Source organism: Priestia sp. TRN 1309, from assembly GCF_050846875.1.
In the GTDB taxonomy this organism is placed as follows: Bacteria; Bacillota; Bacilli; order Bacillales; family Bacillaceae_H; genus Priestia; species Priestia zanthoxyli.
The window spans coordinates 114,649-229,991 of sequence record NZ_JBOZGM010000001.1; the positions used below are offsets into that span (position 1 = coordinate 114,649).

Consider the following 115,343-nt stretch of genomic DNA (forward strand, 5'->3'; position numbering starts at 1 on the left):
CACTTTTTGTTAATCATCATGGAAGGCGCTTGACAAGGCAGGGGTTTTGGAAAATATTAAAAAAGTTAGCTTCTGAAGCAAAAATTGAAAAAGAATTAACTCCACATACGTTACGGCATTCGTTTGCTACTCATTTGTTAGAGAACGGCGCGGATTTGAGAGCCGTTCAAGAAATGCTCGGGCATGCGGATATTTCGACCACTCAAATTTATACACATGTCACAAAAGCTCGTTTAAAAGATGTATACAATCAGTTTCACCCGCGAGCGTAGGAAGATCCCAATGTCCAGTAAGTTCATAGACATTGGTTTTTTTGATTGAAAACACTTTCATTCCTGTGTACAAAAAAATAAAAAGCGTCTATACTAATAGAGAGGTCAGACTTCTGACCAATAAGAGAAGATGGTTAAATTATTTCCAAACGGGAATTTTATAGAGAATAAATAAATTGATATTTGGAGGGAATAAAATGGCGCATACATATAAACGCGTATTTTTAGTTGTAATGGATTCAGTAGGTATCGGTGAATCACCGGATGCTGAAAAATACAATGATAAAGGTGCCGATACGTTTGGTCATATTGCAGAGCACTGCAACGGTCTTCATATGCCTAATATGGCTAAGCTTGGTCTAAGCAATATCCGTGAAATTAAAGGAATTGATAAAGCCGAAAAACCGTTGGCTTACTATACAAAGATGCAGGAAGCTTCTGCCGGAAAAGATACAATGACAGGTCATTGGGAAATTATGGGCCTTAATATTGATACGCCTTTTAATGTGTTTCCAGACGGATTTCCAGAAGAGCTGATTTCACAATTAGAAGAAAAAACAGGCCGTAAAATTATTGGGAACAAACCAGCATCTGGTACAGAAATTTTAGATGAGTTAGGAAAGCAGCATATGGAAACAGGTGACTTAATCGTCTATACATCAGCGGATTCTGTTTTGCAAATTGCTGCTCATGAAGAAATTGTTCCAATTGATGAATTGTACAAAATTTGTGAGATTGCTCGTGAATTAACGCTTGATGATCCATATATGATTGGACGTGTTATCGCTCGCCCGTTTTTAGGTGAACCAGGTAACTTCACTCGTACATCCAATCGTCATGACTATGCATTAAAGCCTTTTGGACGTACAGTAATGAATGAATTAAAAGACAATGACATCGATGTTATTGCTATCGGTAAAATTTCTGATATTTACGACGGAGAAGGGGTCACAAAATCTCTTCGTACCAAGTCGAATATGGACGGCATGGATAAGCTAGTTGATACATTAAACATGGACTTCACAGGCTTAAGCTTCTTAAATTTAGTTGATTTTGATGCTCTCTATGGCCATCGCCGCGATCCACAAGGATATGGGCAAGCGCTTGAAGAATATGATGCACGCTTGGAAGAAGTATTTGATTTATTAAAAGAAGATGATTTATTGATTATTACAGCGGATCATGGAAATGACCCTGTTCATCATGGGACAGACCATACGCGTGAATACGTGCCGCTTCTTGTGTACAATAAAGGCATGAAAGAAGGAAAAGAACTTTCTATTCGTCAAACGTTTGCGGATATTGGCGCAACGGTAGCAGAAAATTTTGGCGTAGCAATGCCTAAGCATGGAAAAAGTTTTTTACAAGAGCTGAATTAAGCAGGGGGAATGGAGTATGAAAAAAGAATATATCGAAAAAGCAGCAGCATATATTAAAAATCAATCAGCTGTTACACCAACCATTGGTCTTATTTTAGGTTCTGGACTAGGGGTATTAGCTGACGAAATTGAAGGCGCGGTAAAAATTCCGTACAACGACATTCCTGAGTTCCCGGTTTCAACAGTTGAAGGTCACGCTGGTCAATTAGTCATTGGCACCATTCATGACGTACCGGTTGTAGCTATGCAAGGACGTTTTCACTTTTATGAAGGGTACGCCCTTGATAAAGTAACATTTCCAGTGCGCGTAATGAAAGAAATCGGTGTAGAAACGTTGATTGTAACGAATGCAGCAGGCGGAGTAAACGAATCCTTTAATCCAGGAGACTTAATGATTATTTCTGATCATATTAATAACTTTGGAACGAACCCTTTGATTGGACCTAATGACTCTGATTTTGGCGTAAGATTCCCGGATATGTCAACTGCTTACTGCAAGGACCTTCGTCAATTAGCGAAGAAAGTAGGAGCTGATTTAAATATCGCCTTACAAGAAGGTGTATATGTAGGAAATACAGGTCCAACATATGAAACGCCTGCTGAAGTACGCATGCTTCGCATTATCGGGGGAGACGCGGTCGGTATGTCTACAGTACCAGAAGTTATTGTAGCACGCCATGCAGGTATGAAAGTACTGGGTATTTCTTGTATTTCTAATATGGCAGCTGGTATTTTAGATCAGCCCTTAAATCATGAAGAAGTGATTGAAACGACTGAAAAAGTAAAACAGCAGTTTTTATCGCTTGTAAAAGAAGTAGTAAAGCAACTTCCAGCTGATCAAAAATAAGAAGAAAATATGACTTCAAGCATCGAGAATTTCTCGATGCTTTTTTTATTTCGTTTAGTATAAATCGATTATACCTTGGAAAAAATAGGTTGTATAAAGAATGGAGGTTTGTGGAGATGAAGCGAACTATTGTAAAGTTACTCGTTGTCATATTTTTATTTCCACTTATGACGCAACCTGTTTTAGCCGCAGAAAAAAAGAGTTCTGAGCTTGCTGACAGTGCTAGGTCAGCTATTTTAATTGAACGGGATACAGGAAAAATTCTATACGAAAAAAATAGTAATCAAGAACTTCCCCCTGCCAGTATGACTAAAATTATGACAATGATTTTAATTATGGAGGCTTTGGATAAAGGGAAAATTACCTTAAAAGATAAAGTGCGAGCAAGTGAATATGCCGCTTCAATGGGAGGCTCACAAATCTTTTTAGAGCCCGGAGAAGAAATGACGGTAAATGATTTGCTAAAAGGGATTGCGATAGGTTCTGGTAACGATGCTTCTATGGCAATGGCTGAATATTTAGCTGGATCAGAAGAAAAATTTGTAGCAAAGATGAACCAAAAAGCGAAAGAGCTTGGTTTGACTCATACAAAATTTCAAAATCCGACAGGCCTGCCTGTAGAAAATCACTATAGTACAGCTCATGATATGGCCATGATGGGCAGAGAGCTACTAAAGTATGAAAAAATTATTAACTATACAAGTAAATACGAAGCTTATTTACGCACGGATACAGATAAGAAGTTTTGGTTAGTAAATACGAATCGCTTAGTGAAGTTTTATCCCGGGGTTGATGGACTCAAAACGGGATTTACAGGTCAAGCTAAGTATTGCCTAACAGCTACCGCTAAAAAGGGAAATATGCGTGTGTTAGCGGTTGTATTCGGTGCAAGCACGCCAAAAGATCGCAACAATCAAGTAACCAAAATGTTAGACTACGCATTCAGTCAATATACAACGAAGCCTTTATACAAAAAAGGAGACGTTATTGCCAAGATAGATGTAAACAAGGGTAGTGAAGATCAGGTAACAGCCGTTACGTCAGAGCCTATTTCTGTTTTATTGAAAAAAGGAAATGCAGCCAAAGATGTTAAAACAGAAGTGAAAATGAACGAGAAGTTAAATGCGCCTATTCAAAAAGGCGACAAAATTGGAACGTTGACCATTAAGAAGGATAACAAAGTAATGAGTTCTTCACCGCTTCTTGCAAAAGAAGATATCGATGCTGCTTCTTGGTGGAAGCTATTTAAACGTACGTTCTCTATTTTCTCTCAAACATCTTAAACAGCTAAATGTGACGAAATAGAACTAGTTTTGTCGGTGAGAAGGATTCTATTCTGTTGGCAGCGAAAGATTGACTATAAGATTTCCGAGGAGGTTTGTATAGTGAGTCTTTCAATTGAATTGGAATTCAAACAAGATGTCTTGTTGGTTCGATTAACAGGAGAATTAGATCATCATACGGCTGAAGAGCTAAGAAGCAAAATCACCCAAGCGATAGAGAAGGAATCTATCAGCCATTTGATTTTAAATTTACAGCATTTAACCTTTATGGACAGCTCTGGGTTGGGGGTTATTTTAGGGAGATACAAACAAGTTCATAATAACGGTGGGGAAATGGTTGTATGCGCTATTTCTCCCGCTGTAGAACGTTTGTTTAATATGTCAGGCTTGTTTAAAATTATTCGTTTTGAACCTAATGAAGAAAACGCGCTTCAAAAATTGGGGGTGGCATAATGAAAAATCAAATGAACCTCCAATTTTCCGCGCTTAGTCAAAATGAATCGTTTGCCCGCGTCACGGTAGCATCATTTATTACGCAGTTAGATCCAACAATGGATGAGTTAACAGAAATTAAAACAGTCGTATCTGAAGCAGTAACAAATGCTATTATTCACGGCTACGAAAGCAATCCGGATGGTGTGGTATATATTTCTGTGACGCTTCATGAAGACGGTGTAGTCGAGCTGATGATTCGTGATGAAGGAATTGGTATTGATAATGTGGATGAAGCCAAGCAGCCTTTATACACAACGAAACCAGATCTAGAACGTTCTGGAATGGGTTTCACCATAATGGAAAACTTTATGGACGAAATTCGAGTGGAGTCTACTGTATTAGAAGGTACGACCTTATATTTAAAAAAGCACTTAACAAATAGTAAAGCGCTATGTAATTAAGGAGACTTGCCAATGGATGTGGAGGTCAAAAAAAATAAAAACGAACCGTATTTAAAGGATCATGAAGTTAAAGACCTCATCAAGCGCAGTCAGCAAGGTGATCAAATTGCACGAGATACAATCGTCCAAAAAAATATGCGGCTCGTTTGGTCGGTTGTTCAACGTTTTATTAACCGTGGTTATGAGCCCGATGATTTATTTCAAATTGGATGTATAGGACTATTAAAGTCCGTTGATAAATTTGATCTATCGTATGATGTTAAATTTTCAACATATGCTGTTCCAATGATTATTGGTGAAATTCAGCGGTTTATTCGTGATGATGGCACGGTAAAGGTTAGTCGTTCTCTGAAAGAAATGAGCAATAAAATACGTAAAGCAAAAGACGAGCTTTCCAAATTGCTTGGACGCGTCCCTACAGTCGCTGAGGTTGCAGAACATTTGGATCTCACTCCTGAAGAAGTAGTGCTGGCTCAAGAAGCTAATCGTGCTCCTTCGTCTATTCACGAGACCGTCTATGAAAATGATGGAGATCCAATTACCCTTCTTGACCAAATTGCTGATCATACGGAAGCGAAGTGGTTTGATAAAATTGCTTTAAAAGAAGCAATTGAAGAACTTGATGAGCGTGAAAAGCTCATTGTCTATTTGAGGTATTACAAAGATCAAACTCAGTCCGAAGTGGCCGCAAGGCTGGGAATTTCTCAGGTTCAGGTATCGAGGCTTGAGAAGAAAATCTTAAAACAAATGAAGCTGCATATGAATGATACGTAATACTTAAGAAGCAATCCGTTTTGCTATTCAAAGAAGAATAGTGAAACGAATTGCTTTTTTTTATTTGGTAATTAATGGTCTGTTCAGAAACGTGAATTAGAAAATTTAAGAAAATCCATACTACACGTACAGGGAGATAATGAATCGTAAGGTGTGATATGAATGGAAAACGTTCTTTATCTTAAAATGAGGCATCGTATTCAAGTAAAACCTGATGAAGCTGTAAATATTGGACAATTAGCAATGGTTATAGCAGGAGATTCTGTTCAAAAGCAAATTGAAAAGCTAATTGTCTATCAAGTAAGTATGAGTGATCGAAATATTATCATTGTTGATTTAATGAAGGTAATTGAAAAAGTTGCCTCTCAGTATCCGCACTTAGACATTCAGACGATTGGACCCGCTCAAACAATTGTAGAGGTCGTGTACAAAAAGAAACAATATTCCTTTTTGTTTTTTCTAGCTGTTTGGTTTCTTCTCTTCATCGGAGCTGCTTTAGCAATTATGAACTTTCACGAAGATGTGAGTATGAGACAAGTACATCAAAAATTGTTCTATATGCTGACCGGTCTGAGAGATAAGCAGCCTTTGCTGATTCAAGTACCTTACTCTATCGGTTTAGGGTTGGGAATGATTCTGTTTTTTAACCACGTCTTTAGAAAACGAATTAATGAAGAGCCTAGTCCTCTCGAAGTCGAAATGTTTAATTACCAGCAAGACTTAGATCAATACGTCATTATGCACGAGAATAAAGAAAGTATGAAAAAAATTGATGATCATTAACATTGTGATGACCATTGTAATTGGACTTGCGGGAGGATTGGCTGCAGGTGCTGGATTTGTAGCATTTTTAACGGTGCTGGGCATTATTCCGCGTTTGATGCAGCTGACCAAAACCATGAAATACATTCAAGCATATGAGTGGGGAGTCGTAGGTGGTGCCGTTACAGGCGGTTGGTGCAGTCTTCATCAATACACGTGGCAGTTTCCTGCGGTGCTTATTATGATCATAGGTCTAACGAGCGGTATTTTTATTGGGATGCTGGCAGCAGCGTTAACAGAAGTGCTTAATGTATTGCCGACGTTAACGAAACGAATAGGAATGGAAGGCAAGCTTATTTTATTGTTAATGGCCATTGTACTAGGCAAAGTATGCGGGTCATTATTTCATTGGATTTATTTTGTTAATCAATAAGAAAAGGATGTATGTAACATGGCAAATAATCAAAAATTAAAAGATAACTATCAAGAAAGCATTAAACCATTTCAGCCTAAACCTTCATATGTGGCAAATTGCCTAAAGGCCTTTTTGGTAGGGGGAATCATTTGTACATTAGGACAGGCAATTCAAAATTTCTATATTGCATTTTTTGACTTTAATGAAAAAAATGCAGGTAATCCTACCGTCGCAACCCTTATTTTAATATCTGCGCTCTTAACCGGGTTTGGGATATATGATCGTATTGGTCAATTCGCAGGTGCAGGTTCAGCCGTTCCTGTTACGGGTTTTGCCAATTCCATGACGAGTGCAGCGCTTGAACATCGAAGTGAAGGAATTGTTCTCGGCGTTGCGACCAACATGTTCAAGCTGGCTGGAAACGTCATTGTATTTGGAACGGTTTCGGCTTACGTTGTAGGAATCATTCGCTACCTTTTTAAAACTTATTTGCTATGAAAAGAGGGGGATTATGAGAAAAACTGGAAAGCAAACGTGGGTTTATGAAAATCCTATTTACATTAATGCTACAGGAACAGCAGTAGGGCCAAAAGAAGCAGATGGACCGTTGGGAGAAACATTTGATATTACACATAAAGATTTGCACTGTGAAGAAGACAACTGGGAGTTAGCTGAAAGAAGACTGATGACGGAGTCCATTGACTCCTGCTTGCAAAAAATAAATTTATCCTATGAAGACATTGATTTGTTTTTGGCTGGAGATTTATTAAATCAAAACGTAACGGCTAATTTTGTAGCTCGACATAACCAAATTCCATTTCTATGCATGTTTGGCGCTTGCTCCACATCAATGGAAACGCTGGCAACAGGGGCAGCTCTCGTGGATGCGGGATTTGCTAATCGTGTTATTGCATCAGCGAGCAGTCATAACGCAACCGCTGAGCGCCAATTTCGAAATCCTACCGAGTACGGAGGACAAAAACCAGATACGGCAACGGCAACTATTACGGGAGCAGGGGCAGCGCTGGTCTCGAAAGAAAAAGGTATTGTGCGTCTCACGTCTGCAACGATTGGGCGTGTAATGGATTATGGGATTAAAAACGCAAACGATATGGGTTCTGCTATGGCACCAGCTGCTGCAGATACCATTCAAAGGCATTTGGAAGACTTAAACGTCGCGCCAAGCGAGTATGATCTTATTTTAACAGGAGATTTATCTGGTGTAGGCAGTCCAATTTTAAAACAGCTGCTCAAGGACGAAGGCTACGATATATCAACCAATCATAATGATTGCGGATTAATGGTATATCGCCCCGACCAAAATGTATTTGCAGGAGGAAGCGGCTGCGGCTGCTCGGCTATTGTCACGTATGGTCATATTTTAAATGAATTAAAATCGGGAAACTTAAAGAAAGTGTTTATGGTGGCAACAGGAGCTCTTTTAAGTCCAACGATGATTCAGCAAAAAGAGTCAATTCCAACAATTGCTCATGGCGTCGTCTTAGAACATATCGGGGAGGGGGATGATCAATGGAGTATGTAATAGCTTTTGCTGTAGGAGGAATCATTTGCGTTATTGGGCAGCTGCTGCTGGATCTTGCTAAACTTACTCCAGCGCATGTTATGAGTTCGTTTGTAGTTGCGGGAGCGATTTTAGATGGATTTGGTCTTTATGATAAGTTGATTGAATTTGCTGGCGCCGGAGCGACGGTTCCAATTACAAGCTTTGGTCATTCCTTGTTGCACGGAGCGATGAAGCAAGCGGATGACCATGGATTTATCGGGATTGGGATTGGGATTTTTGAACTTACCTCGGCTGGAATTTCAGCAGCTATTTTATTTGCTTTTATTATCGCGTTAATCTTTAAACCGAAAGGATAAAAGATTATGAAAAAAAGAAGGATCATTATTGTAACCGATGGCGATGAATATGCGCGCAAAGCAATTGAGCATGTAGCTAAATCCGTTGGTGGCAGGTGCATTTCGAGGTCATATGGAAACCCTACTACGTTAACAGGGAGTCAAACGGTAGATTTAATTCTTCAAGCACCATATGATCCCGTCTTTGTGATGTTCGACGATAGCGGTTTCTTAGAGGAAGGACCTGGGGAAATTGCTTTGCTGCATGTAGCAAAGCATCCTCAAGTAGAAGTTCTTGGAGTGATTGCCGTTGCATCACGTACTCATCAAAGCGAATGGACAAGAGTGGATGTGACCATTGATCGTTTTGGGGAAATATCGCATTACGGCGTGGATAAAAGCGGAATTCAAGAGTTAGAAGTCGGACGAATTAATGGAGATACAGTTTACTGCTTGGATCAGCTCGATATTCCCTTAGTTGTAGGAATAGGAGATATCGGCAAAATGGCTAGGATGGATGATGTCAAACTGGGATGTCCTATTACTGAAAAAGCAGCAAGACTTATTTTAGAAAGGAGCGGTTCGTTTGGGTAAGCTAGCAGAGAAGAAAACAGCTATTTTTTCAAAAGTGCAAAAAAACGATCAGTGGTTCAAGGAAAACGCTAGTATGAACACAAGCTTTGATGTGGGCGTACGTAAACTGCTTATTTTGGATCGAGAAGTTCATATTTACTACGTAACGGGGCTGTGTGATAGTTCATTTATTATTGAAATTGCAAAAGTACTCATTCAAATTAATGATAATGAAGTTGAACGAGCAAAGCTAAAGGATATTGTTGAAAACCGTCTTATTCATCAGCAAGTCAAGCCTTTAAAGACGCTGGATGATGGAATGGTATCGGTTTTATCAGGACTGCTATTCGTTTTAATTGACGGTGAAGAAGTTGGCTTTGAAGTCGATGTGCGTACATATCCTGGCAGATCCCCTGAAGAAGCGGATACAGAGAAAGTGATTCGCGGAGCACGAGATGGATACACTGAAAACATCATTATCAATACAGCGTTAACAAGAAGACGAATTCGTGACGGAAGATTTCGTTTTGAAATTATGAAGGTAGGCGAACGATCAAAACTGGACGTAGCGATTGGGTACATAAATGGCGTAGCTGATCCAGGGCTGGTTAAACTGATAAAAGATGAACTGGAAGCAATTGATATAGATGGTTTGCCGATGGCTGACAAATCAATTGAAGAGTTTTTAGTCAAACAAGGAATTAATCCTTTTCCAATGGTACGCTATACAGAACGTCCGGACACAGCAGCAGCTCATGTACTGGAAGGGCATGTGATCATTATTACCGATACGTCTCCAAGCGTTATTATTACGCCAACTACGCTGTTTCATCACGTGCAGCATGCGGAAGAATACAGGCAGGCTCCTTCTGTCGGTACGTTTATCCGCTGGATACGGTTTTTAGGAATTCTTGCTTCTCTTTTCTTATTACCGTTATGGCTGTTATTTGTACTTGAGCCAGACTTGCTGCCGTCAAAATTGCAATTTATTGGGCCAAACGAAGAAACAAATATTCCAACTGTTGTTCAAATTTTCTTAGCTGATTTTGGGATTGAATTTCTGAGGATGGCGGCCATTCATACGCCGACGCCGCTTGCCACGGCGATGGGCTTGATTGCAGCTGCGCTTATTGGGCAAATTGCTATTGATGTAGGTCTTTTTGTTCCCGAGGTTATTTTGTATGTGGCTATTGCAGCAATTGGTTCATTCGCGACGCCAAGCTATGAGTTAGCGGTAGCAAATAAAATGCTGCGATTGTTTCTGTTAATTTTCGTGGCGGCCTTTCATACTCCAGGGTTTCTTATTGCGACAACGTGTATCATTCTCTACATGGCGCGACTAAAATCATTAAATACGCCTTATTTGTGGCCGTTTCTTCCATTTAATCCGCAGGCTTTGTGGCAGATTCTCATCCGCACACCGGTTCCTGGAGCGAATCCGCGACCTAGTATTGTGCATCCGCAGGATAAAGACCGCCAGCCTGCAAAACCTTAAACAAAATATGTGGTTGAAACCTGTATGAAGATGTGATAAATTTGTTTTAAATATGGAAAATAATAAATATTTAGACAGTTAGCAGCGAATTGCCGTTAACTGTCTTTTTTACACTATACACAGGAACGGGGTCTAAACATGTTTTTACACGGAACAAGTCGCATAAATAAGCAGGGGCATCTTGAAATTGGTGGAGTTGATACGGTTGAATTAGCATCAAATTTTGGGACACCCCTTTACGTATATGACGTGGCTTTAATTCGGCAGCGTGCTAGAGGATTTAAAGAAACATTTGAAAAGCATGGGGTAAAAGCACAGGTCGCTTATGCAAGCAAAGCTTTTTCGACAATTGCAATGGTCCAAGTCGTTCATGAAGAAGGTCTTTCGTTAGACGTTGTTTCGGGGGGAGAACTGTATACGGCTTTAGCAGCTGACTTTCCAAAAGAACGAATTCATTTTCACGGAAACAATAAAAGCCGAGCAGAACTAGAAATGGCCGTCAAAGAAGATGTAGGATGCATTGTAGTTGATAATTTTTATGAAATTGCATTGCTTGAGGAAATAACGGAACAGTATCAAAAAAAGATGCCTGTTCTTCTCAGATTAACACCTGGAATTGAAGCTCATACACATGATTATATCTTGACAGGGCAAGAAGACTCGAAGTTTGGATTTGATCTTCAAAACGGTCAAGCAGACGAAGCTGTGCGTCTTGTGCAAAATAGCAAGGGGCTAGAACTTTTAGGCATTCACTGTCATATAGGATCGCAAATTTTTGAAACAACGGGATTTATTATGGCGACTCAAAAGCTTTTTGCAAAAATGAAAGAGTGGAAACAACGTATAAAATTTGTTCCGCAGGTATTAAATTTAGGCGGGGGTTTTGGTATTCGTTATACGGAAGAAGATCAGCCTATCCCTGTTTCTCAGTATGTGGAAGTTATTATAGAAGAGGTCAAAAAGCAGTCCAAACAGTTAGAAGTAGAAATTCCTGAAATTTGGATTGAGCCCGGGCGCTCTCTTGTAGGAGATGCTGGAACGACCCTGTATTCAATCGGTTCTCGTAAACACGTACCGAATGTACGTGAATATGTAGCGATTGATGGAGGCATGAACGACAATATTCGTCCCGCACTGTATCAAGCGAAATATGAAGCGGTCATTGCCAATCGAATGAATGATGAGAGTGATGAGCTCGTATCCATCGCAGGTAAGTGCTGCGAATCGGGGGATATGCTGATGTGGGATGTACATCTTCCAAAAGCAAATCCAGATGATTTATTAGCGATGTTTTGTACAGGCGCATACGGTTATTCTATGGCAAGTCACTATAACCGTTTGCCAAAGCCAGCTGTCGTGTTCGTAGAAGATGGAGAAGCACAGCTAGTCGTAAAACGCGAAACGTATGAAGACATTGTAAAAAATGACGTGAAATACAAAGTGACGGTAAAAAAGTAACGAGTGATTAACGTAAAAAAAGAGCCTCTTGTTCAAGAGGCTCTTTTTTATGAGAATAACGATTTAATAGCATCAATAATATCAACAAAGAATTGCTTTAATTTATCAAGAAATGATTGGCCTTCTTCTGACTGAAGAAATGTTGTTACTTTTTCCTTTGTCGCAGAAAGCTGGTCTTTTACTTGGTTCCAATCGATGTTCATATCTTTTAACCGATTGAAAAAGTCAACCAGTGTATTAAGCTCTGAATCTGTTAATTTAATACCTAAATCATCAGCCACGCGCTGAATTAACGTGCGTAAATCGTCCTTTGTTTGAGGATTTTCTTTAGCAATTTCTTCTTTAATCGTTGCCATAAACTGCGCTGCTTTTTCTTTACCGATTTTTTCACCAAGTTCAGATGTTTGGACCATCTCTTCGTTGGCTGCTTTTTTTACTTCTTCTGGGATTTTTTGATCTGTTTGAACTTCATATGCTTTCATAATACCTGTTAAAGCGGCTGTACCAGATACTTCAAATGGAGCAGTAATCTGGATTTTTGCATCTTTAACGCCGGCGGTCATTAAAGCATTAATATACATGTCATCTGTAATACCATTAATATTTTGAGTTGATACGCTTAAACCAGAATCTTTTGAGCCAAGGGTAATACTAGAAGATGAAATAGCACGAGATCCAATAGTAGCCTTTGGAATAAAGTCACCTAAGTATTCATGCTCTTCTTGGTTTGTCACGGTTACTGTTTGAGCATTGCTTGGTGCATCAAGGTCATTTAATACCTGTTGCTTCTGAGAGCTGGTTAAGTCCTGACCTAATGTAATAATCACATCGCCCGGAGCAGCATCTGCAAAACTTTTTAAGGGTGCGGTTAGGAATAGAAGAAGACCTAATGTCACCATCATTGCTTTTATCGTTAATTTCAAACCTTTTTCCTCCTTTAATCCCATACTTGCCCTATTATAATACGGGCAGGTCTGAAGTAACAGAGTCAATTCATCATTTTCCCATAAATCAGTCTAGAGGCGTAGATTTCTATATAAAATGAAATCTATGTATCTCCATCACTGTATTAGACGGATGATACTATAAAAAGTTTCATCTCACAACTACTATTTTTTATTTAGAGCCCTACGAGAAGAAAGTGAAAAAGTGCATTCATTGAATTCATGAGCTTGTTTGTAGTAGAATAGAGTGAGTTTATAAATGTAAGTGTTCTGCCTCTAGGTGGCATTTACAACTTTTACGTTTTGCCGCTTTGACGGGGAAGATAGAGCCTGTAGCGGTACTAATACATATATTGGAGGTCATTTATATGAAAAAAGCAAGTATTTTAATGGAAAATGGTGAAAAAATTCTAATCGATTTATTTCCGAACGAAGCACCAGGAACAGTAGAAAACTTTGAAAAGTTAGCTAATGAAGGATTCTACAACGGCGTAACGTTCCACCGCGTTATCCCTGGATTTGTTTCTCAAGGAGGAGACCCAACTGGTACAGGTGCTGGCGGCCCTGGCTATTCAATTAAATGTGAAACAGAAGGAAACCCTCACAAACACGAAGCGGGTTCTCTATCAATGGCGCATGCTGGTAAAGACACAGGCGGCAGTCAGTTCTTTCTTGTTCATGAGCCACAGCCTCATTTGAACGGTGTTCACACTGTATTTGGAAAAGTAACAGAAGGACTTGATACAGTGTTGAAAATGAAAAATGGCGACGTAATGAAAGAAGTAAAAGTCTGGGAAGAATAAGAGCATACTGCTATAAATGGATATCAGCTAATAAAACGTCATAACAACCTTTTACAGGGGGTTACGGCGTTTTTTCTTCGCGCAACAGCTCAAAAAGCGTAATAGATTAGGTTTCTCATACACGCGTGACATATGACAAGCTTTTGTGTAATATTGCTATTTACTTATAAATTTTGTATGATAAAAGCAGTAAAAAACGCAGCGCATTAATTTGTAGGAAAGTTTGAGGACGAGGGAGAATCGTATGCTTATTCGCTATAAACGAAACTATGAAAAAATTGCCATGGGTCTTCTATCGTTTGTACCTACGGAAAAAGATTTAAAAAAACTTCAACAAACGATGAAAGAATATGAGCAAAACGAACATTGGCAGCTGTATCTTTGGAAGCAAGAAGAAGATATTATTGGAATTGTTGGCATTTCCATGCTCGATAAAAGTTTGATTGAGGTTCAACACGTCAGTGTAAACCCTTCACACCGCCAACAGGGCATTGGCAAAAAAATGATTAAAGCTCTTAAAGAAATGTATACGACTGCACAAATTAAGCCGAGTGAAATCATCGCTCCTTTTTATGAAAAGTGTCAGGCGGATGAATAAAGAAAAGCATGATTAGTTGAGGTGCGAAAGCGTCTTTCACATCTTAGTCATCATAAAACAACAGGTAGCTTCTAGCTACCTGTTGTTTTGTTTTGCCAATAAGTTCGCTTGTCTTTCCGCAATCACACCTGAACGATCTCGCGTACTGTGACGATGAACAATCGCATCATTTTGTAGATTAGAAGCTGATAACCAGACAAGCTGTTTATCAGTGCTTCTTTGTTTGCAAGCTCGTAATAATGCTGGATCTTCAATAGGTAAGTTAATGCTTTTATATGGCTGATAGGTATCGATTAAAGCTAATTGTTTGCGAAGAAGTTTAAGCAGTGAAGGATAATTAAGTCCAAGCTGTGCAATATTTTCTTCTTCCTTCGTTAAAATTGCCAGCGCCTTTTGCATCGTTCTTTTGGCTCCCGCGAAATTTTGACGTCGATGATGATAGAGTGAAACAGCAATTTGAATAAGGCCAACCCAAATAATATTGCGGTGTCCTCTTTCGTCTTTTTTCCAGTGTTCTTCTAGCAGTTCATGGCATTCAAAGTAATCCCGGTCGCCATGAAAATGAACTAAATAATCAATATAGGCTTGTGAATACAATCTTGTTCCCTCCTGGTAAGACTCTATATGTAGTGTATCACAAAAATTAGCTATTCATCAGCGCTGTGCCTTTAAAGAGACAAACGTGCTCAAGGTATGGCGAACACGTTTGTTTTTATTCAATATGTGTGGTTAGAAGCGTAAGCAAGAACAACCAACAATAATTAATAAAATAAACAGTACAACAATTAAAGCGAAACCGCTACCGTATCCACAAGATTTTTCACCCATGCGAGTTCCTCCTTCAGCCATTTGAAAATGTTATTACCTTGACATCATATGTATGTTTAAACTTTTTGTATGGGCAAATGACCTATTTTTACGTTAATTTGTATTGGACATGTGTCTATAATCCTCTATACTAATGATAGTAACGTTATATAAAGCAGCAGAAATGATAAGCAATTGAAAAGTGTTGGTGAGATAAAAGTGGAGTACAGTGTAAAAGTAGATGCGTTTGAAGGACCTTTAGATCTTCTTCTGCATTTGATTAACCGATTTGAAATTGATATTTACGATATCCCAGTAGCGACAATTACTGAGCAATATATGATGTTTATACATACAATGAATGAGCTTCAGCTAGACGTTGCCAGTGAGTATCTAGTCATGGCAGCAACTTTGCTTCAAATTAAAAGTAAAATGCTTCTGCCTACGTATGAAGAAGATATGGATGAAATTGAAATGGTCGATGAAGAAGATCCGCGTGAAGAATTGATGCAGCGCTTAATTGAATATCGAAAGTTTAAAGAAGCGGCAGTAGAGCTTCAAAAGCTGGAAGAAGACCAAAGTCATGTGTATACAAAACCTCCAAGTAATGTGCAAATAAATGCAGAAGAACGTACGCAGCCTCAGGACGAAGGGTTGGATATATCACTGTATGATATGCTAAGTGCTTTTCAAAAGTTAATGAAACGAAAGCAAAACAAAAAGCCTATGCAGACGAAAATAGCAAGACAAGATATTCCAATTGACAAGCGCATGAGTGAAATTGTGAATGAATTAAAAGCCTTTAAAGGGAAAAAAAGTTTTTATCAGCTGTTTCCTTATCAAGAGCGTGATCATATTGTTGTAACGTTTTTAGCTGTGCTGGAATTAATGAAAGAAAATGAAATCGTTGTGGAACAGCAGCACAATCTAGACGAGCTTTATGTATCGTATCGAGAAAGGAATGAAGAGGAATGACAACGAATAATTTACAGGCTATTATTGAGAGCTTACTTTTTGTTTCTGGTGATGAAGGTCTGTCTATTAGCCGGTTAGCTGAGATTATAGAAAAGCCTCATGAAGACATTCAAGGTGCTTTGGAAAGCTTAGAGCAAGAGTGTAAGTCCAGAGGAGTTACACTTGTTGAAATAGGCGGGGCCTATCAGCTTGTTACAAAAAAAGAGCATGCATCATATATTGAGAAGCTCGTAGAAGCTCCTGCTAATCAATCATTGTCACAAGCAGCGCTTGAAACGTTAGCTATTGTAGCGTATAAGCAGCCAATTACAAGAGCTGAAATCGAAGAGATTCGCGGAGTGAAAACGGAAAGACCTCTTCAAACTTTAATTGGAAAGGTTCTGTTAAAAGAAGTGGGACGAGCGGAAGGCGCAGGGCGTGCCATCTTATACGGAACGACAAAAGAATTTTTAGGCTATTTTGGGCTTAAAAGTATCGAAGAGCTGCCGCCGCTTCCAGAAGATTTGTTACAAGAAGGAACCGATCAAGAGGCAGATTTATTTTTTCAATCGTTTCAAGAAATGAAGTGAAACCGTAAAAGAACATAGAGTTTTTCTATGTTCTTTTTTGTATGGACAAATCTTTTCATTCATAACCAAAAAAGACGAGCATAAACTTGTACAAACAGGTAGAGGGACGGGGATGACATGAAAAGAAGCAAAAAAAGTATCATCTATCTATTTATTGTATTGCTATGTCTCAGCGGTTGGCCTTCCGTATCATCTGCAGCAGGGAGTGTAAGTGCTCATAGTGCTATTTTGATGGAACAGAAGTCAGGAAGAGTGTTATACGCTAAAAATGCAGATCAAGTTAGCCGAATTGCTAGCATCACAAAAATTATGACAGCAATACTGGCGATTGAATCTGGCAAAATAAATAAAAAAGTTACCGTTAGCCACAACGCAGTTGGCGTTGAAGGTTCTTCTGTGTATTTAGTTGAAGGTGAAAAAATAAAATTAAAAGATTTAGTGTATGGCTTGATGCTTCGCTCAGGTAATGATGCTGCTGTAGCTATCGCAGAAGCCGTTGGAGGAAGCGAAGATGGATTTGTTTATTTGATGAATAAAAAAGCAGAAGAAATTGGCATGATGAATACAACATTTCAAAATCCGCATGGATTAGACGATCATGAAAATCATCGCTCAACAGCACACGATATGGCTCTGCTTATGCGCTATGCAATGAATAATAAAATTTTCAAAGAGATTTCAGGAACAAAAGTCTATCGAATGAAGCACCCTGAAGAGAAATGGGATCGAGTGTGGAAAAACAAAAATAAACTGCTGACAACACTATATGCATACTGTACTGGCGGAAAAACAGGATATACAAAATTAGCAAAACGAACGCTTGTGACAACTGCTACAAAAGATGGAATGGATTTAATCGCCGTAACGATTAATGCGCCAGATGATTGGAACGATCACATTTCCATGTATGAAAATGCATTTGATAAATATGATATGACCAGTTTAGCTGCAAAAGGCGAATTGGCAGATATAAAAGATTCTTTCTATAAAGATCAGTTGTATATTAAACGAAATGTCGTCTATCCTCTTACAAAGAAAGAACAGAGCTCTGTAGAAGTGAAAACAACGTTAATTCAGCCTAAAAAGCAGTGGGAAGAAACAGGGAAAGTTCCTAATGTTGTAGGGAAGCTCGATATTTATAGAAGTGGAGAAACGATTGACAGTGTTCCTATTTATTTCGAAAAGCAGGCCGAGCAGCCAAAAGGTTTCTTTGATCGAGTGAAGCGATTAATGTTTATTCAGTCTGGAGCCAAAACAGATGGTTAATATTATTTGGATGCTGCTGACCATTATCGGAATTGTTTTTGCAATTATAAATGGGAAAATTGGTGATGTAAACAAAGCAATTTTTCAAGGAGCAGGCGAAGCGGTGACCATCAGCATTGGATTAATCAGCGTGCTGGTCTTTTGGTTAGGTATGATGAATATTGCTCAAAGTGCAGGGCTTCTCGACAAGTTAGCGAAACTGTTTCGACCCATTATTACTAGACTTTTCCCTGATGTTCCAAAAGATCATCCGGCCTTAGGATACATATTGTCCAATATGATGGCGAATATGTTTGGGCTGGGGAATGCGGCAACTCCTCTTGGTATTAAAGCGATGGAGCAGCTTAAAAAACTGAACGGCGACAGAGACGAAGCAAGCCGTTCTATGATCACACTTTTAGCACTTAACACAACCAGTTTAACGCTTATACCGACCACAGTTATTGCCATTCGAATTACGTATAACTCGGCTAATCCTACTGAAATTGTGGGTACTACGCTTTTAGCAACTGTTGTAGCTACGATAGGAGCTATCATCATTGATCGCTTCTTTTATTATCGACGTACGCGAAAAGGAGGAAAACGAAAATGACGATGCTTAATCAAGTATCATTGATGTTTATTCCTCTTATCGTAGGCTGTATTTTACTTTATGGAACCTACAAAAAAATTCCTACGTATGAAAAGTTTGTAGAGGGAGGGAAAGACGGATTACAAATTGCTTTTTCCATCATTCCTTACTTAGTCGGCATGTTAGTGAGCATCTCTATTTTTCGAGCTTCAGGAGCCCTTGATTTTTTCTTATCTGTTTTAAAACCTATGCTGCAAGCAGTCGGCGTTCCGGCTGAAATTGTACCTTTAGCTCTTATTAAACCGATATCTGGAACGGCTGCCCTTGGTATCACAACGGATCTAATTTCTACATATGGACCTGATTCTTTTATCGGTCGTTTGGCATCGACCATGCAGGGAAGTACAGATACCACGTTTTATATTTTAACGGTTTATTTCGGAGCAGTAGGTATTAAAAAAATGGGAGATGCGCTGAAGGTTGGTTTACTGGCGGATTTGGTAGGGATTATTGCATCAGTTGTGATCGTAATCCTTGTATTTGGCAGGTAAGAAATCGAAAATTCTACCTCTGTGTGGCAAATAGACTTGTGTATTACTTCGTAAACAAGTAAGATGTTACAAGAGGTGAAGTGTTAATGGAACGATTACAAAAAGTGATTGCTCACGCAGGTGTAGCATCAAGACGTAAAGCTGAAGAATTAATCGGCCAAGGCCGAGTGAAAGTAAATGGAAAAGTTGTAAAAGAATTGGGCACGAAAGTAGGTCCTAACGATAAAATTGAAGTAGACGAAGTGCCGGTAGAAAGCGAAGCGCCCGTTTATTTTATGCTATACAAACCAAGAGGCGTGATTTCAGCTGCTAACGACGACAAAGGAAGAAAAACAGTCGTTGACTTCTTTCCGCATGTAGAAGAAAGAATTTACCCGATTGGACGTCTGGACTATGATACGTCGGGTCTACTTCTTTTAACAAATGATGGTGAATTTGCTAATCAGCTAATGCACCCGAAATTTGAAGTGGATAAAGTGTATGTGGCTAAAATTAAAGGAATCCCAAGTCGTGAAAGCATCAGACAGCTGCAGCGCGGAGTGATGCTTGAAGACGGAAAAACAGCACCAGCTCGTGCAAAAGTTCTTTCCATTGATAAAAGCAAGCAGACGGCGATCGTAGAACTGACGATTCACGAAGGGAAAAATCGTCAAGTACGTCGCATGTTCGATGCAATCGGACATTCTGTATTAAAGTTAAAACGTGAGCGCTACGGACCTTTAGACTTACGCGGATTAAATGCAGGAGAAGCACGCGAGCTTACGGCTCATGAAGTCAAACAATTATATTCAATGTCTCAAACAGGTAAGTAATTTTCACTTACCTGTTTTTTTTATGAAAAATGTCGTGAATTAGAAAATCAAGCAAGGTTTTTTGAAAAAATGTCGAACTTGTAGAATGAGAGGAAGACTTCACAGAAACGTCGAAATATTATCGGAAAGCCACTACCAAAAAAATGATATAATGGTAGAAAAAAAGCGTATTGAAAGCGGTTAAAAGGAGTTCGTGCTATGAAAAAAAAGCGCTTGATTATTCGAACAGTTATATTAGCAGTTTTACTGTGCGCGGTTGGATATACCCTTTATGCTCAATTTTTTGCTGATAAACAAAAGGTATCGGTAGGAGATGAGGCACCTGACTTTATATTAAGAGATATTAATGGAGAAACTCATCAGCTATCAGATTACAAAGGCAAAGGAGTTTTTTTGAATTTTTGGGGAACATGGTGCAAGCCCTGTAAACAAGAGATGCCGGCGATGGAAAAGCAGTATGCAGCATATAAAAAGCAAGGCGTTGAAATTTTAGCTGTTAACGTTGCAGAAACGAATATAGCGGTAGAGCAGTTTGCTAAACAATATGGGCTATCTTTTCCAATTTTGATGGATAAAGATTCACAAGTGTTGGGTGCGTACGGGATAGATCCTCTTCCGACTACGTTTTTAATTGATAAAAACGGAAAGATTGTAGACAGCTTTATTGGCGGATTAGAAGAATCTAAAATAAAAGAATATATGGAAGAAATTAAACCATAGGGAGTGTTGACAATGAAACACGTAAAATGTGAATGTGGACACGTTAACCCGCATGGTACGATTTTGTGTGAAGCCTGTGGTAAACCAATTGCAGAAGAAACAACTGAAAAATTAGTAGATATGCGTTATGAAGGAAGCGCAAGGCGATCGCAAACGTACAATAAAACAGTTATCGATAAAATATGGAATTTTTTCTCTTCTGTAAAGGTAGGCATTTGGATCATTATTGTGACGCTTGTTGCGTCTGCAGTCGGAACCATTTATCCTCAAGAAGCTTACATACCTCCTAATGTGACAGCAGGTGAGTATTATCAAAAGGAATATGGATGGACAGGAGAGCTTTATTATAAGTTAGGTTTTCATCATCTCTATGAATCGTGGTGGTACTTGCTTTTAATTGCTGCTTTAGGAATGTCGTTAGTCATTTGCAGTTTAGATCGAGTAGTGCCTTTGTACCGAGCTCTAAAAAAGCAGAGTGTAACAAAACATCCAAACTTCTTAAAGAGACAGCGTTTATACAGCACTTCATCATCGTGGACGGATCAAGATTATGAACATGTAAAAAGCATGCTGAAAAAAAGAAGATACTCTATTCGCGAAGAAAAGGGCAATCTGCTGGCTGAAAAAGGACGCTTCTCAAGATGGGGTCCATACGTTAATCATATCGGTCTCATTATCTTTTTACTAGGTGCTATGCTTAGATTTGTACCAGGTATGTATATAGATGAAGTTCTTTGGATCCGTGAAGGTGAAACAAAAGTTATTCCTGGGACGAACGGAGAGTATTTTTTGAAAAACCATCGTTTTACTGTGGAAACGTATGATAAAGATAGCGAAAGCGCCGTGTTTCAAGAAGCAATTGATCGTGCAGGGAATAATAAAGTAGCCAAAAAATATGAAGCGGATGTTAGTCTGTATAAGCGCGAAGGAAAGCTTATACCGGGAGCAGATCCAAAGCTAAAGAAAATAAAAGATTCAGAGATTCGTGTGAATCAGCCGCTTAAGTTTGAAGGATATGCCATGTACCAAGTGGACTTCAAGTTAAATGAGTTTAGCTCTATGTCTTTCCATTTAACAGATAAAAATGCAAATAAAAACGTTGGTTCACTTACAGTAGATTTACATAATCCAAAAGCAACATATGATTTAAAAAACGGATATAAAGTCAAGCTCATGAGCTACTTTCCAGACTTTTTCTTTGATGATGAAGGAAACCCAAATACAAAAACAAGAGTGCCTAACAACCCGGCTTTTGTATTTAAAATGATTACGCCTCAGCATAAAAAAGGCGAAGTTGCTTTTGTTGGAATTAGAGAGAACTTGGAACCGCTAGGAAATAACGATTATAAAATGACCTTTGCTGGTGTGGAAACGAAAAATGTAACGGGATTAACCGTTCGCAGAGACTATACGCTTTGGTTTTTAGGGATTGGCGGAGCCATCTTTATGATTGGTGTGATTCAAGGGATGTATTGGAATCATCGCCGCATGTGGATTCAAAAAGTCAATAATGAGATATGGTCGGCCGCACATACAAATAAAAACTGGTATGGTCTTAAAAAAGAATTAAATGGTTTATTAGAATCCACATCCCTCACACAGCTGAAGGACCAAAATGATAAAGAAACAAAATAGGAGGAAAAAGCATGGATTACGCGAGTATAAGTAGTAATTTACTGTATGTGGCGTTTATTGCTTATTTAGTTGCAACCTTTTTTTTCGGAGGAGCTATTCGAGATAAGCGAGCAGCTCAAAAGAAAACAAAGTGGGCAACGTTTGGAATTGCGGTTACCATCATCGGTTTTATTGCACAGATTGGCTATTTCATTACAAGGTGGATTGCATCAGGCCACGCTCCTGTTAGTAATTTATTTGAATTTACGACGTTTTTTGGCATGATGCTTGTTGGCGCATTTATTGTTATTTACTTTATTTATCGTCTTAGCATGCTTGGACTTTTTGCCTTGCCGGTGGCTCTTTTAATCATTGCTTATGCAAGCATGTTTCCAACTGAAATTACGCCGCTGATACCAGCTCTCCAGACGAATTGGCTGCATATTCACGTTACAACGGCAGCTACGGGTGAAGCCGTGCTTTCCATTAGCTTTGTTGCAGGATTGATTTATTTAATCAAAACAATTGATCAATCCAAGCGAAATAAAAAAGCATTTTGGCTGGAATTCATCCTGTATACGCTTATTAGTACGCTTGGGTTTGTAGCGGTGACGCTGGCTTTTAATGCGGCTCACTACGAGTCATCATTTAATTGGGTTAATAAAAGTGGCGAACAAGAGCAAGTCGTATATCATATGGTTCCGCTAGTGGGGCCTCATCAAAGTGAGTGGACAGACGGGAACGACATACAGCCGCTTGTTGATATGCCGGCTATTATCAATGCTAAAAAATTAAATACGGTTATTTGGTCGTTAGCCGGTGGGTTTGTCTTATATTGGCTGATTCGTCTTATTTTACGGAAGCGAATTGGAGCCGCACTGCAGCCGCTTGTAAAGCAGGTAAACAGCGACTTGCTTGATGAAGTAAGCTACAGAGCAGTGGCGATTGGATTTCCTATTTTTACATTAGGAGCACTTATTTTCGCTATGATTTGGGCTCAGATGGCCTGGACGCGCTTTTGGGGATGGGACCCCAAAGAGGTGTGGGCGCTGATCACCTTTTTATTTTATGCCGCTTTTCTTCATCTTCGGCTGTCTAAAGGATGGCACGGTGAAAAATCAGCTTGGCTGGCAGTTGGCGGGTTTGCCATCATCATGTTCAACTTAGTGGCCGTGAACCTAGTTATTGCAGGTTTACATTCATATGCGTAACCTTTAAAAATAGAATAGAGGCTGAAATAAAGATATTTTAGTTGAAGAAGATCCGAACGATGAGTTGAGATTCTTGATGGAGAATCACATTCGTTCGGATTTTTTTATTTGCATGGTGAACGGAGGCTTCATATATGTAGTTGCTTCTAGCTCCTGTATTTTATTTGTCCATCTGTAGATTGGATGGATTTCGATATGTCTCAACCTCTTTTTTGAGGAAAAAAGCTATTTTTCATAAAGGTGTTCACGAATTGTCACATTGTTTGGGTAACATAAGTAGAACTCGCCGGTTTTTTTTTGTACACTAAGACTAGGAGGTTGAAAATACATGCAAAACGAACAAAGATTACTGCTAGTAGACGATGAAGATCGCATTAGACGATTGTTAAAAATGTACTTAGAAAAAGAAGGATACATCATTGAAGAAGCAGCCGACGGGCATGAAGCAATCGAAAAAGCGTTACACATAGATTATGATTTGATTGTATTAGATTTAATGATGCCTGGCATAGACGGTATTGAGGTCTGTAAACAAATTCGCGAGAAAAAAGCAACTCCTATTATCATGCTTACAGCTAAAGGTGAAGAAGTAAACAGAGTCCAAGGGTTTGAAGTAGGTACAGATGATTACATCGTTAAGCCGTTTAGCCCAAGAGAAGTGGTTCTTCGCGTAAAAGCACTGCTTCGACGTTCTTCTCAAGCAACGTTTATTCAGCCAGAAACGAGCGTGAAAAACCTTATTGTCTTTGATCACTTAACGATTGATAATGATGCACATCGCGTTACAGCAGACGGAAAAGAAGTTAACTTAACTCCAAAAGAATATGAATTATTGTGCTACCTTGCAAAAACGCCAGATAAAGTATACGACAGAGAGCAGCTGCTGCGTGAAGTGTGGCATTATGATTTCTTTGGAGATCTTCGTACGGTAGATACGCACGTCAAGCGTTTGCGTGAAAAGTTAAATCGCGTATCGTCACAAGCGGCGAAAATGATCGTAACCGTTTGGGGAGTAGGGTATAAATTTGAGGTTGAAAATAACTGATGTTTTGGAGAAGTGTAGTTGGTAAACTATGGTTTACTATCCTATTGCTCGTTACGCTTGTTTTATTTATTTTGACCATTTTACTGCTTCAGTTTTTTGAAAATTATCATGTTGTAGACGCAGAAAACCGTTTAACTAAAACGGCTGCTAAAATCTCTACCATTGTGCAGGAAACAGAGGATGAAAAGCTAGGACTATCCATTGCTCGTGAACTTGCAGATCAAGCAAGTGTAGTTATTGTTCAGGATAAAGATTTCTATTGGCATTCCACACATCCTGATAAAGAAAATAAGAAAGCTATTTCGGCCATTGTTAAACAAAACGATCAGCTAAATCAAGTGGTTGAAAAAGGTAAAGTAATACGGGAAAAAATGTACATGACCACAAAGAAAGACACGAGTGATGAGCCTTTAATGTTTGTTGTCGGTGTACCTTTAATGAAAGATAATAAACCGACAGGCGGCGTTTATCTGTATCAATCTCTTTCTGAAATTGAAGAGCCCGCTCAATATACGACTAAGTTCATTTTATTGGCTGCAGGTATTGCTATTATTTTAACTACTATCTTTGCTTTTTTCTTATCCACTCGAATTACAGCACCTCTTAGAAAAATGAGGCAGGCGGCATTTGAAGTAACAAAAGGGAACTTTGATACAAAAGTACCTATTTTAACTCACGATGAAATTGGGGAGTTAGCGATTGCTTTTAATCAAATGGGCAGGCAGTTAAAGTTTAATCTCAATGCGCTCAATCAGGAAAAAGAACAGCTTTCAAGTATTTTAAGCAGTATGGCAGACGGTGTTATTACGTTTAGTAGAGACGGATCGATTTTAATTACCAATCCCCCAGCGGAGCATTTTCTTCAGACTTGGTATTACGAGCAGGATGTGAACAACCAGCAGGTGCCTGAGCTTCCAGCAAACGTCGTGCATTTGTTTCAAACGGTAGTAGAGACTGAAACGGAGCGAAGTGCAGAGTTGAAAATTCAAGGGAAAACGTGGGTCATTTTAATGTCACCGCTCTATAATCAAACGAAAATCCGCGGTGCTGTAGCTGTACTGCGAGATATGTCTGAAGAGCGTAAACTTGATAAATCAAGAAAAGATTTTATTGCAAACGTGTCTCATGAATTGCGTACACCTATTTCTATGCTTCAAGGTTATAGTGAAGCTATTATTGACGATATTGCAAGTACGGATGAAGAAAAGAAAGAAATTGCACAGGTGATTTATGATGAATCACTCCGTATGGGCCGGCTTGTAAATGAACTTTTAGATTTAGCGCGAATGGAAGCGGGACATGTGCAGCTTCACTTAGAATCTGTAGCAATGGTTGAATTTACAGAACGTGTTTTGCGCAAGTTTCAAGGGTTAGCTAAAGAAAAACATATTAAACTGTCTCTTAATGGAAAAATAGAAGATGAATTTGAAGCGATGATTGATTCAGACCGTATGGAACAAGTGCTGACAAACTTAATTGATAATGCCATTCGTCATACGGATGACTACGGAGAAGTAAAGCTGCATCTTGATAAAAGTCAATCCGAAATCCATCTTTCTGTTCAAGATACGGGAGCAGGGATTCCAAAAGAAGATCTTCCGTTTGTATTTGAGCGATTTTATAAAGCTGATAAAGCCAGAACGAGAGGAAAGTCAGGAACTGGTCTTGGGCTTGCGATCGCTAAAAATATCGTGGAGGCACACCAAGGGATTATTGCGGTTGAAAGTGAATTAAATGAAGGAACAACTTTCTTTATCAAACTGCCAAAGTAAACACATGCTAAATAACAGTTTGTCTTCGGCTGAAATAATAAGAATAGTAAAGAGATGTGATTCATTGGAGAATCACATCTCTTTATTTTTTCTATAAACAAGTCTAAAAGAGAAGGAATTGGCATATAGTATGTTTTGTGTGCAATGATCTACATAGGAGGTTCTTTCTTCATGATTGACGTGTTAAGAAGAATATTGGTTGTATTAGTGATGGGATTGTGTATAGGTCTTTTATTTTTGGGCGGGCAAATGGTAAAGGCAGAAGAGAAGCAGTGGGAGTGGCCGGTTGAAGGAGTCTTAACTGATATATTTGGTTCTCGTCACGCCAAACACTTTGGAATCGATATAGCAGCACCTGTTGGTACACAGGTGTATGCTGTTGCAAAAGGAGTGGTGAGCCGCTCTTATTATTCAAATACATACGGGCAAGTTGTTTTTATCAAACAAACGAATGGATACGAAACGGTCTATGCTCATCTAGAGAAACGACTTGTTGCAGAAGGAAATTCTGTAGCCCCAGGTCAAAACATTGGATGGGTTGGCAATACAGGACGATCTTCAGGTGCACATTTGCATTTTGAAGTTCATCAAGGAAGTTGGAATCCGGATAAAACCAATGCGGTAAACCCACTCGCCAAATTGGACAAGCAAAAACTATCGGCATACGTAAAAAACGATTTAGCTGCCACGGTTTTTCAGCAGTTACATCAGGCTTCTGATAACTGTATTCTTATCCATCAAGGAGATACATTATCTGAACTTGCGGCCAAATATGAAGTCGATGTGGAGCAGCTAAGAAAGTGGAATCATTTAGAGAACACCGCTTTAAATGCAGGACAAGTGTTAAAAATAAGTCCATAAAAAAAGAGCCGCTAAGGCTCTTTTTTCAATGTTACAACTCAATGCGCTGTATGGTCACAATTTCGCTTGTTTGTTTTAATGAATTGATGACAGAATCATCTAAAAGTTTATCAAACGTGAGCATCATAATGGCTTCTCCGCCTTTTTGCTTACGGCCCACTTGCATGGTAGCAATGTTAATACGTAAATCTCCAAGTACTTTCCCTACATTTCCAATAACTCCGGGCTGATCACTGTGACGGATATAAAGAAGATGTCCTTCTGGATAAAAATCAATATCAAACGAATCAATATTAACAATTCGAGGTCCATATCCTGCTATATAAGTGCCCGTAATCGTAAATGTACGCTGTTCGCCTGTTACTGTAACGTCAATTATATTAGAATATCCTTGCGTATCTTCCGATGTTTTTTCACCAAATGTAATTCCTCGTTCTTTGGCAATCATAGAAGCATTGACTTCGTTAACAGGTGAGTCAATACGATGGGTTAAAAAGCCTGATAACAAGCTCCGTGTAATATAAGTGGTTTCTAAATCCGTCACTGTACCTCCGTAGGAGATCGAGATATGCTGAACGGGTTCTCGCATGCATTGAGATAAAATAGCTCCCATTTGTTTAGTAAGGCTCGTAAACGGCTGAATTTTTTCAAAAACTTCTTTAGAAAGCGTTGGTAAATTAATGGATGAACTTACAGGATTACCTTCTAGAAAACGCAGAACGTCATGTGCCACGTCTTCAGCAACGTTAAGCTGGGCTTCTTTTGTAGAAGCTCCTAAATGGGGAGTTGTAATAACTTGATCAAAATGTAACAAAGGGTTATCAATCGGCGGTTCAACTTCAAATACGTCAATAGCTGCACCTTGAACATGGCCAATTTCTAAATAATGAACTAAGGCTTTTTCATCAATGATCCCGCCGCGTGCGCAGTTTAATAAAAATACACCCTTCTTTGTTTTGGCTAATGTTTCATGATTGAGCAATCCCTTGGTTTCTTTCGTAAGCGGAGTGTGTACGGTAATTACATCCGCTGCTGCTAGTAATTCATCCAGGGATAATAGTTCTACGCCTAGCTTTTCAGCTCGGGAAGAGGTTAAAAAAGGATCGTAAACGTGAACGCTCATATTGAAGGCTTTTGCGCGTTTAGCAAGCTCTGAGCCAATTCGTCCAAATCCGATAATGCCCAGGTGTTTGCGATTAAGCTCTGTTCCAACAAATGCTGAGCGGTTCCATTCGCGCGCTTTGACTGAAGCATTTCCTTGGGGGATATGCCGAAACAAGCTAGCCATCATAGCAAATGTATGTTCCGCCGTTGAAATGGTATTTCCGTTCGGCGCGTTAATAACGACAACCCCTCGTTTGGTTGAGGCTTCAATATCAATATTATCGACACCTACTCCAGCGCGAGCAACAATTTTTAAATTCGGCATTTTTGCCAGCAAATCCTCTGTAACCGTCGTAGCACTCCGTACTAAAAGCGCATCGTACGTATGCAAATCATTCTCAACTTCTTCAACTTTTTTTCGCGTAAGATTCACATGAGGAGCTTCAAGTAGTGGAGCAAGACCTTCATTGCTAATTGAATCAGCTACTAATACGTTATACATGACGTGAACATCTCCCTTGGATTTTACTATCATCAAATATTTGATAATTTACCATGTTAAAAAAATTCTGTCAATTATATTTTTTAAACTTTACAATTAGTTATCAAATACACAATTGTAAACGTAAAATTGAAACTATAAATATGTCATAATGCTGTTGGTTATGCACTTATTTCCTTATTTTACATATAAAACAGTAATGAAGTTTATAAAAGACATCAATTTAATAGGAATTAAAAAAACTTCTTTATTTACTTTTAATTCGAGATAACATATAATAAATTCATAATTAAATATTGGTCTATCTTCGGGGCAGGGTGAAATTCCCGACCGGCGGTAAAAAACAAATTGTTTTGAGCCCGCGAGCTTATATGTAATACATACGAGCAGATTTGGTGAAATTCCAAAGCCGACAGTACAGTCTGGATGGGAGAAGGTGGAGGTTCAGCGTTCAAAACCTAATGTGATGAACGTTTATTAAATATGCCTGCCATGTCTCCTCTCAACGAATCATTTGTTGGGAGGTTTTTGCGTGGGGATATGAAGTTGAACCTTTCTTCTTTGAAGAGTGGATCACAAAGAAGGAGAGAGGCAAGATGCAACAAAGTAAGAAAACTCAAAAGCTGGTTATACTAGGAATGTTAAGCAGTATTGCTTACATTTTAATGATGATTAATTTTCCGATTCCTGGATTACCTCCGTTTTTAACAATTGATTTTAGCGAAATTCCTGCACTCGTAGCAGCACTTGTATTTGGACCTATGGCTGCTGTTATAGTAGAAGGAATAAAAAATTTATTGAATTATTTAATTCAAGGAAGTGCTACAGGGGTTCCGGTTGGTCAAGTGGCGAACTTTGTAGCTGGTTTACTGTTCGTTCTTCCTGTATCATATATGTTCCGTCGATTTAAAACAGCTAAAGGCGTAACGATAGGTTTGGTTACGGGTACGGTTGTAATGACGGTACTCATGGCTGTCTTAAATTATTATGTCTTTTTACCGGCGTATACAATCTTCTTACAATCGCCAGAAATGTCTAGTGAACAAGCGCGTCAATATATCGTTGCAGGTATTTTGCCGTTTAACTTAATAAAAGGAGCAGCAACAGGGGTTATTTTTGTCTTATTGTTTTCAAAAATGAAGCAATGGATCACGCGCCGCGTTGCTGTTTAATTCAATCGCTCTCCCGGGGAGAGCGATTTTTATATATAAAAAAACCTGCAGCATGTACTATACTACAGGTTTGTTCAATACTTATTCGAATTTATTAGCATCGCCTTCGAATTTTTCATCCGCTACGCGAATTGAATCCGTAGGGCAGCCTTCCATTGCATCCATCATATCATCTTCTAGATCTTCTGGAATTTCTACTACACCTTGGTTATCATCTAATGTTACGAATGCAATACCTTCATCATCATAATCATAAATGTCTGGTGCTGCTGCTCCGCAAGCGCCGCATGCGATGCAAGTATCTTTATCAACAATTGTATATTTTGGCATAACAAGACCTCCTGTAAAGTGTTCGAAAATTTCTCATTATATAATCTCTTCGCGAATCAAGAGTGAAATTTCTCCTTATTCATTGTAAAATGATTTATAAAACTTTTCAATAGAAAAGTCACTGAGAATGCTTATCAAATCAAGGTTTCTTCACTTATCCAAACGTTTTGATACATAAAGGAAAGAGCTAAAAAGCCTTTATCTCACATGCTATTGGTCACTTTTGGTACAATGAATGAGAAAGGAAGTTGACACCTTTGAATTATATTCAAGTTAGCATTTTATTTTGTATAAAACAGTTAAAAGGTGAGCGAACCGCCTATGGTATTTATCATTTATTAACAGGTAAAAAGTCAGCGCAAACAATTCAAGACGGAAAAATTTTTGGAATCTCTTTTCTTTTTCAGTCATTTTTTTACTTAGATAAACGGTCTTTTGAAACCTGCGTTGCATATTTAAAAGAACAGCAGTATATCGAAGAAACTGAAAATCAAAAGTATGTGATGACAGATAAGGGACGAACACGCCTTGAAGATGAACTGACGGCTCGGCCCTTTCATCCAGCTTTAGACGGATGGAAATTCGCAAGCAGTACTCAATTATTTTTAGCAAGAATCACTTTGTTCATTCAGACCTTATCAAACCTACAGTATTTTCAAAAAGGGTTTTTACCCATTTCCAAAAATCCTGAGGTCATTCAATGGGTCAAAACGTATATTATGTCTCAAAAGCAAACGCGTCAAGAGTTAGCCGCCGAGCTATTCAAAGAGCTCCGAACGTGCTTGAAAGATTGTACGGAACGGGATGCGTCTCTTTTTGTTTTGCAACTGACTGGATACGAAAGAGTAGGCTTTACAAAAAATCAGTTAGCATATCAATATGAACTCGATGAGCATTATGTGCATATTCAACTTTTAGGGGTTATTCATCATATCATTGAAAAAGTGAGTCAAAATAATGAAAGCTTTCATGTACTTTCTTCTTTTTTGCATGATCTATATTTAGAATTGCCTTTGACAAGCTCGACGTTAAAAACGTATAGCTGGCTTCAAAAAGGAAAGACGCTTGAAGAAATTGCTTATATAAGGCGTTTAAAAGAAAGTACAATTGAAGATCATATTGCAGAATTAGCTCTGTTTGTTCCATCTTTTTCAATCGATGCATACGTATCGCCTAAGCAGCAGGAAGAAATTATCTCGGCTTTTGAAAGTTTGCGTACAAATAAATTAAAGGCGATAAAGGAAGAAGTAAAAGACGGCGTTACCTATTTTCAGATTCGTCTCGTATTAGCAAAACATTTTACCTGATACTAAAAAAAGTGGTGTTTGATGTGAAGATAGAACAACTTCTACAGAAACAATTTGGCTATAGCCAATTTCGACTAGGACAAAAAGAGATTATTCAAGATATTTTAACAGGTCATAATGTGTTAGCGGTTCTTCCTACAGGAACAGGGAAATCATTGTGCTATCAGCTCCCCGCTTATGTGTTGAACCGACCGGTGCTGATTGTATCTCCTTTAATTTCACTGATGGAAGATCAAGTTCAACAACTAAAGGCAAGTGGAGAAAAGAGAGTTATTGCCTTAAATAGTTTCCTACAACAAGAAGAAAAAAGACGGGCGCTAAAAGATTTAGCTTTTTATCGTTTTATTTATGCATCTCCTGAAATTTTGCAAAACGCTGTTGTGGTAGAAGCATTAAAACAGGCAAAGGTAGGCCTTTTCGTTGTGGACGAGGCGCACTGTATTTCTCAGTGGGGACATGATTTCCGTTTGGATTATCTTCAGTTAGGAGATATATGGAAGGAACTTGGCAGTCCGCTATGTCTGGCACTAACAGGAACTGCGACTAGGGAAGTAGTGGAAGATATTAAGCGTTACTTATCGCTGCCTGCTGTCAACGAGCACATCTATTCCATGAATCGAAGTAATATTGCGATGAAAGTTGATTTTGTTGCAAGTATTGAAGAGAAAAAAGAGAAGTTGCTGATGTACGTTAGTGAACTGCAAAGTCCAGGAATTATCTATTGTTCCAGCCGATCTTGGACAGAAGCATTAACACAGCTTCTAAAGGAAAATGGGATACAGCGAGTGCAGTATTACCATGGGGGAATGGAACCGAATGAAAGAATGCTTGTTCAACAGCAATTTTTAGAAAACCAGCTTGATATCATTTGCTGCACAAGTGCATTTGGAATGGGGGTTAATAAATCGAATGTTCGCTTTGTTATTCATTTTCATACACCTACGCAGCTAGAAGCATACGTACAGGAAATTGGAAGAAGTGGACGCGATCAGCAAAACAGTATTGCGATTTTGCTTTATGCTGAAGGAGACGATGATTTTGCTCATTCTTTACTTGAAATTGAGCTTCCTTCTTCAGATATCATCTTATACTGCCTGTCGTATTTACGAAATCATGATCAGGCCATTCCTTTAAAACAAGTAGAGTCTCATTTTCTTTATACAGTGGGTATTCAAGAAACACATTGGCGATTTATTCGTTATTATTTGTACAGAGAAAATGTAGTGGAAAATGAACATGTTGAACCTAGGAAAATCCCTGAATCGCTGCATGAAACGATTGTTGCAGCTGTAAATAAACGTCTTCGAAACAAACATGACAAGTACCGTGCGATGAAGGAGTTTATTGAGGCAAAAGAATGCCGTCGTCAGGTGCTGCTTGGCTATTTCAATGAGCTGGGAAAATCAGAGCTTCAGAATTGTTGCGATTGCTGCGGATTGGATTTAGAAGCCTATAAAAAAACAAATGGTGAGCAAGAGCAATGGACATTTCAAGGCTGGGAATTAGAATTAGCTCGTTTGCTTCGTCAAGGAGAGATATAATGGCAAAGTCACAGCAAGAGCTTATTTCATCCATGACGGATGCAGAGCTGGTTAAAAATTTATATGTAACGCAGCTGCTCATCTGCTTTATTGCTTTAGGCATCGGTTTTTTCACATTTGATTCGTGGCATTCCTTTTTACAGTTTTTTGAGCTGGATTGGGCTTCTATTTTATTGTACGGGGGAGGTACAGCTCTCTTGGTAGTAGGAGGAGATATGCTTCTAATGAAGTGTGTACCCGAGCATTTATATGATGACGGAGGGATTAATGAACGTTTATTTGCTAATCGTTCCATTCCTCATCTAGCCCTTATTTGCCTAATCGTTGCATGTTCAGAAGAAATATTATTTCGAGGGGTTATACAAGTTCAGTTTGGCCTTTTTTGGGCGAGTATCGTATTTGCACTCGTTCACATTCGATATTTAAAAAAGTGGTTTCTATTTATTTCGGTTGTGGTTTTAAGCTTTTTAATAGGGTTGCTGTTTTGGTGGACTGAAAATTTGTATGTCACGATTTTTACTCATTTTCTCATTGATTTTTTATTAGGCCTGCAGATACGAAAGTCAAAAGGGAAATCTGTACAGTCAGAAGAACTCATGCAGTAAAGGTTAAGGAAACAGCCATTATTTTCAGTGTTATCCACATAATCTTTTATATTCACTCATATGTTGTACTAGCATACGAGGGGGTGGAATGTTGGAAAACAAGTTGATAGACTTTGAAAGCGATGAAACACTTCAATATATATTAGCGAGCGTTATCAAAAGAAAAGAGACGGTTAATAAGCTGAAAGCTAAAGAGAAAAGATGGAAGCTTTTGTTTTTAGCCAGCGTAACGGCTGTTATTAGCTACTTTTTTTTCATATTTCAAAGCGGTTTTTTTACGACGTTTAGCGAATTTTTCTCATTTTTGTTAGGTAACATAGGGCATTTGATGTTTCTATTGCTTACCGTCTCCCTTTATTTTTATACTGTACAGCTGCAGAAAAAAAGCGAGAAAGCGGAAAAGACTTTTCAAGACTTGCGCTGTGAGATTATTAAAAGAAGCAAAGAGCTATGGGCGACGCCTGAAACATGGGAGAACCGAAAAGAAACGTTCCGCTGGATGCAGTCCACTTATGGAATTAATTTATATCATGAAAATAAATAGAATCGCATGAAAAAGCCTCTTTTTACATAGAAGTTTAGTGAAGGGGGTTTTTTTGTGAGAGATTGGTTTAACTTGCTGGCTGCGTGGTTATGCAGTTATTATATCAGCAGTTTAACGGCTGTAGGCTCAAAAGCTTCGTTAACCTATTTACTTATTCAAATGATTTTACATCCGTTAGATGTGTTTGGTATTATAATTTTATTTTTCACGGCTCTTTTTTGTCTGTCGGCGGCAGTTCGTAAAGTGTTTCTGCAAAGTCGGTTGTTTCTAAAAGGCTATAAGGTAAAATGGCATGAATATCTTGTTTCATGTCTATGTGTGATAGGAGTTTTATCGTTAAGCACAGTTGCGCTTTATCAAGTAGTAGGTTTGTTAACAATTGCGACAATTTATGCCCTTTCTTCTTTAACAGAAACACACCGTGTATAAAATGAAAAGAAGGAGAATATATGGTTATTTCTTTAATTATTTTAGCGTTAGGCATAGGCCTGCTGATTTTTATGTTTTCGGAAGCCCATCGTACATATGTAGAAGAAAGAACGATTCATTTATCAGCATTTCCCGGAAATCAGCAGCCTTTACGCCTGTTTTTTATATCGGATGTACATAAGCGAACAGTTTCGTCGAAGCTGTTGGAAAAAATACCTGGTGAAGTAGACTTTGTGATCATAGGCGGTGACTTACTAGAAGGAGGAGTACCTTTATTGCGTGCTCGTCAAAATATTCAAAAGCTTAAAACGCTTGGACCGGTCTATTTTGTATGGGGAAATAATGATTACGAAGTAAGTCAAGTGCAATTGAAGCAGATGCTTAAGGATGAGGGAGTTATTACCCTTAAAAACGAGCATGTCTCTGCAGTTTCTAAACATGGTACTACATGCAATTTTGCGGGAGTAGATGATTTATCCGAAGGTGAGATGGATCTAAAGCGAGCTGTTTCTTCCATTGAACCTGACCAGCTTACCATTCTTCTAAGCCACAATCCTGATGTTATCTATTATGTAGATGAAGAATCAAAAGTAGATTTAATTTTGAGCGGACATACACACGGAGGACAGATACGCTTATTTAATTTTGGTATGTATGAATTAGGAGGGCTGAAAGAGAAAAGACAGATTCCTCTTTTTGTTAGTAATGGATATGGTACAACCTCCCTGCCTCTCCGTTTACAAGCTAGAGCACAAACGCATTATATCACTTTAAAAAGGAAAGAATAGCCTTGAACAAACTCTTTACATAGCATATACAAATTTTACACACAGGATAACTTATCCTATAATTCAATTAATAGAAACAGTTCACGAAGAGTAGTTGGAGGTTACGTATGGCTCACGAAGGGAAGTATAATATTAAAGCCATCTCAAATATGGTCGGGATCCAGCCGGGAACTTTGCGTGCATGGGAACGACGCTATCAAATTTTAAATCCTGTCCGCAATGAATCGGGGCATCGGTTATATACAGAGGAAGATTTGCGGAAATTAAAATGGCTCACGGAAAAAGTGAGCGGAGGTTTTACGATTAGTCAAGCGGTTTCGTTATTAGAAACGGAAAGTAGTACAGTAGGAGCGTTTGAAGAAGAAGGAGAAGTAGATTCCCCTCAGAAAATTAGGGATGAGCTGTTAACGATGCTTCTATCTTTTGAAGAAGGAAAAGCACAGGATTTAATTAATCATGCGTTTAGCCTGTATTCGGTAGAAAAAGTGGTTATTGATATTTTGGGTTCTCTACTCGTGACGGTTGGAGATATGTGGGAAAAAGGGCAAATCACAAGTGCTCATGAGCATTATACGACTCAAGTATTAAAAACGCGTATCAGCATGATTTTTTATTCGCTGCCTTCAAATGGCTTATTGCCTAAAGCGATTGCTGTATGTGGGCCTAATGAGACACATGAAGTTGGACTTCTAGTCTTTACGCTATTTTTACGCCGTAAAGGGTTTGAGGTTATTTATTTAGGAAGCAGCATTGAAGATAAAGATGTTGAGCTAATTGTTAAAGAAGTAGACCCAACGTTTTTATTTATGTCATGCACAATGATGGAAAATGCCGAGAAAACACTGAATTTGACGAACCAAATGATAAAGAAATTCCCGCATCTTAAAGTAGGATTAGGCGGTTATGTGTTTGATGGTTTAGATAGCAAAAGAAAAGGCGAGGCTCAGCCGTTTATTTTAGGAAATACAAAAGAAGAGTGGAACAGCTGGCTAACAAAAAAATTAGCAGAAATTGATTGAGAATAGCTTGTCTTTCCTTTCATAAACCTGTAAACTCGTAAGTAAACATCACGAACCGTTTTCCAAAAAATACATATACTGCATTATCGAACCATGTGGTTATGAGTGCAAGCGGGGAGGGACGCTAATGAGGCTTGAACGATTAAACTATAATAAGCTAAAAGTTTTTTTGACCTACGATGATTTAAAAGAAAGAGGGTTAACAAAAGAAGATCTATGGACAGATACATTCAAAGTAAAACAGCTCTTTCGTGAAATGATAGAGCAAGCTTCTCAAGAACTGAACTTTGAACCTACAAATTCTCTTTCGGTAGAAGTTTTTTCACTTCAAGCACAGGGAATGGTTGTATTTGTGACAAAGCAGTATGAAGAAGAAACCAGCTACGGTGAGTTCGATGAAGACGAGTTCGAGGACTTCATTGAAATGCAGGTCATGCTAGATGAAAGCGAAGACATGTTTTTTGAGTTTGATTCATTTGAAGATGTCATTCAGCTGACCAAGCGCATGTCAAACTTTTACGATACGGATAGCGTGCTCTATTCATTCGAAAAACGTTTTTACGTGCTGTTGGATTATCACATGCTGTCACCGGCTGAAGTTGGGAATATGATTGCGGTTTTGGCGGAGTATGGAAATCCCTCTACAATTACAAAGCACCGCGTAAATGAATATGGAAAAATATTAGTAGAAAAGAGAGCTCTGGAGTATATTAACTCTGTCTTTTCTTAACTGTTTAATTGAAATAATTACACCCGTGAAGGATAAAGCACTTTTATTAAAATAAGAGTGGCTGCACTTTCAGCTTGTACAAAGTTGTTGAAAGTGCTCTTTATCACCGGGTGTTTTTTATTTTTTTAAGACGATTAACGCATACTAGGAAAGAGGCAGACTTAAAACATTGTAGCATACCTTGTAAAGTTATTGGAAGCGTTTTCTTAGAAGAACACAAAAAATACTAAAAGTTCGATATTTTCCTTTGCAATGCAAAACTAAGGGTGTATACTATGTCATGAAAGAAGCACCATTCAATTAAAAACGAATAATTTTCGATACATTTTAGGAGGTTTACAGATGGTAGCCGACAAGATGCAAGACAGTAAAAATAGTCAAGAAGAGAAGCATGATGTTTTAAAATCTACACAAACAGTGATACATAAAGCGTTAGAAAAACTAGGCTATCCTGATGAAGTGTATGAACTATTAAAAGAGCCATTACGAATGATGACAGTAAAAATTCCTGTTCGTATGGATGACGGATCAGTTAAGATTTTTACAGGTCACCGAGCGCAGCATAACGATGCAGTTGGTCCTACGAAAGGTGGAATTCGTTTTCACCCAAACGTAACTGAAAAAGAAGTAAAAGCTCTATCTATATGGATGAGTTTAAAATGTGGAATCGTTGACCTTCCTTACGGTGGAGGAAAAGGTGGAATTGTTTGTGATCCTCGAAATATGTCTTTTGGAGAATTAGAGCGTTTAAGCCGCGGATATGTTCGTGCGATTAGCCAAATTGTTGGACCAACAAAGGATATTCCAGCGCCGGATGTGTTTACAAATTCACAAATTATGGCTTGGATGATGGATGAATACAGCCGGATTGATGAATTTAACTCGCCTGGCTTTATTACTGGAAAGCCCCTTGTCTTAGGTGGTTCGCACGGCCGTGAAACAGCGACTGCAAAAGGAGTAACTATTTGTATTCGTGAAGCAGCGAAAAAACGAGGCATTGAATTACAAGGTGCACGGGTAGTAGTACAAGGGTTTGGAAATGCAGGAAGCTTTTTAGCTAAGTTCATGCACGACGCTGGTGCTAAAATTGTAGGGATATCTGATGCATACGGAGCGCTGCATGATCCTAATGGTTTAGACATTGATTATTTATTAGATCGACGCGATAGCTTTGGTACAGTAACGAAATTATTCAATAATACTATCAGCAACAAAGAGCTGCTTGAACTTGACTGTGACATCCTAGTTCCAGCTGCGATTGAAAATCAAATTACAGAAGAAAATGCCCATAACATTCAAGCGAGTATTGTGGTGGAAGCAGCAAATGGACCAACAACTCTTGAAGCAACGCGCATCTTGTCAGAGAGAGGGATTTTATTAGTTCCAGACGTTTTGGCAAGTGCGGGCGGTGTAACAGTCTCTTATTTTGAATGGGTGCAAAATAACCAAGGTTATTATTGGACGGAAGAAGAAGTAGAAGAAAAGCTTGAAAAAGTAATGGTGAAATCATTTAATAACATCTACGAAACTTCTACAACTCGAAAAGTCGACATGCGTCTAGCTGCTTATATGATAGGCGTAAGAAAAATGGCAGAAGGCTCTCGCTTCAGAGGCTGGATTTAAAAACAGAACAGCAGAACAGCAGAACAATTGCGTAAATAGAAAAAATCTCCTATCATTAATGAGGAGATTTTTTTGTTTTACACTGCGTTAAAATAAAAAAAAGGTGCGTTTACAACTGAAGGAGTGACAGGCATGAAGAAAGAAAAAGTAATTATTGTTGGCGGAGGACCATGCGGGCTTTCAGCAGCTATTGAGCTTCAACATACAGGTATTGATGCCCTTGTAATTGAAAAAGGCAATATTGTGAATGCAATTTATAACTATCCGACCCACCAAACGTTTTTTAGTTCAAGTGAAAAACTAGAAATTGGGGATGTCCCTTTTATTACCGAAAATCGTAAGCCTGTGCGCAACCAAGCTCTTGCTTACTACCGAGAAGTGGTGAAGCGCAAGCAAGTTCGAATTCAGCCGTTTGAACGTGTCTTGCAAGTAGACAAACAAGCGGAAAACCAAATTATTGTCACAACATCCAAAGAGACATATGAAGCGGAGAATGTCATTATAGCTACGGGCTATTACGATCATCCTAATTATATGAATGTTCCTGGTGAAGATTTATCAAAGGTATTTCATTATTTCAAAGAAGCGCATCCGTATTTTGATAAAGATGTAGTCGTTATAGGCGGAAAAAACTCTAGCGTCGATGCGGCTCTGGAATTGGTGAAGTGTGATGCAAGGGTGACGGTTATTTATCGTGGCTCAGATTACTCCCCTAGCGTAAAACCTTGGATATTGCCTGAATTTGAAGCGCTGGTTCGAAATGGAACGATTGGGATGCATTTTAACGCTCATGTAACAAAGATAACGGATGAAGCGGTAACATATGAGCAGGAAGGGAAAGAATTTACGATTAGTAACGATTTCGTTTTTGCCATGACTGGCTATCACCCTGATCACTCGTTTTTAACAAAAATGGGTGTGGAATTAGATGATGAAACAGGCCGCCCTTCTTTTAACGAAGAGACGATGGAAACAAACGTGGAAGGAATTTATATCGCTGGTGTGATTGCTGCAGGAAACAATGCTAATGAGATTTTTATTGAAAATGGACGTTTTCATGGGAAATCAATCGCTTCTCATATTATCAACAAAAACAACGCATAGGCTTCTATGCGTTGTTTTACTAATGATTAAATAGCTGCTGCAGCTCATCATGATTCGTTGTTACTTGGAGAGCAACCAACAGTTTAATGCGTGCTTTAGGACCATTTAAGCCATTTGAAAAAATAACGCCCATCTCTTTTAACAGCTTGCCACCGCCTTCATACCCATATACATCTTGAGCAATTCCATTAAAACAGCGAGAAACGAGCACGATGGGTATCTTTCGCTTCAAAAGCAATTGAATTCCTGGAATAGTGAGAGGAGGCAGATTTCCTTGACCGAGGGCTTCAATTACAAGTCCGTCAACATTCATTGAAGCCACTGCTTGAAATAAATGGTCGTCCATTCCTGCATAAGCTTTTAATAAAGTGATTTGTTTATCTATTTGATTAACAGGATAAAATTCATGTTCTGTAGGCATGTGGTGAAAAGATACGCCGCGTTTTGTGATTAATCCTATTGGCCCGTACTGAGGGCTTTGAAATGTCGCCACGTTGCTTGTGTGGGTCTTGGTCACATTTTCAGCGGTATGAATTTCATCGTTCATCACAACTAAGACACCTTTTCCTTTTGCCCCGTCACTAATAGCCACCCGAACCGCAGATATAAAATTATAAGGACCGTCTGAACCGATTTCATTGCTTGATCTCATAGCTCCAGTTAAGACAATTGGAATATCTGTATGCACTGTTAAATCTAAAAAATAAGCGGTTTCTTCCAACGTGTCCGTGCCGTGGGTTAACACGACTGCATCAATTTTGCCTTCATTAATTTTATCGCGTATTTTTTTTGAAAGTATAAGCATTTCCTTAGGAGTAATGTGAGGAGAAGGCAGATGAAATGCTTCTTCTACGATTACATTGGCCATACCTGAAACAGATGATGTTGAGCGGTGAAGCGGGTTTTGAATATCTGGTGCTACCGCTCCAGTTTCCATGTCTTCTTTCATCGAGATTGTGCCGCCGGTGTGAAGAATATAAACAGTTTTCATAGAGAGCTCCTTTCAATTTTTCGTATAAGTATGATACATTTTTTGGTATACTTGTTTAAGGTCTTTGTTAGGCTTTGTAAATCGACAGCAAGTTATGTGAGCATTTACATATAAAGATAAGGACATTATAGACGGAGATTTTCATCCTAAAGATAACATGTTACTATTAAAAAAAATAGAGGAGATGAGGCGCTATTTATGTTGGCGATTGTATCTGCAGGCATTGCGCCAGGATTGGCATTGTTAAGTTTTTTTTATTTGAAAGATGAATATGAAACTGAGCCTATTTCAATGGTATTAAAAACATTTATTTTTGGAGCAATGCTTGTTTTGCCAATTATGTTTATTCAATATGTATTTGGTGAAGAACACGTTTTTCAATCACCTTTTCTTGAAGCATTTTTTACGACAAGCTTTTTAGAAGAATTTTTCAAATGGTTCATTTTATATTTCACGATTTATCAACATGTGGAATTTGATGAGCATTACGATGGAATTGTTTACGGGGCAGCTGTTTCATTAGGTTTTGCTACCGTTGAAAATATTTTATATTTATTTGCAAATGGTTTAGAATCAGCGCTAGGAAGAGCCATTTTACCCGTATCTAGTCATGCTTTATTCGGCGTCATTATGGGGTATTATTTAGGGAAAGCAAAGTTTTCTGAAGGAAAGGAAAAAACGAAGTGGACGCTGTATTCCGTATTTGCGCCGCTCATTTTACATGGAACATATGATTATATTTTAAAAACAATGGATCATTGGGTATTTATTATTATTCCATTTATGATTTATTTATGGTGGCTGGCATTAAGAAAAGTAAAAAAGGCCAAACAGCCATCGATTGTCTAGGCTCAGCTTGTAAATCTTTTTTGAGAGATTTACGAGCTGAGTTTTTTCATTTCGGTAAATTTTGCGCATCTTGTATAAAAAAACAACCTTTACAAAAAATACTCCTATCATCTTATCAGTTACATACGATGTAGGAGGTTTTGTCATGTTATCATTTCGATGTTTTAAAAAGTATGCATGTCTCATATGCATATGTTCATTTATTGCAGCGTCCGTTGTGAGTCCAAAGGCCGCTCACGCGTTTTCAAATCAAGTCATTCAACACGGAGCAGTTGGAGATGACGTTATTGAGCTGCAGTCGAGACTTCAGTATTTAGGTTATTATAACGGGAAAATTGACGGTGTATTTGGATGGAGCACATACTGGGCACTGCGCAATTTTCAATATGAATTTGGCATTAAAAAGATTGACGGTTTAGCAGGCTGGCAAACAAAGATTAAATTAGCTAACGCAACAAAATATCACGAAAGCTATGTGAAAAATCAAATTAGAAAAGGCAATAAGTTTACGCACTATGGCGGTAAGCCTCTTGATCAGCAGTCTAAAGGAAGCGGTAGCAGTGGAAAAAACAGCGGGAACAATGGTCAGCCAAAAGCACAAAGCGGATCTTCTCAAGCAAAAAAACCTGCCAGTCAGCCGCAGCGTAATACGTCTAAAGGAAATTCTGAACAACAGAAAGAAAAAGCACAAAAGCCAACAGCGGTGAATGTACCGAGCGGGTTTTCACAAAATGATATTCAGCTCATGGCAAATGCTGTGCATGGTGAAGCACGGGGTGAACCATATAATGGCCAAGTAGCCGTAGCGGCCGTTATTTTAAACCGAGTTAACAGTCCGTCATTTCCAAATACAGTCGCTGGAGTTATTTTTGAACCGCGTGCATTTACTGCCGTAGCAGATGGGCAAATTTGGCTTGAACCCAATCCAACATCTAAAAAAGCGGTTATGGATGCGATTAACGGATGGGATCCTACTGGGAATGCTATTTATTACTTTAATCCGGATACAGCAACAAGCGCATGGATTTGGTCACGTCCTCAAATTAAGCAAATCGGGAAACACATTTTCTGTCGATAAAGAGAGGTGAAGGAAACATGATTCGAACAATTTTAATTGTATTATTAGCTATTGGTGTTGTAGGTGTAGGGTATTGGGGGTACAGCGAACATCAAGAAAAAGATGCTGTGCTGCTTCAAGCGGAGAATACGTATCAACGAGCATTTCATGATTTGTCATATCAGCTAGATTTATTAAATGATAAAATCGGTGGCACGCTTGCCATGAGTTCGAGAGATCAGCTTTCGCCCGCGCTTGCAGAAGTATGGCGTTTAACTTCTGAAGCTCATAACAATGTAGGACAGCTGCCTTTATCGCTTTTACCGTTCAATAAAACAGAAGAGTTTCTTTCAGATGTTGGGGACTTTACGTACAAAGTGGCGGTAAGGGATTTAAGCAAATCCCCCTTAACAGATAAAGAGTATAAAACGTTAAATTCGCTTTATGATCAGTCAGGCGAAATTCAAAATGAAATGCGCCAAGTACAGCATCTAGTCATTGATAATAACTTACGTTGGATGGATGTTGAGCTAGCTCTAGCCACAAAAGAAAAGCAAGGGGACAATACGATTATTGACGGATTAAAAACCGTTGAAAAAAGTATGGATTCTTTTGCCGAAACAGATTTAGGCGTTATGAATGCAACGAATGAACAGGAAAAAAACGCTTTTCATCAATTAAAAGGTAGAGAAGTTAGTGAAGATGTTGCCAAACAAGTGGCGCGTTCGTTTTTGAATTTAAAAGGAAATGAACAAATTCATATTGTAAAGAGCGGAAAAGATGCCGATTATGAGGTGTACAGCTTAACCATTACAGATCCAAAAACTAAACAAGAGACGTATATGGATATTACCCAAAAAGGTGGATATCCGCTTTGGGTGCTCGAAGATCGAGATATTAAAAAACAAAATATTAGTTTAAACGATGCTATGAACAAAGCGACTAAGTTTTTAAAAGATCATCGTTTTGAAAGCCTAGTGATGGCTGAAAGCGCTCAATACGATAACATGGGAGTCTTTACATTCGTAGAGCAAACGGAAAGTGGAGTTCGGATTTATCCGGATTCAGTTAAAATGAAAATGTCTTTAGAAGATGGATCTGTGATTGGCTTCTCAGCTAAAGACTTCTTATTAAAACATCGTACAAGAGATATTCCAAAACCTAAAATTTCGAAAGAACAGGCAAAAACCAAGCTAAACCCGAATGTAAAAGTGATGGAAGACCGCTTGGCAATTATTACAAACGATTTAAACGAAGAAGTGCTATGCTATGAGTTTTTAGGGACAATTAAAAATGATACGTATCGTATTTTTATCAATGCCGATACGGGTTTTGAAGAGAAAGTCGAAAAACTGCAAAACTCAGAACCTTTATATAATGAAGTATAAAGCTGAGAAACCGGTGTCTATAGACACCGGTTTTTTTGTGTTGTATAAGTTTTTTGAGTCTAAATGACTAATTTTTATTTACAAAATAAATATATTTGACTATGTTTAAATAAAGGGAAAAAGTGTATATAGTGGAACTGAAGGAGAGAGAAGATGATAAAAGCGGGAATGAGGTTGACGTTAGAGAGCGGGTACAGAGAGTCTACCTTACAACAAACGTATCGATGTAAGGTAGTTGAGTTTACGGAAGACGTGATTTATATTAGCTATCCGCTAAACGAAGAAACGCAGCGAAGTGCTTTTTTACTAAAAGGTACAAAATTGCTGGCTACGTTTATCGGATATAATCAAAATGTATATACCTTTCCAACTGAAGTAACAGGGCGTGAAATAAAAGGCATGCCTGTTGTGAAGCTCTTTTACCCGGGCGATAAAAAGTTAAAGTCCATCCAAAGAAGAAATTTTTTCCGTGTGCCGCTTACAGTGAAGGCGGTGATAAAAAGTGAACAAGAACAGCAGGCCGTAATGGAAATTATGACTAAAAACATCAGTGCAGGTGGAGTAGCCGGCTCCTTCCATCATTCGCTGCTTTTTAATGAGAAAGATTCCGTTGTTGTACGATTAAGTCTTCCTAATCGTGAGGGAACTTTGCAGCATCTTGAATTAAAAGGGGAAGTTGTACGAATTACCGCCCCGACTTCCTGTAAAGTAGGTCAGCTATCTATTAAATTTATGGACATGGAAAAACAAACGAAAGAAATGATGATTCGTTATACCTTAAAGCGTCAGCTCGACCTAAGGAGAAAAGGTCTTCTTTAGCGTATAAAAAAAACTTCTCTTTCCTAAACTGTAAGCAAAGGTATCACTTCTTACAAAAGGAGAAAAAGATGAATCGAATAGAACGAATTTTAATTAAATTAGTGGTTATTCAATTTGTGTTTTTAATAATTGCCCAATGTATTTTACTATCTAGCAGTCACAGTACATATTTCTCAAAGGTCATTCAGTATGAGGGAGTTAGCAAAAATAATTTTAATAAAATTATTGAAACATTCGACCAGTAGTCGGACGTATGGTAGAATAACTAGGAAAGAAACATGCAGTGAACACCAGGCAGGAGAAGACCCCCTGCTCTTTTTTTCGTTTATAAACGTTTCATATAAAATGGCTCATTGTATAAAAGATGAAAGTGGTTTGTTCCTGTTTTGAAATTAAGGGAGGCACTTATGAAAAAACAAATTTCAATCGCGATTGACGGCCCTGCAGCTGCTGGGAAAAGTACAGTGGCAAAGATTATAGCAGAAACCTTATCATATATTTATGTTGATACAGGAGCGATGTATCGTGCTCTAACGTATCAAGCGCAGAAAAACCAGGTAGATTTGCAAAATGAAGAAGAGCTATTGCATTTGCTTAACGAAACAGTAATCGATTTAAAACCGTCTGAATCTGGACAGATAGTCATTTTAAATGGACAGGATGTTACAAGTGAAATTCGTTCCGCAGAAGTAACCAATTCTGTATCCATCGTCGCGAAACATCGTGCAGTTCGTGAAGAGATGGTAGCGAGACAGCAGGGTCTTGCTAAAGATGGAGGCGTTGTAATGGATGGACGTGATATCGGTACACATGTGCTTCCTCAGGCAGAAGTTAAAATCTTTTTATTAGCGTCTGTGGATGAAAGAGCACAGCGACGCCATGATGAAAACATAAAAAAAGGTTTTGAATCAAATTTAGAGCGTTTAAAAGAAGAAATTGCCCGCAGAGACAAGCTGGATTCTGAGCGTGAAGTAGCACCTCTTAAAAAAGCTGAAGATGCAATTGAAATCGATACAACTTCCTTATCGATTGAAGGAGTTGTAGAAAAAATACTTTCTATTACAAACGAAAGGATTGGATGATTTTGAGCTTTTATATGTTTGCACGTGGCATTGTAAAAGGTATTTTAACACCAGTTTATCGTTATGAAGTAATCGGTGCAGAAAATATCCCTTCAGAAGGCGGAGTTTTGCTTTGTTCAAATCATATTGACAACTTAGATCCGCCTACGGTAGGTGTGACGTGTCCAAGGCCTATTTCGTTTATGGCAAAAGCAGAGCTGTTTAAAGCACCTTTTCTGAAGACGGTTCTGCCAAAGTTAGAAACGTTCCCTGTAAAGCGGGGGATGGCAGATCGTGAAGCTTTGCGCCAAGGGTTAAAGATTTTAAAAGAAGGAAAAGTGCTTGGATTATTTCCAGAAGGAACAAGAAGTAAAGATGGAAAATTAGGAAAAGGAATGGCTGGAGTAGGCTTTTTTGCTTTGCGTTCAAAAGCAGCTGTTGTTCCTTGTGCTGTTATTGGTCCATATAAGCGTTTTGCAAGGTTAAAAGTAGTGTACGGACCGCCAATTCAGATGGATGAACTTCGTGAACGAAAGGCATCAGCCGAGGAAGTAACCGAAGTTATTATGAAAAGCATTGGTGAATTAATTGAAAAATATCAATAGTTTGTAACCTTATGACTTGACAAAAGATTCTATTTATTAGAAGTTAGTAACAAAGAGAGTTTTTTCTATACAGAGCTATATACAATAATGATGAGCTAAAAGAGTGAAGAACTCTTACAAGGGAATACATATTGTAGATGGATATTGGAGGAGGAAAAGACGATGACAGAAGATATGAATCAAGTAGAGGTAACGTCATTAGAAGTAGGAGAAACAGTAAAAGGTACTATTACAAAAGTAGAAGAAAAGCAAGTGTATGTAGATGTGCCTAACAGCAAACTAGACGGTATTATTCCAATTAGTGAATTAGCGAGCTTACATATTGAAAAAGCAGGGGATGTAATCCAAGAAGGTGCCGAAGTCGAAGCGAAAGTAATTAAAGTGGAAGACGATGTGCTTGTGTTATCTAAACGGGCTGTAGATGCTGAAAAAGCATGGGACGGTTTAGAAGCAAAACTTTCTTCAGGTGAAGTGTTTGAAGCGGTAGTCAAAGAAATTGTCAAAGGCGGATTAGTAGTAGATATTGGTGTAAGAGGGTTCATTCCAGCTTCTCTTGTTGAAACTCATTTCGTTGATGATTTCGCAGAATATCAAGATCAAACTCTTACAGTCAAAGTAGTGGAATTAGATAAAGAAAAAAATCGCGTGATCCTTTCGCATCGTGCAGTTGTAGAAGAAGAGCTTGTACAACAAAAAGAAAATGTTCTTGAGTCATTAAAAGAAGGTCAGGTTTTAGAAGGAACCGTTCAGCGCTTAACAGACTTTGGTGCGTTTGTAGATGTAGGCGGAGTAGATGGGCTAGTGCATATCTCTCAGCTTTCACATACGCGTGTAGAAAAGCCTTCAGACGTAGTAGCTGAGGGAGATACTGTGAAAGTCAAAGTATTATCTGTTGACAAATCAACGGGTCGTGTTTCATTATCTATTAAAGATACGTTAGAAGGTCCATGGTCCAACATTTCTACGAAGCTTCGCCAAGGTGATGTAGTAGATGGAACTGTTAAAAGACTTGTATCTTTTGGAGCTTTTGTGGAAGTTCTACCTGGAGTAGAAGGACTTGTACACATTTCTCAAATTTCACATAAGCATATCGGGACACCGCATGAAGTGCTTTCTGAAGGCGAAAAAGTGACGGTAAAAGTACTTGATGTGAATGAACAAGAACGACGCGTTTCGTTAAGCATTCGTGACCTTGAGGAAGAAGAGCAAGAAGATTACGGTGACTATGAATTACAAGAAGAGTCAAAAGGCTTCCAATTAGGTGATATGATTGGGGATCAATTAAAAAAATTAAGATAAGTAATGGTGATGATTTGTGAGCAGAGCAAAACGTAAAATTGATCACATTCATCATGCGATTCAAACGGGACAGCATCGGCTGCACGGGCTAGATGATATTCGCTTCGTTCATAATAGCTTACCAAATACAGGCGTGCACGATGTTCATATTGATACAAAAATTGGCGAACTTTTGTTAAGTTCGCCAATTTTTATAAATGCTATGACGGGTGGAGGCGGACAAGAAACGGAACGGATTAACCGTTCGTTTGCTCAAATTGCTCATCATGGTCAATTAGCAATGGCCGTTGGATCGCAGATGGCTGCGATTAAAGATGAAAAGGAAGAACAATCATACAGAGTAGTGCGTCAAGAAAACCCTAACGGAATTATTTTTGCCAACCTAGGCAGTGAAGCTACAGTTGAACAAGCTAAAAAAGCGGTTGATATGCTTGAAGCAAATGGACTTCAAATTCATTTAAATGTTATACAAGAACTGGTCATGCCAGAGGGAGATCGTGATTTTACCGATGCATTACGTCGTATTGAACGAATTGTCCGAGAAGTAACCGTTCCTGTAATTGTCAAAGAAGTAGGTTTTGGGATGAGCGCTCAAGCAGTGCAAAAACTTAAAGATGTTGGTGTTGAAATCGTTGATATTGGTGGGTACGGTGGTACCAATTTTTCGAAAATCGAAAATGAAAGACGAGCAAAACATTTTCACTTCTTTAATGATTGGGGAATTTCCACAGCAGCTTCTTTAGCGGAAGTATCTCAGCACGTAGAAGGTATATCCATTATTGGTTCAGGAGGTATTCAAACCTCTATGGATGTTGCTAAGTCTATTGCGTTAGGAGCTTCTGCAACGGGAATGGCAGGATATTTTCTATCCATTTTAATGAAGTCTGGTTTAGAAGCAGTCGTAGAAGAGATAGCCGAGCTGCATGAGGAGTTAACGTTTATCATGGCTGCATTAGGAGCAACTTCTATTGCTAAGCTTCAGCAAATGCCTCTAGTTATTACAGGGGATACCCATAGCTGGCTGACTCAGCGAAATGTATCTATAGAAACATTTAATAACAGATGATAAAAAAGCAAGCAGTTAACTGCTTGCTTTTTTATTTCCTTAGAAGATGAATGATCGCGTTTTCATTAAAAAAAACAAAAAATATTGGCAGAAGAAGTGACAAAAAGCATGAAATCCCAAACGTTAGCCACTTATAATAAGTTAAATAAACAGAAAAATCAGAAAAAAGAGGTGGCGTAATGAAAAAGGGACATCCTATATTTACAATTTTTCTTTTCTTTTTAGGCTGGGTTTTCATGTATGCAGATCGTAATATTTTATCTCCAGTTATGGGAGATATCGGTGCGCAGTGGGATCTTAATAAAGCTGAACTTGGGCTAATGTCTACCGTATTTTTTGCAGCGTATGCAGCTATGCAGATTCCAACGGGTTTTTTGGCAGATCGATTTGGTCGCGTTAAGATCTTAGTGGCTGGATACATTTTGTTTGGAGTTGCCACATTCTTTACAGGACTTACGACTACTTTCGGTATGTTCTTGCTCATGCGGGCGCTGACAGGACTTGGAGAAGGAACGTATTATGGTTCACAATACGGAATTTCTTCAAGCATCACGTCTGAACGATACCGAGGTCTAGTGTCTGCGCTCATCAATAGTGGAATGGCTTTTGGTATATCGCTTGGTTTTATCGGTTCTACATACATTACATATACGTTAGAAAAAGACTGGCAGTTTACTTTTTACTTATTTGCTATTCCGACTATAGTAATAGCTATTTTAATAGCTTTCTTTGTAAAAGATAAGCAAAGGGATCAAGAAAAAAATTCGCTAAATAAAGAAACAAAGCAGTCGCTAAAAGTATTATTTACAAAAAATCATATTTTCGTATACATTTTAATCTTCTGCTCTCTTTACGGATTTTTTGGGATGCTGACGTGGCTTCCTTATTACTTGCAGCACTCGCGCGGCTTAGAAGGGTCTCAAACAGGCATCATAGCATCTTTAGTACCGTGGGCGTCTATTCCGGGAGCAATCTTCTTTGGTTATATATCGGATCGAATTGCAAATAAAAAAGCATTAATTGTGAGTTTGTCAGTAGCGGGCGCTTTATGTCAATTTTTTATTCCCTATACAGAGAGTTATTCTTGGCTATTAATCGGCTTAATTGTGTACGGTCTGATAGGGAAATTAGCATTAGATCCGATTTTAATTTCGTATATGGCGGATATTACTCCCTCTTCCATGTACTCTAAAGTGTACGGTTTTTTTAACTTCAGCGGCATGCTGTCATCGATCTTTGCACCTTACATTACCGGATATTTTGCAGATAAACTTGGAAGTATGGAATTCGGATTTTATTTGTCAGGAGCACTATTGTTAGTGGGAGGAGTTCTCTTTTTGTTTACAGGAAAGAAAGAACGTTCCTATCCTGTTTCACATCCAGTTTTAAAATAAAAAATGCGCTGACTTAGTCAGCGCATTTTTTTATTTATGCTCATTTAACTCGCGCGCTTCTTCAGGACTTTGCAAGCTAGTTGCTCCCGGATAGTGAAGTCCTTGATCACGGTCAGATTCAACTCGTTTTGATTCCTTTAATTTTTTTTCTTGACGATCTTTTCCCATTTTATATTCCCTCCTTTTTTCTGATAGGTTGTCCAAAATAAGCGGTTCTATTCTAAAACTCCGATTAAGTTTTCCAAAATTGATACATACTGATGACAGATAGGGGAGGTGCCATATTCAGTGGACGGAATTTTCTTTTATTGGCTTTCGTGGATGGGATGGATTGTTGCGACTTTTCTTATGCCCAAAACAGCTAGGCGTTGGAAGGTAGCAGCCATTATATTAATCAGTATACTCCTAAGCGGAATGAACATGCATATGACTCAGTTTTCATGTAGCTACACCGCTTTGTTTTTAGTGGGAGTAGCGTGTGTGTATGCTTCAGGCTACAGCCGATTTCAGCAGTTATATTATGTTATTGTATGCGGCATTATAATAATTGCCTATGCTAGTTTTTGTTTACTTGAGCTCTATGATCCTGTCTGGATTTTTATTGATCGTAAGTGGATTTTGACTGGACTTATCTTATATATTTGCTTTATGGTGGTTAAAGATGCTGAAAAAAGATTCGCAGCAATCATTTTAGGTGTAGTTGGAGGAGACTTTTTATATGCAGTTGTCATTCGGGATATCGCATCTTATGAAATAGGGTCTCTTCGTACACTCGACGTTTTAGCCACAGCAGTAGGAGCGATGTTTATTTGGGAGATGCTGGTTTATTTCTCTGCTTATTTAGATTTGTACGTGCTGAAGTCTCACAGGCAAAAGCAAAGTACTTACAAATAGAAGAAGAGATTTCGTAAAATTATATTGTTGTTACCGGTGATTTTTGATAAAATTGTTTGATTGAAAGAGTAATGCTTATTCAGCGGATAGGCAGTTAATCAGTTCAGTATAAGAAAGAGCTGATAAAAATCCTGCTTTATCGCTTATGATCGATTAGTAGAGGTCATGCCACGCTGCATGGCCTCGATTTTTGAAAAAAGAATGATCTTATTTATTTGTACATGTAGATAAATACCTTTAGTCGATTAAAGACTGGTTGCCGATACATAAAAAAGATCAAGGAAAGGGAAGAATCGTATGCCAAAACCAATTATTGCGATTGTTGGTCGTCCCAACGTAGGAAAATCAACAATTTTCAACCGAATTGTAGGAGAGCGAGTATCTATTGTAGAAGATATTCCGGGTGTAACTCGTGATCGTATCTATAGTTCAGGTGAGTGGCTGAATTTGGACTTTAACATTATTGATACTGGTGGTATTGATATTGGAGATGAGCCATTTTTAGAACAGATCAAACAGCAAGCAGAAATTGCAATTGATGAAGCGGACGTAATCATTTTTCTAGTGAATGGACGCGATGGAATTACTGCAGCTGATGAAGAAGTGGCGAAAATTTTATACAAATCCAAAAAGCCCGTCGTCCTAGCCGTTAATAAAGTAGATAATCCTGAAATGAGAGAATTAATCTATGATTTCTACGCACTAGGATATGGAGAACCGTTCCCAATCTCAGGAACGCATGGTTTAGGTTTAGGTGACCTGCTAGACGAGGCAGCTAAGCACTTTCCAAAAGAAAAAGACGAAGATTACGGAGAAGACGTCATTAAATTTTCATTGATTGGTCGTCCTAACGTAGGGAAATCTTCATTAGTTAATGCTCTTCTAGGTGAAGACCGTGTTATTGTCAGTGATCTTGCCGGCACGACACGCGATGCTATTGATACGAAGTTTACAAAAGAAGATCAAGAATATGTTGTTATTGATACAGCTGGAATGAGAAAGCGTGGAAAAGTGTACGAGAGTACGGAAAAATACAGCGTACTTCGCGCATTAAAGGCAATTGAACGCTCGGACGTTGTCTTAATTGTATTGAATGCTGAAGAGGGTATTATTGAACAAGATAAGAAAATTGCTGGCTATGCACAAGAAGCTGGAAAAGCTGTCGTCATTGTTGTGAATAAATGGGATACAGTAGAAAAAGATGAAAAAACAATGAAAAAATTTGAAGAAAATATACGCGAGCATTTTCAGTTCTTAACATATGCTCCAATTGTATTCCTTTCAGCTAAAACGAAAAAACGTACGCATACTCTATTGCCAATGATTGATCTTGCAAGCGAAAGCCATGCTGTACGTGTAGAAACAAGCATCTTAAACGATGTAATTATGGATGCAGTAGCAATGAACCCTACGCCTACTCACAACGGCAACCGCTTAAAAATCTATTACACAACTCAAGTAGCAATCAAGCCGCCAACTTTTGTTGTGTTTGTAAATGATCCTGAGCTAATGCATTTTTCATATAAACGTTTCTTAGAAAATAAGCTTCGTGAAGCTTTTGGATTCGAAGGAACTCCAATTAAAATTATTGCAAGACCAAGAAAATAACAGAGGATGTGATCGGCGTGGAAAGAATAGCTGTACTAGGAGCAGGGAGTTGGGGAACTGCATTAGCTTTCGTATTGGCGGAAAATGGACACGATGTTCGCATTTGGGGACATAGACAACAAGTCATTGATCAAATCAACGAGACGCATCAGAATGAAAAATATCTGCCTGGTGTAGAGCTTCCTCATCAGATTAAAGGTTTTACGTCATTAGAAAAGGCAATAGAGGGTGTTGAAACCCTTATTTTAGCTGTTCCAACGAAGGCCATTCGTGAAGTGTTGCAACAGCTAAAATCCCTTACCGATGAACTGTTTACAATTGTTCACGTAAGTAAAGGAATTGAACCGGATTCTCTTTTACGTATATCTCAAATGATTCAACAAGAAATTGATACAAAAGACATCGTTGTCTTATCAGGTCCGAGTCATGCTGAAGAAGTAAGTAGAAGGCAGCCGACAACCGTGACGTCAGCTTCAACAAATATACAAGCAGCAGAAAAAGTGCAGGATTTATTTAATAATCAACAGTACTTCCGTGTTTATACAAATCCTGATGTGATTGGTGTGGAAATTGGGGGAGCGTTAAAAAATATTATTGCTCTTGCTGCTGGTATCACGGATGGACTTGGATATGGTGACAATGCGAAGGCCGCTCTTATGACTCGTGGCTTAGCTGAAATCGCTCGTTTAGGTACGGTGCTTGGCGCCAATCCTCTGACGTTCTCAGGTTTAACCGGGATTGGAGACTTGATTGTAACGTGTACAAGCGTTCATTCTCGAAATTGGCGCGCTGGTAATCTTCTTGGAAAAGGCAAAAATTTAGACGAAGTATTAGAAAATATGGGAATGGTTGTAGAAGGTGTACGCACGACGAAAGCAGCTTACCAGCTATCTCAAAAATACGACGTGAAAATGCCGATTGCTGATGCTTTATATAATGTACTGTTTAATGATGTGAAGGCAAAAGATGCAGTAGACGCGCTTATGTCTCGTACTAAAACACATGAAATGGAAGATTTAGCGAATGTTTTAGGAGAAAAATTAAATTAAGTGCAAAGAAATATGAAAAAATAGGCAATTGGTGATACCCAAAATCATTTACTTGCATAAAATAACGTGTAAATAAAGATGAGTAGAACTGTTAGTATGGGAATATTTAGTTACGGTCGAAGCGAAGAGCCCCCTTCGCTTCGATTTTTTTTATGTGAAAAAGCAGGAATTTGTCAATTTAATAGGAAAGTAATTACTATAGAGCGTAAATCAATGGAAGGTAAATAAATATTAAATTTAGAATGTTCTATTAATATCCATCTTAACTATAAGTCCTTATGTTATAATAACGGTGAAAAAAGGAGTGGATGCAATTTGTCGCCAGGTTTGTTAAAGATGTGGATTTCATTGGGTTCCATTGTATTTATGTTTATTGCGGTATTTTCTATTTACTTTAGTCGTTATAAAATCACGAACCGCGTTGGTAAAATTGTACTCGCTTTCATTGCCTATTCGCTCATGATTGTAGCAGGTCTTATTATGGTAATTGTTGTATTCAGCGGTCCGACAGATGCTTAATGTACATATGGTAGGGTGAGGAAAATGAAAAAATTCATGCTAACGTCTATTGTTGGGTTAACCATTTTTGTATTATCCGGTTGTTTGTACCCGACGGAAAGAATGTCTCAAAATCAAGTTCCTTATAAAGATCAAGTTGCTTCCGTACAAACGGCCGTTGATCAATTTAAAGAAGAAAGCGGAGGCTTATTGCCGATAAAAACGAAAGATATGGACACGCCGATTTATCAAAAATATCCGATTGACTTTACGAAAATTGTTCCTAGATACATGCAAGACGCACCTGGGAATTCGTATGAAAGCGGAGGGATATTTGCGTACGTGCTTGTGGATGCAGAAACAAAGCCCACGGTTAAATTATTAGACTTACGGATGGCGGATACGATTCAAGATGTTAATGTACATTTGAATATATACCGTCAAAACCATAAAGGATACGTACCGTTTAAAGACGTCATCGCTCCCGGCGTATTCTCTATTAACTATAAGAAATTGAATATGAAAGAACCCCCTGTCGTTACTAGCCCGTATACAGGGAATAGTCTTTCTTTAATTGTTAATGGGCAGGGAGATGTATTTGTAGATTATCGTCCTGATTTGTATGATGCCATTCAAAAGCATAAAAGCTCCTACAAACCGGGTGAAGATATCCGAAAGCTCCTTGTGGAAAACAGTGATTTTGTACCTGCTTACTCTCTTCCTTATACAGTTAACGATAAGAATGAACCAATATTTTTTAAAAAATAAGTCATGAACCCCTTCTCCTTGAATAATATTCAGAGAGAAGGGGTTTTCTCTTTCTTGTACACCAATAATGAAAATCAGAATGACTAAGTCAGCATGTGCATGAAAAAAATCATAAATTTTTCTATCAAAAGTCATATTTTAATAGGACAACGTCATAACTATATAGTGTCCTAATTTACTCTCGCAATGGATGTCATATTCCATGAACTCATAGATCGGAGGGGATCTTTTGGAAAAGGTGGATGTATTTAAAGATATCGCTGAACGTACAGGAGGCGATATATATTTAGGTGTGGTGGGAGCAGTTCGAACAGGAAAATCTACATTTATTAAAAAGTTTATGGAGCTGGTGGTCCTGCCTCACATCGAGAACGAGGCAGAAAGAGCTCGCACACAAGATGAACTACCACAAAGTGCAGCTGGAAAAACGATTATGACAACTGAGCCGAAATTCGTACCGAATCAAGCAGTCAATGTTTTGGTGGATGACGGGCTAGAAGTTAACATACGGTTAGTAGATTGTGTAGGATATACAGTGCCAGGCGCTAAAGGGTACGAAGATGAAAATGGACCTCGAATGATCAATACACCTTGGTATGAAGAACCAATTCCATTTCACGAAGCGGCTGAAATTGGAACGAGAAAGGTCATTCAAGAACACTCAACGATTGGTGTCGTCATTACAACAGATGGCTCAATTGGAGATATACCTCGTCAAGATTATGTGGAAGCAGAAGAGCGCGTCATTAATGAGCTAAAAGAAGTAGGCAAACCCTTTATCATGGTTATTAATACCGTACAGCCATATCATCCCGATACAGAAAAGCTTCGTGCAAAGCTTAATGAAAAATATGATATCCCAGTATTAGCGATGAGTGTGGAAAGCATGCGCGATACTGATGTGATGAATGTATTAAGAGAAGCACTATACGAGTTCCCTGTATTAGAAGTCAACGTTAATCTACCAAGCTGGGTAATGGTTTTAAAAGATAAACATTGGCTGCGTGAAAGCTATCAAGAAGCCGTTAAAGAAACGGTAAAAGATATTAAGAGACTGAGAGACGTTGAACGGGTAGTAGAGCAATTTAGCCAGTTTGAGTTTATCGATCAGGCTCGATTAGCCGGAATTGAGATGGGGCAGGGGATTGCCGAAATTGACTTATACGCTCCAGATGACTTATATGATCAGATTTTGAAAGAAATCGTGGGAGTAGAAATTCGCGGAAGAGATCATTTGCTGCAGTTAATGCAAGACTTTGTGCATGCAAAAACCGAGTATGATCAAGTCTCTGATGCACTTCGCATGGTTAAGCAAACGGGTTATGGTGTAGCTGCACCTTCGCTTTCAGATATGAGCCTTGATGAACCTGAAATTATTCGCCAAGGATCGCGTTTTGGAGTTCGTTTAAAAGCAGTGGCACCTTCTATACACATGATTAAAGTGGATGTAGAATCAGAATTTGCGCCGATTATCGGAACGGAGAAGCAAAGCGAAGAATTAGTTCGTTATTTGATGCAAGACTTTGAAGATGATCCGCTTTCAATTTGGAATTCAGATATATTTGGCCGCTCTCTAAGTTCAATCGTAAGAGAAGGGATTCAAGGAAAGCTGTCGCTGATGCCTGAAAATGCGCGATATAAGTTAAAAGAAACGCTAGAACGGATTATTAACGAAGGATCTGGAGGTTTAATCGCGATTATTTTATAAGAATATAACGTTAGGCTCCTCATAAAGGAGCCTCTTCTTTTTGGATAGATCATACAAAACTTTACATATATTGTGATAGATCGCGTGGTTATCCTATTCCTGCGTTATTTTCTGCTTGCTATGCCTTGTTCAATATGTTAATCTTTTAACAGAAATCGATCGATCATACTGTTTTCACTACATACATACGGCAGACGAATGAAAAACATTGAATTATTTAGTTCAATCGTTTATGATTAGGCTTGTCGATACATAGGTTATGTATAATATCCATTTGTTTTGTTAAAGAATGAGATATAACGAATTACTAGATTCCTTTTCTAACAAGGTTTTTAGTTATTATATGATCCGATTTTGGGAGGAGGTGAATGGCATGAACAAGACAGAATTAATTAATGCTGTTGCAGAAGCAAGTGAGCTTTCAAAAAAGGATGCTACAAAAGCAGTTGATGCTGTTTTCGATACAATTTTAGAAGCTTTAAAAGCTGAGGACAAAGTTCAACTTATCGGTTTTGGTAACTTCGAAGTACGTGAACGTGCTGCTCGTAAAGGACGCAATCCACAAACTGGCGAAGAAATCGAAATTCCTGCTAGCAAAGTTCCTGCATTCAAACCAGGTAAAGCTCTTAAAGATGCTGTAAAATAATATCTACATAAAATGGCTTTATTCATAGCCGTTGATGAAGAGCTTTGAAAGGTCGCACATTTGCGACCTTTCTTTTTTGCCTTTGGTATATACATATGCTAGAATTTTTTTCATAAAGTCGTAATGCAACGAATTGGAGGGCAACAACATGTCATCTGTAAATAAACCACAGATCGAACAAGCTGTGAGACTAATTTTAGAAGCAATTGGCGAAGATCCAAGCCGTGAAGGATTATTAGATACACCAAAGCGAGTAGCTAAAATGTATGAGGAAGTCTTTTCCGGGTTGAATGAAGATCCAAAAGAGCATTTTAAAACAGTTTTTGGAGAGGATCATGAAGAGCTAGTGCTTGTAAAAGATATTCCTTTTTACTCTATGTGTGAACACCACTTAGTGCCTTTTTACGGAAAAGCTCATGTTGCGTATATTCCAAAAGGCGGACGAGTGACCGGTTTAAGTAAGCTGGCAAGAGCGGTAGAGGCTGTTGCGAAACGTCCTCAGCTTCAGGAGAGAATTACATCTACAGTGGCGGATTCTATTGTAGAAACATTAGAGCCGCACGGGGTAATGGTAGTAGTGGAAGCAGAGCACATGTGTATGACCATGCGAGGCATTAAAAAGCCTGGGGCTATGACAATCACTTCTGCTGTGCGTGGAGTGTTAGAACACGATGCAAGTTCTAGAGCTGAAGTTTTATCATTGATTAAATCATAATGTGGATGATGAAGGAGAAGAGAATATGACACAAAAAGGAACGCCAGAGTATATTGTCATTAAAGCGGTCGAAGATGGAGTTAACGTAATTGGCTTAACGCGAGGAGCAGATACGCGATTTCATCATTCAGAAAAACTAGATAAAGGCGAAGTGATGATTGCGCAGTTTACTGAGCATACATCCGCAATTAAAATTCGTGGCAAAGCCGTCGTTCAGACTGTTCACGGAGAAATTGAATCCGATACGAAAAAATAAGCAGGGATTTTCCTGCTTTTATTTATATTTAAAATAAATGAATAAGAACAGGAAAAACATGGTGAAACTAAAAGCAATATCTTAAATTACTGTCTAAGAAATCAAGATGGTATGTAGATGAACGGTGTTCAAGCGGATGAGCAGCTAAAGGATTTAAACCGTGAAAAAGCTTCAAAAGAATTTAAAGGATATTTTATAATGTAATTATGTTATAATTGACACTATCGATTTGGAGTTAAAAGAACTTTAAACAAATAGTGATGGAAAGGGAGACAAGGATGATGAGCGTAAAAACCATCTATGATATTGTGGCCAACATGAAAGAACAGCTTCATGTTGAATTAAGTCATCCATATGTAAAAAAATATATTCATCATCCGCGTATTGATGAAAATAGATTACTGTACATGTGTTCGTTCTTAGATACTCTTTCAATGGAAGAAGAAAAAAAGAACAGCTCTGTGCTATCTGTGATGCTCGTTCAAACCGCACTTGATACCCACGATCTAGTCTCCACTCAAAATGTTAGCGGAAATGAAGGGAAGCTGCATGAGAGGCAGCTGGTAGTTTTGGCCGGAGATTATTACAGCGGCCTGTACTATTACTATTTAGCTCAAAGCAGCCAGCTGAATTTAATGAAAGTTATAGCATCTGCTATTAAAGAAATTAATATCGCTAAGATACACATTTATAACAATCGCTCTACTAATCCACACGACGTTATGAATAGTTTTTTAGCAGCAGAATCATCGTTTGTAAGATGCTTATGTGACTATTTTGAACGTGAAGAGTGGAAAGAACTTTTAAAACATGCAGCGTATTTGAATGGGATATTAAAGCAATTAAAGTCATTACAGCATAAAGAGCCTACTCTCTTGCTAAACTATTGCAAACAAATTGGCATGAATCAAGAACAAATAAAAGAATACCTTTATTCGTATACTCAACAGTCTGTAAATATTGTTAGAGGGTACTTGCGAAGTGAATTTGCGATGAATGAGTTTTTAAGAGAGCACTTAGATGAACTTACATCTAGCTTAGAAGTGTTGAAAAATGTCGTAGGAGAAGGATAGAGATATGCAGCAATCAAAAGAACAGCGTGTCCATGGCGTATTTGAAAAAATATACAAAAATTATGATCAAATGAATTCTGTTATTAGTTTTCAGCGTCATAAGGCATGGCGCAAAGATACGATGAAGCGAATGAATGTTCAAAAAGGAACAAAAGCTTTAGATGTTTGTTGCGGAACTGCGGATTGGACGCTAGCTATGGCTGAAGCAGTTGGAGAAACAGGAGAGGCAGTTGGCCTGGATTTTAGTCAAAATATGCTAAAGATTGGTGAAGAGAAAGTAAAAAACTCACCTTTTTCAAATATTACTTTACTACATGGCAATGCAATGGAGCTTCCTTTTGAAGATAATTCATTTGACTATGTAACGATTGGATTCGGACTGCGCAACGTGCCCGATTACCTTCAAGTTTTAAAGGAAATGCAGCGCGTCGTGAAACCTGGCGGAAAAGTGGTTTGCCTTGAAACGTCTCAGCCAACGATGATTGGTTACCGACAAATGTACTTGCTTTATTTTAAGTATATTATGCCTGCGCTTGGAAAGATGGTCGCTAAAAGCTATGATGAATATTCATGGCTTCAAGAGTCAGCTAGGGACTTTCCAGGTCAAAAGCAATTGGCTGATATGTTCCGTGAAGCCGGTTTGACAGATGTTGAAGTGAAATCTTACACAGGTGGAGTAGCGGCGATGCATCTAGGGTACAAACGATAAAAGAGAAAAAGCTTGTCCTACAGGTGCAACAGCCTGTAGGATAAGGAGTAAAGAATGAATATATAATGCAAGGTGAGTCCAATGAAACTAAAAATGATGTACGCTTTTTTGAATACGGATATTACCCTTATTGAGAAAGAACTTGAACAAACTGTTCATACCGATGAAACACTTATCACAGATGCTTCTCTTCACCTTTTACAAGCAGGGGGGAAACGAATTCGCCCTGTATTTGTTTTGTTGGCAGCTAAATTTGGGCATTACAATATCGACCAAATCAAACATGTGGCAGTAGCGCTTGAGCTGATTCATATGGCGTCTCTTGTTCATGATGATGTTATTGATGACGCTGATAAGCGACGGGGAAAACCAACAATTAAGGCAAAATGGGACAATCGTATTGCTATGTATACAGGGGATTACATCTTTGCTCGTGCACTTGAAGTTATGAGTGAGGTTAAAGATGTGGAAGCACATAAAATTTTATCTAATACGATGGTGGAATTAACGCTCGGTGAAATTGAACAGATTAAGGACAAATACAACCTAAACCAAAACTTACGCGTGTATCTGCGTAGAATTAAACGTAAAACGGCACTGCTAATTGCTGCAAGCTGTCAGTTAGGCGCAATTGCAGCGGGAGCTCCTGAAGATATACATAAACGTTTATTTTGGTTTGGATATTACGTGGGAATGTCATTTCAAATTACGGATGACATTTTAGATTTTATCTCATCAGAAGAACAGCTTGGGAAACCAGTTGGCAGCGACTTACTGCAAGGAAATATTACGCTGCCAGTTTTGTATGCCATTGAAAATGCTGAGTTTCGAGATAAAGTAGAACAGCTTTTCGAGAGGGAATATGAGCAAGAGCTGATCGATGAAATTATTTCTGATATTAAATCTTCTAACGCCATTGAACGTTCATTTGAGATGAGCGATCGTTATCTGCAAAAAGCGATGAGCATTTTAGAAGAACTGCCGCCAAACAAGGCGAAAAAAACGCTGCATCAAATTGCGAAGTACATTGGAAAACGGAAATTTTGATTTATTTACTTTCATAAGTTGTAAACTGCTCGAAACAATGTTAATATCTTCATGAGGTGTGATTGCGCTTTCAAAACTTGTTTACATATCATGAACTTCAGGGGTGGAGAGTAAAATGATACAAAAAACGTTTTTAATGGTCAAACCAGACGGGGTACAAAGAAGCATTATTGGTGAGGTTATTTCTCGCTTTGAGAAAAAAGGTTTTCAATTAGTTGGAGCTAAGCTTATGCATATTTCGCAGGAATTAGCTGAAACACACTATGGTGAACATAAAGAGAAACCTTTCTTCGGTGAGTTAGTGAAATTTATCACATCAGGTCCAGTTTTTGCTATGGTATGGGAAGGTGAAAACGTGATTTCAGTATCACGTCAAATGGTGGGGAAAACTAACCCTCAAGAAGCGCTTCCTGGAACTATTCGAGGTGATTATGGACTGATTGTGGATAAGAATATTATTCACGGCTCAGATTCACCAGAAAGTGCGGAGCGTGAAATCAGCTTATTCTTTGAAAGTGAAGAGCTGACTTTCTATAAAAAAGACGCAGACGCTTGGATTTACTAATTTAGATAGCGCAAAAAGACGAATGAATTTTCATTCGTCTTTTTTATTGTGTGTATAAACAAGCTTCTAGGCTATTAAGTGCAAAGATTTCCCCGCATAAACATTTTCATAATGTATTCCGATATATTAATAAGAAGATAAGCGTATATAAAGGTTTTATTTCTTTATACGTCTAACATAAACGTATAGGAATGAGAAAGGAGAGTCAAAAATGATAGATGAATACGACGCGTTTGTGGAGAAAATAAAAACAAAAACAGGCATTGATTTGTCCCTATATAAGCAGTCTCAAATGCACCGCCGCCTCACCTCGCTGTATGAAAAAAAAGGTTTTTCTAGTTTTTTTGAATATTATCGAGCAATGAACAGTAACAACGAACTGCTTGAGGAGTTTTTAGATCGGATGACGATTAACGTGTCAGAGTTTTATCGCAACTATCAGCGGTGGGATATATTGGAGCAAAAAATTTTACCGACTCTTGTAAAAGGAAAATCAGATCTGAAAGTGTGGAGCGCTGCCTGCTCAACAGGGGAAGAGCCGTATACACTAGCGATGGTTTTATCAACATTTTTTCCGCTTTCGCGTATTTCTATATTGGCGACCGATCTGGATGAAAAAGTGATAGAAAAAGCAAAAATAGGCTTTTATGATGAACGTTCACTTCAGGAAATGCCTGTTTCGATGAAAAATAAGTACTTTCAACAAAGAGGAACCGGGTACTTATTAGATGAAAAAATCAAAAAAACAGTTGTTTTTCAAAAACATAACTTACTGTCAGACTCTTTTCCTAAAAACGTTGACTTGATTGTTTGTCGAAACGTGCTTATTTATTTTACCGATGAAGCAAAGCATGCTTTATATGAAAAGTTTAGCAGAGCTTTAGCACCTGGAGGCATCTTATTTGTAGGGAGCACAGAGCAGATTTTCACTCCGCAAAAGTATGGGTTTGAAACGGCTGATACGTTTTTTTACAGAAAAGTAAAGACCATTTAATTGAGATAACCTGAAGCGATTTCTTACAAGCTGAGGTGAAACTTTTTATATATTCTTATGTTATAGTATGGTATAGTCATATTTAAAAATGGAAAAATTCTGACGAATAATACATATTAAGCGGAGGTACGATTATGCGATATTTAACAGCAGGAGAATCACATGGTCCACAGTTGACTACTATTTTAGAGGGTGTTCCCGCAGGGCTTCCTTTAACAGCCAAAGACATCAATACAGATTTAGCGCGAAGACAAAAAGGTCATGGTCGCGGAAGACGTATGCAAATTGAAAAAGATCAAGCGGAAATTTTAAGCGGTGTTCGCCACGGCTATACGCTAGGATCTCCTATTACGTTAGCGGTAGAAAATAACGACTGGAAACACTGGACAAAAATTATGGGCATCGAGCCAATTTCTGAAGAAGAATCAGAAGAAGTAAAGCGTAAAATCTCAAGACCAAGACCAGGGCATGCCGATTTAAACGGCGCTATTAAATATGGTCATCGCGATATGAGAAATGTATTAGAACGTTCTTCAGCTCGTGAAACAACTGTAAGGGTAGCAGCAGGTGCTGTGGCTCGTCAAATCCTTGCTCAGTTCGGGATTTCTGTAGCTGGACATGTATTAGAAATTGGCGGCGTACAGGCAAATCCTCCTCAATACAAAAGCTTAGAGGAACTTCAAGAAGTCACTGAAGCTTCTCCAGTAAGATGTTTTGACTCAGCTGTTGAGAAAGACATGATGCAAGCAATCGATGATGCTAAGAAAAACGGCGATTCGATCGGAGGCGTAGTAGAAGTTATTATTGAAGGCGTGCCAGCAGGAGTGGGCAGCTATGTCCATTACGATCGTAAATTAGATGCGAAGATTGCTGCAGCTGTTATGAGCATTAATGCATTTAAAGGCGTTGAGTTTGGGATTGGATTTGAAGCGGCTCGCAGACCAGGAAGCGAAGTTCATGACGAAATTCTATGGGATGAAGAGAATGGATATACCCGTAAAACAAACAACTTAGGCGGCTTTGAAGGTGGCATGACAACAGGTATGCCAATTGTAGTACGCGGTGTAATGAAACCTATTCCAACGCTTTACAAGCCGTTAAAAAGTGTTGATATTGAAACGAAAGAAGCCTTCGAGGCAAGCATCGAACGTTCAGACAGCTGTGCTGTGCCGGCAGCAAGCGTTGTAGCAGAAGCCGTTGTAGCTTGGGAATTGGCTGATGCGCTAATCGAACAGTTTGGACAAGACCGAATTGATTTAATTGCTGAAAATATTGAGAAAATGCGTGTACATGCGAGGGAGTTTTAATGTTGCAAATTGATATTCAAACTTTATCCAAAACATATCCTCTTTATTTAGGAAATGGATTAATTGAAAAGCTGCCTTCTATTATTGAGAGTGTAAAACCTAATCTGTCGTCGGTGTTAATCATCACTGATTCAGCTGTAGATTCATATTATGGAGAAGCGGTTGTAAAAGCGATTGAGACGCAGTTTAAAGTGGCTAAATACGTAGTACCAAGCGGTGAACACGCAAAGTCATTTCAATATTACTACGATTGTCAGACTTTTGCACTCGAGCAGCAGCTTGACCGCAATGCGCTCGTTATTGCTTTCGGCGGAGGGGTAGTTGGCGATTTAGCTGGATTTGTAGCCGCTACATACATGAGAGGGGTTTCGTTTATTCAAGTGCCAACGACGCTTCTTGCTCACGATAGTGCTGTAGGCGGTAAAGTAGCCATTAATCATGAGCTTGGAAAAAATATGATTGGCGCTTTTTATCAGCCTGAAGCGGTTGTTTATGACATTGATCTTCTTAAAACGCTTCCTGAAAGAGAGTGGCGTTCCGGTTTTGCAGAAGTGATTAAACATGCTTTTATTCACGATGAAGCATTTTATGAATGGCTTCAGCAAAATATACAATCGCTGACTGATTTACAAGATGAAAAATTAATTTATGCTATTCAAAGCGGTATTTTAGTCAAAGCATCTGTTGTAAAAGAAGATGAGACAGAAGCTGGCGTTCGCGCTCACCTGAACTTTGGACATACGTTAGGTCATGCGATCGAAGCAGAGTGCGGCTATGGACAAATCAGTCACGGAGAAGGCGTAGCCATTGGGATGCTGTTTGCTATGAAAGTCAGCAATACGCTTGGGAAAAGCGAGTTCCCTGTAGCTGAAATTGCGAAATGGTTTGAAAAATTTGGCTATGAGACGTCTGTTCCAAACCACCTTTCAGCTGAAAAGCTGCTCGTGAGAATGAAAGCAGACAAGAAGTCCAAGTCAAGCAATGTTCATATGGTACTGCTTGAAGGCATAGGAAAACCTTTTGTTCAACAAGTAGAAGATGAAGTGATTCTTAAGCTGCTGAATGAAGAGCTTCAAGCGTAGTTTCTTCAAAAGCCAAGTAGATAGTAGTTGACAAATGAATTTGAAACGTACTACAATTGGTAACAAGTTAGTTTAGAGATTTTAGTTATGAGAAAAAAATAGACAGTTTAGTTGAGATTAGGGTAGACGAGAATGAGACAGTTGAGCAGAGTTTAGTTGAGTGAATTTTACCATTCGTATACCCAAAGGCCCATTTTTGATGTGTCTTTGGGTTTATTTATTATATCCTCTTTTATATAACCTCATCTATTCTCATTCTCCATGAAATGGAGGATTGAAAGATATGACGAACACGTATACTTCTTTTTTAGAAGACTCTACAAAGTATTTAACCATTCCAATCATAAAAAAAATATTTATCGATAGCATGACACCTGTTGATCTTTTTCAGCAAGTAAAAGATGAAGCTGTATATTTGCTTGAAAGCAATGATGAATCATCACCATGGTCCAATTATTCTTTTATTGGCTTGAATCCGTTTTTGTATGTAGAAGAAGAGAACGGAACCTATCTAGCAAAAAACAAGCAGCTTCAACCTGTGCTGCAAGGAGACAGCTTTAAAGAGGTATTTTGTAAAATTCAGCAAGAGCTGAAAGTGAAAGTACCAGACCTTGCACTTCCTTTTAAAGGAGGAGCAGTAGGATTTATCAGCTACGACGCAGTATCGCAAATTGAAAAAGTAAACGTACATGCCCAAAACGATTTGAACATGCCTACTTTTCACTTTATCTATTGTCAAACGATGCTCGCTTACAATCACCAAACAAAAGAGCTTATGGTGATTCACTACATTCAGCTTGATGAGCAAGATAAAGAACAGCAGAAAAAAGAAAAACATGATGAAGCTCTAGCAGAGATCAATCGATATGTTGAAAGAATAGCGCAGACGGTGAAAGAAAAGCCGATGATGTTTGAAAGCGAGCAGCGCGAAGTTAGCTTTGAAGGTGTGACATCGTCATACCAAAAAGATAAATTTGTGCAAGATGTGGAAAAAATTAAGGAATACATTAAAAGCGGAGATGTTTTTCAAGCCGTATTGTCGCAGAGATTTCAAATTGATACGACCGTAGCTGGATTTGATATTTACAGAGTATTGCGATTAGTTAATCCATCTCCTTATTTATTTTACGTGAAAGTAAAGGGAGTGGAATTGATCGGAAGTTCCCCTGAGCGGTTGATTCAAATTGAAAACGGCCATTTAGAAATTCATCCAATTGCAGGAACGAGAAGACGCGGCAGAGATGCAGAAGAAGATGCGCGCTTGTATGAAGACTTAATTAACGATGAAAAAGAGCGGGCAGAACACTATATGCTCGTGGACTTAGCAAGAAATGACATCGGCCGAGTTGCACAGTATGGAAGTGTCCAAACGCCGGTATTAATGCAGCAGGTTAATTTTTCGCACGTCATGCACTTGATTTCTAAAGTGACAGGACGCCTAGATGAAAAAGTACATCCTATTGATGCGCTGCTTTCTGCATTTCCAGCGGGTACCGTATCTGGCGCTCCAAAAGTGCGGGCGATGCAAATCTTAAATGAAATTGAACCAGTTGCGCGAAATGTATATGCAGGAACCGTAGCATATCTCGGATTTGATGGAAACATTGATTCGTGCATTGCAATTCGTACCATTCTTTTGAAAGACCAAACCGCTTATATACAGGCTGGAGCAGGAGTGGTTGCTGACTCAAAACCGGAGCTTGAGTGGAAAGAAACCCGCAATAAAGCTAGCGCTTTAATTAAAACAATTCAATTAGCTCAAGACATCTACGATAAAAAGGAGGATGTATATGTTTAAAGAATTGTTGAAAAAGTGTTTGCGCGGCGAGTCACTTTCAGCGGAAGAAGCAGAAAAAATTATGAATGATATTATGAACGGTAAAGTCCCGGCAGCTCAAATTGCTAGCGTGCTAACCATTTTAACGTACCGAGGAGAAACCGTCGATGAAATTGTTGGTTTTGTCCGGGGTATGAAAAACAACATGAATGCTATTTCTCTAGAAGAATTAAACGTAGTAGATACGTGCGGTACGGGAGGAGACGGCGCCTCTACGTTTAATATTTCGACGGCTAGTGCGATTGTGGCATCTGCTGCTGGAGTAAAGGTTGCGAAACATGGGAATCGCGCGGTGTCTTCTAAAAGCGGAAGTGCAGACGTGTTAGAACATCTGGATATATGGATTCAAGGAAATGAAAAAGAAGTGAAAAATGCGGTGTCTGACCTCAACATGTCCTTTTTATTTGCGCCGCTTTATCACCCTGCTATGAAGCACGTTGCTGCTACTCGAAAGGAATTAGGGTTTAGAACCGTTTTTAATGCATTAGGTCCGTTAGCAAACCCTACTAATTGCACAAAGCAAGTAATTGGCGTTTACTCTATTGAGCTTGCACGGAAATTAGCAGAAGCGCTTGTTGTACTGGGAGCTAACCACGTTCTTCTCGTTGCGGGCAGGGACGGTTTGGATGAAATTAGTGCCACGGATGTAACGGATATTGTAGAAGTGCAAGACAATGTTATTACAGAATATACGCTTGCACCAGAGGATGTACACTTACAGAGAGGTAAGCTTGAAGACTTGGTGGTAGAAGACGCGAAATCGAGTGCAGAGCTCATTGAATCGCTATTTTTAAATAAAAGTAATGTAACTGCTAAAAATGCAGTCGTGTTGAACTCTGCTGCAGCTATTTACGTTAGCGGAAACGTTTCTACTTTTGAAGAAGGAGTAGCTGTAGCTTTAGAAACAATTGAATCAGGTGCTGCATACACGCAATTACAACGATTGAAATCGAAAAAGGTGGTTGAACATGCTCAATAAAATTATTGAAACAAAAAAAGAAGAAATTCAAAACCTACAGTTACCCGAACAGCAAAATGTTACAAAACGATCATTTTTAGAAGCTTTATCAAATCCAAATCGAGAGCTGGCTCTTATTGCAGAAGTAAAAAAAGCCTCTCCTTCCAAAGGATTAATAAAGGAGAATTTTCAGCCTGTGGAAATTGCTAAAGCCTACGAGGAAGGAAAAGCAGATGCTTTGTCTGTGTTAACGGATCAGCACTATTTTCAAGGACACCGAACGTTTTTAAGTGATATTAAACAGCATGTCTCTATTCCTGTGCTTCGTAAGGATTTCATCATTGATTCCATTCAAGTGGAAGAAAGTGCAAGAATCGGTGCCGATGCTATTTTACTCATCGGAGAAACACTTGAACCATTAAAATTGCAAGAGCTTTATCTTCAAGCTGCTGAAAAAGAGTTAGATTGTTTAGTAGAAGTGCATTCTTTAGAAACGCTTGAACAGCTGTTAGCTGTATTTACACCGAAGATTATCGGGATTAATAATCGAAATCTTCATACGTTTGAAACCAGCGTGCAGCAGACAAAAGAAATCGCTAAGCACGTGCCGAAAGATCAGCTTTTAGTAAGTGAAAGCGGCATTTACTTATACGATGATGTTTCCTACGTAAAAGAAGCCGGAGCAAAAGCTATTTTAGTAGGAGAATCGCTTATGAGACAGGATAATCAAACCAAAGCGATTAAAAAGCTGTTTGGGGAAAGTGAATATGCTTATTAAGTACTGCGGTATTCGATCAAAACAAGATATAGCTTTAATCGAAAAGTCGGCTGCTACTCACATTGGCTTTATTTTCTACCCTAAAAGTAAACGATATGTAAAGCCTGAACGAGTAAATGAGTTTGTAACGGATGAAATAAAAAAACAAGTCGCGCTAGTAGGGGTATTTGTTAATACACCGGTGGATCAAATACTTGAAATTGCCTCCGTGACAAATTTAGATGTGATTCAGTGCCACGGGCAAGAAACAGCTGCTGAAGTACGTGAGTTAAAGCAGCGTGGATATGAAGTATGGAAAGCACTCCCGCACAATAAGGATACGCTGCAGCAAATGCATGTATATGAAGAAGCTGACGGTTATGTAATTGACAGCAAGGTTAAAGAACAATTCGGAGGAACGGGCGTCGCTTTTGATTGGAGCTTCGTTCCTCAGTATGAATCAGCTGCACGAAAGTTAGGTAAAAAATGCTTTATTGCTGGAGGAATCAATGCTTTTAACATTGAGAACTTGTTACCCTACAAGCCTGGGGCGATTGATATTTCTGGCGGTATTGAAACAAATGGAACGAAGGACTATACAAAAATTATAGAGATTGAAAGGAAGATCCATACTATGACATACAATCATCCTGATGAATTTGGCCGCTTTGGTGAATTTGGCGGAAAATACGTACCTGAAACATTAATGAAACCACTTGAAGAAGTAGAAGCAGCTTTGAATCAAGCAATGAAAGATCCGGCATTTAAAGATGAGTATCTATCCTTACTCGTCAATTACTCAGGGCGACCAACGGCTTTAACATATGCTGATAATATTACTGAAACACTCGGCGGGGCAAAAATTTATTTAAAACGTGAAGACTTAAATCATACGGGTGCTCACAAAATCAACAATGCCATTGGACAGATTTTACTTGCTAAACGGATGGGCAAAACAAAAATTATTGCTGAAACAGGAGCGGGTCAGCACGGGGTAGCCACAGCTACAGTAGCTGCAAAGTTCGGAATGGAATGTAAAGTATTCATGGGAGAAGAAGATATTGAACGTCAGGCGTTGAACGTCTTTCGCATGAAGCTTCTAGGCGCGGAAGTCATTCCTGCAACTTCTGGAACAAAAACGCTAAAAGATGCAACAAATGAAGCGATCCGCTACTGGGTTCAACACTGTGAAGATCATTTTTACTTAATTGGTTCGGCAATTGGACCGCATCCTTATCCTAAAATGGTTCGAGATTTCCAAAAAATTATTGGAGAAGAAGCAAAAGAACAGTTTACAGCGGTAGAAGGAAAACTTCCGAATGCTGTCGTGGCATGCGTCGGAGGCGGCAGTAATGCAATCGGTATGTTTTATGATTTTATTAAAGAAGAACATGTACGCTTGATTGGAGTAGAAGCAGGGGGGAAAGGACTAAATACAGCTCTTCATGCTGCTAAAATGGCTAAAGGCACAAAAGGTGTTATTCATGGAACGCTCACGTATTTACTTCAAGATGAAAATGGTCAAATTACAGAGCCTTATTCTATTTCAGCAGGTTTGGATTATCCGGGTATCGGTCCAGAGCATTCTCACCTTTCATCTATTGGACGAGTAGAATATGAAAGTGTAACGGATGATGAATCAATCGAAGCTCTTCAGCTGCTGGCGAAAACGGAGGGAATCATCCCGGCTATCGAATCCGCCCATGCGCTGGCAAAAGCATTTGAACTGGCTAAAAGCATGACGAAAGAAGAAACCATTTTAATTTGCTTATCAGGTCGAGGAGATAAGGACGTTCATACATTAGTAAACTTGCTAGAAGGGAAGGAAGAAGAACATGAATACGTTTGAAGCGAGACTACCTAAACATGAAACATTATTTATTCCATTTATTACAGCAGGAGATCCTCATGAAGATGCAACGGTGGAGATTGCTTTGTCTTTGCAAAAGCAAGGTGCTTCTATTTTAGAGCTGGGCGTACCGTATTCCGATCCTTTAGCAGATGGTCCGATTATTCAAGAGGCGTCCAAAAGAGCTTTATCTGGCGGTATGTCTATTTCAAAAGCTATTAAGCTTGTATCGGTGATGAGAAAAAAAGGTGTGAAAATACCGGTAATTCTCTTTACCTATTTTAATCCTGTGTTACAATTAGGTTTAGAATCCTTTTTCGCGTTAATGCGAGAAAATGAAATAGATGGAGTGCTAATTCCGGATTTACCGTACGAAGAAAGTGGCCGTATCCGGGAGCTTGCCGCTGAAAATGAAGTTGCGTACATTTCAATGGTTGCTCCTACATCTAAAGAGCGTATTCAAAAAATTGCTGCAGATGCAACGGGCTTCTTATACTGCGTGTCGTCTTTAGGCGTTACTGGGGTTCGCTCTACGCTGCCGGCTGATATTGGCACCTTTTTAGAAGATGTGAAAGCAGCAGCTTCTATACCGGTTGCCGTCGGTTTTGGGATTTCAACAAGCGAACAAGTAGAGGTATTAAAAGAACACAGCGACGGCATTGTAATCGGAAGTGCAATTGTTAATAAAATTGGCCAGCTTGAACAAGTTCTTTTAAATAAGGATACACGCCGAGACGGATTAAATCAAATTGAGGAGTATGTTGCATCCATCGTTTCGCCTATACAAAAATGCGAGGTGTAACACGGTGAAAGTAAAAGAACAATTACTAACTTTATCTCCATATAAACCAGGTAAGCCAATTGAAGAAGTGAAGCGTGAATTTAATTTAGATCGCGTTGTAAAATTAGCATCCAATGAAAATCCTTACGGCAGCTCTGCTTTAGTAAAAGAGGCGATTGCTGCAGAAATTGAAAATATGGCGCTTTATCCAGACGGTTATGCAGCTGAACTGCGTGCAGCAGTAGCAAAACACGTAGGTGTAGATCAAGATCAGCTGATTTTTGGAAATGGGTCTGATGAAGTCATTCAAATTATTTGCCGAGCTTTACTATCGGCTGATACAAACACTGTCATGCCAACGCCATCATTTCCTCAATATAAGCACAATGCCGTAATTGAAGGTGCAGAAATTCGTGAAGTACCGCTGCGCGGCGGAGATCATGATTTAAATGCTATGCTTCGTGCAATTGATGAAAATACGACAATTGTATGGGTATGCAGTCCTAATAACCCAACGGGAACGTATGTGAAGGGCGATGAGTTAATTTCCTTTATGAAGCAAGTTCCTAAGCATACGTTAATCGTTATGGATGAAGCGTATTTTGAGTATGCAGCAGATCAAGCCGACTATCCGAATACGGTAGAGCTTTTGAATGAATACGAAAACTTAATTGTACTTCGCACATTTTCAAAAGCATACGGCTTAGCTTCTTTGCGTATTGGTTACGGTATTGCAAACGAATCATTGCTACAAAAAATTGAGCCGGCTCGCGAACCTTTTAATACAAGCCGCATGGCTCAAAAAGCAGCAATCGTTGCTCTTGAAGACCAAGCGTTCATTGAAGAGTGCAAAAAGAAAAATGAAGCAGGTTTGCAGCAGTACTATGCTTTCTGTGATAAGAATGGCTTAAACTATTATCCTTCTTTCACTAATTTTGTTCTAATTGATTTTGGCCGTCAAGGCGATGAAGTGTTTCAATTTTTATTGGAGCGCGGATTTATCGTTCGTTCAGGGAATGCATTAGGCTTCCCAACTTCCGTTCGTATTACGGTGGGAACAAAAGAACAAAATGAACAAATCATTGAATTGCTTCAGCAGTTTGTTAACCAAGAAACGGCGAAAGCTTAATACCTAATATAGTAAAAGATGAGAGTGTGATTTCACACTCTCATCTTCATATGCACAATGAGGTGAAGGAAAGTGAAAGAAAATGTTTTTGTTATAGGCCTAGGATTAATTGGAGGATCTCTTGCACTTAATATAAAAAAGACGCATCATCATCTTGATGTAATAGGTTTTGACATTAATCAAGAGCAGCTGGAGCTCGCTAAAACTCTAGGCGTAATTGACCAAGCGGCTTCTTCTTTGCAACAAGGCGCTGAGCAAGCGGATTATATTGTTATTGCCATTCCGGTCACCCAAGCAGCGGAAGTGCTAAAACAGTTCGAACATTTTACGCTCAAACAGTCTGTCATCGTAACAGACGTAGGAAGTACAAAAGAAGAAGTAGTGAAGACAGCCGAGGCTCTTATTTCTAAAGGCATTGAGTTTATCGGGGGTCATCCAATGGCGGGGTCTCATAAAAGCGGAGTAGCTGCTTCTAAAGCTCATTTATTTGAAAATGCAATGTATGTATTAACACCTTCATCTTCTACTTCTTCGGAGGCTTTAAACAGCTTAAAGGAATTGCTAAGTGGTACAAAAGCTAAAATTATTGTAATGTCACCAAAAGAACATGATAAATTAGCAGGTGTCATTAGCCATTTTCCACATATTATTGCTGCAAGCCTTGTTCATCAAGCAGAATATTACCAACAAGACAATCAGCTAGTTTCGCAGCTTGCGGCTGGAGGGTTTCGTGATATTACACGTATTGCTTCAAGCAGTCCAGCGATGTGGAGAGATATTTTGCTTCATAACCAGGATGCGCTTCTTTCAATGTTTGACCACTGGCTTGAAGAAATGAACGACGTGCGAAATATGATCGAACGAAAAGATGCGAATGATATCTATACATATTTTTCACAAGCGAAACAATTTAGAGATCAGCTTCCTGTACGAACCAAAGGAGCGATTCCATCCTTTTATGATCTCTATGTGGATGTTCCTGACTATCCGGGTATTATCTCAGAAGTAACCGGTTATTTAGCAGAAGATGAAATCAGTATTACAAACATTCGAATTTTAGAAACACGAGAAGATATATACGGAGTATTACGTTTGAGCTTTCAAACAGAGGAAGATAGAAAGCGGGCAAGAGCGTGTCTCCATCAGCATCAATATCAGACGTTTATTTCTTAATGTACGAAAGGTGTGAATGAAATGAGTGGAAAACCATTAAAAACGAATCTTTCATCTCTTCAAGGAGAAATTTCTATTCCCGGGGATAAGTCGATTTCTCACAGAGCTGTGATGTTCGGAGCGATGGCAGAAGGGAAAACTACGATTAATCATTTTTTAGCAGGTGAAGATTGCTTAAGTACTATCTCTTGTTTTGAAAAGATGGGCGTATCGATTAAAAGAGAAGGCGAGTATGTCGAAGTGGAAGGTAAAGGTATCGAAGGATTAAGTGAACCTACTTCCATCTTAGATGTAGGAAATTCAGGAACAACTACTCGTTTAATGCTGGGGATTCTTGCCGGTGTGCCATTTCATACGTCTCTAATTGGAGATGAGTCGATTGCCAAGCGTCCAATGAGCCGTGTTACGGTGCCGCTGCGCTCTATGGGTGCAAAGATTGATGGGCGTGAGCATGGCCAATATACGCCTTTATCTACTAGAGGAGGAGCATTAAAAGCAATTCATTACCATTCTCCTGTAGCAAGTGCACAAGTAAAATCGGCGATTTTACTAGCGGGACTTCATGCCGAAGGCACAACAAAAGTAACCGAGCCTTTTACATCACGCGACCATACCGAGCGTATGCTTCGCGCATTTGGAGTAGACGTAGAGGTAGATGGAACGACTGTAAGTATTAAAGGGGGACAATCCCTGCGCGGAACGGATGTGTACGTCCCTGGAGACATTTCTTCAGCTGCATTCTTTCTTGTTGCAGGAGCCATTGTTCCAAACAGCCGAATCGTTTTGAAAAACGTCGGACTCAATCCTACAAGAACAGGTATTATTGATGTGCTTCAGCAAATGGGTGCACGCCTTACAATTTCCAATGAACGTATTCAAAATGGAGAGCCTATTGGCGATTTGACGATTGAAACGTCTCAGTTGAAAGGGATTGAAATTGGGGGCGATTTAATTCCTCGTTTAATTGATGAAATTCCGGTAATCGCTCTTTTGGCGACTCAGGCAACTGGGAAAACGGTGATTAAAGATGCGGAAGAACTAAAAGTAAAAGAAACGAACCGTATCGATACGGTTGCAACCGAGCTAAGCAAGCTGGGTGCCTCTGTTACGCCAACAGCTGATGGCCTCATCATTGAAGGCAAGACGGCCCTGCGAAGCGGTGAAGTAGACAGCTACGGAGATCATCGAATTGGAATGATGCTTGCGGTCGCAGCAGCCATTGCAACGGGAGAGGTAACGCTAAAGAGAAGCGATGCCATTCACGTCTCCTACCCTACTTTTTTTGAAGATCTTGATGAGCTAAGCCAATAAGGAAGAGGCTGGAACAAACGTATTTTGGTTGAAGGGAAATCCGAACGAGGAATTGATATTGTTGATGAAAAATCAAACTCGTTCGGATTTTTTATTGAGATGGTGAACGAAGGTTTCATGTCTCAATCTCGTTTTTACCTAAAAAAAATGTAAGCGTATTCAAATTGATTTGTTGAACAAACGCTCAAACTATTTTATCATTGTGTATAGAAGCATGTGTTCTTGCTTCGAGTTTGGAAAAATAGAAAATTAATTCGTTTTATTTTTATATAAAAAGTGAATGTAATAATAAAGGAGAATTGTGTGTGAAAGAACTAGACCGCGCGATAGGTTACGTAGAATCCAATGAAATTGAAAAAGGTCTTGCCCTTATTCATGAATTGAAAGATAAAGCTACAGACGAAGAAAAGTTTTTAATGGCTGAACAGCTGCAGGAGTGGGGACTAGTAAATGATGCGCTGCCTTTAATAGACGAGCTCATCGCTAAATACCCAGAAGAAGGCGAGCTGTATTTATTAAAAGCTGAAATGCTCATTGATTTAGAAGAAGAAGAAGAAGCCATTCATATTTTAAATCAAATTAGCAGCGAAGACGATAATTATGTGCCAGCTCTGCTTCTTGTAGCTGACTTATATCAAATGCAAGGCCTTAGTGAAGTAAGTGAGCAAAAGTTAATGGAAGCGAAAAAAATGCTTCCAAATGAGCCGGTTATCGATTTTGGGCTCGGTGAATTTTACAGCAGTCAAGGAATTTATCAAAAGGCAATTCCTTTTTATCAAACGCTGCTAAAAACAGAAAAAGAATTTAACGGTACGGATCTTCGTCAGCGATTAGCTGAAAGTCTAGCAGGTATCGGCCAGTTCGAAGAAGCGCTTCCTTACTTTGATCAAGCGTTAAAAGATAAGCTTGAGATTAACACACTATTTGAATATGCGATTTCAGCGTATCAAGCAGGTCATTATCAGACCGCTATTGAAAAGTTTACAGAACTAAAAGAGTTAGACCGTGAGTACCATTCTCTTTATTTATATTTAGCAAAGTCATATGAACATGAAGAGATGCTAGAAGAGGCTGCGGTGGCTGTCAACGAAGGTATTGCGCAGGATGAATTTCAAAAAGAACTTTACTTTTTTAAAGGTAAAATAGCATTAAAGCGCGGTCTAGAAGAAGAGGCTGAATCGGCGTTTCAACAAGCGATTGCACTAGATCCAGGGTACATTGAAGCTATTTTAACTCTCTCTAAACTTTATATGAGTCAAGAGAGATATGAAGATGTAGTAGAGAATATCGAGCATGCCAAAGAATATAATGAGCATGATCCTCATTTTGAATGGGATTTAGCAAAAGCTTATCAGGAATTAGAAAATTATGAAGAAGCGCTAAAATACTACGAATCTGCATATACTGTTTTTAAAGAAGAGTATGCGTTTTTAGAAGAGTATGGCTATTTCTTATTAGAAGAAGGACAGCGCTCGAAAGCGAAGGGGATTTTCCAAGCTTTATTAGCCATGGATCCAACAGTAGATGAAATTCAAGACATATTATTTCAATTAGAAGAATAAATAATAGTTCAGAGGATTTTATTGCTGCCGTGTGGAATAAATAACTGTAAAAGGTGTTTTAACTGAGAGTTTAAACACAGAGGAGGGAAGTGAGAATATGACGACCCCTGTTACTGTCAACGAGAAAAAAGAATTTGTTCGCTGGTTTTTAACGAATTATCAGCTGAAGCGCAGAGAATGTGTATGGATTTTAAATTATTTGATGAGCCATGATCAATTGATGAAACGAGTTCACTTCGTTGAGCAAGCACAGTTTTGTCCTCGCGGGATGGTGATGTCTACGCACTGTGTGGAAGACCCTCCATTTCGTTTTTATAAAGAAAATATCATGACAACCGATGCAGAAAAATCATTTCATGATATTCGTTTGAATCGAGAAGAAGACATTTATATTCAATTAAACTTCCGATCGTTGTATTCATCGCCTCAATATGTGGCTGTACTGGAAGACAATCCGTATATGCCAAAAGCTAATCAAACAAATGAAAAAGACAGAGTATTAGCTGAGCAAATATTGGAAGAATCTATTCAGAAATTTCAACGATCAAAAATCATGGAACTAATTGATAAAGCATTAGATGAAAATGATAAAGAGGAATTTCAGCGCTTAAGCGAATATTTAAATAACCATTATGTACAGTAGATAAACGAGAGATTGGCTAGCTTCTTAGAAAAAGGTCAATCTCTTTTTTTATCTCCTTATTCAGTTTGAAAAATAAATAAGACAAGCCTTAGCAAGCTTGCTGAGAGGAGAAGAAAGTTGAAGCTGCAGGCGAAGGAAATGGATGTGTATTTACAATCCAAAAGTTATGTTGATACTGTATTGGTTCCACTCATTCCTATTGATTTCGGAGAAGATTTAAAGCTTACTGCATCTATGAGTGAATATACGACTGCTCTTACTGAAGAGTTAGAGAGACAATTTAAAGGAAGAGTGATTTTAACACCTAGTTTTACATACTTAAAAAAAGATGGAGTAGCTGCTGTTTATGAAACATTACTTCGTTGGAATGAGCATATAAATGACAATGAAGTCAAACATCTTTTTGTGCTTACTAGCGACCGAGATTGGCTGCAGTATGAGAAAGAAATAGGGGCTCACTGCATTTGGATACCTGCTTTACCGCTTGAGCATATAGACGACTCGCATAAGTATACGCTCATACATGAACAAGTCCAACAGCTCCTGCCGATTTTTGTAGAGAAATGGAGTGTTTAAAAAGGCTGTAGAATAAGCAATGGAAGCGCAAACAAAATAATGACGAAAAATTTAGAAAAATAAAGATTATTTCCATGTTTTAGGTTTTTATTGTATTGACCTTCCAGAAATATTAATATATCATGATTATGTCCTAGTTTAATAGAATGGTCCATCATGTGTCCAAAATTCTCTGGACTGAACTTTTTTAAAGGGGGGAAAAGCATGGGTGATCGGGTATCAAGACGACAGTTTTTAAACTATACGCTCACTGGTGTAGGGGGATTTATGGCTGCTGGAATGTTAATGCCAATGGTGCGCTTTGCAGTAGATCCAATTTTGGAAAAAGAAGCGGGTCAGGATTTAGTAGCTGTAGCGCAGGTTAAAGACATTACAAAAGAGCCGAAACGTGTCGATTTTAAAATCAAGCAAGTGGATGCGTGGCATAAATCAGAAGAACCAAGATCGGCTTGGGTGTACAAAACTGATAAAGGTGAAATCGTCGCGCTGTCACCAATTTGTAAGCATTTAGGCTGTACGGTTAACTGGGCTGGTGACAAAAACTATCCACATCGTTTCTACTGCCCTTGTCATGGGGGAATGTATGAAAAAAGCGGTAAAAATGTACCGGGGACACCACCGATGGGACCGTTAGATGTATACGTTCAAAAGGTAAAAGGCGGTACGTTATATCTAGGAAAAGCCAAACCACAAGGAGGGGCATAGAAAATGTTGAATAAAATCTATGACTGGGTGGATGAACGGCTAGATATTACTCCTTTATGGCGAGATGTGGCCGATCATGAAGTGCCAGAACACGTAAATCCTGCACATCACTTTTCAGCATTTGTGTATTGTTTTGGTGGATTGACGTTTTTTGTTACCGTTATTCAAATTTTATCAGGCATGTTTTTGACCATGTATTATGTACCAGATATAAAAAATGCATGGGAATCCGTTTATTATCTGCAAAATGAAGTCGCTTTCGGACAAATTGTTCGAGGTATGCATCACTGGGGAGCAAGTTTGGTTATCGTCATGATGTTTTTACATACACTTCGTGTTTTCTTCCAAGGAGCATACAAAAAACCCCGCGAGTTAAACTGGATTGTGGGTGTGTTAATTTTCTTTGTTATGTTAGGTTTAGGTTTTACAGGTTATTTGTTGCCGTGGGATATGAAAGCGCTATTTGCAACGAAAGTAGGTTTGCAAATTGCTGAATCCACACCAATTATAGGCCAGCAAGTGAAGACATTACTCTCAGGACATCCAGACATCGTTGGTGCTCAAACACTAACTCGCTTTTTCGCCATTCACGTATTCTTTTTACCCGGAGCCCTGCTTGGCTTAATGGGTGCCCACTTCTTAATGATTCGTAAACAAGGAATTTCAGGACCACTATAAAAGTTTATACGCTTTATTCAATTAGTCAATCACACTAGTCATCATATGCATCAAGCACATACTCCGTTGTTAGTACTTTCACTAGAACAGTGAGAAAAAGGAGGGAGAACATGCATCGTGGTAAAGGGATGAAGTTTGTTGGAGATTCACGTGTTCCTGCAGAACGAAAACCCAATATTCCAAAAGATTACTCTGAATTTCCAGGGAAAACAGAAGCATTCTGGCCAAACTTTTTACTAAAAGAATGGATGGTAGGAGCAGTTTTTTTAATTGGTTATTTATGTTTAACCATCGCTCATCCATCTCCGCTTGAACGTATTGCCGATCCGACTGATACGGGGTACTTGCCTCTTCCCGACTGGTATTTTTTGTTCCTATATCAATTGCTTAAATATTCATTTGCTTCTGGTCCATATAATATTATAGGTGCATTTATTATTCCTGGGATTGCATTTGGCGCATTAATGCTTGCTCCTTTCATTGATCGCGGACCAGAAAGAAGACCGGCTAAGAGACCGTTTGCGACAGGATTCATGCTTCTGGCTATAGCAGCAGTCTTTTTCCTAACGTGGCAGTCAGCGACACAGGTAGATTGGAAAGCACGTGAAGAGCAAGGGAAAATTAGAGAAGAAGTAGCGATTGACAAAAATTCAGAAGGCTACAAAATTATGCAAAAGCAAACGTGCTTGACCTGTCATGGTGATAATTTACAGGGAGGCCCTGCGGCTCCGGCTTTAACAGGAATTGATTTATCTCCTGAAGAAATCGCCAATATCGCAAAAAATGGTAAAGGCAATATGCCAAAAGGTGTTTTCAAAGGTTCAGATAAAGAATTGAAAACGCTCTCGGAGTTTGTCGGAAACTTAGGAAAAGAATAATGAAAACCAGCCAAAAGGCTGGTTTTTTTTGAATTTATTTAATGTTGTGGTTTATATCAATGAGATAGGTGCTTGCTATTGTCCAAAAACTGTACATAATAAAGAAGAGATTAAATGTAAAGGAGACTTTCTGAATGGCTTGGTTATGGTATACCTTAAAAGATAAGCGTTTTTTAACGCTTTTGCTGATTGTAAATATACTAGGAACAATCTACGGATATATTTGGTATGGGAGTCAATTAGCGGAAACACCTAAGAAGTTTTTATTATTTGTACCTGATAGTCCAACGGCAAGCTTGTTTTTTGTTATCGTACTTATCGGTCTTTTACTCGGAAAACATTTTTCACTATTTGAAGCTTTAGCCATGGTCACGCTGTTTAAATACGGGATTTGGGCCGTTATAATGAATGTATTGGTCTATGTGTTAACAGGATACATTGATTGGATGATGCTTATGTTAATGGCTTCTCATGCAGCAATGGCTTTTCAAGGGCTTTTATACGTACCGTTTTACCGGATTAAGTTATGGCATGTAGCGGTTGCCGCTGTATGGGCCGTACATAATGATATCATTGATTACGTTTTTTCTATGATGCCAAGATACAGCATGCTCAATGCGTATATGTCTGAAATTGGTTATTTTACATTTTGGCTAAGCATTTTATCTATTTTCATTACATACTGGTTCACAGTTCGTGCTTCTTCAAAAAAACAGCTATAAAAAATTTTTGAAATAGGCGCACGAAACGAGCTCTCTTTTTCTAAGATATAGTAGGCTATATTTAAGTATGAGGTGAGTGACTGTGAAGGAAACCAAACGAGAGCTTCATCCGTCCGTTGTGGAATTTAAACAATTTGTAAAATCACATCCCAAATTAGTAGAACAGGTTCGAAAGCAGCAAAAAACGTGGAAAGAGCTTTATGAAGATTGGTATTTATTCGGTGCAGAAGACCCAATGTGGGAGGCATATCGTTCAGAAGAAAGTGAAAAGGCTGAACCAGCTGCTACCACAGAGGAGAAAAAAGATATTATGGGTACAATCGTATCCTCGCTGAAAAACATGGACTTGAATCAAATGCAAAATCATATCACAAATGTAAATTCCGCTATTTCGAATATTCAACAAGTACTGCAACAATTTCAGCCATCTAAGCCATCCGGTGGAGGAGCAGCTTCCGGGCCAGGGAATCCATTTGGCTTTAGGAAAGATTAAACGTAATGAGAAAAGATATATACGAGTATATGCAGTCTCGTCCTAAACTCAACGACTTCGTTCGTGAACAGCCAATGTGGTACCGGCGTTTATCTAGGAATCCTGAAGAACTGGAGAAATTTGAATTAGAATCCAAACACTACTACAAACAAACCATTCCTCATAAAGTTGAAAAGTTTTCGAATTCGATTCAAATGGCAAACATGATGTTTCATATGTTTCAATCCATGAAAAATCAATGATCTCTGCATACATAGCGATGCAGAGATTTTTGCACGTCATGAGTAAAAATAAAGAGTTTGTAAACACTATGGAGAAACGAATGATAAAGGAATGGTATTATGCGCTTACTATTAACAACGGCCTTATGTGTAGTTTCTCTGCTAGGATGCAACCATGATAAACCAAAACCTGAGACTAAAACTTCCTCTCAACCGCGGGCAGCTGAAACGTTTGGTGCAATGAATACAAAACCTTCACTGATGGTACACCAGCATGTGAAAGGACAGAACGTATACGTCGAATGTATTCTAAGCGGGTTTTCATTTTCAACAGAGACTGGATTCCTTCAAATCACAGTAGATGGAAAACCATTTAAAGAAATGAAGCAAGCAGCCTTTGTTTTAAGTGATCTTCCAAAAGGATCTCATACTGTTACGATTGAACTGATGAAATCTAAAGAAGAAAGTTATCAAGTGAGGAATACCTTTACGGTTGAAATTATATAGTTAAAAAGTAGAACTTGTAGTAAATCAGTGTAAGCTGTTTTAGCAAGTTCTTTTTCTTTAGATCCAAAACGTGATAAGATAAAAACGGAGGTGCACAGCCATGCTGACAACAATGAGAACTGTTGAATTACTCGACGAGTCTGATCACGTAGCGAACATGGTGTTACAATCAGACGTAGCCGAGAACTATCGTCAATGTTTATATAGATTAAATAAAGATTCACATGCACAGGCATTAATTGCTCAATTTGTGAAAATAAAGGAACAGTATGAGGATGTTCAGCGATTTGGAAAATATCATCCTGACTATAAAACCATTACGAGACAAGTACGTGATGTAAAGCGTCAAGTTGATTTACATGCGACAATCGCTGCGTTCAAAAAAGCAGAAAATGAATTGCAAAAACTGCTTGATGAAATTAGCGTTATCCTTGGTCAAGCTGTTTCAGAGCATGTTAAAGTACCGACGGGAAATCCGTTTTTTGATACGGGAAGCAGCTGCGGCGGTGGCTGCGGATCTGGTGGAAGCTGCGGGTGCAGCGCATAAGCCGTTCACTGTATAAATCGAACGCAATCAGCACAGGAATTTCCGCAGCAGGCCATTTTACGCTGTGGAACGTAAAACCTGTGCTGATAGACATAAGTAAGATGCTGACTTCTGACAAAACTTGAGCGCCACGTAGCATTTGTATTGGATGTAGCAAAAATAGATGAAGCTTCTAGAAGCTCATCTATTTTTCTACGCTCAATTGATGTGTTTATATACAAAAAGGGTATATTTGTTATTTTTTTGAAAATGACTTGTTCAATAGCTCTGTGCTCGTTAAAATGAGTAAGAAAGAGCATCCAGATATCATCTAAATTCATACATAAAGCACCTACTTCATATAAAAGAATTTATGATAAAGAAAACCAATATAACGTATGCAAAAGGGGAACTAAATATGTTTGTTGAACGTCAAGGAATTGTGGCGTATGTGCATTCTGTTAAGCAAGCAAAAGCATTGCGAAAGTACGGAAATGTACATTACGTATCTAAAGAATTAAAGTATGTTGTCTTATATTGCAACCAAGATGGCATTGAAAAAACAATCCATAAACTTCAGTCTCTACCTTTTGTGAAGAAAGTAGATCCTTCTTATCGGCCGTTTTTAAAAACAGAATTCGAAAATTCAAAGCCGGATAAAGCGAAGGAATATGACTATAAGATAGGAATTTAAACAAAAAAGGAATGTAATGTACATTCCTTTTTTTATTTTACTTGGCCTTAGCAAACGAATAGGCAGGGATGAGGTTATTGCATTGGCGGAATAAAGCGGTTCATTCGCAAAATGCCAATAAGGTGCTGATAGTATAGTGCTGTTTCTGGAAAGGTAGTAGATGGTTTGACATCGAGTACCACAATTTCTTTTCCCGCTTCCTCAGCTGCTCGTTTAAATAACTCAACGCGCTTGCTGTCGTTTTGTTTTAAAACAATTCCTTCTCGGCAAACGTAAAGCGGTTGGAAATTCCCTTCAGCTGTTGGATGCAAGACAGCGACAAAAGAAGCTACTTGTCGATCTTCTTTTACTGTTCGCAGCATAATAAGATGGGCAAGACGATGTTTGTTGCTTTTGACAATCTCTAACAGCTCATAAATATCTGAATACCCTTCTCCGAGCTCAATAAAACGCTGAATCATATGTATTTCCCCCTCTATGTATTAAAAAAGCAAACTCACGTAGTTTAATGTATCACTGAATATTTTAGGAGTAAATAAAAAAATCCCTACAACTACTCATTGTAGGGCCCTTCAATAAAGGGGTGTAATCACCTCTGCGATTACAAGCACCTTGATGAAGGCAAAGGGAGAGGAGAAACCGGAGGAAGAACTTATGGGGAAACGTAAGTCTTCTCCGCGGTTGGCAACAACATCGGTTAGATGATGTTGTTACTAGTCAGTATGTCCGTTTTAAACGTTCATATACCTGTCTCGTGAAATTCACTTTTTAAAATATAAAAGACTGATAACATGACAGAGAAAAAGGGTAAATTTACGTTTATGATGACATATTAAAGTAAAGGAAATCTTTTATGAACGAAATGCCGAATGATCTGCATAGGTGTATCTAAGGAGACGGTCGTAAAAGTCCAGCATAAAAGCAAGCTGCTGGGTTATTGCACAGAATGCATACAGCGTTGAATAAATTGAGGATTTTTGCTAGTCTTTGTAATTCAAAATATGTTAGGATAATGAAGAATAAGGAAGTAAAAGTAAGGTAGTGATAAGGATGAGAGTAGTAGCAGGTTTATATAAAGGCCATGCGTTAAAGGCGGTTCCAGGATACTCAACCCGCCCTACAACAGATAAGGTGAAAGAAGCTATTTTTAATATGATTGGACCGTTTTTTGAAGGTGGAACAGCTCTTGATTTGTTCGGTGGAAGCGGTGGCTTGGGAATTGAAGCTCTAAGTCGAGGAATAGATAAAGTCATTTTTGTGGATCGGGATGGCAAAGCGATTCAGACGATTAAAGCAAACTTAGCATCCTGTCGGTTAGAAGACCGCGCTGAAGTGTATCGAAATGATGCAGAGCGTGCACTGAAAGCGATAAAGAAAAGGGAGCTGACTGTCGATTTACTTTTGCTTGACCCACCGTATAAAGCACAAAAGTTGAAAGCGCTTATCGAAACGGTAAGTGAAGAAAACCTTCTGACAAAAACAGGAATTATTGTAGCGGAGCATTCTCATGATGTACATTTAGATAATGAGATTGGTTTATTTGAAAAAATAAAAAGCGAAACGTACGGTATCATTGGTGTTTCTATTTATACATACAAGAAAGAAGAATCAGTTGAATAAATCAATGAGCTGTTAGATGTAGAAAGGGGATACGTATGGGCAGTATAGCTGTTTGTCCAGGAAGCTTTGATCCAGTTACGAATGGACATTTTGATATTATTAAACGAGGCGCAAATGTATTTGATACGATTTATGTGGTTGTTTTAAATAACTCCTCAAAAAGTCCTCTATTTACAGGGGAAGAGCGAGTAGCTTTGCTGAAAGAAGTAACAAAATCACTTCCTAATGTGGTAGTAGAGTCGTACAGCGGATTATTAATGGAGTATGCAAAAGAAAAGCAGGCAAAGACCATTTTAAGAGGTTTGCGTGCAGTATCAGATTTTGAGTACGAAATGCAAATCACATCTGTAAATCGCGTATTAGATAAAGAAATCGAAACGTTATTTATGATGACAAATAATCAATACTCGTTTTTAAGTTCTAGTATTGTAAAAGAGGTAGCTAAATATGGCGGGAATATTTCTGAATTAGTTCCTCCCCCTGTTAGAGAAGCGCTTGCAGAAAAATTTGAGCAGCTGTCTCAAAAATAAGATAAAAAAGAACGTGACGTTTTCTTTGCCGATAAGAAAACGTCACGTTCTTTTTTTACTAGGAACGATGAAGAAACGCTCGTTTTGAATATATATAAATATAGCAGCACAGCGTAAAAATCGTTAGGAGCGGGCCGTACACGTTTAGCCACTGCGATAGAATCGTAACGGACTCCAAGTGAGAAAAAACCGGCAGTGCTCCTTCAGATGCTTGAAAAGTAGTAATGGATTCCCGAAGAGGACCCCACAGAAAGATAGTGAATACTACCGCAAAACAGCCGTGAAAAATTCGGGCAATAAAAAACGGGAAAAATCGAATATCTGTTTCGGCGAGTATGCTAGCTACTTGTGCTTGAACAGAGAAACCGCTAAAGCCTAATACAAAGCTAACGATGATAATTTGATGAAACAGCAGCGTGTCCGGTGCTTCGCTTGCTAGGCGGCTTCCTAACGTAATTTCAAAAAGCCCCGAAATAAAGGGAAGGCTCAGCTCAGTCCCTATATGACAAAGGGAAAATAAATAAGCTAGACCGCTGCTTAAAACGGCCGTGATATGAGTCACATATAAAAGTTTGTTTAATACAGAAAATAAAATGATAAAACCGCCAATCATTAAGAGAGATTGAACTGCAGAAGTAACCGCATCTCCTAAAAGCTTCCCGATAGGACGCTTATCTTTTAATCGCGTTTTATGCATTTCGTGAAAAGCTAACGATAAAGAAGGTTTTTGAATTACTTGTCCTTTAGGTTTTGCTGATCCATAAAACCGCATCACCAGTCCTACACAAATATTCCCTATGTAATGAGAGAGAGCTAATATGATACCGACAGCTGGATTGTGAAAAAAGCCAACTGCCACAGCTCCAAAAATAAAAATAGGGTTAGATGAGTTAGTAAATGATACGAGTCTTTCAGCTTCAATAGCTGTTAGCTGTTTTTCTTGGCGCAGCCGGGAAGTGATTTTTGCACCTGAAGGAAACCCAGAAGCCATGCCCATTGCTAAAGCAAAACCCCCTACTCCAGGTACTCGGAATAAAGGCCTCATAAACGGCTCTAATAAGATCCCAATGAACTTCACTACGCCAAACCCAATAAGCATTTCTGAAACAATAAAAAAGGGCAGCAGAGAAGGAAAGACGACCTTCCACCATGTGTTGAGACCTCTTACTGAACCTTCTAGCGCTTCTTTTGGATATACAATAAGCGCAATAGCGAGAAGTGTTACGCTCGTCCCGAGCAGAAGTGTTTTCACCATCGATTTATTCAACGAACGATTCATCTCCTTTTCTAAGCTCACTTCATTTTGATAGGAATGAAATGAGGAGTTTTAGGCAAATGTACAAGTTCTTCTATATATCAATATACGAAGCTATGCATCGACTTTATGCCTATGTGTAAGGAGAAAATAAATTCATACTGAATAAAAAGGCGTCTTGTCACATTTGGAAATACAATTCATATACATAAATCAATGCACTTCTAGAATAGTCAAGGAGTAAAAAAACGTATACGCAGCAAGAGAAGAGTAAGAATTTCTTAAAACAACCTTCAGTATAGTATAATGCTTAATAACCACCGTTGATTGAGCAAAACATATCTTTAGCTTCATACAAAATGAACAAATAGAAAATGAAGAATAGTCCTATTGAAGACAGGGCAACAATGATAGAGAAGCTCATCAAAAGTTTTTACATTTTTAGAAGTCTATAAGGTAAAACGAGGGGGCAGGTAAAGTGGAAAGCCCAAAAATAGGAGTTGCGTTAGGCTCAGGTGGAGCTAGAGGTTTTGCACATTTAGGAGTAATCAAAGCGCTAACAGAAAATAACATTCCTATTGATTTTCTAGCTGGCAGCAGCATGGGAGCTTTAGTTGGTGCACTATATGCGTCGGGTATTGAACTGGCAACTCTTTATAAAATGGCGCTAACGTTCAAACGAAAGTATTATTTGGATTTTACCGTGCCAAAAATGGGATTTATTACGGGCAACAGAGTAAAGTCGTTGGTTCGCACTTTTACGCAAAATAGAAACATTGAACAGTTATCTATACCGTTTGCCATTGTAGCGACAGATTTGAAAACAGGAGAGAAAGTGGTGTTTAAAAAAGGACCTATCGCTGAAGCGGTGAGAGCAAGTATTTCAATTCCAGGAATCTTTGCTCCCGAAGTAATTGATGGGCGATTGCTTGTAGACGGCGGGGTAGTGGATCGTATTCCTGTATCGGTTGTAAAAGAGATGGGATCTGATATTGTCATTGGAGTCGATGTATCAAAAGCGAAAGTGAATGCAGAAATCAGCTCCATTTTTGATGTCATTATGCAAAGTTTAGATATTTTGCAAGATGAGCTAGTAGCTCATCGAACTATTGCTTCAGACGTTATGATTCGTCCTAATCTCGATACTTTTAGTTCCAGAGCATTTACAAACATTCAAGAAATGATGTCAATTGGTGAACAAGCAGCACATGAGCAGTTGCCTTCTATTCTACAAGCAATTGATCATTGGAAGGAGAACAAAAAAAGTGAAATCTAGAATTAGAATTTTGGTATATTTGGCTGTTATTGCAGTGGTGGCAATGCTTTGTTTTTATCCATTGCCGTACTACATTACAAAGCCTGGAATGGCAGAAGAACTTGCGCCTATTATTAAGGTAGAAGATGGATACCATGAAAAAGGGACGTTTATGCTTACAACTGTAAGAATGGGCAGAGCAACTCCTCTTTCATATGGTCTTGCTAAAATACAGGACTTTCATGAAATTTTCCCTACAAAGCAAATTTTGCAGCAGGGTGAAAGCGATGAAGATTACTCGACAAGGCAATTACATATGATGGATACGTCAAAAAATGCCGCTATTTCAGTAGCATATGAAGCAGCTGGAAAGAGCGTTTCCTACCACAATAAAGGCGTATATGTTACATATGTTGTAGAAAATATGCCTGCACATGGAAAACTTCATGTTGGAGATGTCGTGACAAAAGTAGATGAGAAAAAAATTCAAACTGCTGAGGACTTAATCAACTACGTATCGACTAAAAAAGCAGGAGATTCAGTATCAATTTATGTGAAAAGAGATGGCAAAGAAAGCAAATATACTCTAAAAGTTAAAGCATTTCCTGACGAGCCGAAACGAGTAGGCCTAGGAATTGCCTTAGAAACGAACCAAGAATTAAAAGTCAAGCCCGATATACATATTGATACTGAAAAAATAGGAGGGCCTTCAGCGGGACTGATGTTCTCACTTGAAATCTATAATCAGCTTGTTAAAGAGGACATGACAAAAGGCCACCGCGTTGCAGGTACAGGGACTATCAATGATAAAGGAGAGGTAGGACCAATCGGAGGTATTTCACAAAAGATTGTAGCCGCAGATAAAGAAGGAGCAGAGATTTTCTTTGCACCAAATGAAAAAGGGGCTGCTGGCTCTAACTACCGAGAAGCAGTGAAGACAGCCAAAAAAATAAACAGTGATATGAAAATTGTACCCGTAGATTCATTTTCGGATGCCGTAACCTATTTAGAAAAGCTGAAACCATAAAAAAATCGTCTCTTGCAGACGATTTTTTTATGGCCAAATGATAGGAGGCTGCGTATATTCTTGTTTCATAAACTGAGAGCGCAGAGGCTCCTGAAACGGCATACTATAAACATGTGTCGCTTTAATATCGGTATCAATTTCTTTCAGTTTACATTGCGATACAGTGGATACAATAGGAAGGGACAGCTTTTTCTTAATTGTTTTTAAATAGGCTTGTCCGGTCTTTGACATTCCCAATAAGCGAATATAAGGATCAGCTTGTTGCATCTCACTTTTTGTTGTATTGGTTAAAAGGTGAACGCACATGCGCTGTAAACGGGTTCTCGTATATCGCTTCGTTTTAACATTTGTTAAAAAATCTTCAAATGAAGTAGATGAAGAAATATAAGATAGCAGTCGATGTTCAATACCTTCTTCTATTTCATAAATACGCTGTAAGTCATAAAGTGGAGTAGTTAATAGTTTGTATTTCAAAAATGGGAAATAGTGCTCCCAATGATGAAACTGTCCGTGTGCTTGTTTGTAAGCTGCTAATTCGTTTGCTGTACTAACTGGCATATGCTTGCCCAGGTCCCCATTGCTGCTGCTGTCAAAAATAGCTTTACGTATGCTTGTAGCGCTTGAAATAAAAGAGGAAGACAGGGAATCATCGTGATAATGTGATTGAATTCGAGTGATTGTATATGGTTTAATAGATGCATGCTGTTTTTTTATGGCAGCTACATAGCTCATTCCAAGCACATTATTTGGCTGAGATAGATCAATAGGAGCCTCCGTGAAAAGCTGTAAGAAAGCATTGGAAGCTGATTTTGGATAACTGTTTCCTTTTTTCATCTCTTGTTGAATTAAGGCAGATAGTTCTGATTCATGAGCTTCGAGCAAATCAGCGGTGCGGGTAAATGAGTCAATATTGCCATTTTCGCTGCCAAAGCATACAAAGTCAGCGTGAAGGGATTCCAAAATAGAAATAGCGCCGCTTGCGAATGTTTCAGCTTTTTGAGTAGAAAAAGCATAGGGTAATTCAACGACTAAGTCTGCACCAGCGGCTAAAGCCATTCTTGTGCGGGACCATTTCGATACAAGAGCAGGCTCTCCGCGCTGCAAAAAGTGCCCGCTCATCACAGCAATCACACAATCTGCTCCGGTTTGTTGTTTGGCTTGCTGCAAATGATAAGCGTGTCCGTTATGAAAAGGATTATATTCGACAATTATTCCAACTGCTTGCATAATGTCTCCTTTTAATTTATTATTTTTAGTCTAGCTCTTTGTTTTAAAAACATTTTTTTATGAAAGTAAGAAATTTTTACAAAAAAGCATATTTAAGTACATTATAGTGTAAAGAAAAAATATTGACAAATAATCTTGTGAAAGCTATAATAACCTTTGTTGCCTTGAGGTGATTAACAATGAAATGGACAATACATCAATTGTATCAGCTGCAAAATAAAGGTCTAACATTTGACGAAGTGATTGACGGCAAAGAGTTTATGAATGCTGATCCTCAAATTCGTAGAATGTCAGATGTAAACGTGAAAGGAAGAGCCGACATTAGCTCTTCGAAAGTAACGTTTCACCTTAAAATTTCAGGAGAAATGACGTTGCCTTGTGCTCGTACATTAGTTGACGTTCCGTATCCGTTTGAAATTAACGCAACTGAAACGTTTTTATTGAATGTGAATGCTGATTATGAAGAAGATGCTGAAGTACGCATTGTAGAGGGAGAAACGGTTGATTTACAACCTTTGATTCAAGAGTTAATTATTGTTGAAATTCCTCTGCAGGTATTTAGTGAAAATCAGCAAGCGGCAGGAGCAGCTCCACAGTCAGGAAAAGACTGGGAAGTTGTTACCGAAGAAGAACAGCAGGAAAAAGTAGATCCCCGCTTAGCCGTACTCGAAAATTTCTTTAAAGACAAAAAGAAATAAAAATGCGAAGATCCGGCTTTCGGGCCTTCATATGATTTTAAAATTCTTTTAAGGAGGTGGGAATAATGGCTGTACCTTTTAGAAGAACATCTAAAATGAAGAAAAGAACGCGTCGTACGCACTTTAAATTACAAGTTCCTGGTATGGTAGAGTGCCCAAATTGTGGTGAAATGAAACTATCACACCGCGTATGTAAAGCTTGTGGTACTTACAAAGGAAATGACGTAGTAAGCAAATAATTGCTTATTTAAATAAAAGACCCTCTTAAAGGGTCTTTTATTTTTTTTGCCTTTTTTCCTTCTCTGCCCTTTGGAAGAGAAGGATTTTTCTTATAGAACAAGAACTCTTTTTAAATAAACAATTACTGTTGTAAAAGGATTCATACCTTGTCCATAAGGAGGAAAAAGCATGAAAAAAAGCGAGCTGTTTACTACAAGCCAAGGCATTGCTACATTTGTGATTAATCGCCCTGAAAAGCGTAATGCCATTGATTATGATGTGATGAATGAACTGCAGCAAGCTGTAGATTATGTGAAACATAATCAGTTAGTAAAAGCTTTTGTAATTACAGGTGCTGGTTCAGACGCATTTTGCAGTGGAGGAGATTTAAGCGTATTTCATGAGCTAAAGACTTCGAAAGAGGCGTCTCAAATGTTAACGAAAATGGGGAGAATTCTTTATGAAATTTTAACGCTCCCAAAACCAACAGTTGCCCTTTTGAATGGAACATCGGTTGGGGGGGGGTGTGAGCTTGCGATTGCATGTGACTTCCGTATAAGTGCAACACATAGCGAAATGGGCTTTATTCAAGGGAATTTAGGAATTACAACAGGCTGGGGAGGAGGAACCATTCTTCTTGAAAAGCTGCGGTATCAAGAAGCGATGGAAATGATCTACAGTGCTCAGCTGTATGGAGTAGAACGAGCAAAGCAAATTGGATTTCTTTCCTATGTTACGTCGTTTAAAGAGCTAACTATGAGGTGTGAGGAGTGGTTAGCTCCTATTACTCATAAATCGACCCAAGTATTGCAAGCTTACAAAGAAATCGCTATTGAGAAATGGGAGCAAAGCCGGGTTTGGAATCGAATGGAACAAGAAATTCATCGCTGTTCGATATTGTGGGAATCGCCTGAGCATGAAGAAGCGGTTCAAAAGGTCATCGTTAAAAAAACATAGTTATGAACTGCATTTCCATAGCAATATAGTTAATAAGCAAAAGATGAAAGAATCACGGATTTCCCATTTTGCTTCAAAGTATATGAAAGATTTTCTTGATTGAGAAGAGGAACAATAGTCTATCTTATCTAGTAGGTGCATATTCATTTAATAAGTACGGATAAGGAGGGATAGAAAAATGACTTCTTCTCGTCAAGATGCATGGACTCATGATGAAGATTTATTACTCGCAGAAATTGTACTGCGTCATATACGTGAAGGTGGCACTCAGCTAGCTGCATTTGAAGAAGTGGGGAAGAAACTTACACGAACATCAGCAGCTTGTGGCTTCCGCTGGAATTCTTTTGTGCGCAAACAATACAAGACTGGTATTGACCTTGCGAAAAAACAGAGAAAAGAATTAAAAGCAAGAACTGTTTCAAAAGACGACGAGCAGCCTGCACGCTTATCATATATGGAAGCAGAGAAACATATTTCGCTTAATGAGGTAATTAAGTATTTAGAAAATGTAGATCAAGGGCAAAAACACTCGTCGGAGCTTCTCGAAGCTAATGAAGAACTGCAGCAAAAGATTGAACGTTTACAAGAGAAAGTAACGATTTTGGAAAAAGAAAAAAAAGCTTTGCAAAACAATTTGTTAATTGTGGAAGATGACTATAAAGCTCTTATTGAAATTATGGAGAGGGCTCGTAAAATGGTTGTATTAAAAGAGGATGAAAAAAGTAGAAAAGTGAAATTTCAAGTGGATAAAAATTTAAATTTAGAAAAAGTTCAAAAGTAAAGCGATAGCTTGAATGCTCCCTACTTCATGTTAATCATATATACCACATAGATATAAAATAAACAGCTGGAAATCAGCTGTTTATTTTTGTTCGCTTACACCGTTTGGTAGCCAAATAAGAGGGTTTTCTCCCAAATCACGATCGATATCATACGTTACAGGTACGAACCCCATTTTTGACCAAAAATCACTCGATTTTACTCGCGGGCTTGTTTTTATAGGTAATTGAAAGGATTTGGCATATTCAACGAGCGTTTGACCTAATCCTTTGCGCTGAAAATCGCTGAGCACTTCAAGTTTCCACACTTCAATATACGTTTGAGGCGGCTCGAAATATTGATCGTACTGTTTGTTTCGTTTATAGAGACTCATGCGAGCCACTAAGCTATTTCCAAAATAAATGCCGTAAAACGGAGAATTTATTTCATTATCGGAAATCTTGGCATGTAATTCTTCTAGCATTGAAAGTTCTTGAATGCCATATTCTTTGAATTTCTTGAACTCTTCTAGCGTTTTAAAATTAATTTTTAAATGCTTCACTTCGTAATTCATCCCATATCCCCCTTGTTATGTCTCCTTGCTAGATGAACGAACTGGATTGGTTCGTTCATCTAATATTATATAACAAAAATACAAAATATTCTGTTTTCATGATTGGTAAACGAATATTCAATGCGCACAAAGAAAAATGAATTCTTTCGGTTAAATACGAAGAATACATTACTATAAACATCACTTTTTAGAAAGGAGGCAAAAGGGAAACAGAATTCAAATAGAAAGCGTTTTCAAAAATTGTAGAGGAGTTTTAAAATTATTGTAGAATTATATGGGGGAAAGTAGAAATTTGAGGAAAGGGGAGAGAAAGGTGAAAAAAATACTGATTGCAAATCGAGGAGAAATTGCTCTTCGTATTATTCATACATGCAAACAAATGGGCATTGAAACGGTGGCTGTCTATTCCGATGCAGATGCAGAACTTCCTTATGTTCAAGCGGCTACAAAAGCACGTCGAATTGGAGAGCCTCCTGTGCAAAAGTCATATTTGAATGTGGAAGAGCTGCTTAGAATTAGTCATGAAGAAAAAGTAGACGCCATTCATCCTGGATATGGATTTTTATCGGAAAATAGTGCATTTGCTAAAAGAGCGATTGATGAAGGTTTTTGTTTTATCGGTCCTTCTCCCGAAATCATTTCGATGATGGGCGACAAAATTGCTGCCCGCGCTGCGATGAAAGAAGCGGGTGTACCTGTTGTCCCCGGCAGCGAAGGTGATGTGACGTCGGTTGAAGAGGCTTGTAAAGTAGCGGGGGTAATTGGATATCCCGTTATGTTAAAAGCAAGCGGAGGCGGCGGAGGAATTGGAATGGTGCGCTGCGATAACGAAGAAGCAGTAAAACAAGTATATGCCTCAACAAAAGCAAGAGCAAAAGCATATTTTGGTCATGAAGGAATGTTTATTGAAAAGCTTATAACAAACGCAAAACATATCGAGGTACAGGTCTTTGGAGATCAGCATGGTAATGTCGTTCATCTTTTTGAACGCGATTGTTCTGTACAAAGAAGAAATCAAAAAGTGATTGAAGAAGCCCCTGCGCTTTCTTTAAAAGAAAGTACGCGACAAGCCATGCAAAACCAAGCCGTTCAAGCGGCTAAAGCAATCGGCTATTATAATGCGGGTACGGTGGAGTTTATCGTGGATGAAGACGAAAATTTTTATTTTCTTGAAATGAACACGCGGCTGCAAGTTGAGCATCCGATCACCGAGCAAATTGCAGGGGTCGATTTAGTTAAGTGGCAGATCTTAGCTGCGCGCGGTGAAAAGCTTCCTCGTATGCAAGAGGAAATAGCAGCAAATAACTACGCCATTGAATTTCGAATTTATGCAGAAGATCCGTTTACTTTTTTACCGGCTCCGGGGAAAATTACGGGTTATCACTTGCCGGAGCGAACCTACGCGCGCGTAGATAGCGGCTACAGTGATATGAATGCGGTTACACCTTTTTATGATCCAATGATTGCAAAGGTTATCATTACTGGTCGTACGCGTTCAAATGCAATTGAACTAGCTAAATCATATTTTACAGAAGCTGTTGTAGAGGGAATCAAAACAAATATTCCTCTATTTAAGCAGTTGTTAAATGAAGAGTTATATGAAAAGGGCACCTATAACACATCGTTATTATCAACAGTATTAAATAAAGGAGGAGCACCACAATGAGTGAAATCAAAGCGACAATGGCAGGCATGGTATTTAATGTGTTTGTTCAGCAAGGAGCAAGTGTAACTAAAGGAGAAGTTGTTGTTGTATTAGAATCTATGAAAATGGAAATTCCTATTGAAAGCGATCAAGCTGGTATTGCAGAGACTGTCCATATAGCCGTGGGGGATTTTGTGAACGAAGGCGACGTTTTGGTGACTATTTCATAACTCATAAAGGGGAGATATCATGATACATACAGGTGAATCTCAGAAAAAATATGATGAAAATCGTCAAAAAGTAGAGCGTGGCAACGCCGAGAAGTATAAAGAGAAACTTGCAAAACAACAGAAGCTTTTTGTAAGAGATCGTTTAGCCCTTTTATTCGATGACGGGAAATATGAAGAAGACGGCATGTTTGCAAATAATAAAGCCGAAGGGTTGCCGGCAGACGGTGTTGTAACTGCGATTGGAAAAGTAAACGATGAAACGGTTTGTGTAATGGCTAATGATTCTACTGTAAAAGCAGGGTCTTGGGGAGCTAGAACAGTAGAAAAAATTATTCGGATTCAAGAAGTTGCAGAAAAACTGCATGTGCCTTTACTGTACCTAGTGGATTCTGCTGGAGCGCGTATTACGGATCAATTAGATATGTTTCCAAACCGCCGAGGAGCTGGAAGGATCTTTCACAATCAAGTAAAACTTTCCGGCGTCATTCCTCAAATTTGTTTGCTTTTCGGTCCGTCAGCAGCTGGAGGGGCTTATATCCCTGCATTTTGTGATATTGTTGTGATGGTAGATGGGAACGCTTCTATGTACTTAGGGTCGCCGCGTATGGCCGAAGCCGTTATTGGAGAAAAGGTTACGCTAGAAGAAATGGGAGGAGCACATATGCACTGCAGCGTTAGCGGGTGCGGGGATGTGCTGGCTTATTCTGAAGAAGAAGCTATTTCGTATGCCAAATCTTATTTAACGTACTTTCCACAAAACTATCAAGAGAAGCCTAAAGTACAAAAAGCTAAAGAGCCTAAGCAGACAAAAGATTTAGTAGAACTAATTCCGGAGAATCAAAATGTTCCATTTGATATCTATGAAGCAATTGATACCCTTATTGACGAGGGGAGCTTTTTTGAAATAAAAAAACTGTTTGCCGCCGAATTGGTAACAGGGCTTGCACGAATAGATGGAAAAGTAGTAGGGATTGTTGCTAATCAGCCAAAAGTTAAAGGGGGAGTGCTGTTTGTAGATTCAGCAGATAAAGGCGCAAAATTTATTCAACTGTGCGATGCCTTCCATATTCCTTTGCTATTTTTAGCGGATGTACCTGGATTTATGATTGGGACTAAAGTAGAAAGAGCAGGCATCATTAGACATGGAGCAAAATTGATTGCAGCGATGAGTTCAGCTACAGTTCCTAAAATTTCCGTAGTCATGCGTAAAGCTTATGGCGCAGGGCTTTACGCTATGGCTGGTCCGGCTTTTGAACCAGATTGCTGCATTGCATTGCCTACTGCTCAAATTGCCGTAATGGGTCCTGAAGCTGCAGTAAATGCCGTCTATTCTAATAAAATTAATGAAATTGAAGATCCGAAAGAGCGGTTCATGTTTGTTAAACAGAAACAGCAAGAGTATAAAGAACACATCGATATCTATACGCTGGCATCTGAACTTATTATTGACGACATCGTTCCTGCTAACGAACTGCGTCGAACGTTAATTGACCGCTTTCGCTTATATGAAACAAAGAATGTGACCTTTAGCCGTCGTAAACATCCGGTGTATCCCGTATAATAGAAAAAAACGGGATCACTCTAAATAATTTACAATAAGCCCGGTGATTTTTAATCACACGGGCTATATGAATAGGTAAAATTTAAAGAATGCATTTAATTCAAAGCATTTTTTTGCTAAAATGAAACTCAATAATAGAAAGAGGAACAAAAAATACGATGAAAACTATAGGTATTATTGGAGGCGGATCATTAGGTCTGTTGTTTAGCGCGTATTTATCAGATTGTTATGATGTAACCTTGTACACGAAAACACCAACTCAAGCAAAGTGTATTAACGAAAATGGAATTACCTTACATAGACAAGGGGAACATCACACGAAAAAAGTCAGTGCTATCCCTCTGGAAAAAAACATAAAAGAAGCAGATTTAATCATTATTACTGTAAAACAGTATCATTTAAAAGAGATTATTCCTTTTATTAAAACCCTTACTATACATACTCCCCTTTTGTTTATCCAAAACGGTATGAGCCATATTGAAATTCTCAAAAACCTCCCGCAGCGCACTCTCTATTTGGGTACAGTTGAACATGGGGCAATGCGTACAAATATGGATAGCGTCCATCATACAGGAATAGGAACAACCCGTATTGCTTCGTACAGAGGAGAAATGGAGTCTATCTTACCAATTGTGAATTTTCCTTGGGTAATTGAAAAAGATTGGTATGCGATGCTGGTGAAGAAATTAGTTGTAAATGCGCTCATTAATCCTCTTACGGCGCTGTATCGCGTGAAAAATGGGCAGCTGATTCACAACAGCTATTTTTATAAAACGATGCGTCTATTGTTTGAAGAGATTGCGGATGTATTAAAACTAGATTCAGCTTTTAATTATTGGGAAAATGCGCTGGGGGTTTGTTCGCGCACGAGTACCAATCAATCTTCTATGCTAAAAGATATACAGGAGGGGCGGCAAACCGAGATTGATGCTATCTTAGGTTATATCCAAACACAAGCTGCTGAAAAAAGAACGTCGACGCCTATTGTTGACTTTTTATATAGGTCAATAAAAGGAATCGAAGAAGAAAAGGGTGAGTAACATGGGAAGTTTTATTGCTGGCGTTTTTGCGACGTTTGTCACTCTGCCGCTCGTCGGTTTTTTTATTCTATACATGCTTTTACGCAAACTGACGAAAAATAAAAGGAAATCTGTCCACATAGCAACGTACATTACTACGGTTTTTCTTATTTTGTCCGTGCATTATGCAGCTGTGGAAATTTTCGGGCACTCTTTTTTGTGGTTGATTGCGTTAGTCCTTTTAGTTGTGGCAATGATTATGATGTTTGTACATTGGAAAGTCAAACATGACTTAGAAATGAAGCTTATTGCGAAAGGGTTCTTTCGGATGAATTTCGTTTTGTTTCTTATTGCACATATTGTGTTAAATATAGGTGGAATCGCTTTTCGTATTTCCTCTCTGTAAAGCATGTTACTAGACGTGAGCAGTTACATTATGGATAATGAAGCTATATGTAGAGAATATAAGTATTAGGAAAAGAAAGGAAGTTCTTTCATGGAGATTACAGACGTCTCTTTAAAGGCGGGAAACAAACTAACGAACGATTACATAAAAGGTGAAAAGCAAGCACTTTCCTTTTTTCATTATAATATACACGAAAAAGACGTATATGAAAAACGTTTAGCGGACGTTCAAAAGCAGTCTTATCCAAGAGAACAGCTTGCTGAGTATCTGCTTGATTTTAATAAGCGCTACGGAGCATCTTCTAAGACGATTGAAAATATTGAAAAGCTAAAAGATCCTAACAGCGTAGTGGTCGTTGGAGGTCAGCAAGCGGGGCTGCTTACGGGTCCTTTGTACACCATTCATAAAGTGATTTCAATTGTGCTGCTAGCTAAACAACAAGAGGCAGCTCTAAACGTGCCCGTGCTTCCGGTATTTTGGATTGCTGGAGAAGATCATGATTTTGCTGAGATCAACCATGTATACACAGAGCATAAAAACCAGCTTTTAAAGAAAACGTTAAAGCATTCTTTAAAGAAAAAGCAAATGGTTTCTCAAATCGAATTAGATCATGAAGCCTGTAGAAGCTGGGTTCGTGATGTTTTTCAAACGTTTAACGAAACGGCGCATACAAATCAGGTGTTACACTTTGTTTTAGAGGCGTTAGATAAATCACGTACCTATGTCGATTTCTTTGCTCATTTGGTTACCACATTGTTTGCAGAGTCAGGTCTTATTTTAATGGATGCAGCTTCTAAAGAAGTGCGCAGCATTGAATCTTCTTTCTTTGTGACGTTAATTGAACAAAATGACAAATTATCGTCAGCCGTTATGGAACAGCAAACAGAGATTCAAAAACAATACGGACGAATGATTGAAGTGGGAGAAGAAACGGCCCATCTCTTTTATTCACACAACGAAAACAGAGTACTTTTAGAAAGAGACGCAGAGCAAGAGCAGTTTGTTGGAAAGCAAAATGAACTCGCGCTGTCTAAAGAAGAGCTGGTTCAAATTGCTAAACAAACGCCAGAGCTTCTTAGTAATAACGTTGTGACTAGACCCCTTATGCAGGAGTACTTACTTCCTACCCTTGCGTTTATTGCAGGTCCAGGGGAAGTAGCGTATTGGGCAGAGCTTGAAAAAGCATTTTCTTTATTTAGCTTTAAAATGCCTCCCGTGGTTCCGAGGTTATCCTATGCAATCGTAGAAAGACATATCGAGAAGTATATGGATGAACTTCAGTTAGACCTTTCGAATGTCATTAACAAAGGCGTAGATGCAGAGAGGGAGCACTGGCTTAAGACAGAAGTTCACAACCCGTACGAAATGTATTTTGAAAAAGCGAAAGAAGATTTTGAAAAAATTCATAAAACTCTTCGTGAAAATATTCAAAAAGAAGACAAAACATTTGATGAAGTCATGCTTAAAAATCGAGCGATTATTCAAAAGCAGTTTGAAACCATTCAAAAGATTGTCGAATCCAAACAGCTCATTAAGCACGATGTGAAGCATTCAAAATATGCTCAAATTGAACTTGCTCTTCGTCCCTACAATGCTCCACAAGAACGCATGTGGAATATTATGTATTATTTAAACGGCTATGGTATGCAATTTGTGTCAGATTTACTAAGTGCTGAAGTCGAATTAAATCACCAGTTAAAAGTCTGCTATGTCTAATAAAATCCTGCTGAAAAGCAGGATTTTTATTTTGGAAAAGAGAACAAGTTTACAAGGTGAATGTCAGCCAATTGAATCCTTATAAGGTATTTATTTCTAATTACACAAAAAAACCTTATATTCCTTACATTTTATTCTACGAATATGTCCTACTTTTAACAAAATGACACTATTTGTGACAAAAAGACAAAATTCTACTTAATTCTTATATAAATAGCTGAAATAATGTTGAACTTTGATATATAATATAAACGTGTATATATATCAAAGAAAAACACCGTTTTTTGCTTTTTGTATACATAACTAAGTAGTTTAGAAAGAAGTAGGTGTCATAATGTTTAATCACACAACTGTTTTGCTTAAAGAAGCAGCGGAAGGCTTAAATATTAAGCCGGATGGAGTATATGTCGACTGCACGCTTGGCGGAGCAGGTCATAGTGAATATATCGTAAAACAGCTATCAGAAAAAGGGAAATTAATTGCGTTTGATCAAGACGATGTTGCTCTTGAAAATGCAAAAGAAAAATTAGCCCCGTATCTAGACAGAGTTATTCTAATCAAAAGTAATTTTCGCTATTTAAAAGAGCAGCTAATGAAACATGGAATTGAAGAAGTAGATGGAGTATTGTTTGACCTAGGCGTCTCGTCTCCTCAGTTGGATACACCAGAGCGAGGGTTCAGCTTTCATCATGAGGCCCCGCTTGATATGCGCATGGATCAAAACTCAAAGTTTTCTGCGTACAACGTAGTAAATGAATGGCCTTATGAAAAACTTGTAAAAATCTTTTTCCAATATGGAGAAGAAAAGTTTTCGAAACAAATTGCCCGCAAAATTGAGGCATATCGAGAGTCTAAACCAATTGAAACAACGCTAGAGCTGGTTGATCTTATTAAAGATGGTATTCCAGCGCCAGCTAGACGAACGGGTGGACATCCGGCAAAACGGATTTTCCAGGCTATTCGAATTGCTGTAAATGATGAGCTTCAAGTATTTGAAGATGCAATTGAACAGGCCATGGATGTAATCAAAAAAGGTGGACGTGTAAGTGTTATTACCTTCCATTCACTTGAAGACCGAATTTGTAAAGTAGCGTTTAAAAATGCAAGCACGGTTCCGCAGCTTCCTCATGGACTGCCGGTTATTCCAGAAGAATTTAAACCTAAAATGAAAGTCATTACAAGAAAACCTATTTTACCTTCAGAAGAAGAGGTAGAAGAAAATAAGCGCGCGCGTTCGGCAAAGCTTCGAATTGTTGAGAAATTAGTCTAATAAAAGGGTTTAATCAAAGAGGAGGGGACGAGAATGAACAATGCAGCATACAAAGTAAGAGAGCAAGACCAGCAGCAGAAGCAGCAAAAGACGGTACGTCAAGTTGTTCGAAAGACAAAAAGAAAAATCACGGTTGGTGAAAAAATTGTGTATTCTGGGTTTGTCGCACTCATGCTGTTTGGGTCTGTGCAAATCATTTCAAATCAATCTTCGCTTTATAGCATCAGTGAAGAAGTGCAATCACTCGATGGAAAGATTGACAAGCAAGAAGCAAAAAACAATGAGTTAAAATTACAGGTAACAGAGTTAAGTGCATACGATCGTATTTGGACAAAAGCAAAAGAACTTGGACTAAAATTGAATGAAAATAACGTAAAAGTCGTTAACGATTAATTGCGATGACTACGCCAAGAAAAAATAGCAATATTAGTACAGGAGCAGCAATATTAATTTTAATATTTGCATTGCTCTTTTTTGTATTAGCCATCAGGTTCTTTTACATCCAAGCGACGGGTAAAGCAAATGGAGAGGTTTTAGCCGAAATTGCACAAAAACAGCATACGCGAACGTCCAAAATTGAAGGACAGCGCGGTACGATTTACGATCGAAATGGAGAAGCAATCGCCCAAGACACGGGTGCTTATACGGTTGTGGCGATTTTGAAGGAGTCGCAGTCAGAAGATAAAAAACATCCACAGCACGTGGTAGACCCTGAAAAGACAGCTGAAAAGCTAGCGCCGCTACTGAATATGGACGAATCAAAAATTGAAAGCATGTTAACGAGAGGAATTAAAAGGAAGGCATTCCAAGTAGAACTTGGCCCAGGCGGACGTGATATTGATAACGTGCTAAAGCAAAAAATTGAGAAGCTAAATCTCCCGGGCATCACGTTTTTACGCGATTCGAAGCGCTTCTATCCAAACGGTGTATTTGCCTCAAGTATTTTAGGATATGCACAAAAGGATGATACGGGCAAAATCGTAGGGAAAATGGGAATTGAAAAAGTATTTGATAAGCAGCTTTCTGAAGAAGATGGATATGTGAAATACGAAGCTGCTAAAAACGGAATTAAGCTTCCGGATCCAAAAGAGTCAATTGTAGCTCCTAAAAATGGAGACAGCGTTACGCTTACGATTGATGAAAAAATTCAGACGTTCTTAGAAGATGCGATGACAACAGCAGCTAAAGAGTACAAACCAGAAGAGCTAATGGCAACGGTAGTAAATCCGAAAACTGGTGAAATTTTGGCGATGTCAAACCGACCTTCATTTGATCCAAATATTCGTGATATCACTTCTTATCGCAATCCGTTTGTTGAAAACAGCTATGAGCTTGGTTCAACGATGAAAATCTTTACGCTAGCAGCCGCGATTGATGCAGGCGTTTATAACGGGGAAGACCGCTATCAGTCTGGGTCTTATAAAGTAACGAAAAACAGCGTTCCAATTAACGATCACAACGCTGGGGTCGGCTGGGGAGCTATTACATTTAATGAAGGAATCCAAAGGTCTTCAAACGTAGCGGTCGCTATTTTGGCCAATGAAAAACTGGGCACCGATCGTTTGTATAAATACTTAGATAAGTTTGGATTTATGGATAAAACGGGGATTGACTTGCCAAACGAAGCTTCCAGCAAATTAGTAACGAAGTACCCGAGAGATCGAGTTACTACTGCGTTTGGACAGGCATCTGCTTTTACGCCTATTCAAGAAATTCAAGCGGCTACTGCGATTGCAAATGACGGCAAGATGATGAAGCCTTATGTGATTAAACAAGTAGTCGATGAAACAAATAAAAAAACGATTAAAAAAACGAAACCTACCGTGGTAGGACAGCCAATTTCTAAAAAAGCAGCGAATGAGACGCTAGGTATTTTAGAAACCGTTGTTTCTTCAGAGAATGGAACAGGAAAACCATACGCGATTGAAGGGTATGATGTTGCTGGAAAAACCGGTACAGCTCAAATTCCTGGTCCCAACGGAGGTTACCTGCATGGACATGGGAAAAACTTTATTTCCTTTATGGGCTTTGCACCGGCAAAAGATCCAAAGCTGCTTGTCTATGTAGCCGTTAAAAATCCGACTCTCAAGCCCCAAGAGGCAGGGAGTGAACCCCTTGTTGCTGTATTTAATCCGGTTATGAAGAATAGTTTACAGTACTTAGGTGTAGAGCCTACTAAGAAGGATGAAGATGGGAAAGAAACGGAAGAGAAGAAAGTGGATTCAGAAATTAAGCTTAAATCTTACGTTAATGAATCAGTTGATAGTGCCGTGAAAGACTTAAAACAAAAAGGCCTTATTCCTGTTGTAATAGGTAAAGGAGATACGGTGGAAAGCCAATTACCGACTGCTGATACAATTATTACTGGACAGCGTGTGTTCATTAAGACAAACGGAAAAGCCACAATGCCTGATCTAACAGGTTTTTCACATCGTGACGTTATTCGCTTTAGTGAATTTGTCAACGTTCGACCTAGCGCACTTGAAAATGGTTATGTTGTAAGTCAAAGTATTAAAGCGGGAGATCCGCTAAAATCAGGAACGTACCTGAAAGTGGAACTTGAAACGCCTAAAGAATTTTCAAGCACGTTAAATAAGTTAAAAGAAACAGAAAAAAGTGAATCTGACAGTAAAAAAGACGATAAGCAACTTGACTAGAAAATAAGTTCTAGTGAATCCTGTACAAGCATATATTGGAACGAGCCGATTCAGAGGAGGTTCTAATATATGCGGGTATCAGGAGTCACAGTTCGTAAAAGGCTAGCCATTGTTTTGTTTGTCGGTTTTATTGTGTTTTTGATTATTGATACAAGGCTTGGATATGTACAGTTGCTGACTGGGGATACGCTAACTGAAAAAGCCAAAGACTTATGGAGTCGGAATATTCCTTTTGAACCTGAAAGAGGAAAGATACTAGATCGCAATGATGTGGCACTTGCTACAAATAAAAGTGCACCGACCGTTTTAGTTATGCCAAGACAAGTTGAAAATCCAGCTGTTACGGCTGAAAAGTTAGCAAAAGTGCTGGGAGCATCAAAAGAAAAAGTATATGAACAAATAACAAAAGCTTCTTCTAGCGTATATTTGCGTCCTGAAGGAAGAAAAATTTCACATGCGAAAGCAAATGAAGTGCGAAATTTAAATTTAAAAGGCGTATATATAGCTGAGGATTCGAAGCGGTACTATCCGTTTGGAAGTTATTTGTCGCATGTATTAGGCTTTGCGGGAGTAGATAATCAAGGGTTAACGGGCCTTGAATTATATTATGATAAAGAGCTAAAAGGACAAAAAGGTTCAGTTAAATTGTATTCTGATGCTAAAGGTAAAAAGATGCCCAATATAGCCGATGACTACACAGCGCCTGTGGACGGGCTCGATTTGAGATTGACCATTGATTCACGTGTGCAAACAATCATGGAGCGTGAGTTGGATAATGCTCAGACAGCTTATAATCCAGATGGTATGATTGCCATTGCCATGAATCCTAAAAACGGTGAAATTTTAGGTATGTCAAGTCGTCCGGGCTTTGATCCGACGGATTTTAAAAATGTGAAGCCTGAGGTGTATAATCGCAATCTTCCAATCTGGAGCGTATATGAGCCCGGATCAACGTTTAAGATTATTACACTGGCAGCTGCTCTTGAAGAAAAGAAAGTGGATTTACTAAAAGATCAATTCTACGATGATGGAGCCGCGGAAGTTGGAGGAGCGAGACTTCGCTGCTGGAAAAAAGGCGGACACGGACAGCAGTCTTTTTTAGAAGTTGTACAGAACTCATGTAACCCTGGTTTTGTGGAGCTTGGGGAACGTTTAGGAAAAGAGAAATTGTTCAAATACATTAAAGAATTTGGCTTTGGTCAAAAAACAGGTATTGATTTACAAGGGGAAGCAAAAGGAATTTTGTTCCCGCTTGAGCGCGTGGGTCCGGTTGAACAAGCTACAACAGCTTTTGGGCAAGGGGTTGCTGTTACTCCTATTCAACAAGTAGCTGCTGTTTCAGCAGCCGTAAACGGTGGAACGCTTTATGAACCTTATATTGCAAAAGAGTGGGTGGATCCAACTACCGGAAAAGTTGTAAGCAGTCATAAACCGGTTGCTAAGCGAAAAGTTATTTCCGAGGAAACGTCTAAGCAAGTGCGTTTTGCTCTTGAAAGTGTAGTCGCGCAAGGAAGCGGAAAAGGAGCTTTTGTGGAAGGGTACCGCGTTGGAGGAAAGACGGGTACGGCGCAGAAAGCTCAAAATGGAAAGTATTTAAAAAATAATCACATCGTTTCTTTTATCGGTGTTGCACCAGCAGATAACCCTGAAATTGTCGTGTATGTTGCGGTTGATAATCCAAAGGGCACCATTCAGTTTGGTGGAGTGGTAGCAGCTCCGATTGTAGGTAAAATGATTGAAGACAGTTTGCGTGTGATGGACGTTAAACCGCGTAAAGGACAAATTGAAAAAGAGTTAACGTGGCTGGACACACCAATGATAAAAGTACCAAATGTCGTAGGAATGTCAAAAAAAGAGTTACAAGAACAGCTACTTAATTTAAAATTAGATGTGAGTGGCGAAGGAGATAAAGTGGTCAAGCAGTCTCCTGCAGCCGGAACGAAAGTTAAAGAAGGCGAAACGGTTAGAATTTATATGGGAAAATAAAAATCTCTATAAACTATTATTCTTCCTTGCATGATAATCAGCAGGTTACGCTGCGTGTGAACATGAAATCAACAAATAAGCCTTGGGGGTGTTCCCTCCGGGCTTCTTTTTCTGTAAAATGTAATAGGTTAGGTGCTAGAAAAAGAAGAATAGTTGCCATAGCGTCTTATAACAAACGTTTCACTTTACAAATAGAGAGGACATGGTAGGAATGGATTTACGAGAACTACTAACACATTTACATGATTTTGTTCAGCTTCCTGAACAGAATATTGATATTACGTCAATTGAAATGGATTCAAGAGAAGTTAAGCCCGGAGCATTGTTCATTTGTATAGACGGCTATACGGTTGATGGTCATAGCTTTGCACAGATGGCTGTGGAAAAAGGGGCAGTAGCAATCTTAGCAGAAAAGCCTGTGGATGTAGAAGTGCCCGTTGTACGCGTGAAGAGTACAAAGCGAGCAATGGCAGTGCTGGCGGATGCTTTCTACAATCAGCCCACACAAAAAATGCATTTAATTGGTGTAACAGGCACAAATGGAAAAACAACGATTACACATTTAATTGAGCATATCTTTAAATCACAGCATAAAAAGACGGGTCTAATTGGAACGATTGAAATTCGTATTGGTGATACGTCTTATGATGTGAAAAACACAACGCCTGAATCGCTGACTCTTCAAAAAACATTTAATCAAATGGTGGAAGAGAATGTAGAAGTAGCGATGATGGAAGTATCATCTCACGCGCTTGACTTAGGACGCGTACACGGGTGCGACTTTGACGTGGCGGTATTTAGTAACTTAACGCAAGATCACCTCGACTATCATCATACAATGGAAGATTATCGTCGTGCGAAAGGGTTGCTATTTGCACAGTTAGGAAATGCTTATAACCATACTCGTCCTAAATTTGCTGTTCTTAATGTCGATGATGCGGCAACCGAGGAATATATTAAAAACACGGCTGCTACAGTGATTACGTACGGTATTGACCGTGAAAGTGATATTCGTGCAACGAATATTCAAATTACAAACAGCGGCACAACGTTCGATTTGACAACACCGACAGAAACGGTTTCTGTAGAAATGAAGCTTATTGGGAAATTTAGCGTCTACAACGTATTAGCGGCTACGGCTGCATGTTTAGTATCTGGTCTCCCTCTGTCAGTTATTGTCGAGGAAATAAAAGTGTTAGAAGGTGTGTCTGGGCGTTTTGAAGTGGTTGATGCGCAGCAAGATTTTACGGTTATCGTGGATTATGCCCACACGCCGGACAGCTTAGAGAACGTGTTAAAAACTGTAAAAGAATTCGCAAAACGCAATATATATGTTATTGTTGGTTGTGGCGGAGATCGAGATCGTACAAAACGACCAATCATGGCTCGGATTGCAGCTGAATACAGTACACAAGCTATTTTGACATCTGATAATCCACGAAGTGAAGATCCATTGGCTATTTTAAAAGATATGGAAGAAGGTTTGGATACAGATAACTATGTGACGATTGCTGATCGTGCAGAAGCTATTCGCTATGCAGTGGAAACAGCGCATGCAGATGATGTTATTGTCATTGCTGGAAAAGGGCACGAGACCTATCAAATTATTGGTAAAAAAGTATTCGATTTTGACGATCGAGAAGTAGCACGCAAAATGATTGAGGAGCGAAAGTAGTAATGAAATGGGTAGAGAACAAAATGAGTCGGAATGAGTTAGAAGTTAAGGAGGGGACATCGTGCTAGAACAATCAATTTTATTGACAATCGGCGTAGCCTTTTTGATTACGGTTGTATTGTCGCCGATTTTTATTCCCTTCTTAAGAAGATTAAAGTTTGGTCAAAGTATTCGTGATGAAGGCCCGAAATCTCACCAAAAAAAATCAGGTACACCTACAATGGGCGGTATCATGATTTTATTATCTATTATTGTGGCAACTCTTATTATGGTCAATCAATATGCAGAACTTACATATAAGACGTTTCTATTATTATTTGTCACAATCGGATTTGGTTTATTAGGATTTTTAGATGATTTTATAAAAGTAGTGTTAAAGCGTAACCTTGGATTAACATCTAAACAAAAGTTTTTAGGTCAGGTTGTCATTTCAATTATTTTTTACTTTATTGCAAGACAGTTTGAGTTTTCAACTGAAGTGACGATTCCAGGAATTAAAGACCCAATCGATTTAGGTTGGTTTTATGTTGTTTTCCTCATCATCTGGCTTGTTGGTTTTTCAAACGCGGTCAACTTAACGGATGGATTAGACGGACTTGTATCTGGTACAAGTGCGATTGCTTTTGGTGCATTTGCAGTTCTCGCCTGGAATGCAGAGCAGTTTGAACTATCTATTTTCTCAGTTGCTGTAGTAGGAGCTGTGTTAGGATTTTTAGTTTTTAATGCCCATCCTGCAAAAGTATTTATGGGAGATACGGGTTCTTTAGCGCTAGGAGGAGCTATCGCTACGGTGGCTGTCTTAATGAAAATGGAATTCTTGCTTGTTATTATCGGTGGTGTGTTTGTTATTGAAACATTATCTGTTATTATTCAAGTCGCATCTTTCAAAACAACAGGAAAACGTGTGTTTAAAATGAGCCCGCTTCATCACCATTACGAGCTAAGCGGCTGGTCGGAATGGCGCGTAGTTATGACTTTTTGGGCTGTAGGACTATTATTTGCAATGCTTGGAATTTATATCGAGGTGTGGATTTAAATGAAATCAGTCAATACGTATCAAGGTAAACAAGTACTTATTTTAGGATTAGCCAAGAGCGGTTTAGCAGCCGCTCAGTTAGTTAAACAGCTTGGTGCTAAAGTAGTCGTTAATGATCAAAAACCGTACGAAGAGAACGCAGCAGCACAGGAGTTAGAAAAAACGGGCATTGAAGTTGTCTGTGGACATCATCCGCTTGAGCTTTTAGACAAAGCGGACGTTATTGTAAAAAACCCTGGGATTCCGTATTCAAATGTTCTATTGCAAGAAGCATTAAAGCGACATATTCCGATTTTAACAGAGGTAGAATTAGCTTATGAAATTAGCGAAGCTCCTTTTATCGGAATTACGGGAAGCAATGGGAAGACAACAACAACAACGCTCATTTATAAAATGTTAGAAGAAGATCAAAAGCAGCCGTTGATTGCTGGAAATATTGGAACAGTAGCTTGTGAAGTGGCGCAAAAAGCAACAAAGGACAATGTAATTGTAACGGAGCTTTCTTCTTTTCAGCTGATGGGAATTGAAAAATTCCGTCCGAAAATCTCTTTATTATTGAATTTGTTTGATGCTCACTTAGACTATCATGGTACAAAAGAGGAATATATTAAAGCGAAAGCAAATCTCTTTAACAATCAAACAAGTGAAGACTTTGCCGTTATTAATGCGGATGATGAGCTAGTGATGAAAGCTAGTGCAAATATTAAAGCGACAAAAGTACCTTTTTCTGTTACAGCTCAAACGACAGAAGGAGCGTATATTAAAAACGAAACGATTTTCTTTAAAGATGAAGAAGTGATGTCGTTAAAAGATGTGGTGCTGCCAGGCAAACATAATCAAGAAAATATTTTAGCAGCTGTATCCGTTGTGAAGCTGTACGGCTGTTCAAATGAAGCTATCTACTCCGTGCTCACAACGTTTGCTGGTGTTAAACACCGCGTTCAATATGTCACGACAATCAACAAACGTAAGTTTTATAATGACTCTAAAGCTACAAATATGCTTGCTACAAAAGTAGCTCTTTCCGCTTTTTCACAGCCGACGATTCTACTTGCAGGCGGACTCGATCGCGGCAATGAGTTTGATGATTTAAAAGAAGAGTTTAAAAATGTGAAAGCTGTTATTACGTTTGGTGAAACGGCTCCTAAAATTGAACGCGTAGCCAAAGAAGAGGGAATACAAATTGTAAAACGTGTCGATAATGTTAAACAAGCAGTTTCAGAAGCATATGCTTGTTCAGATGAAGAAGATGTTATTTTATTATCTCCTGCTTGTGCAAGCTGGGATCAATTTAAAACTTTTGAAGAACGTGGTGACATCTTTATTGAATCTGTGCATAAACTGAAATAAGGGCTTGTCTAAACACCTAGAAAATACACTAGCCCTAATCTATTTTTAGAGGTGTGTGACAGTGTCGACAAAAAGGTCTACCCCAGATTTTTTTCTCATAATCGTTACGCTTTCCTTGCTAACCATCGGCCTTATCATGGTATACAGTGCAAGTGCGGTATGGGCTACATACAAGTTTAATGATTCTTTTTTCTTTGCTAAACGCCAGCTCTTATTTGCAGGGCTTGGAGTATGCGCGATGTTTGTCATCATGAATATTGATTATTGGATGTGGCGTACGTGGGCAAAGCCAATTGTAATCATTTGCTTTGTTATGCTGGTACTTGTATTGATTCCGGGAGTAGGGCTAGTACGGAATGGGTCGCAAAGTTGGATAGGAGTTGGAGCGTTTTCGATTCAGCCTTCAGAATTTATGAAGTTTGCTATGATTATATTTTTAGCGAAATATTTATCAGAAAACCAGAAGAAAATTACATCCTTTAGAAAAGGAATGTTACCGGCGTTATTACTGGTTTTCTTACCGTTTGGCATTATTATGATGCAGCCGGATTTAGGAACTGGAACGGTGCTTGTTGGAACTTGTTTAGTCATGATTTTTGTTTCAGGAGCAAAGGTAAGTCACTTTGCAGGTCTTGGGTTGCTTGGCGTTGCCGGTTTTGTAGGGCTTGTTTTATCAGCTCCTTATCGGATTAAACGCATCACCTCATTTTTAAATCCTTGGGAAGATCCGCTTGGAAGCGGGTTTCAAATCATTCAATCTCTTTATGCAATTGGGCCGGGGGGATTGCTTGGATTAGGGTTAGGGCAAAGTAGACAAAAGTTCTTTTATCTGCCGGAGCCTCAAACTGATTTTATTTTTGCTATTCTGGCAGAAGAGCTCGGTTTTATCGGCGGAACACTTGTGCTACTTTTGTTTAGCTTATTGCTTTGGAGAGGAATTAAAGTAGCGCTGGGAGCACCTGATCTTTACGGAACGTTCTTAGCCTTAGGAATTATTTCAATGGTTGCGATTCAAGTCATGATCAATATAGGCGTGGTAACAGGTCTTATGCCTGTTACGGGAATTACGCTTCCATTTTTAAGTTACGGCGGATCGTCGCTGACGCTCATGCTGGCAGCAGTTGGAGTTTTGTTAAATGTTAGTAGATATTCTCGCTATTAATTGAAAAAAATTGTATAATGTCAAGTAGGCAATGGTCTACTGAAGTAAACCGTCATCTTAAATCCAAGTGCACGCCGGATTTTGTTGGCGGTTTATTTTCGATTTTTTACAGATAGATGATATTTTTGTATGAAATGTTTTTAAAATGTAATGTTGTGATAACCAATTTTGAGTCCAACTATGGTATGATGTGTAAGGTTAAATGTTTTATCTTAGTGAGTAGGTGAACGTATGTGCACTTATGAGCGTAGCGTTTTTTTATGACTGTCAGCATGTGTTTAACTTCTAAATGAAAAACGATAAAAAAACAATCAAAATTACTTTATATAGCAGATGAACGTACATTCTATGGGTGAATGTCATACGATAAATAAAAATGATGAAATTGACAACAGAATAGAGTGCCTTCGTAGAAAAAAGGTATCTTACAAGGTGCTGCTGCTTAGTTATGAATCTGTTCTTATTATTCTTATGCATTAGAAGTAAGGGCGCATTGACATGAAAGTTTTATAACAGCAAAGAGGGTTTTAGGAGGTTCTTATGGAAGCGTTAGTAAAAGAGTTAGTCGAAGCGAATATTGGAAAGGTTCGTGAAAATGAACCGCTAGCAAAACATACAACAATGAAAATTGGTGGTCCAGCAGATGTGCTTGTAGAACCTGATTCTGTTAATCACTTAAAAGTTACAATGGATATGATTAAAAAACACGGCGTGAAATGGAGAGCGATTGGTCGAGGATCTAATCTTCTTGTTTCTGATAAGGGAATTGAAGGTGTGGTCATTAAGCTCGGAGCCGGATTAGATGATTTAACAGTAGATGGAGAGACGGTTACTGTAGGTGGGGGATACCCTAGCATCAAGCTTGCAACAGTTATTACAAAACAAGGTCTGTCTGGATTGGAGTTTTCAAGTGGAATTCCTGGATCTGTGGGAGGCGCTGTTTATATGAATGCAGGTGCCCATGGTTCTGATATGTCTCATGTAGTCGAAAAAGCGCTGATTTTATTTGAAGATGGCACTCTGGAGTGGCTGACAAATGAAGAGCTTCAATTTTCGTATCGTCATTCCATTCTACAAAAAGACCGTCCTGGAGTATGTGTAGAAGCTGTGCTGCGTTTGAAAAAGGGAACGAAAGATGATATTGTGGCGGTCATGCAGAAAAATAAAGACTATCGCCGTGAAACACAGCCTTGGAATTTCCCTTGTGCAGGAAGTATTTTTAGAAATCCGCTTCCAAATTATGCAGGAGACTTAATTGAAAAGTCCAACTTAAAAGGTTTTTCAGTAGGCGGTGCGCAAATTAGTGAACAGCATGCGAACTTCATTGTCAATACAGGAGATGCAACGGCTTCAGACGTGCTGAATTTAATTGCTCATGTTAAGAAAACAATTAAAGAGAAATTCGATATTGATATTCATACAGAAGTTGAGATTATCGGTCGCTAATTACTCAGCCCTTCGCTGTATGGTTATGCGTGAAAAGGTAGCTTTTATGTGTTTATTCTATGCTATAATGGGGATATTCTCATGAAGCAAAGATTGGAAATAAATAGATGGTAAGTCCTCGTTTATTTTCTCAAATGGATAAGGGTGAAAAAAATGGAAAAAGGTAAGTTAATTGTTTTAGAAGATCGTGTACCGAAGCTGCAAGAACAGCGAAAGCAAAAAGCAAATAGACGGCTTATTTTGTATTTATCACTCTTTTTCATCCTTATTTTATTTATTGTATATTCTCAATCTTCTCTGAGTAATGTTTCTAACATTGAAGTACAAGGGAATAAACATGTAAGTGATAAGGATATTGTCAAAGCGAGTGGTCTGTCCAAAAAAACCAGCTACTGGAAAGCTGACGCTGATCAAATTCAAGAAAAAGTCGAAAAAAACCCTGAGGTAAAGGAAGCTGTCATTCATAAAACATTTCCTAATAAGGTTGTAATCGACGTAAAAGAGTACGCAAGAATTGCATATGTAACCTCGGGGAATAAATATTTCCCTGTGAATGAAAATGGAAAAGTTTTAAAAGAAGTAAGTGTTAAGAAAGTGTCATCCGACGCTCCGTTGCTAATTGACTGGAAAGACGGAGACGCTATACAAAGCATGGTTCAAGAATTAGCTAAAACGCCTAAGAGTATAAAAGGGGCTATTTCTGAGATTTACTACGCGCCGACAAAATCAGAACCTCTTCACATCGAGGTGTTTATGAATGATACGCGTGAAGTAAGCGGGAAAATTAGCAACTTCTCTGATAAAATTATTCATTACCCAGCTATTGCAAGTAAATTGAGTGATGATCAAAAAGGCATTATTGATTTAGAAGAAGGATATGCATTTAAACCTTATAAAAAGAGCAAACAGTAATTATTTTTTATAAGTGTTAATTAAAGGAAATAGATGAGTTGAGACTGGCAAACTAGCCCTTGTACATTGTATAATCACATGCAAGTATTCTGCATACATATGATTTTCTTCTCCGCTGCTGTGAAATGGAAATGTAATATTTGTTCTAGGTAAGTTTCGCTTTTCTCAGTGTACATCTTAGTGTAGACTTGTAGTTAAATAGCTTTTTTTCAGTGAATTTGAGGCTTAAATCTAAAAAAAAGTCAAAACAAGAACGTTTTGTTCTTTGAAAGAGATAAAGTCTGTGAAAAACTTGAAAAAAATTGATTTTACAAAAGGGAAACAGATGTATTTGTTGAATATTTTCATATAATAAAAAATTAATATTGTTGTTCTTCTTAATTTATTTAAGATGACATGTGCAGAAAGAAAAAGGAGGTGCCAAAGAATGAACAGCAATGAAATATACGTTAGTTTAGACATCGGTACATCCAGTGTGAAAGTAATCATCGGAGAGATGAGTAACGATTCATTGAATATCATTGGTGTAGGGAATGTTAAATCACACGGACTAAAAAAAGGTTCTATCGTTGATATAGATGCAACAGTTCAATCTATTAGAAAAGCAGTAGAACAAGCTGAACGAATGGTAGGCATTACAATTAAAAAGGTTGTAGTGGGCATAAGCGGAAATCATGTATTTTTACAGGATTGTCACGGAGTAGTAGCCGTGTCAAGCGAAAATCGTGAAATTACAAACGAAGATATTCATCGAGTAATTGATGCTGCTCAAGTCATGTCTATCCCGCCAGATCGTGAAATCATTGATGTTATTCCAAAGCAATTTATCGTAGATGGCTTAGAAGGTATTAACGATCCTAGAGGTATGATTGGGGTACGTTTAGAAATGGAAGGCACAATCATAACAGGATCTAGAACGGTTTTACATAACTTATTACGCTGTGTAGAAAGAGCTGGTTTAGAAATCAGTGATATTTGTTTACAGCCTCTAGCCGCTGGTTCAATTGCATTATCTCGTGATGAAAAAAACTTAGGTGTCGCACTGGTAGATATCGGTGGAGGTTCAACAACGGTTGCGATCTTTGACCAAGGACATTTGAAAGTAACAAATGTACTAGCTGTTGGCGGAGAGCACATTACCAAAGATTTATCGATTGGCCTTCGCACATCGACTGAAGACGCGGAAAATATTAAGATAAAGCATGGACATGCTTTCTACGATCATGCTTCTGAAGAAGAAGTATTTAGTGTACCGATCATTGGAAGCGATCAGCATCAGCAGTTTAATCAGCTCGAAATCTCTGATATTATTGAAGCTAGATTAGAAGAGATTTTAGATATGATTACGCAGGAGGTAAACCGCCTAGGATACAAAGATATTCCAGGAGGATTTGTTCTAACAGGCGGAGTAGTAGCGATGCCTGGTATTCTTGAGCTAGCTCAAGTGATTTTAAAGAATAACGTGCGCATAGCAGTGCCTGATTATATTGGAGTACGTGAGCCGCATTATACAACAGGCGTAGGATTAATAAAATTTGCATACAAAAATGCTAAAATACAAGGCCGGGAAATTGGAGCGCCAGTTGTGGAAGAAGAGCCGATTGAGCAAGAAATGATCAAACCTAGCCCGAAACCACAGCAGCCGCAACAATCAGCTGAGCAGCCGAAAAAGAAAAATGACCAAAATTTAATGAAGAAGTTTTTTGGATACTTCTTTGATTAACGTTACGGATTGGTAATTTCGAAGAATTAGGAGGAACTATCATGTTGGA

124 protein-coding genes, 1 pseudogene and 1 riboswitch (2 of these 126 only partly in view) are annotated in these 115,343 nt (G+C 38.6%); of the genes and pseudogenes, 113 read left to right on the top strand and 12 right to left on the bottom strand.

The annotated features are described in order from the left end of the window. The 15 genes from xerD to lysA all read left to right on the top strand — a co-directional run. Positions 1-272: the end of a site-specific tyrosine recombinase XerD gene (xerD, locus tag ACRPLQ_RS00605; RefSeq protein WP_028411550.1), read on the top strand. The gene continues 622 nt to the left of window position 1, outside the view; only the last 272 of its 894 coding nucleotides appear in the window; the start codon falls outside the window, past its left edge; it ends in the stop codon at positions 270-272. A 197-nt stretch (positions 273-469) separates the two neighbouring features. Further along, the gene (deoB, locus tag ACRPLQ_RS00610) at positions 470-1,651 is read left to right on the top strand and encodes a phosphopentomutase (protein WP_028411549.1); all 1,182 of its coding nucleotides are present in this window, start codon (positions 470-472) and stop codon (positions 1,649-1,651) included. A 16-nt stretch (positions 1,652-1,667) separates the two neighbouring features. After that, positions 1,668-2,498 carry a purine-nucleoside phosphorylase gene (locus ACRPLQ_RS00615; protein WP_028411548.1) on the top strand — a complete coding sequence of 277 codons (831 nt, stop codon included), beginning with the start codon at positions 1,668-1,670 and terminating at the stop codon, positions 2,496-2,498. Between the two features lie 116 nt (positions 2,499-2,614). Then, positions 2,615-3,781 (top strand): D-alanyl-D-alanine carboxypeptidase family protein, encoded by a 1,167-nt coding sequence (locus ACRPLQ_RS00620; RefSeq protein WP_033579732.1) that lies wholly within the window; start codon positions 2,615-2,617, stop codon positions 3,779-3,781. Between the two features lie 102 nt (positions 3,782-3,883). Beyond that, positions 3,884-4,234, top strand: a complete 351-nt coding sequence (gene spoIIAA / locus ACRPLQ_RS00625; RefSeq protein ID WP_014458299.1) for an anti-sigma F factor antagonist — start codon at positions 3,884-3,886, stop codon at positions 4,232-4,234. Continuing rightward, complete coding sequence (gene spoIIAB / locus ACRPLQ_RS00630; protein WP_013084935.1) at positions 4,234-4,677, top strand: anti-sigma F factor; 444 nt, start codon at positions 4,234-4,236, stop codon at positions 4,675-4,677. The genes spoIIAA and spoIIAB overlap by 1 nt, the downstream gene beginning before the upstream one ends. A gap of 12 nt (positions 4,678-4,689) precedes the next feature. Next, on the top strand, positions 4,690-5,451 hold the full coding sequence (gene sigF / locus ACRPLQ_RS00635) for an RNA polymerase sporulation sigma factor SigF (RefSeq protein WP_013059074.1): 762 nt from the start codon (positions 4,690-4,692) through the stop codon (positions 5,449-5,451). 162 nt (positions 5,452-5,613) lie between these two features. Further along, positions 5,614-6,234: a stage V sporulation protein AA gene (locus ACRPLQ_RS00640; protein WP_045292952.1), complete on the top strand. Its 621-nt coding sequence runs from the start codon at positions 5,614-5,616 to the stop codon at positions 6,232-6,234. Further along, positions 6,224-6,646, top strand: coding sequence for a stage V sporulation protein AB (locus ACRPLQ_RS00645; protein ID WP_014458301.1), 423 nt, complete (start codon positions 6,224-6,226; stop codon positions 6,644-6,646). The genes ACRPLQ_RS00640 and ACRPLQ_RS00645 overlap by 11 nt, the downstream gene beginning before the upstream one ends. An 18-nt stretch (positions 6,647-6,664) precedes the next feature. After that, positions 6,665-7,126 carry a stage V sporulation protein AC gene (spoVAC, locus tag ACRPLQ_RS00650; protein WP_028411545.1) on the top strand — a complete coding sequence of 154 codons (462 nt, stop codon included), beginning with the start codon at positions 6,665-6,667 and terminating at the stop codon, positions 7,124-7,126. A 13-nt stretch (positions 7,127-7,139) separates the two neighbouring features. Next, a complete protein-coding gene (gene spoVAD, locus ACRPLQ_RS00655) occupies positions 7,140-8,171 on the top strand; it encodes a stage V sporulation protein AD (RefSeq protein ID WP_028411544.1) in 1,032 nt (343 codons plus the stop codon). Further along, positions 8,159-8,509: a stage V sporulation protein AE gene (gene spoVAE / locus ACRPLQ_RS00660; protein ID WP_013059069.1), complete on the top strand. Its 351-nt coding sequence runs from the start codon at positions 8,159-8,161 to the stop codon at positions 8,507-8,509. Before spoVAD ends, spoVAE begins: the two co-directional genes overlap by 13 nt. Positions 8,510-8,515: 6 nt before the next feature. Further along, positions 8,516-9,082, top strand: coding sequence for a stage V sporulation protein AE (locus ACRPLQ_RS00665; protein ID WP_014458304.1), 567 nt, complete (start codon positions 8,516-8,518; stop codon positions 9,080-9,082). Next, positions 9,075-10,556 carry a spore germination protein gene (locus ACRPLQ_RS00670; protein WP_033579733.1) on the top strand — a complete coding sequence of 494 codons (1,482 nt, stop codon included), beginning with the start codon at positions 9,075-9,077 and terminating at the stop codon, positions 10,554-10,556. Before ACRPLQ_RS00665 ends, ACRPLQ_RS00670 begins: the two co-directional genes overlap by 8 nt. Before the next feature lie 138 nt (positions 10,557-10,694). Beyond that, positions 10,695-12,014, top strand: coding sequence for a diaminopimelate decarboxylase (lysA, locus tag ACRPLQ_RS00675; RefSeq protein WP_028411542.1), 1,320 nt, complete (start codon positions 10,695-10,697; stop codon positions 12,012-12,014). Between the two features lie 47 nt (positions 12,015-12,061). Here lysA and ACRPLQ_RS00680 read toward each other — a convergent pair whose 3' ends face one another. Next, on the bottom strand, positions 12,062-12,937 hold the full coding sequence (locus ACRPLQ_RS00680; RefSeq protein ID WP_014458307.1) for a DUF1002 domain-containing protein: 876 nt from the start codon (positions 12,935-12,937) through the stop codon (positions 12,062-12,064). Between the two features lie 389 nt (positions 12,938-13,326). On the opposite strand from ACRPLQ_RS00680, the gene ACRPLQ_RS00685 reads away from it, so the two are divergent. Then, positions 13,327-13,761, top strand: coding sequence for a peptidylprolyl isomerase (locus tag ACRPLQ_RS00685; protein WP_013059064.1), 435 nt, complete (start codon positions 13,327-13,329; stop codon positions 13,759-13,761). A gap of 244 nt (positions 13,762-14,005) precedes the next feature. Beyond that, positions 14,006-14,359, top strand: coding sequence for a GNAT family N-acetyltransferase (locus ACRPLQ_RS00690; RefSeq protein WP_013059063.1), 354 nt, complete (start codon positions 14,006-14,008; stop codon positions 14,357-14,359). A gap of 75 nt (positions 14,360-14,434) precedes the next feature. Here ACRPLQ_RS00690 and ACRPLQ_RS00695 read toward each other — a convergent pair whose 3' ends face one another. Beyond that, positions 14,435-14,956, bottom strand: coding sequence for a DUF309 domain-containing protein (locus ACRPLQ_RS00695; RefSeq protein WP_099331268.1), 522 nt, complete (start codon positions 14,954-14,956; stop codon positions 14,435-14,437). Between the two features lie 132 nt (positions 14,957-15,088). Beyond that, entirely contained in the window at positions 15,089-15,187 is a 99-nt protein-coding gene (locus tag ACRPLQ_RS00700; protein ID WP_170836726.1) for a YjcZ family sporulation protein, read from the bottom strand. Positions 15,188-15,385: 198 nt separating this feature from the next. Between ACRPLQ_RS00700 and ACRPLQ_RS00705 the strand changes: the two genes are divergently transcribed. The 12 genes from ACRPLQ_RS00705 (at position 15,386) to ACRPLQ_RS00760 (ending at position 27,133) form a co-directional block, all read left to right on the top strand. After that, entirely contained in the window at positions 15,386-16,141 is a 756-nt protein-coding gene (locus tag ACRPLQ_RS00705) for a segregation/condensation protein A (RefSeq protein ID WP_013059060.1), read from the top strand. Next, positions 16,138-16,710 (top strand): SMC-Scp complex subunit ScpB, encoded by a 573-nt coding sequence (gene scpB / locus ACRPLQ_RS00710; protein WP_099000478.1) that lies wholly within the window; start codon positions 16,138-16,140, stop codon positions 16,708-16,710. Before ACRPLQ_RS00705 ends, scpB begins: the two co-directional genes overlap by 4 nt. Positions 16,711-16,827: 117 nt before the next feature. Continuing rightward, entirely contained in the window at positions 16,828-17,976 is a 1,149-nt protein-coding gene (locus tag ACRPLQ_RS00715; protein ID WP_367076862.1) for a D-alanyl-D-alanine carboxypeptidase family protein, read from the top strand. After that, entirely contained in the window at positions 17,969-18,568 is a 600-nt protein-coding gene (locus tag ACRPLQ_RS00720; protein ID WP_013059057.1) for a nucleoside recognition domain-containing protein, read from the top strand. Before ACRPLQ_RS00715 ends, ACRPLQ_RS00720 begins: the two co-directional genes overlap by 8 nt. Further along, complete coding sequence (locus tag ACRPLQ_RS00725; protein ID WP_013084923.1) at positions 18,565-19,098, top strand: spore maturation protein; 534 nt, start codon at positions 18,565-18,567, stop codon at positions 19,096-19,098. The genes ACRPLQ_RS00720 and ACRPLQ_RS00725 overlap by 4 nt, the downstream gene beginning before the upstream one ends. A gap of 86 nt (positions 19,099-19,184) precedes the next feature. Continuing rightward, positions 19,185-19,910: a pseudouridine synthase gene (locus ACRPLQ_RS00730; RefSeq protein ID WP_028411537.1), complete on the top strand. Its 726-nt coding sequence runs from the start codon at positions 19,185-19,187 to the stop codon at positions 19,908-19,910. Between the two features lie 198 nt (positions 19,911-20,108). Further along, the gene (gene resA / locus ACRPLQ_RS00735) at positions 20,109-20,630 is read left to right on the top strand and encodes a thiol-disulfide oxidoreductase ResA (RefSeq protein ID WP_028411536.1); all 522 of its coding nucleotides are present in this window, start codon (positions 20,109-20,111) and stop codon (positions 20,628-20,630) included. Between the two features lie 12 nt (positions 20,631-20,642). Beyond that, positions 20,643-22,265 carry a cytochrome c biogenesis protein ResB gene (locus tag ACRPLQ_RS00740; RefSeq protein ID WP_367076863.1) on the top strand — a complete coding sequence of 541 codons (1,623 nt, stop codon included), beginning with the start codon at positions 20,643-20,645 and terminating at the stop codon, positions 22,263-22,265. 11 nt (positions 22,266-22,276) lie between these two features. Further along, complete coding sequence (ccsB, locus tag ACRPLQ_RS00745; protein ID WP_034270935.1) at positions 22,277-23,455, top strand: c-type cytochrome biogenesis protein CcsB; 1,179 nt, start codon at positions 22,277-22,279, stop codon at positions 23,453-23,455. A gap of 328 nt (positions 23,456-23,783) precedes the next feature. Further along, entirely contained in the window at positions 23,784-24,500 is a 717-nt protein-coding gene (locus ACRPLQ_RS00750) for a response regulator transcription factor (protein WP_013059051.1), read from the top strand. Continuing rightward, positions 24,500-26,272, top strand: a complete 1,773-nt coding sequence (locus ACRPLQ_RS00755; RefSeq protein ID WP_033579740.1) for an ATP-binding protein — start codon at positions 24,500-24,502, stop codon at positions 26,270-26,272. Before ACRPLQ_RS00750 ends, ACRPLQ_RS00755 begins: the two co-directional genes overlap by 1 nt. A gap of 171 nt (positions 26,273-26,443) precedes the next feature. Continuing rightward, positions 26,444-27,133 carry a peptidoglycan DD-metalloendopeptidase family protein gene (locus ACRPLQ_RS00760; protein ID WP_048019799.1) on the top strand — a complete coding sequence of 230 codons (690 nt, stop codon included), beginning with the start codon at positions 26,444-26,446 and terminating at the stop codon, positions 27,131-27,133. A 31-nt stretch (positions 27,134-27,164) separates the two neighbouring features. Here the strand turns inward: ACRPLQ_RS00760 and serA are convergent, their stop codons facing one another. Beyond that, a complete protein-coding gene (serA, locus tag ACRPLQ_RS00765; protein ID WP_045292938.1) occupies positions 27,165-28,739 on the bottom strand; it encodes a phosphoglycerate dehydrogenase in 1,575 nt (524 codons plus the stop codon). Between the two features lie 299 nt (positions 28,740-29,038). Next, positions 29,039-29,181: riboswitch (FMN riboswitch) on the top strand. Positions 29,182-29,335: 154 nt separating this feature from the next. On the opposite strand from serA, the gene ACRPLQ_RS00770 reads away from it, so the two are divergent. Beyond that, positions 29,336-29,911 carry an ECF transporter S component gene (locus tag ACRPLQ_RS00770; RefSeq protein WP_028411530.1) on the top strand — a complete coding sequence of 192 codons (576 nt, stop codon included), beginning with the start codon at positions 29,336-29,338 and terminating at the stop codon, positions 29,909-29,911. A gap of 81 nt (positions 29,912-29,992) precedes the next feature. Here ACRPLQ_RS00770 and ACRPLQ_RS00775 read toward each other — a convergent pair whose 3' ends face one another. Continuing rightward, a complete protein-coding gene (locus tag ACRPLQ_RS00775; RefSeq protein ID WP_013059046.1) occupies positions 29,993-30,241 on the bottom strand; it encodes a ferredoxin in 249 nt (82 codons plus the stop codon). Between the two features lie 257 nt (positions 30,242-30,498). On the opposite strand from ACRPLQ_RS00775, the gene ACRPLQ_RS00780 reads away from it, so the two are divergent. The 10 genes from ACRPLQ_RS00780 to ACRPLQ_RS00825 all read left to right on the top strand — a co-directional run bounded on the left by ACRPLQ_RS00780 (position 30,499) and on the right by ACRPLQ_RS00825 (position 39,931). Then, positions 30,499-31,548: a helix-turn-helix domain-containing protein gene (locus tag ACRPLQ_RS00780; protein ID WP_033579742.1), complete on the top strand. Its 1,050-nt coding sequence runs from the start codon at positions 30,499-30,501 to the stop codon at positions 31,546-31,548. A gap of 23 nt (positions 31,549-31,571) precedes the next feature. Next, positions 31,572-33,089, top strand: a complete 1,518-nt coding sequence (locus ACRPLQ_RS00785; protein ID WP_028411528.1) for a RecQ family ATP-dependent DNA helicase — start codon at positions 31,572-31,574, stop codon at positions 33,087-33,089. After that, on the top strand, positions 33,089-33,694 hold the full coding sequence (locus tag ACRPLQ_RS00790; protein ID WP_028411527.1) for a CPBP family intramembrane glutamic endopeptidase: 606 nt from the start codon (positions 33,089-33,091) through the stop codon (positions 33,692-33,694). Before ACRPLQ_RS00785 ends, ACRPLQ_RS00790 begins: the two co-directional genes overlap by 1 nt. An 88-nt stretch (positions 33,695-33,782) precedes the next feature. Beyond that, a complete protein-coding gene (locus ACRPLQ_RS00795; protein ID WP_033579743.1) occupies positions 33,783-34,238 on the top strand; it encodes a DUF2663 family protein in 456 nt (151 codons plus the stop codon). Between the two features lie 54 nt (positions 34,239-34,292). Then, on the top strand, positions 34,293-34,667 hold the full coding sequence (locus ACRPLQ_RS00800) for a hypothetical protein (RefSeq protein ID WP_028411525.1): 375 nt from the start codon (positions 34,293-34,295) through the stop codon (positions 34,665-34,667). 20 nt (positions 34,668-34,687) lie between these two features. Further along, a complete protein-coding gene (locus ACRPLQ_RS00805) occupies positions 34,688-35,455 on the top strand; it encodes a metallophosphoesterase (protein ID WP_099331265.1) in 768 nt (255 codons plus the stop codon). Positions 35,456-35,562: 107 nt separating this feature from the next. Then, positions 35,563-36,474, top strand: a complete 912-nt coding sequence (locus tag ACRPLQ_RS00810; RefSeq protein ID WP_028411523.1) for a MerR family transcriptional regulator — start codon at positions 35,563-35,565, stop codon at positions 36,472-36,474. 127 nt (positions 36,475-36,601) lie between these two features. Further along, a complete protein-coding gene (locus tag ACRPLQ_RS00815; RefSeq protein ID WP_025750420.1) occupies positions 36,602-37,204 on the top strand; it encodes a genetic competence negative regulator in 603 nt (200 codons plus the stop codon). A gap of 357 nt (positions 37,205-37,561) precedes the next feature. Further along, positions 37,562-38,827, top strand: coding sequence for a Glu/Leu/Phe/Val family dehydrogenase (locus tag ACRPLQ_RS00820; RefSeq protein ID WP_370506064.1), 1,266 nt, complete (start codon positions 37,562-37,564; stop codon positions 38,825-38,827). A 132-nt stretch (positions 38,828-38,959) separates the two neighbouring features. After that, positions 38,960-39,931 (top strand): YpdA family putative bacillithiol disulfide reductase, encoded by a 972-nt coding sequence (locus ACRPLQ_RS00825; RefSeq protein ID WP_099331263.1) that lies wholly within the window; start codon positions 38,960-38,962, stop codon positions 39,929-39,931. Positions 39,932-39,950: 19 nt separating this feature from the next. Here ACRPLQ_RS00825 and ACRPLQ_RS00830 read toward each other — a convergent pair whose 3' ends face one another. Further along, entirely contained in the window at positions 39,951-40,922 is a 972-nt protein-coding gene (locus ACRPLQ_RS00830) for an asparaginase (RefSeq protein ID WP_048019803.1), read from the bottom strand. A 198-nt stretch (positions 40,923-41,120) separates the two neighbouring features. Between ACRPLQ_RS00830 and prsW the strand changes: the two genes are divergently transcribed. From prsW to ACRPLQ_RS00880, 10 genes are all read left to right on the top strand, one after another. Next, complete coding sequence (gene prsW / locus ACRPLQ_RS00835; RefSeq protein ID WP_028411520.1) at positions 41,121-41,771, top strand: glutamic-type intramembrane protease PrsW; 651 nt, start codon at positions 41,121-41,123, stop codon at positions 41,769-41,771. A gap of 145 nt (positions 41,772-41,916) precedes the next feature. Next, positions 41,917-42,849 carry a spore cortex-lytic enzyme gene (gene sleB, locus ACRPLQ_RS00840; RefSeq protein ID WP_367077792.1) on the top strand — a complete coding sequence of 311 codons (933 nt, stop codon included), beginning with the start codon at positions 41,917-41,919 and terminating at the stop codon, positions 42,847-42,849. A gap of 17 nt (positions 42,850-42,866) precedes the next feature. Further along, positions 42,867-44,216, top strand: a complete 1,350-nt coding sequence (gene ypeB / locus ACRPLQ_RS00845) for a germination protein YpeB (RefSeq protein WP_165635167.1) — start codon at positions 42,867-42,869, stop codon at positions 44,214-44,216. 153 nt (positions 44,217-44,369) lie between these two features. Continuing rightward, the gene (locus tag ACRPLQ_RS00850; RefSeq protein WP_033579746.1) at positions 44,370-45,035 is read left to right on the top strand and encodes a flagellar brake protein; all 666 of its coding nucleotides are present in this window, start codon (positions 44,370-44,372) and stop codon (positions 45,033-45,035) included. A 68-nt stretch (positions 45,036-45,103) separates the two neighbouring features. Next, positions 45,104-45,280: a YpfB family protein gene (locus tag ACRPLQ_RS00855; RefSeq protein ID WP_013059030.1), complete on the top strand. Its 177-nt coding sequence runs from the start codon at positions 45,104-45,106 to the stop codon at positions 45,278-45,280. Between the two features lie 162 nt (positions 45,281-45,442). Next, positions 45,443-46,117 (top strand): (d)CMP kinase, encoded by a 675-nt coding sequence (cmk, locus tag ACRPLQ_RS00860; protein ID WP_033579747.1) that lies wholly within the window; start codon positions 45,443-45,445, stop codon positions 46,115-46,117. After that, positions 46,114-46,701: a lysophospholipid acyltransferase family protein gene (locus tag ACRPLQ_RS00865; protein WP_033579748.1), complete on the top strand. Its 588-nt coding sequence runs from the start codon at positions 46,114-46,116 to the stop codon at positions 46,699-46,701. The genes cmk and ACRPLQ_RS00865 overlap by 4 nt, the downstream gene beginning before the upstream one ends. A gap of 162 nt (positions 46,702-46,863) precedes the next feature. After that, complete coding sequence (rpsA, locus tag ACRPLQ_RS00870; protein WP_028410732.1) at positions 46,864-48,000, top strand: 30S ribosomal protein S1; 1,137 nt, start codon at positions 46,864-46,866, stop codon at positions 47,998-48,000. A 16-nt stretch (positions 48,001-48,016) separates the two neighbouring features. Further along, positions 48,017-49,066 (top strand): type 2 isopentenyl-diphosphate Delta-isomerase, encoded by a 1,050-nt coding sequence (gene fni, locus ACRPLQ_RS00875; protein WP_028411515.1) that lies wholly within the window; start codon positions 48,017-48,019, stop codon positions 49,064-49,066. A 179-nt stretch (positions 49,067-49,245) separates the two neighbouring features. After that, the gene (locus tag ACRPLQ_RS00880) at positions 49,246-50,460 is read left to right on the top strand and encodes an MFS transporter (RefSeq protein WP_028411514.1); all 1,215 of its coding nucleotides are present in this window, start codon (positions 49,246-49,248) and stop codon (positions 50,458-50,460) included. A gap of 30 nt (positions 50,461-50,490) precedes the next feature. On the opposite strand, the gene ACRPLQ_RS00885 is transcribed toward ACRPLQ_RS00880, so the two are convergent. After that, positions 50,491-50,628, bottom strand: a complete 138-nt coding sequence (locus tag ACRPLQ_RS00885) for a YpzI family protein (RefSeq protein WP_013059024.1) — start codon at positions 50,626-50,628, stop codon at positions 50,491-50,493. Between the two features lie 120 nt (positions 50,629-50,748). Here ACRPLQ_RS00885 and ACRPLQ_RS00890 point away from each other — a divergent pair, with 120 nt between their 5' ends. The 36 genes and pseudogenes from ACRPLQ_RS00890 (at position 50,749) to ACRPLQ_RS01065 (ending at position 82,706) form a co-directional block, all read left to right on the top strand. Then, positions 50,749-51,354 carry a YphA family membrane protein gene (locus tag ACRPLQ_RS00890; protein WP_028411513.1) on the top strand — a complete coding sequence of 202 codons (606 nt, stop codon included), beginning with the start codon at positions 50,749-50,751 and terminating at the stop codon, positions 51,352-51,354. Positions 51,355-51,651: 297 nt separating this feature from the next. Further along, positions 51,652-52,962 (top strand): ribosome biogenesis GTPase Der, encoded by a 1,311-nt coding sequence (gene der, locus ACRPLQ_RS00895; RefSeq protein WP_028411512.1) that lies wholly within the window; start codon positions 51,652-51,654, stop codon positions 52,960-52,962. 17 nt (positions 52,963-52,979) lie between these two features. Next, positions 52,980-54,011 (top strand): NAD(P)H-dependent glycerol-3-phosphate dehydrogenase, encoded by a 1,032-nt coding sequence (locus ACRPLQ_RS00900; RefSeq protein ID WP_013059021.1) that lies wholly within the window; start codon positions 52,980-52,982, stop codon positions 54,009-54,011. A gap of 315 nt (positions 54,012-54,326) precedes the next feature. Then, positions 54,327-54,530 (top strand): DUF2768 domain-containing protein, encoded by a 204-nt coding sequence (locus ACRPLQ_RS00905; protein ID WP_028411511.1) that lies wholly within the window; start codon positions 54,327-54,329, stop codon positions 54,528-54,530. A 24-nt stretch (positions 54,531-54,554) separates the two neighbouring features. Continuing rightward, a complete protein-coding gene (locus ACRPLQ_RS00910) occupies positions 54,555-55,277 on the top strand; it encodes a hypothetical protein (protein WP_028411510.1) in 723 nt (240 codons plus the stop codon). A 229-nt stretch (positions 55,278-55,506) separates the two neighbouring features. After that, positions 55,507-56,985: a stage IV sporulation protein A gene (spoIVA, locus tag ACRPLQ_RS00915; protein WP_013059017.1), complete on the top strand. Its 1,479-nt coding sequence runs from the start codon at positions 55,507-55,509 to the stop codon at positions 56,983-56,985. Positions 56,986-57,358: 373 nt separating this feature from the next. After that, a complete protein-coding gene (locus ACRPLQ_RS00920; RefSeq protein ID WP_013059016.1) occupies positions 57,359-57,631 on the top strand; it encodes an HU family DNA-binding protein in 273 nt (90 codons plus the stop codon). Positions 57,632-57,779: 148 nt separating this feature from the next. Beyond that, the gene (gene folE / locus ACRPLQ_RS00925) at positions 57,780-58,346 is read left to right on the top strand and encodes a GTP cyclohydrolase I FolE (protein WP_367077794.1); all 567 of its coding nucleotides are present in this window, start codon (positions 57,780-57,782) and stop codon (positions 58,344-58,346) included. Positions 58,347-58,371: 25 nt separating this feature from the next. Further along, positions 58,372-58,602 carry a trp RNA-binding attenuation protein MtrB gene (gene mtrB, locus ACRPLQ_RS00930; protein ID WP_028411509.1) on the top strand — a complete coding sequence of 77 codons (231 nt, stop codon included), beginning with the start codon at positions 58,372-58,374 and terminating at the stop codon, positions 58,600-58,602. Positions 58,603-58,883: 281 nt separating this feature from the next. Beyond that, positions 58,884-59,675, top strand: a complete 792-nt coding sequence (locus tag ACRPLQ_RS00935) for a heptaprenyl diphosphate synthase component 1 (RefSeq protein ID WP_230624662.1) — start codon at positions 58,884-58,886, stop codon at positions 59,673-59,675. Positions 59,676-59,679: 4 nt separating this feature from the next. Further along, the gene (locus tag ACRPLQ_RS00940) at positions 59,680-60,384 is read left to right on the top strand and encodes a demethylmenaquinone methyltransferase (RefSeq protein ID WP_013059012.1); all 705 of its coding nucleotides are present in this window, start codon (positions 59,680-59,682) and stop codon (positions 60,382-60,384) included. Positions 60,385-60,465: 81 nt separating this feature from the next. Further along, positions 60,466-61,431: a heptaprenyl diphosphate synthase component II gene (hepT, locus tag ACRPLQ_RS00945; RefSeq protein WP_028411507.1), complete on the top strand. Its 966-nt coding sequence runs from the start codon at positions 60,466-60,468 to the stop codon at positions 61,429-61,431. Positions 61,432-61,546: 115 nt separating this feature from the next. Continuing rightward, on the top strand, positions 61,547-61,996 hold the full coding sequence (ndk, locus tag ACRPLQ_RS00950; protein WP_013059010.1) for a nucleoside-diphosphate kinase: 450 nt from the start codon (positions 61,547-61,549) through the stop codon (positions 61,994-61,996). Positions 61,997-62,207: 211 nt separating this feature from the next. After that, on the top strand, positions 62,208-62,990 hold the full coding sequence (locus tag ACRPLQ_RS00955) for a CheR family methyltransferase (RefSeq protein ID WP_367077795.1): 783 nt from the start codon (positions 62,208-62,210) through the stop codon (positions 62,988-62,990). 134 nt (positions 62,991-63,124) lie between these two features. Beyond that, the gene (aroC, locus tag ACRPLQ_RS00960) at positions 63,125-64,297 is read left to right on the top strand and encodes a chorismate synthase (protein ID WP_367077796.1); all 1,173 of its coding nucleotides are present in this window, start codon (positions 63,125-63,127) and stop codon (positions 64,295-64,297) included. Beyond that, positions 64,297-65,379 (top strand): 3-dehydroquinate synthase, encoded by a 1,083-nt coding sequence (aroB, locus tag ACRPLQ_RS00965; protein WP_367077797.1) that lies wholly within the window; start codon positions 64,297-64,299, stop codon positions 65,377-65,379. The genes aroC and aroB overlap by 1 nt, the downstream gene beginning before the upstream one ends. Before the next feature lie 283 nt (positions 65,380-65,662). Then, positions 65,663-67,177 carry an anthranilate synthase component I gene (trpE, locus tag ACRPLQ_RS00970; protein ID WP_028411503.1) on the top strand — a complete coding sequence of 505 codons (1,515 nt, stop codon included), beginning with the start codon at positions 65,663-65,665 and terminating at the stop codon, positions 67,175-67,177. Continuing rightward, positions 67,170-68,195: an anthranilate phosphoribosyltransferase gene (gene trpD / locus ACRPLQ_RS00975; RefSeq protein WP_028411502.1), complete on the top strand. Its 1,026-nt coding sequence runs from the start codon at positions 67,170-67,172 to the stop codon at positions 68,193-68,195. The genes trpE and trpD overlap by 8 nt, the downstream gene beginning before the upstream one ends. Then, the gene (gene trpC, locus ACRPLQ_RS00980; RefSeq protein ID WP_367077798.1) at positions 68,185-68,952 is read left to right on the top strand and encodes an indole-3-glycerol phosphate synthase TrpC; all 768 of its coding nucleotides are present in this window, start codon (positions 68,185-68,187) and stop codon (positions 68,950-68,952) included. The genes trpD and trpC overlap by 11 nt, the downstream gene beginning before the upstream one ends. After that, a pseudogene (locus tag ACRPLQ_RS00985) lies at positions 68,942-69,535 on the top strand (phosphoribosylanthranilate isomerase); the annotation flags it as partial. The gene trpC and the pseudogene ACRPLQ_RS00985, both read left to right, overlap by 11 nt. Positions 69,536-69,565: 30 nt before the next feature. Further along, positions 69,566-70,780 carry a tryptophan synthase subunit beta gene (gene trpB, locus ACRPLQ_RS00990; protein WP_028411500.1) on the top strand — a complete coding sequence of 405 codons (1,215 nt, stop codon included), beginning with the start codon at positions 69,566-69,568 and terminating at the stop codon, positions 70,778-70,780. Next, positions 70,767-71,582, top strand: coding sequence for a tryptophan synthase subunit alpha (gene trpA, locus ACRPLQ_RS00995; RefSeq protein WP_013084883.1), 816 nt, complete (start codon positions 70,767-70,769; stop codon positions 71,580-71,582). The genes trpB and trpA overlap by 14 nt, the downstream gene beginning before the upstream one ends. Before the next feature lie 4 nt (positions 71,583-71,586). Then, a complete protein-coding gene (gene hisC, locus ACRPLQ_RS01000; RefSeq protein ID WP_028411499.1) occupies positions 71,587-72,690 on the top strand; it encodes a histidinol-phosphate transaminase in 1,104 nt (367 codons plus the stop codon). A gap of 72 nt (positions 72,691-72,762) precedes the next feature. Beyond that, complete coding sequence (locus ACRPLQ_RS01005) at positions 72,763-73,863, top strand: prephenate dehydrogenase (RefSeq protein WP_028411498.1); 1,101 nt, start codon at positions 72,763-72,765, stop codon at positions 73,861-73,863. 21 nt (positions 73,864-73,884) lie between these two features. Then, a complete protein-coding gene (gene aroA / locus ACRPLQ_RS01010) occupies positions 73,885-75,174 on the top strand; it encodes a 3-phosphoshikimate 1-carboxyvinyltransferase (RefSeq protein ID WP_432235633.1) in 1,290 nt (429 codons plus the stop codon). Between the two features lie 305 nt (positions 75,175-75,479). Continuing rightward, positions 75,480-76,736, top strand: a complete 1,257-nt coding sequence (locus tag ACRPLQ_RS01015) for a tetratricopeptide repeat protein (protein WP_028411495.1) — start codon at positions 75,480-75,482, stop codon at positions 76,734-76,736. A 97-nt stretch (positions 76,737-76,833) separates the two neighbouring features. Then, positions 76,834-77,379, top strand: a complete 546-nt coding sequence (locus tag ACRPLQ_RS01020; RefSeq protein WP_013058996.1) for a ReoY family proteolytic degradation factor — start codon at positions 76,834-76,836, stop codon at positions 77,377-77,379. Between the two features lie 117 nt (positions 77,380-77,496). Beyond that, positions 77,497-77,955, top strand: coding sequence for a YpiF family protein (locus tag ACRPLQ_RS01025; protein ID WP_028411494.1), 459 nt, complete (start codon positions 77,497-77,499; stop codon positions 77,953-77,955). A gap of 204 nt (positions 77,956-78,159) precedes the next feature. After that, positions 78,160-78,660 carry a ubiquinol-cytochrome c reductase iron-sulfur subunit gene (locus ACRPLQ_RS01030; protein ID WP_013058993.1) on the top strand — a complete coding sequence of 167 codons (501 nt, stop codon included), beginning with the start codon at positions 78,160-78,162 and terminating at the stop codon, positions 78,658-78,660. A 3-nt stretch (positions 78,661-78,663) separates the two neighbouring features. Further along, on the top strand, positions 78,664-79,338 hold the full coding sequence (gene qcrB / locus ACRPLQ_RS01035) for a menaquinol-cytochrome c reductase cytochrome b subunit (protein ID WP_013058992.1): 675 nt from the start codon (positions 78,664-78,666) through the stop codon (positions 79,336-79,338). Between the two features lie 110 nt (positions 79,339-79,448). Beyond that, positions 79,449-80,216, top strand: a complete 768-nt coding sequence (locus ACRPLQ_RS01040; protein ID WP_028411493.1) for a menaquinol-cytochrome c reductase cytochrome b/c subunit — start codon at positions 79,449-79,451, stop codon at positions 80,214-80,216. 134 nt (positions 80,217-80,350) lie between these two features. Further along, entirely contained in the window at positions 80,351-80,938 is a 588-nt protein-coding gene (locus ACRPLQ_RS01045) for a DUF1405 domain-containing protein (protein ID WP_028411492.1), read from the top strand. A gap of 82 nt (positions 80,939-81,020) precedes the next feature. Beyond that, positions 81,021-81,431, top strand: coding sequence for a YlbD family protein (locus tag ACRPLQ_RS01050; protein ID WP_034270859.1), 411 nt, complete (start codon positions 81,021-81,023; stop codon positions 81,429-81,431). A gap of 5 nt (positions 81,432-81,436) precedes the next feature. Next, on the top strand, positions 81,437-81,673 hold the full coding sequence (locus tag ACRPLQ_RS01055; protein WP_013058988.1) for a YlbE-like family protein: 237 nt from the start codon (positions 81,437-81,439) through the stop codon (positions 81,671-81,673). 99 nt (positions 81,674-81,772) lie between these two features. Then, positions 81,773-82,159, top strand: coding sequence for a hypothetical protein (locus tag ACRPLQ_RS01060; RefSeq protein WP_432235634.1), 387 nt, complete (start codon positions 81,773-81,775; stop codon positions 82,157-82,159). Positions 82,160-82,259: 100 nt separating this feature from the next. After that, complete coding sequence (locus ACRPLQ_RS01065) at positions 82,260-82,706, top strand: YlbF family regulator (RefSeq protein WP_028411490.1); 447 nt, start codon at positions 82,260-82,262, stop codon at positions 82,704-82,706. A gap of 5 nt (positions 82,707-82,711) precedes the next feature. Here ACRPLQ_RS01065 and ACRPLQ_RS01070 read toward each other — a convergent pair whose 3' ends face one another. Further along, positions 82,712-83,026 carry a hypothetical protein gene (locus ACRPLQ_RS01070; protein WP_033579757.1) on the bottom strand — a complete coding sequence of 105 codons (315 nt, stop codon included), beginning with the start codon at positions 83,024-83,026 and terminating at the stop codon, positions 82,712-82,714. 77 nt (positions 83,027-83,103) lie between these two features. Here ACRPLQ_RS01070 and ACRPLQ_RS01075 point away from each other — a divergent pair, with 77 nt between their 5' ends. Next, positions 83,104-83,379 carry a YlbG family protein gene (locus ACRPLQ_RS01075; RefSeq protein WP_013058985.1) on the top strand — a complete coding sequence of 92 codons (276 nt, stop codon included), beginning with the start codon at positions 83,104-83,106 and terminating at the stop codon, positions 83,377-83,379. A 74-nt stretch (positions 83,380-83,453) separates the two neighbouring features. Here the strand turns inward: ACRPLQ_RS01075 and ACRPLQ_RS01080 are convergent, their stop codons facing one another. Then, complete coding sequence (locus tag ACRPLQ_RS01080; protein ID WP_013084871.1) at positions 83,454-83,840, bottom strand: DUF7147 family protein; 387 nt, start codon at positions 83,838-83,840, stop codon at positions 83,454-83,456. Between the two features lie 589 nt (positions 83,841-84,429). On the opposite strand from ACRPLQ_RS01080, the gene rsmD reads away from it, so the two are divergent. Beyond that, entirely contained in the window at positions 84,430-84,999 is a 570-nt protein-coding gene (gene rsmD / locus ACRPLQ_RS01085) for a 16S rRNA (guanine(966)-N(2))-methyltransferase RsmD (RefSeq protein WP_099331259.1), read from the top strand. A gap of 35 nt (positions 85,000-85,034) precedes the next feature. Continuing rightward, positions 85,035-85,529 (top strand): pantetheine-phosphate adenylyltransferase, encoded by a 495-nt coding sequence (gene coaD / locus ACRPLQ_RS01090; protein WP_013058982.1) that lies wholly within the window; start codon positions 85,035-85,037, stop codon positions 85,527-85,529. A 58-nt stretch (positions 85,530-85,587) separates the two neighbouring features. Here the strand turns inward: coaD and ylbJ are convergent, their stop codons facing one another. After that, positions 85,588-86,796 carry a sporulation integral membrane protein YlbJ gene (gene ylbJ / locus ACRPLQ_RS01095; protein WP_328233754.1) on the bottom strand — a complete coding sequence of 403 codons (1,209 nt, stop codon included), beginning with the start codon at positions 86,794-86,796 and terminating at the stop codon, positions 85,588-85,590. A 466-nt stretch (positions 86,797-87,262) separates the two neighbouring features. Between ylbJ and ACRPLQ_RS01100 the strand changes: the two genes are divergently transcribed. Both ACRPLQ_RS01100 and ACRPLQ_RS01105 read left to right on the top strand, forming a co-directional pair. Then, positions 87,263-88,060, top strand: coding sequence for a patatin-like phospholipase family protein (locus tag ACRPLQ_RS01100; protein WP_028411486.1), 798 nt, complete (start codon positions 87,263-87,265; stop codon positions 88,058-88,060). Beyond that, entirely contained in the window at positions 88,050-89,066 is a 1,017-nt protein-coding gene (locus tag ACRPLQ_RS01105) for a SepM family pheromone-processing serine protease (RefSeq protein ID WP_432235635.1), read from the top strand. The genes ACRPLQ_RS01100 and ACRPLQ_RS01105 overlap by 11 nt, the downstream gene beginning before the upstream one ends. 27 nt (positions 89,067-89,093) lie before the next feature. On the opposite strand, the gene ACRPLQ_RS01110 is transcribed toward ACRPLQ_RS01105, so the two are convergent. Further along, positions 89,094-90,293, bottom strand: coding sequence for a nucleotidyltransferase (locus ACRPLQ_RS01110; protein ID WP_165635171.1), 1,200 nt, complete (start codon positions 90,291-90,293; stop codon positions 89,094-89,096). A 179-nt stretch (positions 90,294-90,472) separates the two neighbouring features. Between ACRPLQ_RS01110 and ACRPLQ_RS01115 the strand changes: the two genes are divergently transcribed. The 4 genes from ACRPLQ_RS01115 (at position 90,473) to ACRPLQ_RS01130 (ending at position 92,948) form a co-directional block, all read left to right on the top strand. After that, a complete protein-coding gene (locus ACRPLQ_RS01115) occupies positions 90,473-90,991 on the top strand; it encodes a YceD family protein (RefSeq protein WP_014458367.1) in 519 nt (172 codons plus the stop codon). A gap of 65 nt (positions 90,992-91,056) precedes the next feature. Then, positions 91,057-91,230 carry a 50S ribosomal protein L32 gene (rpmF, locus tag ACRPLQ_RS01120; protein WP_013058976.1) on the top strand — a complete coding sequence of 58 codons (174 nt, stop codon included), beginning with the start codon at positions 91,057-91,059 and terminating at the stop codon, positions 91,228-91,230. A 169-nt stretch (positions 91,231-91,399) separates the two neighbouring features. Further along, a complete protein-coding gene (locus ACRPLQ_RS01125; protein ID WP_028411483.1) occupies positions 91,400-92,167 on the top strand; it encodes an enoyl-CoA hydratase/isomerase family protein in 768 nt (255 codons plus the stop codon). A gap of 178 nt (positions 92,168-92,345) precedes the next feature. Next, positions 92,346-92,948: an RsfA family transcriptional regulator gene (locus ACRPLQ_RS01130; protein WP_028411482.1), complete on the top strand. Its 603-nt coding sequence runs from the start codon at positions 92,346-92,348 to the stop codon at positions 92,946-92,948. 81 nt (positions 92,949-93,029) lie between these two features. Here ACRPLQ_RS01130 and ACRPLQ_RS01135 read toward each other — a convergent pair whose 3' ends face one another. Then, positions 93,030-93,500: an N-acetyltransferase gene (locus ACRPLQ_RS01135; RefSeq protein WP_013058973.1), complete on the bottom strand. Its 471-nt coding sequence runs from the start codon at positions 93,498-93,500 to the stop codon at positions 93,030-93,032. A gap of 313 nt (positions 93,501-93,813) precedes the next feature. Here ACRPLQ_RS01135 and ACRPLQ_RS01140 point away from each other — a divergent pair, with 313 nt between their 5' ends. From ACRPLQ_RS01140 to ftsZ, 18 genes are all read left to right on the top strand, one after another. After that, complete coding sequence (locus tag ACRPLQ_RS01140; protein ID WP_033579760.1) at positions 93,814-95,166, top strand: acetyl-CoA carboxylase biotin carboxylase subunit; 1,353 nt, start codon at positions 93,814-93,816, stop codon at positions 95,164-95,166. Further along, positions 95,163-95,375, top strand: coding sequence for a biotin/lipoyl-containing protein (locus tag ACRPLQ_RS01145; RefSeq protein ID WP_033579761.1), 213 nt, complete (start codon positions 95,163-95,165; stop codon positions 95,373-95,375). Before ACRPLQ_RS01140 ends, ACRPLQ_RS01145 begins: the two co-directional genes overlap by 4 nt. Before the next feature lie 19 nt (positions 95,376-95,394). Beyond that, complete coding sequence (locus tag ACRPLQ_RS01150) at positions 95,395-96,936, top strand: acyl-CoA carboxylase subunit beta (RefSeq protein ID WP_165635173.1); 1,542 nt, start codon at positions 95,395-95,397, stop codon at positions 96,934-96,936. 158 nt (positions 96,937-97,094) lie between these two features. Then, the gene (locus ACRPLQ_RS01155) at positions 97,095-97,976 is read left to right on the top strand and encodes a 2-dehydropantoate 2-reductase (RefSeq protein ID WP_034265299.1); all 882 of its coding nucleotides are present in this window, start codon (positions 97,095-97,097) and stop codon (positions 97,974-97,976) included. Position 97,977: 1 nt separating this feature from the next. Then, positions 97,978-98,361: a DUF3397 domain-containing protein gene (locus tag ACRPLQ_RS01160; protein ID WP_013058968.1), complete on the top strand. Its 384-nt coding sequence runs from the start codon at positions 97,978-97,980 to the stop codon at positions 98,359-98,361. A 90-nt stretch (positions 98,362-98,451) separates the two neighbouring features. Continuing rightward, positions 98,452-100,077 carry a bacillithiol biosynthesis cysteine-adding enzyme BshC gene (bshC, locus tag ACRPLQ_RS01165; protein WP_063248567.1) on the top strand — a complete coding sequence of 542 codons (1,626 nt, stop codon included), beginning with the start codon at positions 98,452-98,454 and terminating at the stop codon, positions 100,075-100,077. A 334-nt stretch (positions 100,078-100,411) separates the two neighbouring features. Then, positions 100,412-101,347, top strand: coding sequence for a 16S rRNA (cytosine(1402)-N(4))-methyltransferase RsmH (gene rsmH / locus ACRPLQ_RS01170; RefSeq protein ID WP_028411477.1), 936 nt, complete (start codon positions 100,412-100,414; stop codon positions 101,345-101,347). Positions 101,348-101,380: 33 nt separating this feature from the next. Beyond that, on the top strand, positions 101,381-101,740 hold the full coding sequence (gene ftsL, locus ACRPLQ_RS01175; protein ID WP_028410764.1) for a cell division protein FtsL: 360 nt from the start codon (positions 101,381-101,383) through the stop codon (positions 101,738-101,740). Between the two features lie 5 nt (positions 101,741-101,745). Continuing rightward, positions 101,746-104,004, top strand: coding sequence for a penicillin-binding protein (locus tag ACRPLQ_RS01180; RefSeq protein WP_165635174.1), 2,259 nt, complete (start codon positions 101,746-101,748; stop codon positions 104,002-104,004). A 69-nt stretch (positions 104,005-104,073) separates the two neighbouring features. Beyond that, positions 104,074-105,990, top strand: a complete 1,917-nt coding sequence (locus ACRPLQ_RS01185; protein WP_013084856.1) for a stage V sporulation protein D — start codon at positions 104,074-104,076, stop codon at positions 105,988-105,990. A 211-nt stretch (positions 105,991-106,201) separates the two neighbouring features. After that, the gene (locus ACRPLQ_RS01190) at positions 106,202-107,665 is read left to right on the top strand and encodes a UDP-N-acetylmuramoyl-L-alanyl-D-glutamate--2,6-diaminopimelate ligase (RefSeq protein WP_028411475.1); all 1,464 of its coding nucleotides are present in this window, start codon (positions 106,202-106,204) and stop codon (positions 107,663-107,665) included. A 61-nt stretch (positions 107,666-107,726) separates the two neighbouring features. Beyond that, complete coding sequence (mraY, locus tag ACRPLQ_RS01195) at positions 107,727-108,701, top strand: phospho-N-acetylmuramoyl-pentapeptide-transferase (protein WP_013058961.1); 975 nt, start codon at positions 107,727-107,729, stop codon at positions 108,699-108,701. After that, a complete protein-coding gene (gene murD / locus ACRPLQ_RS01200) occupies positions 108,702-110,051 on the top strand; it encodes a UDP-N-acetylmuramoyl-L-alanine--D-glutamate ligase (RefSeq protein WP_028411474.1) in 1,350 nt (449 codons plus the stop codon). Between the two features lie 61 nt (positions 110,052-110,112). After that, the gene (gene spoVE, locus ACRPLQ_RS01205) at positions 110,113-111,213 is read left to right on the top strand and encodes a stage V sporulation protein E (RefSeq protein WP_013058959.1); all 1,101 of its coding nucleotides are present in this window, start codon (positions 110,113-110,115) and stop codon (positions 111,211-111,213) included. A 540-nt stretch (positions 111,214-111,753) separates the two neighbouring features. After that, positions 111,754-112,659, top strand: a complete 906-nt coding sequence (gene murB / locus ACRPLQ_RS01210) for a UDP-N-acetylmuramate dehydrogenase (RefSeq protein WP_165635175.1) — start codon at positions 111,754-111,756, stop codon at positions 112,657-112,659. 153 nt (positions 112,660-112,812) lie between these two features. After that, positions 112,813-113,571 carry a cell division protein FtsQ/DivIB gene (locus ACRPLQ_RS01215; protein ID WP_165635176.1) on the top strand — a complete coding sequence of 253 codons (759 nt, stop codon included), beginning with the start codon at positions 112,813-112,815 and terminating at the stop codon, positions 113,569-113,571. A gap of 427 nt (positions 113,572-113,998) precedes the next feature. Further along, positions 113,999-115,294 carry a cell division protein FtsA gene (gene ftsA, locus ACRPLQ_RS01220; RefSeq protein ID WP_013058956.1) on the top strand — a complete coding sequence of 432 codons (1,296 nt, stop codon included), beginning with the start codon at positions 113,999-114,001 and terminating at the stop codon, positions 115,292-115,294. 41 nt (positions 115,295-115,335) lie between these two features. After that, positions 115,336-115,343, top strand: the 5' portion of a protein-coding gene (ftsZ, locus tag ACRPLQ_RS01225; RefSeq protein WP_013058955.1) for a cell division protein FtsZ. 1,150 nt of this gene lie beyond the right edge of the window; only the first 8 of its 1,158 coding nucleotides appear in the window; its start codon is at positions 115,336-115,338; the stop codon falls past the right edge of the window.

Bases quoted from the DNA above. Each gene is read 5' to 3' on its own strand.
- ACRPLQ_RS00700 (WP_170836726.1), bottom strand. From the start codon at position 15,187: ATGGGTGAAAAATCTTGTGGATACGGTAGCGGTTTCGCTTTAATTGTT.
- bshC (WP_063248567.1), top strand. From the start codon at position 98,452: ATGGAGATTACAGACGTCTCTTTAAAGGCGGGAAACAAACTAACGAAC.
- scpB (WP_099000478.1), top strand. From the start codon at position 16,138: ATGACAACGAATAATTTACAGGCTATTATTGAGAGCTTACTTTTTGTT.
- aroA (WP_432235633.1), top strand. From the start codon at position 73,885: ATGAGTGGAAAACCATTAAAAACGAATCTTTCATCTCTTCAAGGAGAA.
- coaD (WP_013058982.1), top strand. From the start codon at position 85,035: ATGGGCAGTATAGCTGTTTGTCCAGGAAGCTTTGATCCAGTTACGAAT.
- ACRPLQ_RS00615 (WP_028411548.1), top strand. From the start codon at position 1,668: ATGAAAAAAGAATATATCGAAAAAGCAGCAGCATATATTAAAAATCAA.
- ACRPLQ_RS01070 (WP_033579757.1), bottom strand. From the start codon at position 83,026: ATGAATTTAGATGATATCTGGATGCTCTTTCTTACTCATTTTAACGAG.
- ACRPLQ_RS00770 (WP_028411530.1), top strand. From the start codon at position 29,336: ATGCAACAAAGTAAGAAAACTCAAAAGCTGGTTATACTAGGAATGTTA.
- spoIIAB (WP_013084935.1), top strand. From the start codon at position 4,234: ATGAAAAATCAAATGAACCTCCAATTTTCCGCGCTTAGTCAAAATGAA.
- ACRPLQ_RS00920 (WP_013059016.1), top strand. From the start codon at position 57,359: ATGAACAAGACAGAATTAATTAATGCTGTTGCAGAAGCAAGTGAGCTT.
- ACRPLQ_RS00790 (WP_028411527.1), top strand. From the start codon at position 33,089: ATGGCAAAGTCACAGCAAGAGCTTATTTCATCCATGACGGATGCAGAG.
- ACRPLQ_RS00820 (WP_370506064.1), top strand. From the start codon at position 37,562: ATGCAAGACAGTAAAAATAGTCAAGAAGAGAAGCATGATGTTTTAAAA.
- ACRPLQ_RS01150 (WP_165635173.1), top strand. From the start codon at position 95,395: ATGATACATACAGGTGAATCTCAGAAAAAATATGATGAAAATCGTCAA.
- ACRPLQ_RS01080 (WP_013084871.1), bottom strand. From the start codon at position 83,840: ATGATTCAGCGTTTTATTGAGCTCGGAGAAGGGTATTCAGATATTTAT.
- ACRPLQ_RS01155 (WP_034265299.1), top strand. From the start codon at position 97,095: ATGAAAACTATAGGTATTATTGGAGGCGGATCATTAGGTCTGTTGTTT.
- ACRPLQ_RS01190 (WP_028411475.1), top strand. From the start codon at position 106,202: ATGGATTTACGAGAACTACTAACACATTTACATGATTTTGTTCAGCTT.
- ACRPLQ_RS00805 (WP_099331265.1), top strand. From the start codon at position 34,688: ATGGTTATTTCTTTAATTATTTTAGCGTTAGGCATAGGCCTGCTGATT.
- ndk (WP_013059010.1), top strand. From the start codon at position 61,547: ATGATACAAAAAACGTTTTTAATGGTCAAACCAGACGGGGTACAAAGA.
- trpC (WP_367077798.1), top strand. From the start codon at position 68,185: ATGCTCAATAAAATTATTGAAACAAAAAAAGAAGAAATTCAAAACCTA.
- resA (WP_028411536.1), top strand. From the start codon at position 20,109: ATGAAAAAAAAGCGCTTGATTATTCGAACAGTTATATTAGCAGTTTTA.
- trpE (WP_028411503.1), top strand. From the start codon at position 65,663: ATGACGAACACGTATACTTCTTTTTTAGAAGACTCTACAAAGTATTTA.
- ACRPLQ_RS00865 (WP_033579748.1), top strand. From the start codon at position 46,114: ATGATTTTGAGCTTTTATATGTTTGCACGTGGCATTGTAAAAGGTATT.
- ACRPLQ_RS01115 (WP_014458367.1), top strand. From the start codon at position 90,473: ATGAAATGGACAATACATCAATTGTATCAGCTGCAAAATAAAGGTCTA.
- ACRPLQ_RS01110 (WP_165635171.1), bottom strand. From the start codon at position 90,293: ATGCAAGCAGTTGGAATAATTGTCGAATATAATCCTTTTCATAACGGA.
- ACRPLQ_RS00775 (WP_013059046.1), bottom strand. From the start codon at position 30,241: ATGCCAAAATATACAATTGTTGATAAAGATACTTGCATCGCATGCGGC.
- ACRPLQ_RS00810 (WP_028411523.1), top strand. From the start codon at position 35,563: ATGGCTCACGAAGGGAAGTATAATATTAAAGCCATCTCAAATATGGTC.
- ACRPLQ_RS01185 (WP_013084856.1), top strand. From the start codon at position 104,074: ATGCGGGTATCAGGAGTCACAGTTCGTAAAAGGCTAGCCATTGTTTTG.
- ACRPLQ_RS00720 (WP_013059057.1), top strand. From the start codon at position 17,969: ATGGTTAATATTATTTGGATGCTGCTGACCATTATCGGAATTGTTTTT.
- hepT (WP_028411507.1), top strand. From the start codon at position 60,466: ATGAAACTAAAAATGATGTACGCTTTTTTGAATACGGATATTACCCTT.
- ACRPLQ_RS01030 (WP_013058993.1), top strand. From the start codon at position 78,160: ATGGGTGATCGGGTATCAAGACGACAGTTTTTAAACTATACGCTCACT.
- mtrB (WP_028411509.1), top strand. From the start codon at position 58,372: ATGACACAAAAAGGAACGCCAGAGTATATTGTCATTAAAGCGGTCGAA.
- qcrB (WP_013058992.1), top strand. From the start codon at position 78,664: ATGTTGAATAAAATCTATGACTGGGTGGATGAACGGCTAGATATTACT.
- serA (WP_045292938.1), bottom strand. From the start codon at position 28,739: ATGTATAACGTATTAGTAGCTGATTCAATTAGCAATGAAGGTCTTGCT.
- trpB (WP_028411500.1), top strand. From the start codon at position 69,566: ATGACATACAATCATCCTGATGAATTTGGCCGCTTTGGTGAATTTGGC.
- lysA (WP_028411542.1), top strand. From the start codon at position 10,695: ATGTTTTTACACGGAACAAGTCGCATAAATAAGCAGGGGCATCTTGAA.
- rsmD (WP_099331259.1), top strand. From the start codon at position 84,430: ATGAGAGTAGTAGCAGGTTTATATAAAGGCCATGCGTTAAAGGCGGTT.
- ACRPLQ_RS00645 (WP_014458301.1), top strand. From the start codon at position 6,224: ATGATCATTAACATTGTGATGACCATTGTAATTGGACTTGCGGGAGGA.
- ACRPLQ_RS00830 (WP_048019803.1), bottom strand. From the start codon at position 40,922: ATGAAAACTGTTTATATTCTTCACACCGGCGGCACAATCTCGATGAAA.
- ACRPLQ_RS01065 (WP_028411490.1), top strand. From the start codon at position 82,260: ATGCTGACAACAATGAGAACTGTTGAATTACTCGACGAGTCTGATCAC.
- ACRPLQ_RS00725 (WP_013084923.1), top strand. From the start codon at position 18,565: ATGACGATGCTTAATCAAGTATCATTGATGTTTATTCCTCTTATCGTA.
- ACRPLQ_RS01125 (WP_028411483.1), top strand. From the start codon at position 91,400: ATGAAAAAAAGCGAGCTGTTTACTACAAGCCAAGGCATTGCTACATTT.
- ACRPLQ_RS01130 (WP_028411482.1), top strand. From the start codon at position 92,346: ATGACTTCTTCTCGTCAAGATGCATGGACTCATGATGAAGATTTATTA.
- ACRPLQ_RS01040 (WP_028411493.1), top strand. From the start codon at position 79,449: ATGCATCGTGGTAAAGGGATGAAGTTTGTTGGAGATTCACGTGTTCCT.
- ACRPLQ_RS00685 (WP_013059064.1), top strand. From the start codon at position 13,327: ATGAAAAAAGCAAGTATTTTAATGGAAAATGGTGAAAAAATTCTAATC.
- ACRPLQ_RS01060 (WP_432235634.1), top strand. From the start codon at position 81,773: ATGCGCTTACTATTAACAACGGCCTTATGTGTAGTTTCTCTGCTAGGA.
- ccsB (WP_034270935.1), top strand. From the start codon at position 22,277: ATGGATTACGCGAGTATAAGTAGTAATTTACTGTATGTGGCGTTTATT.
- ACRPLQ_RS00850 (WP_033579746.1), top strand. From the start codon at position 44,370: ATGATAAAAGCGGGAATGAGGTTGACGTTAGAGAGCGGGTACAGAGAG.
- ACRPLQ_RS00880 (WP_028411514.1), top strand. From the start codon at position 49,246: ATGAAAAAGGGACATCCTATATTTACAATTTTTCTTTTCTTTTTAGGC.
- ACRPLQ_RS01135 (WP_013058973.1), bottom strand. From the start codon at position 93,500: ATGAATTACGAAGTGAAGCATTTAAAAATTAATTTTAAAACGCTAGAA.
- ftsA (WP_013058956.1), top strand. From the start codon at position 113,999: ATGAACAGCAATGAAATATACGTTAGTTTAGACATCGGTACATCCAGT.
- trpD (WP_028411502.1), top strand. From the start codon at position 67,170: ATGTTTAAAGAATTGTTGAAAAAGTGTTTGCGCGGCGAGTCACTTTCA.
- der (WP_028411512.1), top strand. From the start codon at position 51,652: ATGCCAAAACCAATTATTGCGATTGTTGGTCGTCCCAACGTAGGAAAA.
- ACRPLQ_RS00855 (WP_013059030.1), top strand. From the start codon at position 45,104: ATGAATCGAATAGAACGAATTTTAATTAAATTAGTGGTTATTCAATTT.
- prsW (WP_028411520.1), top strand. From the start codon at position 41,121: ATGTTGGCGATTGTATCTGCAGGCATTGCGCCAGGATTGGCATTGTTA.
- ACRPLQ_RS00665 (WP_014458304.1), top strand. From the start codon at position 8,516: ATGAAAAAAAGAAGGATCATTATTGTAACCGATGGCGATGAATATGCG.
- murB (WP_165635175.1), top strand. From the start codon at position 111,754: ATGGAAGCGTTAGTAAAAGAGTTAGTCGAAGCGAATATTGGAAAGGTT.
- ACRPLQ_RS00640 (WP_045292952.1), top strand. From the start codon at position 5,614: ATGGAAAACGTTCTTTATCTTAAAATGAGGCATCGTATTCAAGTAAAA.
- ACRPLQ_RS00620 (WP_033579732.1), top strand. From the start codon at position 2,615: ATGAAGCGAACTATTGTAAAGTTACTCGTTGTCATATTTTTATTTCCA.
- ACRPLQ_RS01145 (WP_033579761.1), top strand. From the start codon at position 95,163: ATGAGTGAAATCAAAGCGACAATGGCAGGCATGGTATTTAATGTGTTT.
- ACRPLQ_RS01160 (WP_013058968.1), top strand. From the start codon at position 97,978: ATGGGAAGTTTTATTGCTGGCGTTTTTGCGACGTTTGTCACTCTGCCG.
- ACRPLQ_RS00825 (WP_099331263.1), top strand. From the start codon at position 38,960: ATGAAGAAAGAAAAAGTAATTATTGTTGGCGGAGGACCATGCGGGCTT.
- ACRPLQ_RS00715 (WP_367076862.1), top strand. From the start codon at position 16,828: ATGAAAAGAAGCAAAAAAAGTATCATCTATCTATTTATTGTATTGCTA.
- rpmF (WP_013058976.1), top strand. From the start codon at position 91,057: ATGGCTGTACCTTTTAGAAGAACATCTAAAATGAAGAAAAGAACGCGT.
- aroC (WP_367077796.1), top strand. From the start codon at position 63,125: ATGCGATATTTAACAGCAGGAGAATCACATGGTCCACAGTTGACTACT.
- ACRPLQ_RS00760 (WP_048019799.1), top strand. From the start codon at position 26,444: ATGATTGACGTGTTAAGAAGAATATTGGTTGTATTAGTGATGGGATTG.
- ACRPLQ_RS00910 (WP_028411510.1), top strand. From the start codon at position 54,555: ATGAAAAAATTCATGCTAACGTCTATTGTTGGGTTAACCATTTTTGTA.
- spoVAC (WP_028411545.1), top strand. From the start codon at position 6,665: ATGGCAAATAATCAAAAATTAAAAGATAACTATCAAGAAAGCATTAAA.
- murD (WP_028411474.1), top strand. From the start codon at position 108,702: ATGAAATCAGTCAATACGTATCAAGGTAAACAAGTACTTATTTTAGGA.
- cmk (WP_033579747.1), top strand. From the start codon at position 45,443: ATGAAAAAACAAATTTCAATCGCGATTGACGGCCCTGCAGCTGCTGGG.
- ACRPLQ_RS00955 (WP_367077795.1), top strand. From the start codon at position 62,208: ATGATAGATGAATACGACGCGTTTGTGGAGAAAATAAAAACAAAAACA.
- rsmH (WP_028411477.1), top strand. From the start codon at position 100,412: ATGTTTAATCACACAACTGTTTTGCTTAAAGAAGCAGCGGAAGGCTTA.
- ACRPLQ_RS00815 (WP_025750420.1), top strand. From the start codon at position 36,602: ATGAGGCTTGAACGATTAAACTATAATAAGCTAAAAGTTTTTTTGACC.
- ACRPLQ_RS01045 (WP_028411492.1), top strand. From the start codon at position 80,351: ATGGCTTGGTTATGGTATACCTTAAAAGATAAGCGTTTTTTAACGCTT.
- spoVAD (WP_028411544.1), top strand. From the start codon at position 7,140: ATGAGAAAAACTGGAAAGCAAACGTGGGTTTATGAAAATCCTATTTAC.
- ACRPLQ_RS00750 (WP_013059051.1), top strand. From the start codon at position 23,784: ATGCAAAACGAACAAAGATTACTGCTAGTAGACGATGAAGATCGCATT.
- ACRPLQ_RS00935 (WP_230624662.1), top strand. From the start codon at position 58,884: ATGAGCGTAAAAACCATCTATGATATTGTGGCCAACATGAAAGAACAG.
- ACRPLQ_RS00795 (WP_033579743.1), top strand. From the start codon at position 33,783: ATGTTGGAAAACAAGTTGATAGACTTTGAAAGCGATGAAACACTTCAA.
- sigF (WP_013059074.1), top strand. From the start codon at position 4,690: ATGGATGTGGAGGTCAAAAAAAATAAAAACGAACCGTATTTAAAGGAT.
- ACRPLQ_RS00730 (WP_028411537.1), top strand. From the start codon at position 19,185: ATGGAACGATTACAAAAAGTGATTGCTCACGCAGGTGTAGCATCAAGA.
- ypeB (WP_165635167.1), top strand. From the start codon at position 42,867: ATGATTCGAACAATTTTAATTGTATTATTAGCTATTGGTGTTGTAGGT.
- ACRPLQ_RS00755 (WP_033579740.1), top strand. From the start codon at position 24,500: ATGTTTTGGAGAAGTGTAGTTGGTAAACTATGGTTTACTATCCTATTG.
- ACRPLQ_RS01075 (WP_013058985.1), top strand. From the start codon at position 83,104: ATGTTTGTTGAACGTCAAGGAATTGTGGCGTATGTGCATTCTGTTAAG.
- ACRPLQ_RS00740 (WP_367076863.1), top strand. From the start codon at position 20,643: ATGAAACACGTAAAATGTGAATGTGGACACGTTAACCCGCATGGTACG.
- ACRPLQ_RS00690 (WP_013059063.1), top strand. From the start codon at position 14,006: ATGCTTATTCGCTATAAACGAAACTATGAAAAAATTGCCATGGGTCTT.
- ACRPLQ_RS01055 (WP_013058988.1), top strand. From the start codon at position 81,437: ATGAGAAAAGATATATACGAGTATATGCAGTCTCGTCCTAAACTCAAC.
- spoVAE (WP_013059069.1), top strand. From the start codon at position 8,159: ATGGAGTATGTAATAGCTTTTGCTGTAGGAGGAATCATTTGCGTTATT.
- ftsL (WP_028410764.1), top strand. From the start codon at position 101,381: ATGAACAATGCAGCATACAAAGTAAGAGAGCAAGACCAGCAGCAGAAG.
- ACRPLQ_RS01215 (WP_165635176.1), top strand. From the start codon at position 112,813: ATGGAAAAAGGTAAGTTAATTGTTTTAGAAGATCGTGTACCGAAGCTG.
- ACRPLQ_RS01020 (WP_013058996.1), top strand. From the start codon at position 76,834: ATGACGACCCCTGTTACTGTCAACGAGAAAAAAGAATTTGTTCGCTGG.
- folE (WP_367077794.1), top strand. From the start codon at position 57,780: ATGTCATCTGTAAATAAACCACAGATCGAACAAGCTGTGAGACTAATT.
- sleB (WP_367077792.1), top strand. From the start codon at position 41,917: ATGTTATCATTTCGATGTTTTAAAAAGTATGCATGTCTCATATGCATA.
- ACRPLQ_RS01180 (WP_165635174.1), top strand. From the start codon at position 101,746: ATGACTACGCCAAGAAAAAATAGCAATATTAGTACAGGAGCAGCAATA.
- ACRPLQ_RS00940 (WP_013059012.1), top strand. From the start codon at position 59,680: ATGCAGCAATCAAAAGAACAGCGTGTCCATGGCGTATTTGAAAAAATA.
- rpsA (WP_028410732.1), top strand. From the start codon at position 46,864: ATGACAGAAGATATGAATCAAGTAGAGGTAACGTCATTAGAAGTAGGA.
- trpA (WP_013084883.1), top strand. From the start codon at position 70,767: ATGAATACGTTTGAAGCGAGACTACCTAAACATGAAACATTATTTATT.
- aroB (WP_367077797.1), top strand. From the start codon at position 64,297: ATGTTGCAAATTGATATTCAAACTTTATCCAAAACATATCCTCTTTAT.
- deoB (WP_028411549.1), top strand. From the start codon at position 470: ATGGCGCATACATATAAACGCGTATTTTTAGTTGTAATGGATTCAGTA.
- ACRPLQ_RS00885 (WP_013059024.1), bottom strand. From the start codon at position 50,628: ATGGGAAAAGATCGTCAAGAAAAAAAATTAAAGGAATCAAAACGAGTT.